Source organism: Azospirillum rugosum, from assembly GCF_017876155.1.
In the GTDB taxonomy this organism is placed as follows: Bacteria; Pseudomonadota; Alphaproteobacteria; order Azospirillales; family Azospirillaceae; genus Azospirillum; species Azospirillum rugosum.
The window spans coordinates 114,696-228,166 of record NZ_JAGINP010000010.1; the positions used below are offsets into that span (position 1 = coordinate 114,696).

Below are 113,471 nucleotides of genomic sequence, written 5' to 3' on the forward strand. Positions count from 1 at the left end.
CCAATGCTCTCACGCACCAGCAGCAGAAAAGTGACGTTCTCGCACCCCTTCGTGTTGACCGGGATCGACGGTGTGCAGCCGGCGGGAACCTACACCGTCGAAACCGATGAAGAACTGGTCGATGGCCTGTCCTTTCCGGTTTACCGGCGTGTCGCTACGGTGATCCTGCTGCCGGTGCGCGCCGGCGGTACGACCCTCGCCCAGGCCGCCACGATCGATCCCCTGGACTTGGAGCGAGCCGAGCAGGCCGACGCTGCCATCCGATAGAACGGTGCCGCGGGACAAGCGCTTCGCCGCGCCGGAATGGCACACCAACCCGGTCTACCGCACGCTCATTGCGCCGGGTGCTGGAAATCGGTGGCGTCCCCGGCGCGGCCGCGCAGGCATGGTGCGAGAAGGCCACCGCGCACAGCGGCAGCTGGTGGACGGACTGGACGTCATGGCTGGCAGAGCGGTCGGGTCGAAAAGGAAAGCCGCCGGCGCTGGGCAGTGCGACGCATCCCGCGCTCGCCGACGCGCCTGGCACCTATGTTCTGGCAAAGTAAGCTCGCACCGCCGCCCCGGTTCCCCGCGGATGCGAATGGGTGGTCAGGACCAGAAGCTCATCATCCCCCAGGCGACGAGCGCCGCCATGAGGAGAAGCAAAAACCACGGGTTGACGGTACCCGTGCGGCGGCTCCGGTCGACGACTTCGCCGTTCGGGGCCGTGGCGGACCCCCCTTCCGGCAAGAGTCTCACCAAGCGATCCGCCGTCGCGACAGCGTCCGGGGCTTCGGGCTGTTGGGCCGGAAGCCGGCGGAGGATGACGGCCAGTGCCGACGCCGCGGCGTCCCTTGGCAGCGCCGCCAAGCGGGCTGCCTCGGCCCAGGGATCGATGCCAAGCCGCGCCAGCGCGGAGAGAACGCTGAGGCGGCTTCCGTTCTCCTCCTCCCAGAGCGGGGCGGACAGGAACTCGTTCAAATCGGATTGGTGCAGGGTGTATTCAGAGCGCAACGGCATATCAACCTCCCGCGTATTTTTGTGATCTACTCCTATATAGGCATCAGCAGGGAAAAATCAGCATCGCGCTGGGAGCGGTTGATTGCGTTAGGCGATAGACTTTTTTAGGAAACTTTGTGGATTGGATTTTTCACGATTTATCCTGCTGATTGAACGGTGCGACGTTTATCTTTTGGCTTTCTTCCGGAGGGCTGTGCGGAGGTGCAGGTCAATCGGGTGGCGGTGCCTCGCCGCGGTGCTGGCGCAGTTCCGGCGCCCCACGCCAGGGCGCGCTGTGTCGTCGCTCGTAGACGCCGCCTTCGCCCGCAACCCGAACCTCCTGGACGACATCCCGCGCTCGGTCGCCCGAGGAACCGAGGCTGCGCAGGGCATAGTCCATCAGTCCGAAAGCGAGTTCGCGCTCCCCCACGATCGCCAGGCCCACGCCTTGCCTCTCCAGATCGGCGACCTCCGCGTCGCTGTGGGTCCGCACCGCCGTGTCGATGGTGGGGTTGATCCGGCGCGCGAGATCGAGAATGCGCGGTGTCTGATAGCCCTGGGGTGTGGCGACGACGATCAGCCGCGCCCGCCGGGTGCCGGCGGCCTCCAGAACGCCCGGCGTCGTCGCGTCCCCATAGACCGCCGGCACGCCGCGTTTGCGCAACGCCTCGACCCGCCGGCGGTTCTCGTCGATGACCACGATCGGCAGGTTCTGGCTTTTCAAGCCCTTGCCGACGACGCTGCCGACCCGTCCGTAACCGACGATGACCGCATGGTCCTGCGGGCCTTCGTGGGCCGGAGGCAGCACCGACAGGCTGTCGATTCTCCGGCGTTCAAGCCGGCCCAGCACGCCCGGCCTCCGCCGCAGCCAGCCGGAGAGACGGTCGAGGCCGGCGAACACCAGCGGATTGAGCGTGATCGAGAGCAGCGCGCCCGCGAGGATCAAGTCGCGTCCCTCCGGCGGCAGCAGCCCGAGCGTCACCCCGAGCCCGGCCAGGATGAACGAGAACTCCCCGACCTGCGCCAGGCTGGCCGACACGGTGAGGGCGGTCGAGGCCGGATAGCCGAACGCCATCACGATGCTGAACGCCGCCAGCGTTTTGCCGAGGACGATGACCAGGACGACGGCGAGCACGGCGAACGGTTCGCGGAAAAGGATCATCGGGTCGAACAGCATGCCGACCGAGACGAAGAACAGCACCGCGAAGGCGTCCTGAAGCGGCAACGCGTCGGCCGCGGCCTGATGGCTGAAGTCGCTCTCGCTCAAAACGACGCCGGCGAAGAAGGCCCCGAGAGCGAAGGAGACGCCGAACAGCTCGGACGAGCCGAAGGCGATGCCGAGCGCGGTCGCCAGCACCGAGAGCGTGAACAGCTCGCGCGAGCCGGTCCGGGCGACCTGCATCAGAAGCCACGGAATCGCGCGGGTGCCGACCACCAGCACGAGGGCCAGGAACGCCCCGACCTTGCCCAGCGTCAGCGCCAGGGTCACGGCCAGATCGCTGCCGCCAGTTTCGCCCGCCACGCCGCGCGGCGTCCCGCCGAGCACGCCCGCCAGGGCCGGCAACAGCACCAGAACCAGCACCATGGCGAGATCCTCGACGATGAGCCAGCCGACGGCGATCCGTCCGTTCGCCGAATCGAGGATGTTGCGCTCCTCAAGGGCGCGCAGCAGCACCACGGTGCTGGCAACCGAGAGCGCCAATCCGAACACCAGACCCGCGCCGAACGTCCAACCCCAGATGTGCGCGACGCCGACGCCCAGCGCCGTCGCCATCACGATCTGGCCGAGGGCACCGGGAATCGCGATGGCGCGGACGGCGAGCAGGTCCTTGATCGAGAAATGGAGTCCGACACCGAACATCAGGAGGATGACGCCGATCTCGGCGAGTTGGGATGCGAGCCCCTCGTCGGCAACGAAGCCGGGCGTGAAGGGGCCGGCCGCGACGCCGGCCAGCAGATAGCCGACGAGGGGAGACAACCGGAGCTTGCTGGCGAGAAGGCCGCCGAGGAAGGCGAGAACCAGGCCCACAACGATGGTGGCGATGAACGTCGTCTCATGCGGCATGACGATCCTTATCCGATCCCGGGCGGGAGGATTCCGCGATGGCGCCCGGCTCCGTCAGATATGGTGGTTGTTCGGCGACCGGTCGGTGCGATGCATGGCCTTACTGACGGCAACTGTTCGTCTGCGCCGTCGCGTGTGCCGTCGCGCGTCTCCATGTCCATTGGATGATGATAGAATATGGGCTTCGCTTTGATTTCGATGGCTGGATGGTCATCGACACCACGGTGGTGAACGGCGAACTGGCCGGTGAGGCGGTTCGGCGTGGTTTGTCCTTCGCTGAGGCGGAATATCTGGCGGAGTGTCTGACGCGGTATGTGGTCGATCTTCAGGCCAATCGGAACTGAAGGCGCCGGGCCGCCGGAGCGGCGACCGCTCCGGCCGACGTGGTTACCGTCACACCACCCTCGCGCCGCAGCAAGCATTCGGAGATGTGGGCAAGGGCTCCGCGTGGAAATCGCTGCTGCACACGCCGGTCTCGGGCAAGTCCAGCTGCACGTCATAGGCATCTTCAAGATCGCCCGCCAGGAAGGCGGCGATGGAGCGGACCTGCTCGTATCCGGTGGCCATCAGGAAGGTCGGCGCCCGACCGTAGCTTTTCATACCGACGGTGTAGAAACCCGGCTCCGGATGCGACAGCTCGCGCACGCCATGCGGCCTGACCGTGCCGCAGCTGTGCAGATTGGGGTCGATGAGCGGGCCAAGCGCCTCCGTGCATTCCAGCCACGGGTCCAGGCGGAGCCGCACCTCGCGTAGCGGCGCCAGATCCGGCCGCTGGCCGGTGGCTGCGATGATCTCGTCAATCTCCTCGATGCGCCGCCCATCGCCGCTCTCCAGGGCCACCGTGCCGCCCGTTTGCACGACCTTCGCCACGCGAAACCCGGTCACGAATTCAAGTGTCCCACTGGCTTGGAGGTTCCTGAGCGCCATTCCCAACGCTCCGCGCGCTGCCAGGGCATCGGCCTCACCGCCTCCGAAAATGCGCCGCAAGTCTGTACCGCGGACAGCCCACACCACCGTGGTCCCCGGCTCCTGCTCGGCCAAGCGCGCAAGGTCCAGGAGGGCGTTGGCGGCCGAATGGCCGGAGCCGACCACCACAGTCCGGCGACCGGCGTAGCGGCCCCGCGCACTCCCCAGAATGTCGGGGATGCCGTAATGGATGCGGTCGCCATGGGCCTGTTCCGCGATCGCCGGCAGGCCGGTGGCGCCCAGAGGATTGGGTGTCGCCCAGGTGCCGGACGCGTCGAGCACGGCATCGGCGAGGATCTCGCTCTCGCCCTCGGCGGTCGCCACGCGCACCACAAAGGGCGAAGCGTCGCGCCCGCCCGTCTTCACCTTGTCCATGTGCTGACGGCTGATGGCCACGACGCGGTGGTTGAAGCGAAGTCGGGGCGCCAGGTCCGGCAGGGCGGCCAAAGGCTCCAGATACCGCTCGACGATCTCACGCCCGGTCGGCAGCTCCTCGAGGTCCGGCGCTTCCCAACCGAAACGCTCGAGCAGCGTCCGGGCCACCTTGTCGATGTTGTACCGCCAGGGCGAGAAGACCCGCACGTGTCCCCAGTCACGCATGTTGGCCGCCACCGCCGGTGCCGCTTCCAGCACCAGCGGGGTCAGCCCGCGAGCCAGGAGATGAGCGGCGGCGGCCAGCCCGACCGGACCGGCGCCGATGACGACGATGGGATGCGCGGTGCTTGTCATCAGGTTTCTCCCGTTCGATGCCCAACAGTGGGGCCGCTGTTACCGTATTCCGGCAAATACCGTAATTGCGTGGCGCACCGGCGCCGCCGACGAACCTGTGGCGGCGCTAAGGCCATCGTGGTCGATGGTTCCGTGCCGTCACGCTTATTTCGATAATCATTGGAATATCAAGCCGGCAACGGCCAGTCAAGCCATATTACGGTAATTTTGGAAGAATGGGAATCGGCGGGCGCCGCACTCTTGCGGGCCGGGTGGTGTGCCAGACGGCTCCTCACGTCTGTCGTCGGATCGTCATGGCATAGGCCGAAATGTCAGCTACACAAGCAATCAGATATTTGCTTAAAATCTCGACATATTCAGGGCTCTATCGCGAGTTACCCCTAAGCCGCTTCCGGGCGGCTTTTTCTTTGCCCGATGGATCTTTGATCGTTGCCGGAACGCCTTGCGCGGACCGTGCGCGCCGGGCGGAGCGGCGCCGATGAGGCGGAGTGGAGCCGCAAGACGCAGGCCAGCCACTGAACCACAGGCCGAACGGTCCGCCCGGTGCCATTCACGAGGCCGGCGCCGATCCGACTGTGGCCGTGTTGAGCGCCTCCGCAATGCGCCGGGCCGTATCCCGGGCGCTCCGACCGACCCCGATCAACGTGGCGGAGGCCGGCCCCGTCCAGCCGCCGTAGCCGACAAACCAGAGGCGCGGCTCATGCAGCGCACGGGTGCCGTCCAGGGCGACTGTTCCCTCAGGCCCAACGATGCCGAGAGACGCGACGTGGTCCAGCGCCGGACGGAAGCCGGTGCACCAGATCACGGCGTCGATCATGCTCTCGGTGCCGTCGCGCCAGACCACCCCGGTTTCGGTAAAGCGGGTGAACGGACGCACGGCGTGCAGCACGCCACGGTATCGGGCCTCCAACACCGGCGGGACCATGACGATGTCGCCGAGGCCGCCGGTCGGCATGTCCGGCTCGCGGCCTTCCTGGAGCGCCTTGACGCGCGCCGTAGCCCGGTGGAACAGCACGCGGCCATCGACGTCGTCCGGCAGGAACACCGGTGGCCGCTCGGTCACCCACGTCGTCTCGGCGACCGCGGACACCTCGGCCAGGATCTGCGCGCCGGAATTCCCGCCGCCCACGATCAGGACCCGCTGCCCCGCGAACCGCTCGGGCGCGTCGTAGGCGCCGGAATGGATCTGGAGACCGCGGAACGCCGTCCGGCCTGGATAGTCCGGAATGTATGGATGCCGCCACGTGCCGGTCGCGCTGACCACCATGCGGGCGAACCAGTCGCCGTGATCCGTCACCACCCGCAGACGGTCGTCCCGCGTCCTTTCGACGGACCGCACCCGCACCGGCCGGCGAACCGGCAGGTCGTAACGGGCTTCGTAGCGGGTCAGGTACTCGACGATCGCGTCGCGGCTGGGGTAGCTGGTTTCGCCGCCGTCCAGCAGCCATCCCGGAAGCGACGACCATGCGGCCGGGGAGAACAGGCGCAGCGACCGCCATGCGTGCCGCCAGGCGCCGCCCGGGGCGTCTTCGGCATCCAGGATGACGAACGACAGCCCGGTTCGCCGCAGATGGTAACCGACCGCCAGGCCGGCTTGCCCACCGCCGATGATGACCACATCCGCCTGGCCCGCCATCGTTCGCTAAGCCTTCCTCTCGCCGTCCATTGCCTGCGCCGCCAGGGCCTGCGCCTCGGTCGCCGCCTTGAGAGCGGCCTCGCGGCGCTCGCTGTAGCGGTCGGTGAGGTAATCGCTGCGGTCCCGGACCAGGAGCGTGAACTTGTAGAGCTCTTCCATGACGTCGACCACGCGGTCGTAGTAGGGCGACGGCTTCATGCGCCCGGCGTCGTCGAACTCCTGGAACGCCTTCGGCACGCTGCTCTGGTTCGGGATGGTCACCATGCGCATCCAGCGGCCGAGAACGCGCATGGCGTTTACAGCGTTGAAGGACTGCGACCCGCCCGACACCTGCATGACCGCCAGCGTGCGTCCCTGGGTCGGGCGGACACCGCCGCTCTCCAGCGGCAGCCAGTCGATCTGGCACTTCAGGATGCCGGTGATCGTGCCATGCCGCTCCGGACTGACCCAGACCTGCCCCTCCGACCATTGGGACAGCGCGCGCAGCTCGGCCACCTTGGGGTGGTCGGCGGGCACGCTGTCGGGCAGCGGCAGGCCGAGCGGATCGAAGATCCGCGTCTCGGCCCCCAGGCGCCGCAGGAGGCGGGCGGCCTCCTCGGCGAGGAAACGGCTGTACGAGCGTTCACGGAGCGAGCCGTACAGCAGCAGGATACGGGGCGGATGCGTTGACGGCCGCTCCGGGGTGAGCTTCCCCAGATCAGGAACGTCGAGCAGGCTCTCGTCCAGGTTCGGGAGCGGGTCGTTTTCGGAAACGTCGGCGTCCGTCATGCTCTCGGCTCACATGGTTCAGAATTCGCGGAGATCGTCTCACGCTCCGGCCTGGCGCTCGTACCAGGGCTTGGTGGCCTTGACGATGCGCACCACCGACAACATCACCGGCACCTCAACCAGCACGCCGACCACGGTGGCGAGCGCGGCGCCGGAGCCCAACCCGAACAGGCTGATGGCGGCGGCCACCGCCAGTTCGAAGAAGTTCGACGCGCCGATCAGCGCCGCCGGGGCGGCCACGCACCAGGCCACGCCGAACCGGCGCGACAGCCAGTAGGCCAGCCCGGCGTTGAGATAGACCTGGATCAGGATCGGCACGGCCAGCAGCAGGATGACCAGCGGCTGCGCCAGGATCGCCTCGCCCTGGAAGCCGAACAGAAGCACCAGCGTGGTCAGCAGGGCCAGCAGCGAGACCGGCTGGAGCACGCCCAGCGTCTTCTTCAGCGCACCCTCGCCGCCGGCCGCCAGCAGGCTGTGGCGCCACAGCTGGGCCGCGACCACGGGAATGACGATGTACAGCACCACCGACAGCAGCAGCGTGGCCCACGGCACGGTGATGGAGGCGACGCCGAGCAGCAGCCCGACCAGCGGCGCGAAGGCGAAGACCATGATCAGGTCGTTCAGCGCCACCTGGCTCAGCGTGTAGTGCGGCTCCCCCTCGCACAGGTTCGACCAGACGAAGACCATCGCGGTGCAGGGGGCCGCGGCCAGCAGGATCAGGCCGGCGATGTAGGACGGGATCTGGTCCTGCGGCAGCAGCGGCGCGAACAGGTGGCCGACGAACAGGCTGCCGAGCAACGCCATGGAGAAGGGCTTGACCGCCCAGTTGATGAACAGGGTGACGCCGACGCCGCGCCAATGCTCCCGCACTTGGCCCAGGGCGGCGAGGTCGATCTTCAGCAGCATCGGCACGATCATCAGCCAGATCAGCACCGCCACCGGCAGGTTGACCTTGGCCACCTCGGCCGCGGCGATCCCGTGGAAGACGCCCGGGACCAGATGGCCGAGCGCGATGCCCACCACGATGCACAGCGCCACCCAGACGCTCAGGTAACGTTCGAAAGTGCCCATGGCCGGGCGGGCCGCCGGAGCGGCGTGGACGTCAGCGGTCATGTCGATACCATCCTGTCAGGAGGCTTTGCCGATGCGGTTGCCGGCTTCGTCCACCACAAGCTCGCCGTCTTCCTTGGTGAAGGCGCCGCGCTGCGGATCGGGAAGGATGTCCAGCACCACCTCGGACGGGCGGCACAGGCGCACGCCCCGCGGCGTCACGACGATGGGCCGGTTGATGAGGATAGGGTGCGCCATCATGGCGTCGAGCAGTTGGTCGTCGGTGACTGACGGATCGTCGAGCCCAAGCTCGGCGCAGGGCGTGCCCTTCTGACGCAGCACGTCACGCACCGACACGCCCATGCGCCGGATCAGGTCGACCAATTGGGGGCGGCTCGGCGGCGTCTTCAGGTACTCGATGACGGTTGGCTCGACGCCACTGTTGCGGATCAGCGCCAGCGTGTTGCGGGACGTCCCGCAGGCCGGGTTGTGGTAGATGGTGACATCGGTCATGGGGTGTTCGACTCCGTCAGGCGTCTCGCCGTTGGTTCCCCGGCGGGGACCAGGTCGCGGGGCGGGCAGCAGCCGATCAACCCCTTCTCGTCCGTTACGCGCCAGAAGCGCCGTCCCGGCGCGGTGACGTCGTCGGTGGCAAGGCCGTTCGCGGCCAGCAGTTCAGCCAGGGACGGCACGTCCGCCTCCGTCAGGGGGGCAACGGTCCGCGTCATGCTCGAACGCCGGCGTCGCGGGCCATGTCGTCCAGCGTCTGCTTGAGGGAGAGCCGGTCGAGCGAGGCGATGGGCAGGCTGATGAAGCCCTGCAGGCGGCGTTCGATCTGACGGAACACGTCGGCGGTGAAGGCCACCTTCTCCGCGTCGGATCCCTGGGCGCCGGACGGGTCGGGGAAGCCCCAGTGGGCGGTGGTCGGATGGCCGGGCCACACCGGGCAGACCTCGCCCGCGGCGCTGTCGCACACGGTGAACACGAAATCCATGTGGGGCGCGTCCGGCGCGGCGAACTCGTCCCAGGTCTTGGAGCGGAGTTGCGTGGTCGGGTAGCCCAGGCGCTCCAGCAGGTCGCGGACATACGGATTGATGCACCCGGAGGGCTGGCTGCCGGCGCTGAAGGCGCGGAAGCGGCCCTTGCCCGCCCGGTTCAGAATGCACTCCGCCATCACGCTGCGCGCGCTGTTGTGCGTGCACAGGAACAGCACGTTGTAGACCCGTTCATCGGCCATTCTTCCCTCCATGTGTTCGGCACAATGCGGCCGTCGGGGCACGCCCACCCGGCCTTGATGTCGGTCTTCGGCCGCCGGAGCAGCGCGGGGTGTGAACTCGCCAGGTCGGACCGCGCGTTAACCGCCGCAGCGCCCCTTTGGGTCGGTGCCGGTGCCGATCGCGTTGGCCGCGTCCGGCGCCGGAGCGCAGACAGGCGCGTAGGCGGAGGGGTTGGCCGGCCGGCCGCAGCAGTTTTCCACCAAAAACCCGACCAGGCCGTTCATCCGGTCGAAGTCCGCCGAATAGATCAACGAGCGGCCTTCCCGCCGCTGCACGATCAATCCGGCGTGCGTGAGTTGGGCCAGATGAAAGGACAAGGTGGCCGGCGTGACACCGAGTGCCTCGGCGATCGCACCCGCGGCCTGTCCCTCCGGGCCGGCTTGGACCAGCAGACGGAAAATGTCCAAGCGCGTTTCCTGCGACAGCGCGGACAAGGCGGACAGGATGGCCTTCTTTTCCATGGTGGAGTCTTCGTGTGTCGGGGATGGCGGTTGGCCGGCGTGGCACCGTTCCGTGGAAAGAGATTGGATAATTCCAATACCATCAAATTATGTGACGGGCCATACGGCGTCAACTCAGATTTCGATGGTCATCAAAATGTCAAATTGGCGCCGCCACGATTGGCACCGCCACGGTGTCCCTTCGCGCAAACACTGTGCGATGGAACAGGCGATGATGGGCACTGCCGGAGGAGTCCCGTCATACCGCGACGTCCGTGGCTTGGGCCGTTCAGGCGGCCTTGCACCCTTTGGCATCGGCGCAGCATTCCTCAGTCATAAAACTGAGCACGGCACGCATGGAGTCGTAGTTGGCACGGCAGATGAGGGTGGTGCCGCGCCGCTCCTGCGTGACCAGATCGACCAGCACGAGCTTGCGCAGGTGGTGTGACAGGGTGGTCAGCGGAATACCCACCCTTTTCTGGAGATCGCCCACGGCCAAGCCGTCCGCGCCCGCCCGGACGAGCCAGCGGTAAATCTCAAGCCGGGTGACGTGCCCGAGGGCTTCGAGGCGTTCGGCGGTGCGTTCCAGTGTCATGGGCCTGATATAGCGCGGGACGAGGCATTGCTCAACGGTACTTCCAAAATCATGGTAATAGGGAGAGAGATCAACGGCAGGGGGCGCACCTTCCGCGCCCCTCCGGTTCGGCCTGACCCCGGTCTTCCTCGACTCCACCCGCTTGGACGTGAGTCCGCTCATAACGTCGGTAATGCCGGAATTCTGACTGGCAACGGCGAATTTCATATCGGGGCTCCGGCGCGGTGTGGCGGCGCGCCGGTTGAAAGCGGCTGGGGAAGAGTGTATGCGGCGTGCGTGGCCTGCTTGATTGGTCGCCCCGATCCTTCGCCGGCAATCCTCAGCCGAGGACGCGATGCCCACTCCATTCCGACAGGCTTTGTCCCGACCGACCATGGCCCGGCTGAACCGCCCGATGCTGGCCGGCGCGCTCGTCGGCTTGTGGGCCGGCGTGGCCTTCGCCGTGGAACCGCCCATCCGTGTCGGGGTTCTGGCCTACCGGGGCGGCGATCACGCGAACGCCGCCTGGGAGCCGACCGTCCGATATCTGGCCGAGCGGTTCCCCGGGCGCGGCGCGGAGATGGTGCCGCTGGACCTGCCTGGCATGGACGCCGCCGTGCAGGCCCGCTCCATCGATTTTGTCCTGACGAACACCGGCAACTACGTGGAGCTGGAGGCGCGCCATGGCGTGACCCGGATCGCCACGCTCCACTCCTCGCGCGCCGGGGAGTCGGGTGCCGCCATCGGCTCCGTCCTGATCGTCCGCGCCGACCGCACCGACATCCGCGCGGTGAGCGACCTGAAGGGGCGGACCGTCATGGCGGTCGATCCGGATGCCTTCGGCGGCTTCCAGGTGGCCTGGGCCGCGATGCTGGCGGCCGGTGTGGACCCCTATCAGGATTTGAAAGAACTCCGCTTCTCGGGCTTTCCGGTGGACCGGGTCGTCTTCGCGGTCCGCGACGGCGGCGCCGATGCCGGCGTGCTGCGGGCCTGCGTGCTGGAGGAACTGGCCGCCGAAGGCCGCGTCGACCCCAGCCGGTTCCGGGTGCTGGATCCCAGAACCGCGCCGGGCTTCGACTGCGCTCTGTCCACCGAGCTGTACCCGGACTGGCCGCTCGCCCGGCTTGCCTCCACGCCGGAGGAACTGGCCAAGGCGGTCGTCGTCGCCCTGTTCCAGATGCCCGGCGACCATCCGGCGGCCAAGGCGGGAGGCTACGAAGGCTGGACCGTGCCGCTCGACTACCAGCCCGTCCACGCCCTGTTCCGGTCCTTGCGCATCGGGCCGTACCGCTACCTGCGCGAGGTCTCGCTGATCGACGTCGCCCGTGAACATTGGTACTGGCTGGCGCTGGCGGCCCTTGCGCTGCTGTGGTGGGCGATCCACTCGCTGCGGGTCGAGCATCTGATCAAGGTGCGCACCGCCGAACTCCGCGCGGCCAACCGCGACCTCGTCCACGAGATGGCCGAGCGCCGCCGGGCCGAGGAGACCGCCCGCGAGCGGCAGAAGGAGATGGACCACGTCGCCCGCCTGTCCATCCTCGGCGAGATGGCGAGCAATCTCGCCCATGAGCTGAACCAGCCGCTCGGGGCCATCGCCAACTATGCGCGCGGCTGCACCCGGCGCCTGGAGGCCGGAACGGTGGAATCGGATCAGCTGGCGGGCATCACGCGGGCCATCGCGGAACAGGCCGAACGGGCCGGGGAGATCATCGCCCGCATCCGGGAGTTCGTGCGCAAGCGGGCGGCCCGGCTGGAGCCGATGGGCCTCAACGATGCCGTCCGCACCGCAACCTGCCTGTGCGAGGGGCGGGCGCGCAGCGGCGGCATTCCGATCACCCTGACGCTCGCCGACGATCTCCCCCCGGTGCTGGGGGACCGCGTCCAGATCGAGCAGGTCGTCCTCAACCTGGTCAAGAACGCGCTCGACGCCATGGAGGAAAGGCCGCGCGGTCGGGAAGGCGTCACCGTGCGCACCGCCCGCGACGGCGCGGGACGGGTCGAGGTCGCGGTGACCGACCGGGGGCACGGCCTGTCGGACGAGGCGCGGGCCCGCCTGTTCGACCCCTTCTTCACCACCAAGCCCGGCGGCATGGGCTTGGGCCTGTCCATCTGCCGGACCATCGTGGAATCGCACGGCGGCCATCTCTGGGCCACGGACAACCCGGAAGGTGGCGCCGTGATGCGTTTCGTCCTGCCCGTCGCCACCGAAGAGCAGAGGACCGGGGAGCAACGCCATGCAGGCTGACAAGACCCGCACCGTCTATGTCGTCGATGATGATCCCGCGATGCTGCACTCGCTGGCCTGGCTGATTGGTTCGCTCGGCGTGCCGGTGGAGTCCTTCGCGTCAGCCGAAGAGTTCCTGCGCGCCGTCAAGCCGGACCGTCCCGGCTGTCTGGTCACCGACGTGCGGATGCCCGGCATGAGCGGGCTGGAGTTGCAGGACACGCTGTCCCGCGCCGGGTCGCTGCTGGCGGTCGTCGTCATCACGGGGCATGCCGACGTGCCCATGGCCGTGCGCGCGCTGCGTGCGGGCGCGGTGGACTTCATCGAGAAGCCGTTCAACGATCAGGTGCTTCTCGACCGGGTCCACGAGGCGTTGGAAAAGTCCCGCCGCGCGTGGGAGGAGCAGGCCCGCAAGGCCCACGTCCGGTCGCTGCTGGCGCGCCTGACCCCGCGGGAACGGCAGGTTGCCGATCTGGTCGTGGCCGGCAAGCCGAACAAGGTCATCGCGGCCGAGATCAGCCTGAGCCCGAAGACGGTGGAGGTGCATCGCCACAACGTGATGGAGAAGCTTGGGGTCGGATCCGTCGCCGACCTCACGCGGCTGCTTCTCGAATCCGAGTGATGGGGAATCCCTGCGGCGGATCGTCGCTGGGGAAAACCCTAAGAAGTCTAGGGATGCCCCCAATGGGAGGGGCCTAGGCCCCCGGCTATCCTTTGCACCGAAGCGTTCGCGGGATTCCGCGAACCAGGGAACCGGTGCGAAGGGGCCAGCCATGGACCGATCACGACGCAACTTCTGCCTGGGCGCCGGCGCCGCCGGCATCGGTGCCGCCACGCTGGCGACGATGCCGGCCGAGGCCGCGCAGGCGCGCCAGGGCGGCGATGCGGCGCGGCGCTGGGCGATGGTGGTGGACGTGCGCAAGTGCGTCGGCTGCCAGGCCTGCACGGTGGCCTGCATCATGGAGAACGACGTTCCGGAGAACAGCTTCCGCACCATCGTCTCCACCTACGAGGTGACCGAGCAGGGCAAGACCGGCACCTACATGCTGCCGCGCCTGTGCAACCACTGCGAGGATGCCCCCTGCATCCCGGTCTGCCCGACCGGCGCCACGCATCAGCGCCAGGACGGCATCGTGGTGGTGGACAACACGGTGTGCGTGGGCTGCGCCTACTGCGTCCAGGCCTGCCCCTACGACGCGCGCTTCATCAACCACGACACCCAGACCGCCGACAAATGCACCTTCTGCGTCCATCGCATTGACGCCGGACTGCTGCCCGCCTGCGTGGAGACCTGCGTCGGCGGCGCCCGCGTCTTCGGTGATCTGAACGACCCGAACAGCGCGGTTTCGAAACTGAACCGCGAGACGGACCCGAAGGTGCTGAAGCCCGAGCAGGGCACCCAGCCGCGGGTCTTCTACATCGGCCTCGACCCGAAGTTCCAAGGCAAGGTGGACGGCACCCCGACCCTGTGGCGCCCGGCCCGTGAGAAGGAGCACGTGTGATGGAAAACCAGATCGTCGAGGTCATCAACGTGACCCGCGAGGTGGCGTGGCTTCCCTGGGCCGTCCAATACTTCTTCCTGATCGGCCTGTCGGTCGGCGGCGTGCTGCTGAGCCTGCCCGGCTACGCCTTTGCGAGGGACGAGTGGCGCAAGCTGGGGCGCGTCGCCCTGCTGGTGGCGCTGACCTGCGGGCTGGCCGCCCCGGTGGCGCTGCTGTCCGACCTGCACCAGCCCGGCCGCTTCTGGCACTTCTACGTGGTGTTCCGCCCGACATCCTGGATGTGGTGGGGCTCGATCTTCATTCCCTTCTACGTGACGGGCCTGCTGGTCTACGCCTGGGCCTGCTTCCGCGAGGAATTGCAGGAGCAAGGCCGCGTGGACAGCCGCCTCGCCGCGCTCTACCGGCTGGCCGCCTTGGGCGGCGGGCGGAACGACGGGCTGATCCGCGCCACGGGTCTCGTCGTGCTCGCCGGGGCGGCGCTGGTCGCCCTTTACACCGGCGTCGAGGTTGCCGTGGTCAGGGCGCGCCCGTTGTGGCACACGCCCTTCCTGCCGGTCCAGTTCCTCATGACCGCGCTGGCCGGGACCACCGGCCTGGTGCTTCTCCTGAACCGCTTCGCCGCCGGCAACGACCGCACCGTGGAGGTGCAAGCCAACCGGTTGCTTGCCGGCGCCCTCGGTGCGGTCATGGTGGTCGGCGGCGTGTGGCTGGCCGCGGGCCTGTTCGGGATCGAGCGGACGCACGCCGAAGCTCTGGACAGCGTGGCGAATTCCGAGGCGTGGCGCGTCACCGCCATCTGGGCCGTCGCCGCCACCGTGCTGCCCTTCGTCATCGCCGTCGCCAAGCCTGCGGGCACGGGGCTGCTGACGGGGCTGATCGCGGTCCACAGCGCTTGGATGTTCCGCTGGACCGTGTTCATCGGCGGCCAGACCGTGCCGAAGACCGGTGCCGGCTTCTACGAGTACGCGCTCCCCGCCGGTCCGGAAGGCCTGCTTGGCATCGTCGGCACCGCTGGCCTGTGGCTCTTCCTCCTCCTCGTCATCACCGCCTTTCTGCCGACCCCGCCCCAATCGGCGCCCCGCCCGGTCCGCGCTGCTCCGGCCGCCGACCGCGCCGTAGCCGCCGAGTAAAGGGAGTGACTTCCATGCCCATCACCCGTCGCCTCCTCCTGAAGACCACCGCCGCCGGTGGCGCGCTCGCCGCCTTCGCCGGCGGCTTCTCCGAAACCGGCCGCAAGCTCGTCAAGGGCGCCTGGGCCGGGGAGCAGCCCCGCCACGCCATCTCCGGCAACGCGCCGGCCCCTGAGTTCCGCATCGATCCGAAGAGTGGCGGCATCGCCCTGACACCGGGACAGATCGTCGCCAACGTCGCGTGCCTGGGCTGCACCACGCTGTGCGGGGTCCGGGTCCGCGTGGATGTCGAGAAGAACAAGGTGCTGCGCGTGGCGGGCAACCCCTACAGCCCGCTGTCCACCGATCCCCATCTGCCCTACGGCACCCCGATCCGGGAGAGCTTCAGGTCGCTGTCGCGGCTGGACGAGAAGGGCCTCCAGGGCCGTTCCACCGCCTGCGGGCGGGGCAACGCGGCGCTGGAGATGCTGACCTCGCCCTTTCGCATCACCACGCCGATGAAGCGCGTCGGCCCGCGCGGCGCGGGCAAATGGGAACCGATCGCCTTCGACCGGCTGGTCGAGGAGATCGCCGAGGGGGGCGACCTGTTCGGCGAGGGGCATGTGGACGGCCTTCGCGGTCTGCGTGACCTGAAGACGCCCATCGACCCGGCAGCCCCCGAACTGGGGCCGAAGGTCAACCAGGTGGCCCTGCTGTCGTCGGTGAACGACGGGCGCGAGCCGTTCGTGCGCCGTTTCTTCAACCAGTCGTTCGGCACCATCAACTTCGTCGGCCACGGAGCCTACTGCGGCGGCGCCTACCGCTCCGGTTCAGGCGCGGCGTTCGGCGATCTGAAGGCCATGCCGCACGCCAAGCCCGACCTCCAGAACGCCGAGTTCGTGCTGTTCATCGGCACAGCGCCATCGAACGCCGGCAACCCGTTCAAGCGGCAGGCCATGCTCGTCGCCAAGGGGCGGACCGAGGGCGCGCTGAACTACGTCGTCGTCGATCCCGTGCTGACCAACGCCGACAACCGCGCCGTGGGCGAGCGGTCCAACTGGATTCCGATCCGTCCCGGTACGGATGGCGCGCTGGTCATGGGCCTGATGCGCTGGATGTTCGAGAACGGGCGCATCGACACCCGCTACCTGTCCCAACCCAACGGCAAGGCGGCCGAGGCGGCGGGCGAGGCGAGCTGGTGCAACGCCACGCACCTCGTCGTCGTGCAGAAGGGCCACCCGCGCGAAGGGCGGATGCTGCGCGCCTCCGACATGGGCTGGGTGACGCTGGACGAGAAGGACCGCTACGGCGACAAGGACGCCTTCGTCGTCCTCGATCCCGCCGGGACGCCCGTTGCCCATGACGCCCTGATGGGGCCGGCAGCGCTGTTCCTCGACGGGACCGTGGCGACGCCCGCGGGCAGCGTGGCCGTGAAGACCAGCCTGACCCTGCTGCGCGACGAGGCCATGAAGCTCGACCTGCGCGGCTATGCCGAGGCCTGCGGCATCCCCGCCGATGTCATCGCCGGGCTGGCGCGCGAGTTCACCAGCCACGGCAAAAGGGCCGCCGCCAACGCGCATGGCGGCATGATGGCCGGCAATGGCTTCTACAACGCCTTCGGCGTGGTCACGCTGAACACGCTGATCGGCAACCTGAACTGGAAGGGCGGCACCATCTTCGGCGGCGGCCGCTTCCCCGACGAGCAGGACGGCCCGCGTTACAAGCTGGCGAGCTTTCCCGGCCAGATGAAGCCCTCCGGCACCGCCATCAGCCGCCCGATTCCTTACGAGAAATCCAGCGAATTCAAGGCGAGGAAGGAAGCGGGCAAGCCCTACCCGGCGACGGCGCCCTGGTACCCCAACGCCCCGCAACTGACGACCGAATATCTGACCAGCGGCGTCGTGGATGGCTATCCCTACCCGCTGAAGGCCCTGTTCCTGTGGAACAGCAACCCGGTCTACGGCATCCCCGGGGTCCGCGCCGCCGTGGAGGCGAAGCTGCGGGATCCGAAGGCGCTGCCGCTGATCGTCGCCATCGACCCCTTCATCAACGAGTCCTCGGCCTTCGCCGACTACATCGTGCCGGACACGGTGCTGTACGAGACCTGGGGCTGGGCCGCTCCCTGGGCGGGTGTCCCGACCAAGACGACGACCGCGCGCTGGCCGGTGGTGGAGCCCCGCACCGCCACGCTGGCGGACGGCCGGCACGTCCAGATGGAGACGTTCCTGATCGCCACGGCCAAGCGCCTGGGCCTGCCCGGCTTCGGCCCGGACGCCATCCAGGACATGGACGGCAACGCCTACCCGTTGGAGCGTCCGGAGGACTGGTACCTGCGCGGCGGTGCCAATATCGCGTGGCTCGGCAAGCAGCCGGTGCCCGACGTTTCCGACGAGGACATCCGCCTGTCGGGCGTGGAGCGCGTGCTGCCCGCGTTGAAGGCGACGCTGAAGGCCGAGGAATGGCGCAAGGTCGCCTTCATCCTGGCGCGCGGCGGCCGCTACCAGAACCAGGGCGAGGGGTTCGAGGGCGACAAGGCCACCCACAGGTTCGCCAAGCCGCTGCTGGTCTACAACGAGAATGTCGGCGCTTCGAAAAGCAGCGTCACCGGCAAGCGGTGGACCGGCACGGCGACCTGGATGGCCCCGGCCTTCTCCGACGGCACGGCGGTGCGCAGCGTCCACAAGCCGGAGGACTGGCCTTTCCAGCTGGTCAGCTCCAAATCGGTGCTGGTCAGCGCCTACACCATCGCGGCGAGCCGCCTGCGCCACCTGCACCCGGAGAACCCGGTCGGCATCAACGTGGAGGATGCCCGGCGCCTGGGCATTGAAACCGGCGACCGCATCCGCATCGCCACGCCGGGCGGGAGCGAGCCGGCAACGGCCATCGTCCGGCATGGCGTCATGCCGGGGGTGCTCGCGGTCGAGCACGGCTTCGGGCACAAGGAGTACGGCGCACGCCCGCACGTCATCGGCGGCAAGAGTCAGCCGGACGTGCCGGAGATCGGCGCCGGCATCAACATCAACGACCTCGGCCTCGCCGACCCGACCCGCAAGGGCGCCTCGGTCTGGGTCGATCCGGTCGCGGGCACCGCGGTGCGCCAGGGCATTCCGGCCAAGCTGGAGCGCGCCGCCGCCGCGTGACCCCGACCGACCACGCCGCAAGGTCCGATGATCGCTCTGTCAGGTTTCCTGCCGGACGGAGCGGTCGCGGCCATGCGGTCGCCGTCGCGCGCGGCCCGGGCCGCGGAGGCGCAGCCGCAGACGACCGAAACCCACAAATATATCGACCACGGCTGACCGGCGAGCACGTCCAGGGCTTCGCGGCGGATCGGTTCGCCCATACGGGGGCTTCTCCTGCGGTGATGGACGCATCCACACGTCGCGGAACGCGCGGGCGGAGCGCTTCCCGACCGTAACGCATGACCGTTGACAAACCGGCGGTAAATTAGGATATCCTGATATAAACAAGCCTGCCTTTTGGCCCTCGTCCGCCGATTCACATTTTTGGAGCCTGGATCATGCCTTACGGACTGCGCGACAAGGCGTGGAGTCCCTACGCCGCGGGCGTTCTGATCGGCCTGCTGCAGATCCCCGCCTTTCTGCTGATCAACACGGCGCTCGGCGCCTCGTCGTCCTACGTCACGGTCGCCGCCCATCTCGTGTCGCTCGTCGATCCGGCGGTCTCCGGCATCAAGTACGCCGCCCAGCATCTGGAAGGCGCGAAGAACTGGTGGCAGGTGGCGATGGTGGCCGGCATTGCCGCGGGAGCCTTCATCTCCTCGCGCCTGTCCGGCGTGCGCCGCAGGGGGTTTTCACCGGTCTGGACGCGGGTGGTCGGTCTGCGGTCGCTGGCGGGACGCACGCTGATGGGCGTGGCCGGCGGCTTCGTCATGCTGCTCGGTGCCCGCATCGCCGACGGCTGCACCAGCGGCCACGGGATCTCCGGGATGGCGCAGCTGGCGGTCGGGTCCTTCGTCGCGGTGGGCGCGATGTTCGCCGGCGGCATTCTGGTCGCCATGATGATGAAGCGGTTGTGACGGAGGCGGGCATGAGCGTATTGGGCGCCGTTGGGGTCGGGCTCCTCATGGGGATGGTGTTCGGCTTCGCCCTGGAAAAGAGCCGCGTGTTCGAACCGGGCATGATCATCGGACAGTTCCAGTTCCGGAACTTCATCATGCTGAAGATCTTCCTGACCGCGGTGACCACGGGCCTGGTCGTTCTGGCGGTCCTGAACGGGCTGGATCTCGTCAAGCTGTCGCCCAAGGCGACGCTTTTCGCGGCCGACGTGGGCGGAGGGCTGCTGTTGGGGGCCGGCATCGCCCTGGCCGGCGCCTGTCCGGGCACGGTGGCGGCGCAGATCGGCGCCGGCTACCGCGACGCCATCGGCACGCTGGTCGGGGGCATCGCCGGGGCGGCGCTGTTCATCCATGTCCAGCCGGTGCTGGAGCCGCTCATCCTGACGGGCGGTCCGGGCAAGCTGCGGGTCGACGTCGCGTTGGACATGCCCTATTGGGTGACGGCCCTGGCCTTCGCCGTCGTCTGGGTGGTGGTGCTCGTCGCGCTGGAGAAATGGCGCCCCTGGCGCGTGGATTTGGGAGCCGACCACGACGGGCTCGGCGTTCCCCCGGCGTTGGGCGGCGGGGCGAACGTGCCCGACGGGCAGGATCCGTTGGCCGTGGGAGATTTTAAGATCGGGCTCCGGAGGGAATAGCCGCAAGGCCTCGCGCCGGTCCCGCGACGGTGTCGTTGCGACTTCTCACGCTTCGGCCGGTCCGTGGGCGGGTTCGTCATACTCCACGACGCGGCCGTCCCGCAGCACGATCCGCCGGTCGAAGCGGTCGAAGATCTTCTCGTCATGGGAAACGACGAGGATCGCCGCCTGCTGCTCGACCGCCACTTTGCGCAGCAGATCCAGGACGATGCCCGCGCGTTGGGAATCAAGCGCGGCGGTCGGCTCGTCGGCCAGGATGATGCGCGGCCGGTTGGCCAGCGCGCGGGCGATGGCGACGCGTTGCGCCTCGCCGCCCGACAGCCGGGAGGGCAGGGTGCCGAAGCGGTGCCCGACCTCCAGATAGTCCAGCAGATCGCGCGCCCGGTCCCGCGCCGCGGCTCCGGAATATCCCGCGAGGTCGAGCACCACCGCGACATTCTCTCCCGCCGTCAGGAAGGGCAGCAGGTTGTGGAACTGGAAGATGAAGCCGATCTTCTCCAGCCGCAGGCGGCGCAGGTCGGCGCACCGCCAGCCTCCGTCATAGACGGTCTGTCCATCCAGGCTGAGGCTGCCCTCGGTCGGCTCGACGATGCAGCCGACGAGGTTCAGCAGCGTCGTCTTGCCCGACCCGCTGGGACCGAGCAGCCCGACCACCTCGCCGGGGTAGACGCGCAGGTCGGTGGCCTTCAGCGCGTGCACCGCCACCTCGCCGCGGCCGTAGGTCTTGGCGACGCCGCGAAGTTCGACGAGAGGGTGGGCATCGGACGGGACAGGCATCGCCTTATCCTCCCAGCGCGGTGGCCGGGTCGACCTTCAGCGCCAGCCGCACGCCCAGCCCGCTTGCCGCCACGCAGATGATCAGCACCGCCGCGCCGAGCATCAGGGCGTCTTCCGGCGTCAGCACGACCCGGCGCGGAAAATGGTCCTTGACCAGCAGGATCAGCACCGTCCCCACGCTCCACCCGATGACGCCCATGGCCAGCGCCTGGTGGACGATCAGTCCGACGATGGTGCGGTCCGGCGCGCCGATCAGCTTCAGCGTGGCGATCTCCTTCACCTTGTCCATGGTCAGCGTGTAGAGGATGAGCGCGATGACCACCGCGGAGACCGCCAGCAGGATGGTCGTGAACAGGCCGATCTGCCGGCGGGCCTTCTCCACCACGGACTGGAGCAGCAGCGCCTCCTGCTGGCCCTGGGTGAGCGCGCTCAGGTGCTTCCAGCGGGCCGCCGTGTCGGCCACCTCCTGCACCGGAACACCGGGCAGCACGCGGGCGACGACGGCGTTGACGATGTCGGTGCCAGCCGGCCCGGAGCCGCGCGCCCGCTCGCGCCGGGCGGCCGGCGGGTCGAGGTCGAATTGCAGGCGCTGGCTGTCCGCCAACGTCAGGAACACCACCGGATCGCCGCCGGACGCCACCAGCCCGTCGGTCAGTCCGACCACCGTGAAATCGTTGCGGCCGAGCCGCAAGCGCTCGCCGAGGTCGAGGCCGCTGCGGCGGTCGGCGACCATCTCGTAATGGGCGCGGGTGATCGGGCGCCCGGCGACGATCCGCGCCGGGGCGCCGGGCCGGTTCAGCTCATGGCCGACGACGTAAAGCCGCAGCGTGCGGCCACGGTGCGCCGTCTCCACCGACTGGAAGGTCAGGCTGCCGGCCTCCGCCACCCCGGCCAGCCGCGCCACGGAATCGCGCTCGTCGCCGGGGATGCGCGAGGATTCGGCAAAGGGGCCGCGCGTCCCGGATTCCACCACCCACAGGTCGGCGCCGGGTGCCCGCGCCAGGGTCAGCGCCTCGTCCACCAGCCCGCGGTAGATGCCGATCATCGACAGCACCACGCCGAGCAACAGACTGAGCCCCAGGCAGGTCAGCAGGAAGCGGCCGAGATTGTGGCGGACGTCGCGCAGGGCGAGGTTCATGGCGTGCTTCCGGTGACGTCGGCGCGGCGCCCCTCCCGCAGACCCGGCACGGTTTCCGTCACCGCCCTTGCGCCATCCGGAAGCCCGTCCACGATCTGCAAGCGGCCATCCAGCGTGCGCCGGCCGAAATCCAGTGTCCGGCGCGCGAGGCGGCCGTCCTCGACCGTCCACACCACGCCGCGCCGTCCGTCGTACCGTTCCACCGCGGTCTGCGGAACGAGGAGCGCGCTCTCCAGCCGATCCACGGCGATGGTCGCCTCCACCTGCTCGGCCAGGAAGACCCGCGGCGGGCAGACGTCGCACTTCAGGTAGACCTTGCGTTCCTCGGTGACGCGGTCGCTCTCCATCTCGATGCGGACGATGCGGGCGTCGAAGGCCTGCCCCGGCAGGGAGCGCAGGCGGACCCGCGCCGGCTGCCCTTCGCGCAGGCCTCCGGCCGACGCCTCGTCCACATGCACCAGCGCCCAGACGCTGTCGGGGGCGATCAGGGTGAACAGCGGTTCGCCGGGATTGACGGCGGCACCCAGTTCCTTGTGGCGGGCGACCACCAGCGCGTCAAACGGCGCCGTCAGGACGTGGCGGCCGAGGCGTGCCGTCTCGTACCGCAGCCGCGCCTCGGCGTCGGCGATGACGGCCTCCGCCACCGCGAGATCGGCGCGGGCGACGTCCAGTTCCGCCTCCGCGACCTTCAAGTCGGCGGCGCTGTCCTGGGCGGCTTCGACCGACACGCTGCCCTTGCCGAGCAGGGTCTGCCGGCGCTCGTTGGTTTGCCGGCGCTTGTCGAGCAGCGAGCGTGCCTTGACGATGGCCGCCGCCGCCTTGTCCCGCGCCGCCCGCGCCTGTCCGACGGCGGCCTTGACTTCGGCGACGCGGGCCTCCTGCTGGCTGGAGTCCAGGCGGGCGAGCGTCATGCCCTTCGCCACGCGGTCGCCGTGGTCGGCGGAGAGTTCGGTCAGCGTGCCGGCAACCTCCAGCCCGACGGCGGAGCGCACGCGCGCCTCCACCGTGCCGAGACCGTAGACTTCGACCAGGACGTCGCGCTCGGCCGCGGCGAGAGGAACGGCGACCGGCCGGAACCGCAGGGCGTAGACCGCGCCGCCGGCCAGCAGCGCCGCCGTCAGGACGTACAGGGTCCGGCGAAGGGCGCGGCGCATCACTGGGCCTTGTCGACCCAGCCCCACCGTCCGAAAATTGTCCGCCCGTCCGGCGACGACAGGAAAGCGACGGCGAGACGGCGACGGTTCATGGCGGGGTCCTCGCAAGCGTGGGCGGCGGTGCGTCCTCACCGGTTCCGCGCGCGGGAAACGGCGCCGCATCGTCGGCGCGGCAACGCCGTTCCCCACATTCCGCTTGAATGAATGAGCAGCCCGAGGATATTAGTCAACGCTAAAATAGAAGTCCTTCCGGAATGTTCCCGTCGTCCATGGATCCGTCGCTCGACCCCGCCGAACTGGAGGCGCGCGCCGCCGAGGCGGAGGCCTTCCTGCGCTCCATCGCCAGCCGGCACCGGCTGATGATCCTGTGCAGTTTGCTGGCCGGCGAGATGCAGGTGGGGGAACTGGTGCGGCGCCTTGGCCTGTCGCAATCCAACCTGTCCCAGCACCTCGCCAAGCTGCGGCAGGAAGGGCTGGTCGCCACCCGCCGGGAGGGAACGGCGATCCACTACCGCATCGGCTCGGACCGGGTGCGGCCCATCCTCGTCGAACTCTACCGGTCGTTCTGCGCCGAGACGGGCTGCCCCGCCGGAACGTCCGGCTAAAACCGTTTTCGTCCCTTTTGAAGGACGCGATGCTCAGGACCTCCCGATCGGGCTGCCTGATGATTGAGCGCGGCCAACCGGGAACTCCGCCACGAGATGGCCGAGCGCCGCCGGTCCGAGGAAACCGCCCGCGCATCCGCGCGCAAGGGAACAGGGACAGGGGGACCGGTCAGGCGTTTGCTGCCGCCAGCGCCTGGCAGGCACGCTTTGCGGCGGACTCCTCCGGCGCGGTCCCGTCCAGGCTTTTGAAGTCGCCGCGCAAGGCTTTCAGCGCGGTGCGCTCGCGCTCGATCTCCGTCGCGGTGCGGACGCCGAGCCGCCGCAGGATGGGCACGGGCGGGCACCAGCCCTGGAGCGCGTGCTGGAGCAGGAAGCCGGTCACGAGCGCGGGCAGGACCAGGAAGCGTCGGTCCACGAAGGCCCCCAGGAGGGTGCCGGTCAAGGCGAGCGTGGCCGCGTTCGCCTCCAGCGTGCGTTCGACGTCCCACTCGCGGTCGAGGTCGTCGAGACGCCGGCCGATCTGCTCCGGGTGCCCTGCATGATGGCGCACACTCGCCTCGATCCCGGCGGCGATGCGGCGGTTGACGGCGTTGGACGTGGCGTTCTCCACACGGGAAGCGGTGGCGGGCAGCATGGATCCCTCCGGACGTGGAATGGCTCGGGCCGTGCCATGCACGGCGCATCGTGCCCCCACAACATGAGGAGACGCTAATGCGTTCCGCCCTTCGACCATCGTTTCTTGACGATAATATAAGAAATGACTAATTTAGTGTCCGCGAAAGGACGCAGGCCGGACATGCGTTTGCCGTGCCGCCCTCGCCAATTCGGCACCCACCCATCCAGCCTGAGGACGTTTCCCAAATGACCATCGATCGTGTCGTGCTCGCCTTCGCCGGAACCGTCGTGCTGGCGAGCCTCGCGCTGGCGCAACTCCACAATCCGGCCTGGCTCTGGCTGACGGCCTTCGTCGGGGCGAACATGTTCCAGGCCGCCTTCACCGGCTTCTGCCCGCTGGCGATCATCCTCAAGCGCCTCGGCGTGCGGCCCGGCCAAGCCTTCGCCTGAACCCGACAGCCATGGAGAGGAGAATGACCATGCACAAGGATGCGCAACGCAGCCGCAGGCCGACCATGGCGGCGGTGATGTCCGCGCTGGCGGTCGGCGCCGTGATCAGCTTCGTCCTGGCTGCGGTTCCCGCCGCTGCGCAGGATCCCGTGGCTCTCAAGACCGAGGCCGCGGCCGTGATCAAGGAATACGCGGACAGCCTGGGGGCGGCGCTGAAGGGCGCCATCGAGACCGGCGGGCCGGCCAGCGCGATCTCGGTCTGCCACGAAGCCGCGCCGCGCATCGCCGCCGACCTGGGCGCGCGAACCGGTTGGACCGTGCGCCGCACCAGCCTGAAGCCGCGCAACCCCGCCTCCGCCCCGACGGACTACGAACGGTCTGTTCTGGAAAATTTCCAAGCGCGTCTGAGGCAGGGCGAGGACATGGCCGCGCTGGCCCGTGCGGAAACGGTGGGGGAGGGCGGGCAGCCGGTCTTCCGTGTCACGAAGGCCATTCCGACCGGCGAGCTGTGCCTGGCCTGCCACGGCGGGGCGATCAAGCCCGAAGTCCAGGCGAAGCTGGACGAGCTTTACCCCGGCGACACCGCGACCGGCTTCAAGGCCGGCGACATGCGGGGCATGTTTTCCTTGAGCAAGCGCCTCTGACGAGCCGGAGGAGAGGCGCCCGCCGGAACGGGCGCCATCCTGCGTGCCTTCCCTTACGACGCCCCGACCGACGGTTCCTTGTCCTGAGGCCGGTCGATGCCCGGCAGCTTCAGGGCCTGCCGCTCGAACAGCGGATGCCGGCGCCCAGAATTATGCCCTTACGGGCGCCGAGGCGAACCTGCTGTGCGGTCCCTTGCAGGACGTCACTGACCGCGCTAAGTAATACTCGACACTATACCGGTATTACCGAGGCGGCCATGGCCACGACGCTCACCACCAAGGGGCAAGTCACCATTCCGAAGCCGATCCGCGACCGATTGGGACTCGGTCCCGGCAGCGCCGTGGAATTCGAGATCGCGGAGGACGGACGTGTCCTTCTGAGACGGGCGGACCGAACGGTGCCGGCAAAGAGCCGGTTCGAACGGCTGCGGGGCCGCGCCACCGCGGGCTTGAGCACGGATCAGATCATGGCGCTGACGCGCGGCGAGGACTGACCGCCGATGACCCTGGTGGACACCAACGTGCTCCTCGATCTCGTCACGAACGATCCGGTGTGGGCGGATTGGTCCATCCGGCAGTTGGACAGTGCCGCCGTCAAGGGACCGCTGATCATCAACGACATCGTCTATGCCGAGTTGTCGGTGGGCTTTGAACGGATCGAGGACCTTGACGATCTGCTCGACGAGGCCGGAATCGCCATGGACGAGATCCCGCGCGAAGCCCTGTTCCTGGCCGGCAAGGCGTTCCGCCGCTACCGGGCCGCAGGAGGCTCCCGCTCCGGCGTGCTTCCGGACTTCTTCATTGGCGCCCATGCCGCCGTGCTCGGGCTGCCGCTGCTGACCCGCGACGCCAAACGCTACCGGTCGTATTTCCCGTCCGTTGTTCTTATGGCCCCGGAAGCTCAGTAGAATCGGCAAGGTCGAGCACCCCGGTGGCGCCGCATAATTTTTCCATAATTCATCTTATGAGAGTTGAGTGCTAAGCAGGGTGGGTTCTATCCTGAAGTGCAACTCTCGTGTCAGAACAAGGGCTTAGCGGCTTCCGGGGGTCCGGATGGGCACGCAGTATTCTCATATCGATCTGGCGGAACGGCGGCGCATTCGGAGCCGTGGCCCGCCGACCGGTAACGCCAACCTTCCCAGAGGACAAAATGCACTCTTTCCGAGATGTAAAATCCTAGAACAGGCCAGCGTCGCACTTCAATTTGAATCCGCGGAACGCGGTCGCTCCCGGCCGCAAACGCTGCAACGGATCCCATGCCACGGCCCGGGTCGGCCCCGCTTGCCGCCGCTCCGGCCCTTCACTATCCTGGCGCCGCATCCATGTGCCCCTGCCCGGTCGGGGTGCCCGACGGCGCCCGCGGGCGTCCAGCCGCCAAGGACCCGCCCGTTATGCCGACCATGCCCAACGACCCGCCAAGGGCCGACGCCCGTCCGAGCGGTGCCTTCGAGGCTGCGGCGCTGGAGCGGAGGTTGCGGGCCGCACCCGACGACCTCCTGGCGACGCAGGAGCTGGCCGGGCTGCTTTTCCGAACGGGCCGCACGGCGGAGGCCGAGGCTTACGCCCGCAACGCGGTTCGGCTGGCGCCGGAGAACGCGCGCTCACACACGCTGATGGCGCTGGTGCTGGCCGACACCCACCGGCCCCAAGCCGCCGAGTTCCATCATCGCCGGGCGTTGGCCCTCGCACCGCCGGACGCCGCGACGGTGGCCAATCTCGCCTGGAGCTTGACGCAGCAGGGCCGCCTGGACGAAGCCCGGCGGACCTACCGGCGGGCCGCGGTCCTGCACCCGTCCATCGCCCAGACGTGGCATGGCTGGGCGCAGACCGAGGATGCGGCCCGCGATCTCCCTGCCGCGCAACGCTTGCTGGACCGCGCCCGGCGGCTCGATCCCGACCACCGCGGCGCCGACACCTTCGCGGCGGCTCTGCTGGCCCGGCGCGGCGACCCGGAGCAGGCCTTGGCGGTGCTGGACACCGCGGCCAAGCGGGGGGCCGACCCCGACGCGCTGCTGGAGAAGGGACGCATCCTCGACCAAATGGGCCGCCACGACGAGGCTTTCGCCGCCTTCGCCGCCGGCAAGGCCCTGCTGCGGCGGGCCGGACACCGCTACGCCGAGGAGGAGGCGGTGGACCTGATCGCGCGCCTCGCCGCCTTCTTCGTGGCGCCGCGCCTGCGCCTGATGCCACGGCCGGACAAGCCCGCCGCCGGGCCGCAGCCGGTGTTCATCGCGGGCGCCCCGCGCTCGGGCACCACGTTGGTCGAGCAGATCCTCTCCTGCCACCCGGCCGTCGCCGCGGGGGACGAGCTGCCGGCGCTTGGCGCGGTGGTCCGGGCGCTGCCGCAGACTCTGGGCAGCCCGCTCGGCTATCCCGAAGCGCTGTCGGAGCTGTGGATGGGTGACCGGCGCGACGGGCTGGAGCGGCTGCGCGACGCCTATCTGCGCGATGCCCGCAAGCTGGTTCCGGTCAAGCCCGGCCACACGCTGTTCACCGACAAAATGCCGTTCAACGAGACGCATCTCGGCCTGATCGCGCTGATGTTCCCGGCCGCGCCGGTCGTTCATGTGCTGCGCCATCCGCTGGACGTGGTGCTGTCGATGATGGGCACCAACCTGACCCACGGCTTCCACTGCGCCAACGATGTGGAGACGGCGGCCCGCCACGTCCTGCGGGTGTTCGATCTGGTGGAGCATTACCGGCGCGAGATGCCGCTGCGCTACCTGCCGCTGCGCTATGAGGATCTGGTGCGGGAACCGGAGCCGGCGGTGCGGCGGTTGCTGGGCTTCCTCGGGCTGGGCTTCGACCGGCGCTGCCTGCGCTTCGAGGAGAACCGGCGCTACGCCCGCACGCCCAGCCACGCCCTGGTCGCGGAGAAGCTCTACAGCCGTTCCATCGACCGGCACCGTGCCTACAGGACCCATTTGAAGCCGGTGATCCCGATCCTGGAGCCGGTCATTCACGGGCTGGGCTACAGCCTGTAGCCGCCGCCATGCCGATTGCGCCGTCCGACAGCGACCTGTGCGAAATCCGCCGCCGCGAAGGCCATCTGGAGGCTGCCACCGCTCATGGCCGCCGCGCCGTCGCGCTCGATCCCGGCGACGCGGCGGGCTGGTACAATCTTGGCGTGGCACTCTACGACCGGCTGGAGGTCGAGGCGTCGATCGCCTGCGAACGGCGGGCCGTCCGGCTGCGCCCGGACTGGCCGGGACCGCATTTCGAACTGGCCGAGGGGCTGTTGCTGTCCGGGCGGCTGGAGGACGGCTGGCGGGAGTATGAATGGCGCTGGCGGCTGCCCGGCGTTCCACCGCTGGTGCCGCCCGCGATCCTGGAGCGGTCGAGGCAGGCTGCCCCGCGGCCTTGGGATGGATCCCCTCTGTCCGGCGGCACCCTGCTGCTGGTCGCGGACCAGGGCTTCGGCGACACCATTCAGTTCGCGCGCTATGTGCCGATGGTCGCGGCGCTCTGCCCGAATCTGGCGGTCGCGTGCAGCCCGGACATGCTGCCCGTCATCCGCTCCATTCCCGGCGGGCACCGGGCCTTCACCGCCTGGGAGGAGGCGCCGCCCTTCGACGCCTACGCCGCCCTGTCCAGCCTGCCAGGGCTGTTCGGGACAACGCTCAGGAGCATCCCGGCGCCGGTCCCCTACCTGCGGGCCGAGCCGGAGCGGGTGGAGCGCTGGAAGGATCGTTTGGATGGCCTGCTCCCCCGCGGCTACCGCCGCGTCGGGCTGGTCTGGGCCGGACGGCCGACCCATGGGAACGACCGCAACCGCTCTTTGAAGCTGGAACGGCTGGCGCCGGTCTTCGCGCTGGAGAAGACGGCGCTGGTGTCGCTCCAGAAGGGGCCGGCGCAGGCCGAGGCTGCCTGCTACTACGGGGCGGCGCCGCTGGTCGATCTGGGGCCGGAGTTGGAAAGCTTCGCCGACACCATGGCGGTGCTGACCCTGCTCGACCACCTGGTCTGCGTGGACACGGCGGTCGCCCATCTGGCCGGGGCCATGGGGCGCCCGGCCGCGGTCCTGCTGCCCTACGCGCCGGACTGGCGCTGGCTGCTGGGCCACGGCAGAACGCCTTGGTATCCCACCGTCACGCTGCATCGGCAGCCGGCGCCCGGTCGGTGGGATGAGGCCGTCCGTAGCGCCATCGCGGCGGTGACGGGACGCGCGCTCACGGCTTCAGGGCGGCCAGCCCGTCGGTGATCCCTTTGGTGGAGATCGGAAAGGCCGCCGCCTGCGCACCGTCCGCATCGCCGCCCCGACCCTCACAGCTTCCACTTCAGGCCGGCGGTCGCCGACAGGGTGTTCTCGCGGGCGCGGATCGCGTCCTGGACGCCGATGGTGGCGCTCAGCCGGTCGTCCAGCGCCACGCCCAGCCCGGCGCCGACCACCAGGGCGTCGCGGCCCGGCCGGCTGGCGTCGGCGGAGAAGGCCACCCCGCCCAGCCGGTTGGTGGTGGTCGACGTCGCGTCGGCGAAGTCATGCTCCCACGCCAAGGCGGCGTTCGGCAGCAGGCGCCAGCCGCCGACCGTCACGCCGGTGCCGGCGCGCACGCCGACCGCGCTGCGCAGGCTGGTCCAGCCCGCCGCCTCGACGTCCAGCGCCACGCCGCCGCCGGACTCGCGGAACGCCTCGCGGGTGATCCGGTCGAAGCGCAGGCCGGCCCGCGGCTCGACCCAGGCGCTGTCCGACCCGGCGAACGCCATGCGGTGCCCGGCGGCGACCTCCACCGAGAAGTCATGGCCATCCGCCGTGCCGCTGGCGCCCTGCCCCACCCTGCCGATGGCGATGCCGCGGGAGGCGTCGTAGTTGGCGTAGCCGTAGCCGATGGCGCCCTCCACATAGGGGCTGTCCGCCGACCCGCGCATGGTCCAGGAGCCGTAGAGCGTCGCCTGATAGCTGTCCACGTCGGCCTTGCCCAGCCCGTCGCGCGAAGTGACGCGGTTGCGCAGGTAGCCGAGCGCGATGCCGCCGCTCACGCCGTTCTCGTAACTGTGGTCCGCGCCCAGCAGGAAGCCGCCGATCCGCTCGGTGGTGCCGGCGGCGTTGCCGTCCGAACCGGTCCGGCTGTAGGCCGCCAGCGGCTGGCCCCACACGCCGCCCGAGCCGCGGGTATCGCCACCAGTGTTGCCGACCGCGAGCGCGCCGTTACCGTTGCCGGCCAACTGGACGCTGGAGGACGACGCCTCGCCACCGCGCAGTGCCGACAGGCGGCCCTCCACCGCGCTGCCGAACAGTCGGCGGCTTGTGCGGTCGGCGGCCAGCGTGTCGGCGTGCAGCTTGCCCGAGAGTTGGTCGAGCGCCCCGGCGATGCCGCTGCCCGGCAGGCCGTAGAGGCCGCCGAACAGCGGGGCGGCGACGCCCTCCAGCCGGGCCCCGGCGGCGGGGCGCAGCGCGTCCACCGCCGCGCCGGCGGCCTGCTGGTTGCGCGTGCCGCCGCGGACCGCGTAGCTGGTCGGCGTGACCACCAGCCGGACGGCGGTGGCGTCGTACAGCGTGTCGAAACGGGTGCCGGCCTCCAGCCCCGCCCCCGGCTGCGTCACGGCGGCGAAGCTGCCCGACACTCCGCCGTCCGCCTGGACGATGGTGAAACTCTGCCCCAGCGTGGCGGTGTAGCTGTTGGTCGCGTCGCCGCTGATGCCGCGCAGCACCGGAGCCAGCGTGCCGCCGGCGGTGAAGGACGCCCCCTGCACCCGGATCTGGTCGTGCCGGCCGGCGCCGAAGCCGGCGGTCGGGCCGTCGATCTCCGCGCGCAGGACGCTGGTCCCGGTCAGCGTCACCGCGGACTGGAAGGTCAGCACGCCGGGCGAGTTGCCGGGCGACAGGGTGCCGGCCAGCGTGGCCGGGCCACGGACTGTGCCGCTGCCGCTGAAGGTCGAGCCGGGGCTGGTGGAGAGCGACCCGGTGACCACGCCGTTGACGGAAACCGCCCCGCCGCTTCCCACGGTGACCGCGCCGGTGCTGCCGGTGGCGGCCACGGTGACGGTGCCGTCGCCGACCGTGACCGGGGCCATGACGGCGCCGGCCAGGGTGGCGCTGCCGCCGGACGACACGGTGACCGCGCCGTTGACCGCGCCGTAGGCGGCGACGGTCAGGGCGCCGCCCTCGACCGCCAGCGTGCCGCCGACGCCGCCGCCCTCGACCACGGTCATGGCGCCGCCGCGGGCCACCGTCACCGGAACGGCCACGACGCCGCCGACCGTGGCGCTGGCGCCGTTGTTCAGGGTCAGCGTGCCGCCGGCGACCACGCCGCTCTTCGCGACGGTCAGGGCCGCGCCGTCGCCGACCGACAGGCCGCCCGCGTTGGCGAGCTGGCCGGAGACGACCACCGCGCCGGGACCGGACGCGGCCAGCGCGCCGCTGCCGCCGACCGCCCCCGCCAGGGTGACGGTGCTGCCGTCCGGCGTGATGGTGCCGCCGCGGCCGGTCACGGTGACCGACTGGCCGACCGTCAGCGGCGACGCCGGGCGCAGCGTGCCGCCGTCGAAGGTGACCGTGCTGCCCTGGACCGCGCCGTCGCCGTTGGTGAAGCTCGGGCGGCTGGTGTCGATCACACCGGTCGCCGGAGGTGTCGGAGTGGGCGTCGGATCAGGAGTGGGGTTGGGCGTCGGGTTCGGTGTCGGGTCCGGATTCGGCGTGGGGTTGGGCGTCGGATCGGGGTTGGGGGTGGGATCAGGATTTGGATTGGGGGTCGGATCGGGATCGGGCTGCGGCGTCACCTTGGTCAGGGTGAGCTGAACGCGCTTGTTCGCCGTGTCGAAGGTGGCCGTCGGGGTCAACGTCGCGTCGCTGTTGGTGACGGCGGTGAAGGCGCCGGACAAGCCGCCCGTGGCGGTCAGGATGGTGTAGGTCGTGCTGTCGCCGTACCCGCTGCCGGTGGAGGTGACGGACAGCGCGCCGCCCATCGTGGCGGTGCCGGTGACGGCCAGCTTGCTGGCGGCGGCGGCGGTCGTCCGGACCGCCAGCGTGCTGCCGCTCTGCTGCGTGTAGTTGCCGGTGACCGTCAAGGTTCCGGGCGTGGCGGAGCCGCCGGGCGACAGGGTGGTGCCGGTCGGGCTGGTCACGTTGCCGACGACCGTCCCGGTTCCGGTCAGCGTCGTGCCGCCGCTGAGCTGCAGATTGGTGGTGAGGGAGCCGTTGACGCGCAGCGTGCCGGCCTGGACGTTCGTGGTGGTGGCCGAACTGGCGCCGCCCAGCGTCCAATCCGTTCCGTTCAGGGTGAGGGTGGTCAGGCCGGACACCGGTCCGGACAGGGTGCCGCTGCCTTCCAACAGCAGGACCTGGCTGGCGCCCGCGGCCTGGATGCCGCCGGACACGAGGCTGCCGTCCTTCAGGTTGATGAAGCTGCCGGCCCCGAACCCCATCGTCTTGATCGCGCTGTAGCCGCTTCCGGCGGCGATCGTCCCATGGTTGACGATGGTCGAGACGCCGGTGACGGAAAGCGCGTCGCCGGTGCCGATGATCGTGCCGTAGTTGGTGATGGTGGACGGCGTGAGCAGGCCGGCGACCATCACCGCCGCGTAATCCGACTGCATGGAGGCCGTCGCCGACCGGACGTTCTTGATCAGCGCCGTGCTGTTGGACGGGGACCCGTTGGTGATGCTGACCGCATGGGCGGATTCGATGGCGGCCCAGTTGCCGATGATCGTCCCGGTGTTCTGGACGACCGACTTCAGCGAACCCGCCGAGTTGGCGAACAGGATGCCGTCGTAGGTCTTCGGCACCTCGATCAGTCCGGAATTGATGACGGTGCCGTAGGTCTGCCCGTAGATGCCGTCGGCCTGATAGAAGTTCGTGTCGACCGAAATCTTGATCGTGCCCTGGTTGGTCAGGGTCCAGCCGCCGGGCGACTGGACCCACACGCCGGTGGTCAGGTCGGTGTATTGGTTCCCGGTGCCGCTGTCCACCACGCCGCCGGTGCTGGTGATGAGGATGTTGCTTCCCGTCGGGTAGAAGGTCTGGTTCTGGACCGTGGACAGCGTTTGCGCCGACGCCGCGCTGCCGGCCAGCGACACGCCGAGCGCGATGGGTGCGGCGACCATGGCCGGAAGGCGGCCGCCCGACATCAGGCTTTGGCGGATCGACTCAAGGGAGGACGGCGACGGCGGCATGGGCGATTCACCTTGCGAGCGGGGCTTACGCGTTACGACCAATGGTTTATATCATCCAATCATAACGGGTACCTCTTGGTGCCGCCAATTCAAAATACAAATCGAAGCAAAAGCATCGCAATCAATGTTTATCTAATGTCTCCAGAACATTCTCGATAACGCGAAATATGTACTGCAAATGGCGGAGCGAAATTCACTAAGACTGTGGACGATGAATAGTTATACGCAACAGACCAAAGGCCGGCCTGGGAAGGTGGCTTTCCACAAGTAACCATTTCATTTGTGGTCGAATTTACAGATGCAGCAATTTGTCGAAAGCTGCGTTGGCGCAAGGGCATCAGGGCGTCCTCGCGGCGTCAATGCCGCAAATTCCGACATCGGAGGTTAACGGACGGAGCAACGTCGGCCGGTTCGGCGCGCGACCCGCTCACTGCATGTGGCGATGGTGGATGTCTGGATCGCGGGCGTGCGCGTGCTCCATCGCCTTGGATCTCCACGGCGACGCCCGAAAGCACGGTCCAACGGAACCGGAGCGAGGCGCCCGCCGCAGCGGGCGCCTTTCTCCCAGCACGCCTGCTCCCGTTGGATGCCTCAGGCGAACCAGCGGGCGATGTCGCCGGTCTGACCAAGGCCGGTCTGACCAAGGATGGTGATGCGGCCGCCGTTCCCGAGGTCGAGGGTCGTGTTGCCGCCCTCCACCCGGGCGGAGCGGATCACCGCGCCGAGGTCGATGCCCGGGTCGGTGAAGGCCAGACGGTCCTCGCCCGCCCGGAAGTCGGCCACCACCGTTCCGCCCGACGACCGGCCAAGCGCGAAGACGTCGCGGCCCGCGCCGCCCCACAGCGTGTCGGCCCCGCCGTCGGCGAACAGCAGGTCGTCGCCCGCCCCGCCGTTCAGCAGGTCGTCGCCCAACCCGCCGAACAGCGTGTCGTTGCCGGCCTCGCCCAGCACCGTGTCGTTGCCCGCCTCGCCGGACGCCAGGTCGTTCCCGTCGCCCAGGCCGATCAGGTCGCTGCCGTCGCCGCCCAGCGCGGTGTCGTTCCCCGCCCCGGCGTTCAGCGTGTCGTTGCCGGCCTCCCCGACCAGGAAGTCCGCCCCGTCCTCGCCGAACAGCAGGTCGTTGCCCGCCCCGCCGACCACCGTGTCGTTGCCGGCCTCGCCGGTCAGCGTGTCGTCGCCGGCCTCGCCGAACAGGATGTCGTTGCCCGTCCCGCCGAAGCCGCGGTCGTTGCCGATGCCGCCGCCGATCAGGTCGTCGCCGGCACCGCCCAGCACCCAGTCGTCGCCTTCGCCGCCCATGACCACGTCGTTGCCGTCGTCGCCGAACAGCGTGTCGTTGCCCCCGGCGCTGGCCACCGTGTCGTCGCCGGCCCCGCCGTGCAGCTCGTCGTCGCCGGCCCCCAGATACAGCCACTGCCTGCCGGCGTCGCCATAGACCACCTGCTCGCCCTCGCCGCCGACCAGCGTGGCGTTACCGATCACCGCCGCGAACTGGATGTTATCCAGCTGGATGGTCACCGGCGCGTTCACGCCGCTGGTGTTCAGCACGACCGCGGTCGGCGTGGCGCTGGCCTGGGTGTTGCCGCCCAGCGCACTGCCGGCCACCTTCGCCTGCACGCTTTGGCCGGCCGTGCCGTCCGGCGCGCTGAAGTCGATGGACCGCACCAGAAGCTGCGTCTGCTCCGACAACGCCTTCAGGAAGCCGCTTCCGCCGTCGGTCAGGCCGGTGCGCGAGGACGAGCCGGCGTCCGTCCGCGCCTCGATCGCGCGGATCAGGCCGGCCAGCGACTGCGTCGGGTTCTGGCGCGCCGCCGTGCCGCTCGCCGTCATCCCGATGCCGGCCGACAGCCCGACCGAAAGCGTCGTCGCCGTGGTGCCGCCCACCGTCTCCTGCACCACGGGCACGTCGGCCAACCCGGCGTTCGACGTCGACGGATCCTCGACACGGCCGCTGGACGGCGCCTGCACCACCACCGTGGTGACGGTGCGCCCCGCGTTCTGCGTGGTCAGGGTTTGCACCGGCACGCCGTCAACCTGCACCGCGGTCGCCTTGGCCACCGAGGCGGTCGCCGCCGGGGCGCTGTTGCCCGCGGCGTCGCTCGCCGTCAGCGACAGCAGCAGCGTGCCGTCGTACAGGCCGGAGACGTCCAGCCCCCCGACGGTGAGGCTGCCGCCGTCGGTCAGCGTGCCGGTGCCGGTCAGCGGCGTGCCGCCGCCGGCCGAGCTGAGCGTCCAGCGGACCGTGCTGCCCGCCTCGCCGCCGCTGATCTGGAAGGAGACGCTGGTTTGCGTGCTGCGGTCGATGGCGGCGGTGGAGAAGCCCACCGTCGGTCGCCCCGGCGCCTGCGTGTCGACCAGCACAGTGCTCACCGCGGACGCCGGGCTGCGGTTGCCGGCGGCGTCGGTGGCGGTCGCGGTGAGGGCGTAACGGCCATCGGCCAGCGGCGCGGAGCCGAGAGCCGCCGTCCAGCTGCCGTCGGCGCCGGCGACCACCGTGGCCAGCAGCGTGCCGTTGTCCGACACCTCCACCCGGCTGCCGGCCTCGGCGGTGCCGCGCACCACCAGCGTGGTGTCGTTGGTCACCGTCACCGGCGCGGTCGCCGCGGCGTCGGTGAACACGCCGAGCAGGGTCGGCGCGGTCGGCGCCGTCCGGTCGTAGGTTACGGTCCGGCTGGCCGGCGCGGCGGCGTTGCCGGCGGCGTCGGAGACGGCGGCGGTGATCGTCAGCGGCCCCTCGGCGAAGGATTGCACCTCGCCGCCGGTCAGCGACACCGTCCAGGCGTTGGCGCTCACCGTGGCGGTCTTCGTCACGCCGCCGACGGTGACGGTCACCGTCTGCCCGTCCTCGACGCCCGACGTGATGCCCGACACCGCCACGGCGGCATGGTCCTCGACGCCGCTGATGCGGTCGTCGCCCGCCACCGAGCCGATGGCGACGCTCGGCGCCGTCCGGTCGTAGACGATGGACCTGGACGCCGGCGTGGCGGCGTTGCCCGCGAGGTCGGAGACGGCGGCGGTGATCGTCGTGGAGCCTTCCGTCAGCCCCTGCACCTCGCCGCTGGTCAGCGACACCGTCCAGGCATTGGCGTTCACCGTGGCGGTCTTCGTCACGCCGCCGACGGTGACGGTCACCATCTGCCCGTCCTCGACGCCCGACGTGGTGCCCGACACCGCCACGGCGGACTGGTCCTCGACGGCGCTGATGCGGTCGTCGCCCGCCACCGTGCCGATGGCGACCGTGGGGGCCGTGCGGTCGAACGTGACCGTCAGGCCGCCGGAGTCGCCGCTTTCCGCCCCGCCGACGACCTGCCGGACGGTGACGTTGACCGGTCCGCCGAGGCCGGAAACATCGACGTCGGCAAAGCTGTAGGCGCCCGCCGCATCGGCGGCGGCGGTGGCCCGCAGCGTCCCGTCGGCGTACAGCCGCACCGTCGCGTTGGCGGCGGCACCGCTGCCGGTGACGGTGACGCTGCCCGCCTTGGTGATGTTGTCGGTGTTGCTGCCCCCCGTGTCGGACGCCGCGGCGAGGTCCGGCACGCCCGGGGCTCCCGGCGCGATCGACAGGCTGGCGGTGTCCGTCGCCGCGGAGAAGGCGGACGCGCCGCCCCCGCCGCCGGTCGCCACCTTGGTTCCGGCGGTCCCGGCGCTCTGATCCCACGCCCGGAAGGTGATCGCCGCGATGAGGAGGCCGGCGTTGCCGCCGGTCGGCTGGTAATAGAGCCGGTCCGTCGTGCGCAGCAGCAACGCGCTTCCGCTGTCGTTCACCGTGCCGACCACGGCCCAGTTGGCGCCGCCGTCGGTGCTGTAATACCAGGTGCCTCCGGCCGACGTGTCCACGCCGACCAGGGCGATGCCGGTGACGGCGCCGCTGTCCACATCGGTGACGTTGGTGCCGATCGCCACGAGCGACGAGACCGCCGCCCCGACCGCGCCGCTCGGCGCGCCGGCGGCTTGGGCGACGCCCGGCAGAACCAGGACGGTGTCGCTCAGCACCGGGGCGTCGTTCACCGCGGCCACGGCGACGCCCGCCGTGGCGCTGCCGGCGCTGTACTGGCCGCCGGCCCCCAGCCCGCCGTTCGCGGTGGTGTCGTTGCCGGCGGTGGTGCCCGCCGTGCCGGACGTCTGGTCCCACGCCTTGAAGGTGATGCCGCCCGTCGCCGACCCGTTGTAATTGGCGTTCGGCACGAAGCGCACCCGGTCGGTGCCGGCGAGCAGCAGCGCCGAACCGCCCGAGGCGCCGGTGATGGCGGTCCAGCTTCCGGTCCCGGGCTTGTACTCCCAGGTGCCGTTGCTGTTGTCCACCGCCGTGACGGCGATGCCCAGCGCGTTGCCGTCCGCATCGGTGGCGGTGCCGGCCGACGCCAGGATGCCGGCGACGGAGTCGCCGTCGTTGCCGCTGGCGTCCTCGTCGATGCCCGTCAGGCTGCGGACGTCCGCGCTCATCACCGGAGCCTCGTTGGCGCCGGCGATGGTGACGGTCAGGAGCTTGCTGTCGCTCAGGGCGCCGTCGCTGACCGTGACGGTGAAGGTCTCCGACGCGCTGGCCGTCAGGGCGTTGATCGCGCCGTCCGCCGGGACATAGACATACCGCCCCGTGGCGCTGTCGAGATGGAGGGTCCCATAGGTTCCCGCCATCGAAAGGTCGTAGGTGAGGCCGTTCGACGTGAAGCTGGCCGCCGTGCCTCCCGTAATGCCATAGGTCCGGGCGTCGCCATCGGCGTCGGCCGAACCGAGCGTCCCGGTCTGAGGCGCGAAGCTGTCGGCGATGGCCGTGTCGGTCAGGCTGATGGGCAATGGCGCGGTGAGCGACGGCGCGCTGTTGTCGATGGCCTTGAAGGCGGAGGTCGCCGTCTGCGTGCCGCCCTTGCCGTCATTCGCCGTCACCACCACGCGCAGGTATTTGTGCGCGTCCGAGGTCGTCAGCGAGTAACTGGTCGATGTCGCCCCGGTGATCGCCGCGGCGTTGGAGCCGTTGCCATCGTCCGCCCGGTACCATTGATAGCTGTAGGTCCGACCGTCACCGTCCGGATCGCTCCAGACGCCGTTCGAGGTGGACAGCGCGTTGCCCACCGCCGCCGTCCCGGTCACCGTCGGCGCCACGCTGTTCACCGGCGCGCTGTTGGTGATCGTGGTGTAGGCGGAGGAGGCTGTCTGCGTGCCGCCGTTGCCGTCGTTGGCCGTCACCACCACGCGCAAGTACTTGTGCGCGTCCGTGGTCGTCAGCGAATAGCCGGTGGACGTCGCCCCGGTGATCGCCGTGGCATTGGTGCCGTTTTCGTCGTCCGCCCGATACCACTGGTAGGTGTAGCCCAGGCTGTCGCCGTCCGGATCGGTCCAGGTGCCGGTCGTGGCGGACAGGGCGTTGCCCACCGTCGCCGTCCCCGACACCACGGGAACCGCGCTGTTCACCGGCGCCCCATTTCCCCCCGCAATGGCCGTGCGGGTCGAGGTGGCGGTCTGCGTTCCACCGTTGCCGTCGTTGGCCGTCACCACCACGCGCAGGTACTTGCCGAGATCGCCCGCCACCGGCGTGTAGCTGCTGGCCGTGGCCCCGCTGATCGCCGCCTCGGAGTCTCCGGCGCTGCTGTTCGCCCGGTACCATTGGTAGCTGTAGGTCCGGCCGTCGCCGTCCGCGTCGCTCCAGGTGCCGTTCGAGGTGGACAGGGCGTTGCCCACCGTCGCCGTGCCCGTCACCGTCGGCACAAGGCTGTTCACCGGCGCGCTGTTGGTGATCGCCGTGTAGGCGGAGGAGGCGACCTGCGTTCCGCCGTTGCCGTCGTTGGCCGTCACCACCACGCGCAGGTACTTGTGCGCGTCCGACGTGGTCAGTGTGTAGCTGGTCGACGTCGCCCCGGTGATCGTCGTGGCGTTGGTGCCGTATTCGTCGTCCGCCCTATACCACTTATAGGTGTAGCTCAGGCTGTCACCGTCCGAATCGGTCCAGGTGCCGGTGGTGGTGGACAGCGCATTGCCCACCGTCGCCGTCCCCGACACCGTCGGATTGGCAGTGTTCACCGGCACGGAGTTGAGCGCGGCGAGTTTGATGTCGGCGAAGGGGCTGTTGTTGGTGACCTGGAAACTCGTCAGGGCCGGCGCATTGGTGAAGACGATGACGACGTCGGTCCCTCCGCCGAAGGTGCCGTTCTTGTCATAATCCACCGTCAGCGTCTTGGTGGCGCTGTTGTATTGCAGATGGCTGGACGCCAGATTCTGGGCGGCCCCGCCGGTCAGACGGATGATGTCGCCGCTCTCCAGCGTCGTGATGACGTCGCCGTTGGGGTCGAGGAACACGTCGTTCCCGGCGCCGCCGTTCAGGACGTCGGTGCCGGCCTCGCCGTTCAGCGTGTCGTTGCCGGCCCCGCCGTTGAGCGTGTCGTCGCCGTTGCCGCCCTTGAGCGAATCGTTCTGGGCCGTGCCCGTGAGCACGTCGGACCCGCCACCGCCATTCATCGTGAGTCCGCCCGACAGCGTCACGGCGGAACCATCGATTTTCAGCCCGGTGGTGGTGGTCTGGCCGCTGTAGCCGCCCGTGATGGCGACGATGAGGGTGTTGTTCGAATCCGTCAGCGTGCCGGGAAGGACCAGCGTGTCTCCCGGCGTCGTGCTGTAGAAGCGGATGATGTCGTTGCCGTCCCCGGTGTCGATGAACTCCGTGGCGCCCAGTTCGGAACCGCTGGTGTAGCCGATGACGTCGTTTCCGGCCCCGCCGATGATGGAATCGTTTCCGGCCCCGCCGACGATCGTGTCGTTGTCCTCGCCGCCCTGGATCGTGTCGTCGCCGTTGCCGCCCTGGATCGTGTCGTTGCCGGCGTCGCCATACAGCAGGTCGTTGCCGTCACCGCCGACCAGGCTGTCGTTTCCGTCACCTCCGGAAAGGGTGTCGTTTCCGGCAAGCCCGCTCAGGGTGTCGGCGCCGGCGGTGCCCGTCAGCGGGTCGTTCCCGGCGGTGCCGGTGAAGGTGTCCAGCGCATGGGCATAGCTCTCGAACGCCAGGGGCGAGGCTTCCAGGCTTCCGAGCACGGTTTCCAGAATCCAGTTCCCGCCGACGGCGAAGCCCCCCGTCCGATTGGCGGAGGCCGCGACGTCCGCCCCGGTCGCGTCCGCCAGCGCGGCGATGAAGGGCCCGCCGTTTCCGCTCGCCACGTCGCAGCCGTACAGGAGCAGGTCGCCCTCGTCGGTCAGCGCGCCGCCCAGCGCGCCCAGTTCGGCCGAGCGGGCCTGCACGGCGGCGGCATCGAGGATGAGCGTGCCCAGCCGGACCTGCCCCTCGGCGCCATGGCTCAGCACATGGATCGCGTCATACCCTTCCTTGTCCGCCGCCCAGGCGGCCATCTGCGCCAGCCCGTCCGCCGAGCCGTCCAGGAGCACGACCTCGATCCCTGCCGCCACGCCGCCCGCGAGCGCCTGCCAGTCGGCAAGGCTGGCGTCGATGAACACGGCCTCCTTGCGTCCGCCGTTGATGGCGGGATCGCAGGGGCGCAGCACCAGAGGGGTGACGGAAAAATCCATGGGGTTGGTCCTGTCCATGCTTTGCCCTTGCTATTTCAATTAGGCGGAGCAGCCGGCCTGCGGTCTTCAGCTGAAAGTGGTTCTTCGCGATAGATAGAATACATACGAATTTCTATTTACCGGAATACGCAGTACGGTTTCAATGGGCTGGCAACCTCTGTCGAAAGTTGCAGAAAAAGTGTCAATACGCGACGGGGTGTCGCGCATTGCAACTGACGGTCCTGGACGGAACGGAAAGGAGACGATCGCGACGTCCCGACGTCGGTGCGCATGTCAGTTGTCGGCGGACAGCCGGAATGCAGAGCCAGTATTGAACCGCGCTTGGATTCTCGGAGGCCCCGTTTCTTGAGTGACTGGGGTCACCATGACGAAATCGGCATCACACAAATGCGCTCCTGAAGTCGGCGAGCGCGCGGTTCGGATGGTGTTCGAGCACGCGGGGGATCACGCCTCGCAGTGGGCGGCGATCAGCTCGATCGCGGCGACGATCGGCTGCACGGCGGAGACGTTGCGGGGCTGGGTCCGGCAGGCCTTTTTGCCGGGATGCTGGCGCTGTCCAGCGCCGCCCGGCTCCAATCGATCCGCTTGGCTCTCGCGCGGACGCCCGCAGCTGCCCGCCGGCTTCACCGGCGGGAGCGACGGCTCGATGACGGACTACAAACGGTCGGGAAGAAGGGGCGCTGCCATGCCCTCCCAACAGCCGCAAGGCCAGTTTGTTGGGTGCACTTAAAGCGGATTGCGATCCGCTTTGGACCGCGACCGCGGGCCCGGCCGCTCATGCGGCCGAAGCCCGACCGGCGAATGAGGTCATATGAAGCTAAAGCGAATGCAAATTCGCTTTAGGCCCCTCCTCGGGGGTCAGATCACGCGCACTCCCGCCTGACGCAGAAGCGGCATGACCTCGGCGTTGAAGGCCGGCATCTCGGCGTTGCAGTCGAACCAGGACAGCAACAGCCCGTCGAGACCGACCTTGGACAGTTTCACCAGCCGGTCCGCGATCACCTCGGCCGAGCCGATCAGCGGGATTCCGCCGCTGCCTGCCTTGAAACGCTCGCGCAGGGCAATCAGTACGTGGGGCGGCAAGACCTGGGTGTTCATCGCCTGGAGTTTCAGCCAGCCATCCACGCATTCCTCGTCGCCCCACTGGTTGACGTAATAATCGTGGAACTCCTCCGCTTCCTTGGTGGTCGGCCGCTGAACGACATTGCCGAAGGACCACACCTGGATCTCGCGGCCATATTCCTTGCGGGCGAAATCCTTGTACTCGGCAACCTGCGCGGCGTTCTGATCGGGATCGTCGGACTTCAAGATGACGAAGGCCACATCCGCGTTCTTGGCCGCGAAATGCATTCCCCGGCCGGACCCTCCGGCGTTCATGATCGGAGGCATCGCCCCTTGCAACGGCCGGGGCAGCGAGATGCCCTTGCGGATCGTATAGAACTTGCCCTCATGGTCGAAGGCCTCCTGCTCGCCCCAGAGCCGACGCAGCAGCATGAGCCATTCGTCGGCCTGGTCGTAGCGGTCGTCATGTTCGCGCATGGCGGCGCCGAACATCTCCAGCTCGGGGCGATTCCAGCCCGCCACCACGTTCAGGCCAAAGCGCCCGCCCGAGATGTGGTCGATCGTCGCGGTCTGCTTGGCGGCCAGGATGGGATGGACGGTCGGAATATGCGAGGTCACGAAGACACCGCTTTTCTCCGTCGCCTGGCTCACACCGGCGGCGAAGGTGTAAGCGTCATAGACGATGCCATTCTGATGGACAGGATCGTCCTCAATGAAGCCCTTCCAGCGGGCGAAAGGCACGATCACCTCGAAATTGCCCTCTTCGGCCAGCCGCGCGGCCTCAATGGTGCGCTGCCAGCTGAGCTTGGGATAATCGGGCGCCCTGGTCATGGCGATACCAGCCGCGTTCATGCCGAAATGGCCCAGTTTCAGTTTGTTTGGGCCGTAAATCGGGTGGAGTCCGTCGGTCATTTCAGGCAACCATTCAAAATTGGAATTGGAGCAACATCGCCGGGCGATGGCATGAATGCCGGCGGATCAGGTGGAAGCGACGCCGCCAAGGGAGACATAATTGCGGCCGAAATAGATTGAGGGGCTCCCTTCCGCCGGACCGCAGGCCGCGTTCACCTTGCCGATGAAAACGGTGTGGGTCAGGATCGGCGTCTGGGCCAGAACCTCGCAGTCGAGCCAGAAATAGGCATCGCGCAGAACCGGGACTCCGTTCCCGGTTTCGATCCAGTCGCCGCTGGCGTATTTCCCTTCGTTTTTCTCGCCGTTCATTCCGGCGAAGCGGTTCGAAATGTCATGCTGCCCTTCACGCAGGAAATTGACGCCGAAGCGCTGGACACGGCAAAGCGGCTCATGCGCCTCCGCATTGTGATTGACGCAGATCAGCACCGAGGGCGGCTTGATGCTGAAGGATGAGAGCGACGTGACGGACAACCCAAAGCGGCGGCCGTCGTGATCCCGGCATGTGATGATCGCCACCGCGGCTGCGTTCAGCGACATCAAATGCTTGAATTTCGCAAGGAATTCCGGGGAGTCGTGACTGGTGCACGTCCCGGCTTCCAGCGTGCTTGACGCCATTTTTTCCTCCCTATGTGACGTGATTGATTGGCTTTGCGCCCCCGGCGAACCCCCGCAGCGGCGGATCCGGCCAAACGCTATCCCGGGAAATGTCCACGCAATGCCGTCAGACCCGCGCGCAGGACGCTGACGTCATTGCCGACGGCGACGAAGGTCAGGCCGGCCGCCAACCAGGATTTCGCCAACGCGGGATCCGACGTCAGCCCTCCCACCGGCAGTCCGGCGGCAATGATCCTGTTCGCGGCGGAAAGCATGGCCTGCTGGACTTCGGGCGCGGCAGGGCGGCCGAGATGGCCCATGTCGGCGGCCAGATCGGCGGTGCCGATGAAGATCCCGTCCACCCCTTCGACGGCGCAGATGGCCTCAATGTTCGCAAGGCCCTTCACCGTCTCGACCTGCAGCAGCAGGCAGGCCCTTTCGTTGGCACGTGCAAGATAGTCGGTGTCGGCCCCAAATCGGGAGGCGCGCGCGAGGGCCGACCCGACCCCCCGGCGCCCTCGGGGCGGATAGTGCATCGCCTCGGCCAGCCGCTTGGCCTGCTCGGCGGTCTCGATCATCGGGGCGAGGATCGTGCGCACCCCGGCGTCGGTCGCCTGTTTGAGGAAGTTTAGGTCATTGACCGGAATGCGCAGCACCGGCTCGCCGCCGCAATCTTGCATCGCCTGCAGCTGGGCAACCACCGTGGTGATGGTGTTGGGCGCGTGTTCGGCGTCGATGACGTACCAGTCGAAGCCGCACTGGCCGCAAAGCTCGGCCGTATAGGCGGAGGCCATGGCCATCCACAGCCCGACCTGCGGCGTCCTCGCTTCGAGGGCGGCCTTGAAGGCGTTGGTCTGACGATCCATCGCTGTCCCTATTCGAAAAAGCAGGAGATGGTGCCCAGCGGACCGTAGTCGGCGGTGACCGTGGCGGCAGGGCCGGTCTCGATCGGCCGGATGAAGGATCCGGACAGGATGATCTCGCCGGGCTCGACGCCCTGCCCCATCCCGGCGAGCCGCCGCACCAGCCAGGCCACGCCGCGCGCCGGGTGGTTCAGCACGCCGGCGCCCAAGCCGGTTTCCTCGACGACGCCGTTGCGGCTGACGATGGCGCCGGCCCGGCGCATGTCGATCCGGTCCGGGCGGGCCGGCGTTCCGCCGAGGACGTAGCCCGCGTTTGCGGCGTTGTCGGCGATGGTGTCGCAGACGGTGCGGGTCTTGCCGGTGTCGCGGCACACCCGTTCGATCCGCGTGTCGAGGATTTCCAGCGCCGGAACCACGTATTCGGTGGCGCGCAGCACGTCGAGGACGTCGGTGTCCGGCCCGGACAGCCCGGTGTGCAGGACGAAGGCCAGCTCGGCCTCGATCCGCGGCTGGATGAAGCGGCCGCGCGGGATGGTCGCGCCATCCTCAAACGCCATGGTGTTGAACAGCACGCCGGAATCCGGCGTGTCGATGTTCAGCGCCGCCTGCATCGCCCGCGAGGTCAGGCCGATCTTCCAGCCGGTCGGCACTTCCCCCGCTGCGCGCTTCAGCGCCACCAGCCCGTCCTGGATGCGGTAGCTGTCGGCGATGGTCATGCCCGGATGCAGGGTCGAAAGGTGCCCGATCTGCCGCCTCGTGCCTTCGGCCTCAAAAAGACGGCGCGCCGCCGACGCGACCTCGGCTTCGTTCAATGTCATGCGGCATCCTCCAGCGCGCGGCGAGTCACTTCCCGGCTTCCCGCGGGAAGACGAAGCCCTTCTGCCCTTCTTCGTTGCCCAGGGAGAGGATCGGCTGGTCGGGGCTTTCCTGCCAGAGCAGCGAGCCCAGGGCGATCTGCATCGGATGGTCCTGCACCGTCAGCACGGTCCAGCCATCCTTGCCGACATAGTGGGCATGCTCCAGCCAGCTCGGCGCCGAAAGCAGAAGATCGCCCGCCTTCCAGTCCACGCGCTGGCCGTCCACGATGCTGTAGCCGTGTCCCGTTCGATGGTAGTTGATCGAGGCGGAGGTGTGGAAATGGCCGCGCGTGCCGGCGTAGGGCGGCGTGCCGGGCGAGGCGCCGGCGTAGGTGGCGAAATGCACCGGGGTCGTGCCCTGGCGCCTCTCGGTGGCCGGGTTGTAGAGCAGCCAGATGCCGCGCTTGTTCGGGTCGTCGTTGTGGCCGGGGTTGATCGGCAGATAGGGCGCGATGTCCTCCCATTGCCAATGCAGCGGCGGGTTCGGCACCGGCTCGATGTCCGTCAGGTGCTCGTAGCCGCGAAGCTCCGTCCCGGTCGAGGGCAGCCGGTGGATCGGCCCGGTCTTGCGGGTGTACGGCCGTTCGGCGGGCAGGGCGTCCGCGACGTCCGGCTTCGGCTCGGGGATCGGCAGGTTTTCCTCGGCCCAATAGGCGCCGATCCGGCGCAGGAAGGCCGCGTTCGAATAGGTGAGCCAGGCCCAGAGCTGATCGGAGGTGTTCTCGTAATAATAAGGCTTCATCGAAGGCACGGTCCACACGTCGCTTTCCCGGATCGGGAAATGCGTGGTGGCGACGCTGGCGCGCCCGCCGCCGAGGATCGACGTTTCCAGAAGCGAGTAGTTGCCCCGCCGCACCGGGGTGCGCTCACCGGGTTTCAGCACGGTGATCGTCACCTCGGTGACCGGGGTGAAGCTGGGGATCCCGTCGGTGGCCCTGGGATGCACGATGCTGGACGCACGATAGCCCGAGGCCGGCATGTCGCCGGCGGCAAGACGCGTGATCTCGGCGTCGATCGCCTCCTTCGGGACCAGATAGGCGCTCCAGGCGTCCCGCTCCACGGGGGCCGCCGCCGAGGGCGTTCCAAAGGTGATCATGTTCATTGTGCCTTCCTCCCATTTGCCGGCCGCCGGGGGCGGCGAGCGGGTGTAGTCTTTTGACTACAGTTCCCAAACTGTAACCAATGGACTACAAACTGTCCATCGAAAAACGTTGGTGGCACGACCAATTGGGCGCTGCCGGAGTTCTATTGTTTCAGCGGGGGACGCATGACTGAGGACAAGCCGTTCGGGCGGGATGCCACCACGGCGGCGCTGCTGGACGCGGCGGACACGCTGTTCGGCGAAAAGGGGCCGAGCGCGGTGACGGTGCGCGAGATTTCGGCGCGGGCGAACGTGAACCACGCGCTGCTGCATCGGCATTTCGGCACGAAGGAGGCGCTGCTCGATGCGATCATCGACAAGCACATGAACGCCAGCAAGGCCGTCATCGAGGAGGCTGCGGAGCCGGATCTGGCAATCCGCAACCTGCTGCGCTATCTGGTCTCGCAGCCCGCCTTCACCCGGACCTTCGCCCATCTGATCCTCGACCAGCGCCCGCTTTCGGACTTCGTCCGCAAGAACGGCGGCACGGCGGATCTGGCCGCGTTGCTGCATCGGACGGGGATTGACGAGGCCGAGACTCGCGCGATCGCGGCCGTGGTGATCTCGTTCTCGCTGGGCTGGACCCTGTTCCGGGATTTGGCCCGCTACGCCGCCTCCTGCGACGACGGGACGGAGCAGCTCGACGAGCGGGCAATCGCGATGCTCACGGACCTGTTGCATCGGGCGATGGCGGGCGCGAAAGCCGGTTGAGGCCGGTTCGCGCGCCCGCCATCGCCCTTTACTCCCCCGCCCCTACTCCCCCGCCCGCGCCACGGCCATTCCGGCAGCGCCGGGCGCCGGCCGGCGCAGGAAGACCGCGCCCACGGCGCCGGACAGCACGATCATGCCCAACGGATAGAACAGCCCGGCGTGGATGTAGCCGGTCTCGCGCACCAGCGTCAGGCAGACCAGCGGCAGCAGGCCGCCGATCAGGCTGAAGGCGATGTTGAACGGCAGCGAGACGGAGGTGTATCGCATCTGCGGCGGAAACTGCTCGGACATGAAGGCGGCGTAGGGGCCGTAGATCGCGGCGAACAGAACCGTCAGCGCGGCGACCAGCGCGACCAGCAAGGCGAGGCTGTGCGACTGAGCCGCATGCTCCAGCCCGAAGAAGATCGGGAAGAGCAGGAGCGCGTTCAGAGCCAGGCCGGTGAAGATCACGCGCCGCCGGCCAAACCGGTCGGACAGCCCGCCCATGATGGGGAAGAACGGGATCCCCAGAAGGATTCCGGCGGCGAGGCCCGTCGAGACGAAGATGGGATCGGCCTTCAGGATCGCCTGAAGAAAGATCCCGCAGTACAGGAACAGGATCCCGCTCATCGCGGCCACCCCGGCGGACACGCCGAACAGCGCCACCAGCATGGCCCGGATGTTCGCGCCGTCGCTCAACGCGGCCTTCACCGGCGATTTTTCGAGCGTCCCGCGCCGTTCCATCTCGCGGAAGACCGGCGATTCCTCGGCCCCGGCGCGGATCCACAGCGAGATCAGCACCAGCGCCAGCGACATCAGGAACGGCAGCCGCCACCCCCAGGACGCGAACTGCTCCGCCGTCGTGCTGCTGCGCACCAGCAGCGTCACGCCCGTCGCGCACAGCAGGCCGATTCCCGCGGTCGTCTGGATCCAGCCCGTCCAATAGCCCATCTCGCGCGGCGAGGCGTTCTCCGCGACGTAGATCGCCGCACCGCCGTATTCGCCGCCAAGAGCGATGCCCTGCATCATCCGCAGGACGATCAGCAGCACCGGCGCCAGAAGGCCGACATGCTCGTAGGTCGGCAGCAGGCCGATGGCCACGGTGGACGCCCCCATGATCAGCATCGTGATCACGAAGGTGCGCTTTCGCCCGATGCGGTCGCCCATGGCGCCGAAGAACAGGCCGCCGAGCGGCCGCAGCAGATAGCCCGTCGCGAAGGTGCCCACGCTGAGCAGGACGCCGGCGATCGGGTCCCCTTTCGGGAAGAAGATGTCCGCCAGGAACACCGCCAGCGTGGCGTAGATGAAAAAGTCATACCATTCGACGATCGTTCCCGCCGACGAGGCGAGAATCACCCTCAGCATCGGCCGCCGGTGGCTGCCGTCATCCACACGTCCCATCATCATCGTTTCCTCCCGGGGCTTATTCTTGAAACGGGCACTCGCCTGGAAACGCCGGCCCCGGAGCCTCGCGCCGGGGATGCCGACGGCCGCGAACGCGGTCAGAACAGCGGCGGCACCTCCTTGAAGACCAGCGTCCACGCCCCGCCCTCGCGGCGGTAGCGGTCCAACCCCGACAGGAGCCGGGCCGGCTGCGGAAGCGCCGGTCCGCCGGGCTCCGCCGGTTTCGGCGCGGCCTGATACAGCAGGTCGAAGGTGACCTCGATCTCGTCGGGGCCGGTCATGCCGGCCACAGCGTTGCAGACCAGATGGCGGCCCAGCACATCGCGCGGGCGGCCATCCATGATCCGGCGCATCGCCTCGTGGCCGGTGTGCGGCGCACCCGCGCGCATCCACGTGCACGCCTCATGCACCATCCCGAGGATCTGGTCCGTCTCGTGGCGGTCCAGCAGCCAGTAGAAGCGGCGCGACATCCGCTCGCAGCACTGCAGCGCCAGTTGCTCCTGCTCCCACATCACGCCATCCCCTGCGCAAGACCCTGCGCGATACGGGGGGCGGCGACGGGCATCGCCGTCCACGTCATGCTCCCGGCCTCGGCCTCGCCCAACGGCCGGCCCAGGCCGCGTTTGCGCGCCGCACGATGCGCCGCCACAGCGATGGCCAGGTCGGACAGGCCCATGCCCATGGCCTTGAAGCAGGTGATCCGCCCCGGATTCCGGACGAACCCGTCCCCGCCCATCATCTGCCCGCCGATCAGCTGCCCAATCGTGGGAAGCGCCGCCCAGGCCGCCTCGTCGTCGCCGTAGAGCCGCTTCAGTTCGGCCGAGGCGATGCGGGCGTTCGGAACGTTGTCGACCACGATCCCATCGATCCGGTCGAACACGTCGGGCATCAGTTCGGCATTGGCCGGCAGGATGGCCCCCACGGCGTTCACGTGGGTGCCCGCGCGCAGCATCGCGCCGGTGATGAAGGGCTCCCGGGCCCGGGTGACCACGGTCAGGATCGGCGCGGCGCCGACCGCCGCCGGCAGGTCCGGCTCCGCCACGATCTCCGCCTCGAAGGCCTGACGCAGCTTCTCGCAGAAGGCCAGCTTGTTCGCCTCGGTCGGGCTGTAGACGTGGATGCGGCGCAGGGGGCGGACCGTGGACACCGCCGCGACCTGGGCAAAGGCCTGACGCCCGGTTCCTATGATCGACAGGCTGTCGGCGTCCGGCGCGGCCATGATGGCGGTGGCCAGGCCGGAAATCCCCGCCGTGCGCAGCGCGCCCAGCGTCGCGGCGTCCATGATCGCCAGGACGGCTCCGGCCCGGGTGTCGAACAGGACATAGACCGCGCGCGCGCCGGCCGGGGTGTTGATCCAGGACTTGATGCCGCCGACGCCCTGTTCGGGGTCGATCGAGCCGAGATTGTGCATGGAGGAGCGCGGCTCCCAGGTGGCGAGCACCTTGTTGAGGTTGCGCGCGCCCTGGCCGAACTCCCGCGGCAACTGGTAACGCAGCGCCTCGATTCCGGCGTTGAGCGGAACGAGCGCCGCCACCTCGGCCTCGGTCAGCCAGATCGGTTGTTCTGTCATGGTCCTTACCTCTTCTCGCCGCGCTGTTCCGCCCGGACGGTGTTGCACAGGCTGCCGATGCCCGAGATCCGCATCTCGACGGCATCGCCATCCTTCAGCCATTGGGGATCGGGTTTGCCGAAGGCGACGCCGGGCGGCGTTCCAAGGGCGATCACATCGCCCGGCCGCAGCGCCATGAAGGTGCTGAGGTAGGCGATGCAGTCCTCGACGGAAAAGATCATGTCGGTGCCGACGCCCCGCTGCCGGCCCTCGCCGTTGACCAGGGTCTCGAAGCGGAGATCGGCGGTCGGCGGCATCTCGTCGGGGGTGACGATCCAAGGGCCGATCGCGCCGGACCCATCGAAGTTCTTGCCCGGAAGGACTTGCCGGCTGTGCGTCTGCCAGTCGCGCACGCTGTTCTCGGCCATGCAGGTGTAGCCCAGCACATGGCCTGCCGCCTCGGCTGCCGGGATGTGCCGCCCGTGCCGCCCGATCACCGCCGCGAGTTCGATTTCGTAGTCGAGCTGGACGCTGGCGGCGGGCAGGATGACGTCCCGGCCCGGCCCCACCAGCGACGAGGAGTAGCGCGGGAAAACCGAGGGACGCTCGGGAATGGCCATCCCCAGCTCTTCCGCGTGGCTGCGGAAGTTCAGGCCGACGCAGATGATGCGGGCGTCCGGAAGGACCGGCGCTTCGAGAACGGCCTCGCCCAACGGCAACGTGGTGACGGGCGCGGGCGGCGCCCCGGACAGGTCGGCCAGCCCGACGCCTTCGGGCAGGACGGCAACCGTTCCCCCGCCCTCCCCGCCGGTCTCGACGAGCCCCATCCGCCCGGTGAAGGCGCCCCCCAGGAATGCGATCTTCATGGTGTTCCTCCGTTCGGAGCACAGATTGACAGGTCCACCCGCATTCGTTTAGCGCTACAAAAAAGAATGTATTTTTCTTGGTTGACGAAAAATCGCAGGGGGCACGCATGCGGGGACGCCGCCGCAAGGACAAGGACGGGAACATCCGGCTCCCGGTCCTGGCCGACTTCAGCTCGATCGAGGTCTTCGTCGCCATCATGGAGACCCGCAGCATCTCCAAGGCCGCGTCACGGCTGAACACCGCGCCCTCCGTGGTCAGCCATCGGCTCACCACCCTGGAGTCCCTGGCGCAGGTGAAGCTGTTCAACCGCACGACCCGGATCGTCTCCCCGACGGAGGCGGCGGAGCGGCTCTACCGGCACTGCATCGAGATCATCCACCGCATCGACGCCGCCGAGCAGGAGCTATGGGGCGCAAACGCGGTGTTGTCCGGCGATCTGCGCATCGCAGCACCAGTCTATTTCGGGATGCAGAGCATCGCGCCGATCCTGCCCATCTTCATCCGGCGCTATCCCGGCCTGAACGTCTCGTTGCAGCTTTCCGCCCAGGCGGCCAACCTGATTTCCGAAGGGATCGACCTCGCGATCCGCTTCCAGGGCAAGGTGGACATCAAGAACGGCGACCGGATGATCCTTGAGAACGAGCGCGTGTTCTGCGCCTCGCCCCGGTATCTGGAAGAGCATGGCACGCCGCAGGTTCCCCTGGACCTGCAGAACCATGACTGCATCTGCTCCAGCACGCCCGTGCCTTTCGCCAACTGGAGCTACCGCGAGAAGGGCGTCGCGGGCGTGATCCGCGTCCTCCCCATGATGCAGTCCGACAACGTTCTGGTCATGATCGAGGCTACGCGCCAGGGCTTGGGGATCGCGCAGCTCGGCCGCCGCGTCATCGAACCGTTTCTCGCGTCGGGCGACCTGGTTACGGTCCTCGACGCCTATGCTCCTGACCCGAATTACCTGATCGCCACCGCCCCCGACTCCAATTACATGCCCCAGAAGGCCATCGCCTTCGTCGACTTCCTTGTGGAGCATCTGGCCAAGCCGCGGGGCGTGGGCTGACGGTTCACGCCGCAAGACGCCGTAGGGCAGGTGCGGCAATCACACCGAGGAGCGGCGCAAAACCAAGTAAGGCCGCCGCTCCAAACGGGAAGCGGTGCACGGCGGAGATCCGTTCGATGGATTGGCGCAGGTGCAATGGTGGGAATTCTCAGCGCGCATCGGCCTGATCGTCCCCGATCAGGCCGCCGGGCAGAGCCGGTTCGGCGCCGAAGGGGCGGTTGATGATCCGAAGGGCCTCGACCGCAGCGAAGTGGCGGTTGCGGCGGTGTCCCGTGCGCTCCTCAAGGATCCCGGAGGCAACCAGCTGGTCAACCGCGGTGGAGGCCGCTTCGAACGTGACACCCAATATGGTCGCCAGGCGCTTGACGGTGATGACCGGGTAGTGCGGCAACACATCAAGCGCTCGCAGGGCGGCCGATGCGGATCGGAAGCGCCGGCGACCGAGCCAGACCCTGCGAAGTTCCGCTAGGGCGGCGCGCGTGATCATGAGTTCATCGACGGTCCCCAGGACGGCGTCGGCGAGGTAGCCGACAACGGCGTGCCACTCGAGGCGCTGCTGCGCCTCCTTCAGCGCAGCGTAGTAGCCGGCTTTGTGCGCCTCGATGTAAGGGGACAGGTAAAGCGGAACGTGCCCATCAGCCGCCATCATCAACGGCAGGAGCAGGCGCCCGACACGGCCGTTACCGTCGCGGAATGGATGCACCGCCTCGAAGTGAGCGTGCCCGATCGCCATGCGGGTCAGCAGCCCTTGCGTCTGCGTCTGCATTCCCCGGCACCGCAGGTACTCGACGGTTTGCGCCAGGCACTCGGGCACCAAGGCGGGTGGAGGCGGGTTGTACGTCGAATAGGCGATGTCTCCACCCCCGCCGATCCACGCGACAATCTGCCGGAGATCTCCAGGCTCATCCCGATAAGCCGCGTCGCCGCGCATGACAGCGCGGTGCAGTTCCCGCAGCAGATCGACGGTGAACACCGCTGGGCCTTGTTCCCGGGCAAGCGGCAGGAAAGCGTCAAGCGCGAGGGCGTAGTCCTTGACCTGGATGGCGGCCTCGGTCGCTTCGGCGTCCTCGGTCTCTTCGACGGACAGGAGTTCGTCCAGAGTTGAGTGCGTTCCCTCGATGCCGCTGGAGGACACCGCCTCACGTCGGGTCAGCACGCGGCTGAACAGGTACGGGTCGTTGAACTCGGCGGCGAGGGTGTCCACCCTGGCCAGAGCGCGGTTCGCCGCCTCGCTGCGCGCCAGCACCGGCGCCAGCATCACGGCGTCCTCGGGCGGGGGCAAAGGGACAACGCCGTGGTGCGCTTGGTGCGGCTTAGGCAGGCGGACCAAGCGCTCTCTGACGTGGTGGTGCAAATCCTCGCGTCGCATAGGGCTTTCTCAAAACCTTGAGCAGAAGGCACTACGGCGCCATCTTATTCAAGGTTATTCCATAATCCTTGATCAAAAAAGATCTGGGTTCTGCTGTGTTCAATGTTTCATGACCCGCTTGATGGGCAGGGCGGAGCGCGCCATTCTCCGCGCCGCGTCGGCGGTGCGCGACCAACGCGCGGCCTGATCGTCCTGTCATCGATCACGACAACGCCTCCGAAACCAAGCCGCTGCCGTGCTGTTCATGTCGGACGCCGTCACCGGCTGTTCCGATCCCCTCGCTTCGGTTTCCGACATGCACTTGGCCGATCTGTTCATTGCCCTTCGACATCGCCTGGACCAGTCCCCGGCGGAAACGGAGCGTGCAGCAAAACGCCTGGAAGCGGCGCCGGAGCAGGCGCACGGCGCGTCACGCCGTCTGGCCGCGCTTCTGGACGGCTGCGAAAGGGACGGCGATGATGGAGCCGAGGCGCTTCGGGATTGGGTCTCTTCATCCGACGAGCTGACCCCGCTCGAACGGCATGTGCTGGCGGCCCAGGCCATCGACGGGTGGTACGCGCCGTTCGCGGCGTCGCCCGCGTCGCAAGCCGCATCGTCCGCCGGGCACACGCGCGCACGACACTGGTTCAACCGCCATGGGCGCTTCAACAGCGACGCCGCGGATGGGCAGGTGATCCTGCGGCCGGGCCTGTTCGGCCGGTCGACGAACATCCGGGAAACCATGCCGCTGCGGTCATTCGACGTGGCGGACCTGTTCCAAACCCTGCTGCTGCTGCCGCCCACCCTTCCGGCGGAGCACCCCCACGATCAGGAGCGGGAGCGGACCATCGCCGTGGCGTATCGCCGGATCGTCGAGGTGGCGGATCAGTTCCCCGGTGATCCCGATTGGACGCCCACGGTCGGTGTCGTCCCGTTGGCGCTGGCCGAGGACGACATCGTCCTCCAGCCGCTTCGCCGGGACGGCGCGGATTGGTACACCGCCATCCCTCGCGATCTGGGCCCTCGCGCGGCGGCGGCCATCGACGGCTTGGCCGCCGAGGGGGCGAATTTCATTCTGTTCCCCGAGTTTGCCGCCGATGCCGCCACGCTCGACGCCATCAAGGCCGCCGTGCGCCGGCACGCGGTGGATGGCCCGATCCGCTATGTCCTCGTCGGTGTCCGGCAGGACGGCGCGCCGGGAGGCAAGCCGCGCAGCCGTGCGGTCCTGCTCGACCGCACCGGCGCCGAGATATTCTCCCAGACCAAGCTGCATTGCTGGGACCTCGATGCCGACCAGTGCCGCTCCTACGACGTGCGGGACCAGGATGGGCGGCTGCTGGACGGAGTGAAGGAATTCATCGCGCCGGGCGAGCGGGTCACCATCGTCGAACTGCCCAACATGGGACGGCTGGCGGTGATGATCTGCGAGGATCTCGACCGTGACCAGCCCTCAGCCTGGTTGTGCCGCGCGATGATGCTGGACTGGATCGTGACGCCCGTGTTCGACGCCGGCCTTACGGGAGAGCGGTGGCAGGCCCATGCGGGAGAGGAATCCTCCCGCGCCGGGTCCTGCCGCGTGGTGGTGGTCAACAGCATGGCGATGTCGCACCGCTTCAACCGCTTCTGCCGGACCGAAGGAGAGGAGGACAAGCGCATCACCGACTGCGGCGTGGCCCTGCTGTTCCAGCCGCGCGCGGATCCGGGGCAGCCGTCCCGCATCCGGCGCCTGTCGCTCGACATCGAGGCGCCGGATCCGGGCTACGTCCTCGCGCGCTGGGAGCCCCAGCGCTGGCCCGAGCTGCAAACGGCGAGGTCCTGCCCATGAGTGATTTCGCTGACGGCTCCGCGAGTGACGCGGCCATCCGTGCGCTGGCCGACGGACTGCTGGACGCCATCGACGGCGGCCGGTGGTCGGACGCCGACGCGGACCTGGAAACCCTGGCGGAGGAAGCCCTGGGCTGCATCGTTCAGGATCGTGCCGACGGCCTCGCCGCCATCGCCCGCGAAACCGCCCGCTGCCACACGGCGCTGGCCTTACGCCACGGCCTGGGCCCCGACGCGATGCACCGGCTGGGGCAACTGCGCGCCATCGGCGTCCTCGTCAACGCCGGGCGACGGTCCCGCCGTCCCCATCCTGCCGAGGCGCTCACCCGCGCAGGCACACCCACGGCGGTCGTGCTGAGCGCTTTGGACAAAGGACCGAAGTCGGGGCAGGACCTGGTCGAGACGACCGGTCTGTCGCCCGAGACGGTCGCCCGCGCGCTGCCGGACCTGCGCGCGAGCGGTCTCGTCCGTTCCTGGCCGGCGGGGCGGCTGGTGATGAACGAACGGACCGACCGCGCGCGGTAGGCGCTTTACGCCTCGGGAACCTCGCGCTCCAACTCCTCCAGCCAGATGCGGGCGTTGCCGTCCGACGGCGCGCGCCAGTCGCCGCGCGGCGACAGCGAGCCGCCCGCCGTCACCTTCGGCCCGTTGGGCATGGCGGACCGCTTGAACTGGCTGAAGCCGAAGAAACGCCGGATGAAGACACGCATCCATCCGCGGATCTCCGCCAAGTCATAGGCGCGGCGCTTCTCCACCGGGTATCCCGCTGGCCAGTCCCCACGCTCGGCGTCCGACCAGGCGTGCAGGGCGAGAAAGGCGATCTTCGACGGACGGAGGCCATAGCGAAGCGTGTAGAAAAGCGTGAAGTCCTGGAGGTCGTAGGGCCCGACGACGGACTCGGAGCTTTGCAGCGCCTGTTCGCTGTCCGCCGGAACCAGTTCGGGGGAGATCTCCGTCTTCAGGATGGCGTCCAGCGTGTCCAGGACGTCGTCCTGGAACTGGCGCGAGCCGATCACCCAGCGGATCAGATGCTGGATCAGCGACTTCGGCACGCCGGAATTGACGTTGTAATGGGACATCTGGTCGCCGACGCCGTAGGTGCACCAGCCCAGCGCCAACTCCGACAGGTCGCCGGTTCCCAGCACGATCCCGCCCTGCTGGTTGGCGAGGCGGAACAGGTAGTCGGTGCGCAGGCCCGCCTGGACATTCTCGAAGGTGATGTCGTAGACCGCCTCGCCGCGGGCGTAGGGGTGGCCCAGATCCTTGAGCATCTGGTTGGCGGCCGGGCGGATGTCGAGTTCATGGTGCGACACGCCGAGCGAGCGCATCAGGCGCAGGGCGTTGCCCTTCGTCTTCTCGCTGGTGCCGAATCCCGGCAACGTGTAGGCGAGGATGTCGGTGCGCGGCCGGCTGAGAAGGTCCATGGCACGCGCGGCGACGATCAGGGCATGGGTCGAGTCCAATCCGCCCGACACGCCGATCACCACGCGTTCGATGCCCGTTGCCCGCAGGCGCTGGACCAGCCCGGAGACCTGGATGTTGTAGGCCTCGTAGCAGTCGAGTTCCAAGCGCTCCTTCACGGCGGGGACGAAGGGGAAACGCGCGACGTTGCGTTGCAGCCCCACATCGCCCGCCGGCGGGGCGACGCGGAAGGGAACCCGGCGGAACCGGCCCGTGGTCGCGTCGTGCAGGCGCCGGTTGTCGTCGAAGCTGCCCATGCGCAGCCGCTCCTGGCGCAGCAGGTCGAGGTCGAGATCCGCGACGGCCATCTGCGCGCCCTGGGGAAAGCGGTCCGTTTCGGCCAGCGTCTCGCCGTTTTCGAAGATCGACGCCTGACCGTCCCAGGCGAGATCGGTGGTGGACTCCCCCGCTCCGGCCGACGCGTAGAGATAGGCCGCCATACAGCGGGCGGATTGGGACTTGCACAGCAGCCGGCGGGTCTCCGCCTTGCCGATGGTGATGTTGCTGGCCGATAGATTCGCCAGCACCGTGGCGCGGGCCAGCGCGGCTTCGGAACTTGGCGGCATGGCAACCCAGAGATCCTCGCAGATCTCGGCGTGGACGACGAAGCCCTCCAGATCCTCGGCCGCGAAGATCAGGTCGGGACCAAAGGGCGCCCTGTGCGCGCCGACCCGGATTTCTCCCCCTTCGGTGCCCGCGCCGGACGCGAAGTGGCGGCGTTCATAGAACTCGCGGTAGTTGGGAAGGTGCACCTTCGGCACCACGCCCAGCAGTCGGCCACGATGCACGGCGACCGCCGTGTTGTAGATGCGCCCGGCGTAGCGCAGGGGTGCGCCGACCAGGATCAGCGGCATCAGCTCGCGCGACCGCTCGACGAGGTGGTCGATGGCGTCTTCCACGGCGTCCAGCAGACAATCCTGCAGGAACAGGTCGTCGATGGCATAGCCGGACAGCGCCAGTTCGGGAAACAGCGCAAGGGCGACCGCCCGGTCGTGGCAGACCCGGACGCTGTCCAGAACGGCGTTCGCGTTCGCCATCGGAACGGCCAGCGTGCATGTGGTGGTGCAGGCGGCAACCCGCGCCATGCCGTGGCGATAAAGCGACCGGAAATCCATGGTCCGATCCAAGTCGTCAGCTTTCACAGCGCAATGCCCCCGCGTGCCATGCAATCGTCTCTGGTGACGCAAACCAGCGACTATAGCAAGTCGTCTCGCGAACGGGAGTCGCTGCGGAACCGGCCGCGTAAGTGCTCACGAGGTTGATCGGTTGGCGACGATGCGCGTGCCCTGATCCAGGTTGGTCAGCCGCTCCCCGGTTTCGTCGCAACCGGTGACCGCGTCCTGGCGCAGCGGCAGCCGGAACAGGGCGCGCAAGCTCAGGGCGGCCGCGTTCACTTGGCTGCAACAAGGTCCATCGGCGCAACAACGTCGCGGCTCCGTGTTTGTTGGAGTGGTGCATGGACGATGAGGAGCCACTTCCTTGAGCACAGGACTGATCGCACTGCTTGACGACGTGGTTGGCTTGACGAAAGTCGCCGCCGCTTCTCTGGACGATGCCGCCGGGCAGGCCGCGCGGGCGGGAGCCAAAGCCGCCGGGGTGGTGGTCGATGACGCTGCGGTCACGCCGCGCTACGTCGTCGGCTTCACCGCGGATCGGGAGTTGCCGATCATCGGCAAGATCGCCCTGGGTTCCTTGAAGAACAAGCTGGTGCTGCTGTTGCCAGCGGCTTTGATTCTGAGCCTCGTGGCACCCTGGGCCATCACGCCGCTGTTGATGCTGGGCGGTGCCTTCCTCTGCTACGAAGGGGCGGAAAAGGTCTACGAGGCCGTCTGGCCGCACGCGGCCCATCATAGTCCTGGTGGCGAGGCCGCGCCCGCCCAGCAGACGAGCCAGCAGTTCGAAGACGCGAAGGTGAGCAGTGCGATCAAGACAGACCTGATCCTGTCCGCCGAAATCATGGCGATCACCCTGTCCACGGTCGCCGCGGAGACCTCCTCCTTCTGGACGCAGGCGCTGATCCTGGGCATTGTCGGGGCCGGCATCACCGTTGTGGTCTACGGCGCGGTGGCCCTGATCGTGAAAGCTGACGACGCCGGCATTTCCCTGGCGCAGAACGACCGGCCCGTCTCCAGCCTCCTCGGACTGCGGCGGTTGGCCGCCGGTGCGCCGAGCGGGGCGGATCGGGCGCTGCGTCCGCTGACGCAGGGGCTGGGCCGCGGTCTTGTCTACGGTATGCCCGTGTTCCTGAAGCTGCTCAGCCTCGTCGGCACCGCCGCGATGCTCTGGGTCGGCGGCGGCATCATCATCCATGGGCTCGAGGGCTACGGGCTGGCGGAGATCGGCCACGCGGTTGAGGAGGCCGCCGCGGCGGTCGGCCATGCCATGCCGGCGGGCGCCGCGGTGGTGGAGTGGCTGGTCGCCGCGGCGGTGGCCGGCGTGGTTGGCCTCATCCTCGGCGCAATGCTGATCCCGCTGGTCCACCACGTCGCCATGCCGATCTTCGCGACGCTGAGACGGTGACGAGGCCCGGTCAAGGCAACCGACCCGACGCGCGGTTTTCCCGTCCTGTCAGGCGGCGGCGGGCACCGCTTCGTCGTCGCCGTCACCGGCCACGGCAATCGGAGTGCTGTTCCAGCGATAGCCGAAGCCGGGGTAATTGGAGATGCCGTCGAATTCAGCATCGACCGCGCGGAACTTCGCCCGGATGCGCTTGATGAAGGCGCGCACGTTCGCCCGATAGCCGTTGCTGCCGTACCCGGCCATGAAACCTTGCCCGTGCACGAGGTCGTAGATTTCACGGTAGGACACGTCGCTCTCCAGTCGGTTGACCAGCAGGGCGACCATGTTGAACTCGGTCAACGTAAGATCGACGCGGGTTCCCTTCCAGAAGGCACGCCCCTGGGCCACGCGCAGTTCCAGGTCTCCATGGATTTGAACCTGCGCCTCGCTCTCAACCGGCTCTGAGGCGTCGCTGGGGCTGCCCTTGGTGCCATCGAGGACCAGCGCCATCCGCTTCAGGAGGATCGGCAGCCGGCGCGACTTGCCGATGTAATCGAGAGCGCCGTGCGCCAGTGCGATCTCTTCGTCGCGGTCTTCAGCCTCTTCGGCCAGGCAAATGACCGGGGCGCCGATCCCGCAAGAGTTCACCTGCCGCAGGAGCGTGGCGGCCGCCATGCCGGGCGCGTTCCAGTCGAGCAGAAGGAGATCGGCCTCGCCACCTCGCGTCAGGTACTCCAGCGCGGCCTCGCCACGGTCGAACGACCGCACATCATACCCCTCTTCCGCCAAGCTGCGGCCCAACGATTCACGGTGGCCATCATCCGCTTCGACCAGAGCCACCCGGGCAATGACCTCGGCCATGCGCGCCGTGCTGTGATTGACCGACGAATCGCTGGGAAGAGAGTGAACGTTCACTGATCCGGTCCTCGCTGCGGTTGCAGGAAACTGAGCGGTCATCGGCCGCGTCAGGGAGGGGCATTTCTGGGACGGTATGGTTAACGCAGCGTAAAAATGCCCTTCACCCTGCACCTCTGGACAGGCATCGCCCAGGGATCCGGACGAAGGCGGCACCGCCACCGTTTCAGGCGGTTTCCCGAGAGAGCCGTTGCGGCCCACGACGACCGAACTCCGGGTTTTCCCAAGGAACGGCCGGTGCCGGGCACCTGTTGTCGCCCTTCCGGAGGTTGACGCAAGACGGACGGGCCGTGTCGGAGCGGCCGATTTTCTGGAGGAGAAACGCTGTGGCTTTGTGGCTGGGAGAGACGATCATATCGTTTGAAGAAATCCTGCTGCGGTTCGGCCTCGCCTCCCTTTTCGGACTGCTGCTCGGCTTGGACCGCGAAGTCCGGGGCATCTCGGCGGGCGTTCGAACGCACATGTTGGTGGCCCTCAGTTCGGCTGTTACGATGCTGTTCGCGCTCGAGTTGTTCGAAGAACTCTCCGTGCGGGGAGAAAGCGATCCCGATCCAACGCGGGCCATCCAAGGGCTGGCGCAAGCCATCGGCTTCCTGTGCGCCGGCGTGATCTTTGTCGCGCGGGGCAGCGTGCGCGGCCTGACCACAGCCGCGAGCCTGTGGATGACCAGCGCCATCGGCATGGCCGCGGGAGCCGGGCAGTACAAGATCGCCCTCGCCGCCATCCTCTATGCGGTCGCCATCGTGAGCGTCATGTGGCTGGTGATGCGGAAGAAACCTGTTCCCGGCACGGCCCTCCCGGAGGAGGCCGACCGGAAGCAAGGCTCCGGCCACCCTGCCCCATCGCACCGCGCCGACGGGGCGTGAGCGAAGCTGATAGCCCCGCTGCGCAGGGGTTCATCGCTCCCTTGTCGGACGTCCTATGACGGAGGTCTTGCAGCGGCGGCGAGTCCGGACCATCTGTGCGGTGATGGCTCCGGGCCCCTCTGGCGATTCACCGGCTACGGATCGCGATGTCGGAGCCCTTCACCTGCGCGGGCGGCGTTCCGCCCCACATCTGGAGGGTTCACGTGACCACCACGTCTTTTTTCTCCGCCTTTGCCACCCGGCACACCGCCGACGCCGGGAGGGCGCGTCAGAATGCATGGGCGCGGCTTCAGTGGCTTGCCAGCGTGATGGACAGCGCTGTGCGCATTCCCGGCACGTCCATCACTCTTGGCGCCGACGCGGTGCTCGGGCTCGTGCCCGGCGTCGGCAATCTCGTGACCACCGCCGTTTCGGGATATCTGGTCCACGAAGCGTGGCGCCTTGGCGTTCCCCGTCGAACGCTCGCGCGCATGATCGGCAACGTCGCGCTGGACAGCGCCATCAGCGCCGTCCCGGTCGTCGGCAACATGGCCGACGTCTTTTGGAAGGCCAACCGGAAGAACATGGCGATTTTGGCCGAGCATCTCGGCCCCGAGCGTTTCGACCACGAGCATTTCGGCCCCGAGCATTTCGGCCATAACCACCCATCTTCCCCGCCGGTTCTGGATGGCGAGTGGCGTCGGGTCGCCTGACCTGAAAACGGCACGGGCGGCCGATCATGGAACTCTTCATGCGCCGGCCGCATGACGGAACGCAAGCCGCCCGGAACAGGCCCTGCACGCTCCTGTTGTTGGATGGCAAACAGCGCATGGGTACCGCGATGAAGAGCATCCTTTCCATAGCGACAGCCGCTCTCATTCTGGGGGCAGCCGGTTCAGGGCTTGCGCAGCAAAGCGCCGCCGTTCCCGGTGCGGCCAACGAGTACCGGGAGGTCAACGACGACAACGTCATGGTCCCCGGCCTCAACCTCACCGTCGGCCAGCTGGACGATATGAATATTCTCGGGGCTGGCGACACCAAGTTCGGTGAAGTCGAAGAGGTCTTGATGAACTCCGCTGGGCAGCCGGTCGCTCTGGTCGTGGACCTGGAACGCAGCGTGGGCATCGGCGACAAGGATGTCATCGTCGGCCTGGATCAACTGCGCGCTGATGGCCGAAACCTCATCACCGGCCTATCCAGCGCCCAGCTCGGCGCCCTGCCGACATGGGATGATTGAGCGGACTGGTCCGGTTGCGACCTCTTTGGACCTCAATCCAACCCATCCGCCGGGATGTCGGGCAGGTCCACCGTCCGGCGCGACGTTGGAGATCAGCGAAAGCGTACGTTATCGTGTAAACTTGCGGCGCTCAGGCATCAAAGCCTGTAGCGCCGCCGTTTACGAGCAATAACGTCTAGAGATAGTGGGATTGCCCCGGGCATCGCTCCTCCGTCTTTGACTTACTGAGGCTGGGTTCCAGTGCTGCCGCTGGTGCCGGACGGGTTTACGCTCGGTTGCTCGCTGCTGCCCGCCTGACCGTTGTTGCCGGGGCTTCCGTTCAGGTTGAGAGCGGCCGTGGTCTGGGAATCCAAACGGCCGGTCGCGTTCAGGCCGTTGCTCTGTTGGAACCGCCGCAGGGCTTGCCGGGTGTTCGGGCCCCACAGGCCATCGACCGCGATGTCATCCCCATCATTTCGATCGTTCAGCGCCTGTTGGACCTCGCGAACCCGCTCCGGGCTGGGCGCCTGGGTCGATACCGCGGAGCGGCTGCCCGATTGGCTGGCGGATGGGCTCGACGCCGCGTCCGTGACTCTTGAAGCCCCTTGATCGGTCAAACGGTCGGCCTTGGTGCCCAACCCTTCATCCAGAGTCGATCCCCCGGCAGCTCCGGCGACCCCGCCGACAACCGCGCCGACCGGACCGCCGACGACCGCTCCGGCAACGGCGCCGCCGCCTGCGCCCGTGGCCGTCCGTGACGTGTCGGTGCTGCCGCACCCGCCGACCGCCAAGGCCAGGCCGACAAACGCTGGAAGCAACGGAGTTTTGGGCATGGGAACATTGAATATGCTGCGCATGGGAACCTCCGGTTCAGGGTGGCCGAACGGTTCTGCGCAACGCGCCGGCTCAACCACACGGTTGCAACCGGACAGGCGGCGCGGAAATCGGGCCACACAGCAAACAGTTGACGACCCGAAAAGTGGTTCCCTCGCGCAGGTCGGAGACCAGCTTGGGGCTGAGAATGTCGTTTATGAGGACTCCGGAAAGGAATGTGCGCTCCGGCTTGAACCGCGCCGGGTTTCCCGAAGACCGGTTCGTTTGGGTCACGCCGCCATGGCGATGTCCTCGGTCAGCACTTTCGTTCGCTTGGCGCACCTCGCGGTTCTCACACTCCAGCGCCTTGATCCGCTCCTGCTCGTCCATCGTCGGCCCCGGCCGCGCGCAGATGCTCCAGAAAAGCCCGTACGGCGGGGTTGGTGCGCCGGCTGGACGGCCACAGCGCGTTGATGGTCTCCCGTTCCACGGCAAAGTTGCCGAGTACCGGGACCAACTCACCGCGGGCAACATAGGGGGCGGCAATAAAGGAAGCGCTGATGCCGATGCCGCCACCCGCAACGAGCGTTGCTATCACGGCTTCGCTGGCATCGACGATGATGCTTGACGCGGGCTCGATCTCGATCTCGCGCTCGCCGATCCGAAACGGCCAGCGAAAGGTTTGCCCGCTGCTCTGATACCTTAGATTGACGGTATTGTGCGCTGCCAGTTCGTCCGGGTGTGCCGGCGTACCACGCGCAGCCAGATAGGCGGGCGATGCGAAAGCGCAGAGCCGCAACGGGGCCAGCCGACGGGCCAAAAGACCTGTGTCCGCGAGTTTGCCGATGCGGACTGCGATATCGATCCCTTGTTCGACAATGTCGACCAGTCGGTCGTCGAGCCGAAGGTCGATCGTCACCTTCGGATGGCGTTCACAGAATGCGGGCAAGGCGGGCGCGATCAGGTGGAGCCCGATCGGCAGGGACGCCGCAATCCGCAAGGTGCCGGTTGGCTCGGCCCGAACGGCTTTCGCGGCCTGTTCGATCTCCTCCGCATCGCGCAATAGCCTTACGGCGCGCTCATGCAACTCGCGGCCTTCGGGCGTCAGCGTCAGGGAGCGGGTGGTCCGGGTGAAGAGGGAAACGCCCAGTTGCTGTTCGAGGCGTTGCACGCTCTTGCTGACCGCCGAAGGCGAAATGGCGAGCGCGCGGGCGGCAGCGGTGAAGCTGCCCAGCGATCCGGCGCGCGCGAATGCGATCAGCCCGGTCAGCCTTTCGAGTACAATTTGTTCCTTCATGGCACAAGTAAAGCGAATTACACCGCCATTATCAACCTCGTGCCGCACACGCATCTTGTCGCTCAGTTGATACGCTCGATGGAGGATTTTATGAGCGATGTGATGAAAGCGATTCGCCTGCACGCGTTCGGTGGCCCCGACGTGCTGGTCTATGAGGATGCTCCAAGGCCGGAGCTCAAGGCGGGCGAGGTGCTCGTCCGGGTTCATGCCGTCGGCCTCAATCCGCCCGACTGGTATCTGCGCGAGGGCTATAAAATGCTCCCGCCCGAATGGCGGCCGAAGGTCTCGTTCCCGATCATCCCGGGAACCGACATCTCGGGCGTCGTCGACGCGGTCGCCGACGACGTGCAGGGCTTCGCCGCCGGGGACGAAGTCTATGCGATGGTGCGCTTCCCCGTCGGTCTGGCCGGCGAAAGCAGCGCCTATGCGGAATACGTTGCCGTCCCGGCGACGGAACTTGCCCTAAAGCCGGCCGGCATCGACCATGTGCACGCGGCCGCGGCGCCGATGTCTCTCCTGACCGCGTGGCAGTTTCTGATCGACCTCGGGCACAACGAGCAGAACCCGCTGCAGCCACGCCAGCATGAACCGGTGCCGCTTGCGGGAAAGACAGTTCTCGTCAACGGCGCGGCGGGCGGGGTCGGCCATTTTCTGGTGCAGCTGGCGAAGTGGCGGGGCGCGCGCGTCATCGCGGTCGCGTCCGGAAGCAATAAGGCCTTTCTGCACGACCTCGGCGCCGATGAGGTCATTGACTATGGCAAGATCGCTGCCGAGGATGTCGTTCGCGGTCTCGACCTTGTGGTCGACGCGGTCGGCGGCCCAAGGACCGGACGCTTCCTGCCGACACTGAAGCGGGGCGGCGCTCTGTTCCCTATTTTCCCGCTCGGCTTTGATGGCAGGGGCGAGGCGGACAGGTTCGGCGTCACCGTGTCCACGACTCAGGTTCGCTCGAACGGCGCTCAGCTTGCGGAAATTGCGCCCCTTCTGGACAGCGGCACGATCCGCGTTGCCATCGACAGCCGCTTTGCCCTCGCCGAGGCTGGGAAGGCCCACGAGCGCGCCGCCGCTGGCCACATTCGTGGCAAGATCGTGCTCACGGTAGCGCAGGGAAAACAGCCGTGAGTGCCGCGGCGAAGCTCCCTCAGGGTACAACGGCGTGGTTCGAGATGGTGGGCACGCTGATGTGCGCCGCCGCATCCCGGGCCGGCTTTGCACCGGATCTGAATTGGTCGCTCGTGGAGCGCTACAGCGACGGCGTGACACTGCCGAACGGGCGCATTCAAGGCATTCGCTTCGCCATCGTAAATGGCGCACCGTCATTCGACGTCGGCGTGGACAAGGACGAGCGGGGCGATGTCACCATCGAAGTAAGCGCCGCCGCCGCCCGCGAGCTGAATCTGATTTGCACCGCCGACCCGGCCTACGTCATCGCGCGCGACCGGGCCACGCGATTGAGGCAAATCCGGGTGAATGGCGATCTATCGCCGATGGCTGATTGGCTCGATGCAATCCACGATTCAATTGTTGACCATACAGGCTGAGAGCGTGCTTCAGCGTGTTCCAGCGGGGCGCCTGCAGCGACAGGGAGGGCAGCCGTTCCGCTGCTCCGATGGTTTCCCGATGCCGCCAGCGCCGCCAGGTTTGCGACGGTTTCGTAGGACTAAAGCGGCGTCATCCCGCCATCCTCGCTGGCGAGGAACAGGGCGGCACGCGCCAGATCCCCGGGACGGCCGAGGCGGCATCGCGCATCAGGGGAAGCGCCTTGGTGACCCCCGTGACTCCGCGCCTGACGCCCCCGAGCAGGAGCGTCAGGCGACTTTGCCCTCAGCCGACGGTGTAGCCGCCGTCGACCACCAGCTCCTGCCCGTAGATGTTCCTTGCCTCGTCCGAGGCGAGGAACAGCGCCGCGTCGGCAATGCTCTGCGGAGCGCCGAAGGCGCCCGGGAACAGGCGGGCGGTGACGTTGGCCGCCACTTGACCGAGCACGTCCTCGGGAAGGCCGACCTTGCTCCAGATCGGGGTGGCGATCGGACCGGGGGCCACGGCGTTCACCCGGATGCCCTGCGGCGCCAGCTCCGCGGCCAGCGTTTTCGTGGCGGAACTGATCGCCGCCTTGCTGGCGCTGTAGATCGCCAAGCCCGGAAAGCCGACCTGGACCAGGAACGTGGTGATGAAGACGATGGACCCGTTGCGGCGGATGGACGGCAGGAACAGGCGCGCGGTCTGGAGCGCGCCGACGACGTTGACCGAGAACTGGTCGTGGATGGCGTCCTCGTTACTGTCGGCGAAGGGCACGACCTTGGCGACGCCGGCGTTCGGCACCACGACGTCCACGCCTCCGAAGCGCGCGGTCGTTTCCCGGACCAGACGCTCCAGGTCGGCGCGCACGGTCACGTCGCCGGCGACGGCCAGCACCCGGTCCGGAGCCCGGGCGGCGAGGTCCCGCAGGGCCTCGGCGTCGCGCGCGAACACGGCGACCTTGGCGCCTTCGTCGAGGAACCGTTCGACGATGGACCGGCCGATCCCCGAACTGGCGCCGGTGACGACGGCCACACGATTGTCCAGACGCTGCGTCATGGTCTTTTCCTTATGAAATGCGGTGGGGGATCGGTCGGAAGCGTTCCGCCGATGGTTCAGGCGGTGGTTCGGGCGATGGTTCGGGCGCAGGAAAGGCAAGCCCGTCCGAGGAGGGTGACTCTTTTCCGGTCAGGCGGCCTTGCGCGGCTCGTCCCGGCGGTCGGCATCGGCGGACGGCTGGCCCGCCAGCGTGTCGGCGAAGCCGTGGTTCACGTCGCGGTGGTTGGCCTCGTCGTTGCGGACGGCGAGCACGACGTCGCGCAGCGTGGCGGTTTCCGGCAGCTTCCAATAGTCGATGGCGAGGCGCGGGGCCGGCGGGTTCGCGTGCCGGCCGGCGTCGATTTCGGCGAGATAGCCGGTGTAGCTGACGACCGCTTCCTCTTCGAAATAGCCGACCACGCGGTGGGCCGTCTTCGGCGAGATCAGGTACAGCAGGAAGAAGGCGTTGTAGAAGGCACCCTGGGTCAGCAGGATCAGGACGCGTTCCAGCCAGTTCGGCTTCGCCACCTCGACGAAGGTCATGAGGTGCATGCGCTCGTTCTCCGCCTCGTCGAGCAGGGTGTGAATCCAGCCACGGTCGTGCTGCATGCGGCGCAGGCAGCGCAGATGCTGCAGCGTCGCGCCGACCATGCCGGGAACCGCCGCCACCGTTTCCAGCACGATGGCGCGATGCCCATAGCGCTTGGCGAAGAAGGTGTCGGCCAGCAGGCGCAACGCCTTGGTGAAGCCCAACGCGACACGGTCGCCAAGGTCGCGGGGCGTGTGATGCGTGGTGAGGATGAACGTCGCCATGTTGGATCTCCTGTGTCCGGACGCCGGTGCGGTCGCCGATGGCGGTCCGCCGCCTGCTTGCCGGGCCTTCGTTACCGCCCGGTCGATCGCAGCGCCGGCGTGCGGCGTTTGATGTCGTGGGATGAACATGCGCCGAAAATGCATCTTTTAGAATGGACAGATTGTCGCACCCCGCTGCACGCTTTCGCCCCGCGGCGACGGTCAGGTCAATCCTGGGAAGGCGACGGTTCGCCGACCGCGCGCGCGAAAGCGGCGGACGCGCTGTCGAACGGGTTCAGCCACTCGCGATGCCGGGCGAAATGCACGGCCAGCAGGTCGATGAAGGTCCGCACCTTGGTGGACAGGTGGTCACGGTGCGGGTAGATGGCGTTGATGGCGAACTCCAGCGGGCGATAGGTCGGCAGCAGCTGGCGCAGGGCGCCGCTGCGCAGGTCGTCCAGCACGATGAAGCTCGGCAGCAGCAGCAACCCCTCGCCGCTCAGCGCGACCAGCCGCATTGTCTCCCCGCTGTTGGTCACCAGATTGCCGGACACCCGCACGGACACATCCGTCTTGTCCGGCCCTGTGAAGCGCCAATCGTTGCCGAACGGGTAATGGCTGTAGCGCAGGCAATTGTGCCGGGCCAGCTCCTCCAGGCTCTGCGGCACCCCGTGCTTCTCCAGATAGGCCGGCGCCGCGCACAGCACGTGCCGCCAGGGCGTCAGCCGCCGGCAGATCAGGCTCGCGTTCTGCGGCTGCAAGGGGTGCACCGCCAGATCGAACCCCTCGTCCACGATGTCCACCGAAGCCTCGCCGATGGTCAGCTCCACGGACACCGCCGGGTACCGCGCGACGAAGTCGCTGATCGCCGGCGCGATGAAGCGCGCCAGGTGGGTGCCGACGTGCAGGCGCAGCGTTCCCCGGGGCGTCGCGTTCAGCGCCACGGCCAGTTCGTCGGCGGCCTCAAGCTCCGCAAGGATGCCGACGCAACGGTCGTAGTAGGCCCGCCCGGCGTCGGTCAGGCTGACCCGCCGCGTGGTCCGGTTCAGCAAGCGGACCGCCAGCCGGTCCTCCAGCGCCTGGACGTGGTTGCTGACCATGGTGACGGACAGGTTCAGGCGCCGCGCCGCCGCGGAAAAGCCGCCGCACTCCACCACCCGCACAAAGGCCGTCAGGCTCGTCAGCCGGTCCACGCGTCCTCCGCTTCGCCGTTCCGGCCCGATTATCCACCCAGGCTGGATAAACTTTCCAGACTTTCCGGAATTCTCACCTCGCCGCACCCGCCCCATCCTGACTGTGCGGACCGGGATGGCTCAGCCCCCCGGCTTTGCCGCAGAACAGGACGGGGTGCGATGGTCGAACTCACTCACGATGGCAGGCACGGCGGCACGGCCGAGGCGCCGCGCACGGCGGTCGAACGCACGGCAATCAGGCGCCCGGCGCTCAAGCGCGCCGCGCTGGCGCTGGTCCTCCTCGGCGGCGTTGCGGCCGCGGGCTTCGCCGGGCACCGCTACTGGACCGTCGGCCGGTATCTGGAAACCACCGACGACGCCTACGTCAAGGCCGACCACACGGTGATCGCCCCGAAGGTGTCCGGCTACATCGCCGAGGTCCTGGTCCAGGACAACGAGCGCGTCACCGCCGGCCAGCCGCTGGCCCGCATCGACGACCGCGACTTCCGCGTGGCGCTGGACCAGGCGCAGGCGGACCTGGAGATGGCGGAGGCGGCGATCAGCAACCTGGACGCCCAGATCGTGCTGCAGCGGTCGCTGATCGAGCAGGAGAAGGCCGACGTGGCGGCGAGCGAGGTCGCTCTCGCCTTTGCGCAGAAGGACAACGCCCGCTACAGCGACCTGATGCAGACCGGCTACGGCACGACGCAGCGGGCGCAGCAGGCCGAGGCGACGCTGGGCCAGGCGCAGGCCAAGCTGCGCGGCGACCGCGCCGCCCTGGTCGCCGCGCAGGACAGGATCAATGTGCTGGCCACCGAACGCGGCAAGGCCGAAGCGCAACGCGACCGCAGTCGCGGCGCCTTGGAGCAGGCGCGGCTGAACCTGTCCTACACGGTCATCGCCGCCCCGATCTCCGGCACGGTGGGCGCCCGCTCGTTGCGGGTCGGACAGTATGTGCAGACCGGCACGCAGCTGATGGCCGTGGTGCCGCTGCAGGCGGTCTACGTCGTCGCGAACTTCAAGGAAACCCAGCTGACCCACGTCCACGCCGGGCAGCCGGTGGAGATCGCGGTCGACGGCTTTCCCGGCGTGGAGCTGAAGGGCCATGTGGACGGCCTGTCGCCGGCCAGCGGTTTGGAATTCGCCCTGCTGCCGCCGGACAACGCGACCGGCAACTTCACCAAGATCGTGCAGCGCATTCCCGTGAAGATCCTTCTCGATCCGGGTCCTCTGTCGGGCCTTCTGCGCCCCGGCATGTCGGTCGAACCGACCATCGACACCCGCGGCACGGCCGGGACACGGGACGCGGCAACGTCCGCAAATTGACGGCCGCCCCACCCTCCTCATCACAAGGACCATAGCCATGTCCACCCCCGCCGCGGCCGATACCGCCGGCACCGCATCCACCCGGAACTGGCTCGCCGTGATCGGCTCGACGCTGGGCGCGTTCATGGCGGTGCTGAACATCCAGATCGTCAACGCCTCGCTCGCCGACATCCAGGGCGCCATCGGCGCCGGCATCGACGAAGGCGGCTGGATTTCCACCGCCTATCTGGTGGCCGAGATCATCGTGATTCCCCTGAGCGGCTGGCTGGCTCAGATCTTCTCCATCCGCCGCTACCTGCTGGTCAACGCGGTGCTATTCCTGCTGTTCTCGGTCCTCTGCGCCTTCGCGGCGAACCTGGAGCAGATGATCGTCCTGCGGGCGATCCAGGGCTTCTGCGGCGGCGTGCTGATCCCGATGGCCTTCACCATCATCATCACGCTCCTGCCCAAGGCCAAGCAGTCCGTCGGGCTCGCCCTGTTCGCCCTGTCGGCGACCTTCGCCCCGGCGATCGGGCCGACCATCGGCGGCTATCTGACGGAGAATTGGGGCTGGCAGTACATCTTCTACGTCAACCTGATCCCCGGCGCCGTGATGGTCGGCCTGCTGGCCTTCTCGCTGGACCCCGCGCCCATGAAGCTGGCCCTGCTGAAGACGGGCGACTGGCCGGGCATCGTCACGATGGCGGTCGGGCTCGGCGCGTTGCAGACGGTGCTGGAGGAAGGCAACAAGGAGGACTGGTTCGGCTCCCCCTTCATCCTGCGGCTGAGCATCGTCGCGGCGGTGTCCCTGGGGCTGTTCCTGTGGATCGAGCTGCACAGCGCCCGGCCGCTGCTGAACCTGCGGCTGCTGGTGCGGCGCAACTTCAGCTTCGGCATCGTGGCGAACTTCATGCTGGGCGTGGCGCTCTACGGGTCCGTCTTCGTGATGCCCGTCTACCTGTCGCGCATCCAGGGCTACAACGCGGAGCAGATCGGCGGCGTGCTGGCCTGGACCGGGCTGCCGCAGCTTCTGCTGATCCCGCTGGTGCCGCGGCTGATGAAGCGGTTCGACGCGCGGCTGCTGATCGCCGTCGGCTTCGCGCTGTTCGCCGGCAGCGCCTTCATGAACATCGCCATGACCGCCTCCTATGCCGCCGACCAGCTGTTGATCCCGAACATCGTCCGCGCCGTCGGGCAGGCGCTGGTCTTCGCGCCGCTGTCGGCGGTGGCGACCGCCGGCATCGAGACGGAGAACGCGGGCTCCGCCTCCGGCCTGTTCAACATGATGCGCAACCTGGGCGGTGCGGTGGGCATCGCCCTGCTGCAAACCTTTCTGACGAAGCGGGAGCAGTTCCACTCCAACATCCTGTCGCACGCGGTCTCGCTGTTCGAGCCGGCGACCGTCGCCCGTATCGAGCAGCTGACCCGGTACTTCCAATCGCACGGCATCACCGACCCGATCGATGCAGGGCGCCGCGCCTATGTCGCCATCGGCGCGGTGGTGCGCAAACAGGCCTTCGTCATGGCGTTCAGCGATGCCTTTTTCCTGCTGGGCGTCGCCCTGCTCGTCGCCCTGGTCGCAACCCTGCTGTTGAAGAAGCCGGAGCATCTGAGCGCCGGCGGCGCACACTGAGCAATGGTGTGCGTGCGAAAATCCGGAGGGATGCCATGAAACACACGGTTTACCGATCAGCGACCGCCCGCTCCGGGCCTTTTGGGCCTTCCGGCAAGAGCAAGCGCCCTCCTCCGTCCCGTCCGGCGTCGATCGTGGATGTGGTGGAATGGCTGGCGGGCGATGACTGCCACAGCATGGACGAGGCGGCGTTCATCGCCGGGCTGGGACGGCGGTTGCGGGCCATCGGCCTGCCCATTGACCGGCTGACGCTCCACCTGCGCACGCTCCATCCGGAGATTCTGGGGCGCACGGTCGCCTGGGCTCCGAACGAACCCGTGGAGATCCACGACCGGGAGCACGGGATCGAGGCGTCCGCGGGCTTTCTCGGCAGCCCGGTGCGACGGGTGATGGACACGGGCGAAACAATGGTGGTGCGGCCGAACGCCCTGCCGGACTCGTCCCCGCCCCTGATGGATGTCTTCGTTGGACGGGAGCTTGCCGAACTGCTGATCGTGCCGCTCAACACCGCCGACGGACCGGTCAGCGCCGCCGCCTTCGGCACGGTGCGGCCCCGCGGCTTCTCCGCAAGCGACCGCGCCGCCCTGGACCGCATCCTGCCGGCATTGCGCAACGGGTGCGAGCTGCGCACCCTGCGCCAAGTGGAGTTGACGCTGCTGGACACCTACGTCGGCCCGGGAACGGCCCGGCGCATCCTAGCCGGCCACATCCGGCGCGGCCAAGTGGAGTCGCTGCGCACGGCGCTGATGCTGTGCGACATGCGCGGCTTCACGGACCTGTCGAACCGTTTGCCGGGCGCGCGCGTGCTGGAGTTGCTGGACCTGTATTTCGACCAGGTGCTGCCGGTCGTGGCCGACGCCGGGGGCGAGGTCCTGAAGTTCATGGGTGATGCCGTCCTGGCCTTCTTCCCCGGCAACCCGCCGGAGGCGGCCTGCGCGACGGCGCTGCGCGCGGCCGAGGAGGTGTGTGCGCGGCTCGCCGCCTTCGCCACGGCCGATCCGCCGCTCGCCGCGACCATCGCCCTGCATTACGGCGAGGTGAGCTACGGCAACATCGGTTCGGGCCGGCGGCTGGACTTCACGCTGATCGGGCCCGATGTGAACCTCGTCAGCCGCATCCAGGCCGTGGGCAGCCAAACCGGCCATCCGCTGCTGATGTCCCGGCGCTTCGCCGAACGGCTGCCGCCGGGCCGGGCCAAACCTGCGGGAAACTACAGCCTGAAAGGGTTCGCGGAGCCGGTCGACCTCTACGAACGGCCCGACCCCACGCCGGACCCGTGAGGACCATCAGGAGGCGATGCGGCCCTGGTCCCGACAGCCCTTCAGGGCAGGTGCGTTCAGGCGCGGAACACCCTCTCCGCACGCCGAGGTGAGCGCGGTTTGGAGATCGTCGATGGAGAACGGCATTTCCAGGCACATCACGGAGCCCCATCGGACGCTGCCCGCCGGCAACGGCTGCGCGGACATGGCGACGATCCTGATCGGGTGACGGAGCGCAAGGGCACGGAGTCCCTCGCGTCCCCCGACCATGTCGATGTTCACCAACAGTATGTCGGGCAGCATGTCGGGCAGCGTGTCGTGCAGGGACGCGTGCAGCTCCGTCGACGTGCGCACGATCCGGCCGACTCCGCCCCAGTGCCCGATCATGGCGTGCAGCCCCGACGCAACGGATGGGTGGGCCTCCGCGATCAGGACTGTGGCATTGGCGAGGATGGTCATGGTTGCCTCCCGAGCCCATCGGCTCGTTCGTCGGTGGACGATGTGCTGCCTTACCGGACGTTCCATCAGGAACTGCGCGCATGATGGCACGCCCAACGACGGCGTCGATAGTGTCCGGCTTGGTAGGGCATGACCGGCGATCGCTGGGTAAGCCTGGACGTTGGTAGGATCGTCCCGCGCCCTGGCGACAGGTCGGGGTGGGCCATCGTTCGGCGACCGAAACCTATCGGTCGGTGCAGTCGATCGCGACCTGCGCGTGCCCGGGGCTCCCTCGATCTTTGCCGCCGGCGACACCGCACAGGCGGCGACGGACCTGCTCGGCGTGCCGACCGAGCCGTACCAACAGAAATCCGACGTGACCTGCCTCGACCTCGGAGCGGCGGGCGCGCTGTTCACCAGGGGTTGGGACCGCGTGGTCGAGATGACTGGCGGCCAAGCGAAGGCCACGACCCGAGAGAATCACGACCAACCGGCTGAGCCCCAGCCTTTTTCCGTGTTCTGCTCCACCGGCCCGACACTCCGACCGCCAGCCGTCAATCGAATTGCGCACCATTGTCGGTCCGTTTCACATAATCATACAATTCGAGCAAAATTATCATTCGAAGTCACGGCGGAGGTCTCCCGTCTGCTTTTTGAGCAGACATTCCCCTCACGTGAGTCAACATGAGTTTGTTGGAAATTATTTTGATTCTACGGTGAGTCATGAAGGCGTGTTTGTTCGACTTACTCAGGTATAAAAATGTCATTATTTGTGACCGATTCCTGAGTCCGCATGATAATTTCTGTTAACCATTGACGGTCACGGTACCATCCAATGTCAATGACGCAGGGTTATCTCCCCATGGCTACCACCCAAAGTCTTGCGGCCACCCGGATCGTCGTGAACGCCTACGGCGCCTCGGCGGGCGGCGTCTGGCCCCATTTCCGCCTGATCGCAGACGGCAAGGACGTCGGGCAGAGCACGGCCGGTTCGGCCAGCCCGACGGCCTACAGCTTCGACACGCAGCTGACCGCCGGGCAGCCACACACCATCCAGGTCTATTTCGACAACGACGCCTACCTGAACGGGGAGGATCGGAATCTCGGGCTGAAGTCCATCGTCGTGAACGGCCACACGATGCTGCCGACCGACAGCGGCGTGACCTACGACCGCTTCGCGCTGGATGGGCAGGATGTGGTCGCCGGGCAGGAGGGCATGTGGTGGCAGGGCGCCATCGCCTTCACCGCCCCGGCCAGCGCCTTCGCCGCCACGCCGGCGGCCACCCCGGCACCACCCCCGGCCGCGTCCGGCTCGACGATCAAGGTGAACGCCTCCGGCAGCCCGGCGGGCGGCGTGAACGCGCATTTCAAGCTGCTGGTGGACGGCCAGAAGGTCGGTGAGGCGACTGTCGGAACGACCGCCAAGGACTACAGCTTCACCGCCAATCTGACCGCCGACCAGGCCCACAAGGTCCAGATCCAGTACGACAACGATGCCGTCATCAACGGCCAGGACCGCTCGCTCTACGTCAACACGGTCACTATCAACGGGCACGCGGTGAAGGCGACCGACGCCAACGTGTCCTACGACAAGGGCGCCCTGGACGGGAAGGACGTGGTCGCCGGCCAGTCCGGGATGTGGTGGAACGGCACGCTGGTGGTGAACGCCGAAAAGTCCTGGTTCCCCGGCTCCACCACCGTGCCGACTACCCCCACCGCCCCGACCTCGCCCACCCCGGCCGCGCCCACCCCGACCGCGCCGTCCCTGTCGGTGGACGGCGTCACGGTGACGGAGCCCGGCACCACCACCACGACGTCCGGCGGCGGGATCGCGTCCGGCTTCCTTCACACCAGCGGCAACCAGATCGTGGACAGCGCCGGGCACAACGTCCGGCTGACCGGCGTCAACTGGTTCGGATTCGAGACGGAGACCGGCGTTCCGCACGGGCTGTGGACGCGCGGCTACCAGGAGATGATGGGCCAGATGAAGTCGCTGGGCTTCAACGTGATCCGTCTGCCCTTCTCCGACAGCGCGCTGGCCGCCAGCCCCGGCGCCAACACCATCGACTATTCCAAAAATCCGGACCTCAGCGGCCTGTCCTCGCTGCAGGTCATGGACAAGATTGTCGATTACGCGGGCAAGATCGGCATGAAGATCATCCTGGACCACCACCGCTCCAGCACCGGCAACTCGGCCAACGAGAACGGACTCTGGTACGACAGCCAGTATCCGGAAGCGAAGATGATCGAGAACTGGAAGATGCTGGCCCAGCGCTACAAGGGCAACGACACCGTCATCGGCGCCGACCTGCACAACGAACCGCACGGCCCCGCGACCTGGGGCGACAACGGCGCCAACGACTGGGCGCACGCGGCGGAGCGCATCGGCAACGCCATCCAGTCCGTCAACAAGGACTGGCTGATGATCGTCGAGGGGACGGAGGTCTACAACAACCAGTGGGACTGGTGGGGAGGCAATCTGCGCGGGGCCAAGGCCTACGACGTGCAGTTCAACACGCCGGACAAGCTGGTATATTCCGTCCACTCCTACGGGCCGTCGCTGCACACGCAGTCCTGGTTCCAGGACTCGGCCTATCCCAACAACCTGCCGGGCGTCTACACGGACAACTGGGGCTGGCTGATGCGGGACAACAAGCATCCCGTGCTGGTGGGCGAGTTCGGCGCCTACATGCAGACCACCGCCGACCAGCAGTACATGGCCAAGCTGACCCAGTACATGAACGGCGACCTGGACGGCAACGGCACGCTGGACCTGGGCGCCGGCAAGCAGGGGGCGAGCTGGACCTACTGGTCCTGGAACCCGAACTCCGGCGATACCGGCGGCATCCTGACCGACGACTGGAAGACGGTGGACGCTACCAAGTATAACGCCATCAAGGGCGCGCTGTACAACGGCACCTCCACGACCACCGTTACGCCGGGCCAGACCGACGCTGTCTTCACGATCAAGCTGTCGCAGGCCGCGGCCAATGCGGTGACCGTGAACTACACGACGGTGGACGGCACCGCCAAGGCCGGGTCCGACTATAAGGCGGCCAGCGGGTCGGTGACCTTCAACGCCGGGGAGACCGCCAAGCAGGTCAAGGTAACCGTTCTGGGCGACACGGCGACGGAGGGCACGGAGACCTTCGGGCTGAAGCTTTCCGCGGCGACCAACGCCACCATCAGCACCACCCAGGGCACCGGCACCATCACGGAAGCCGCGAAGGCCGCGGCCCTGTCGCTGTCCGACGACGGCGTCGACCTGTGGGCGACGGTGGCCGCGCGTCCGGCGGACACGACGGTCGCCTCCGCGTCCCTTCCGGTCACCCCCGTCGCCGATCCGGCGGAGATGGCGTCCGGCTTCAACCCCCACCATCCCCACGACTGGAGCGACCACGCGGCCTGGCACCACCAGGACGCCGCCTGACGGTCCGGCCTCCAAAGGGTGTCCGCCCCGCCTCACGGGCGGGCACCCAGGGGCGGGCGGGCGACGCGCGTCCGCCGCGGGAGCCGCAGCAGCAGGCAGGGCTCCACCGGCACGTGGCGGCGGACCAGCCAATAGGTCCACAGCTTCCAGCCGACCAGCGACACCGCCGTGGCCGCCGCCGCCCCGGTCGCGCCGAAGCGCGGCACCAGAAGCGCGTTCAGCGCGATGTTCAAGGCGCCGAACAGCAGGTTCACGCGCATGGTACGGGTGTGGTGCCCGGTCATCATCAGGATTTCCCCGGCGGGGCCGAGCAGGCTGTCCACCAGACGTGTCAGCGCCATCAGGACGCACAGCGCGTAGCCGGCCGTGAATTCCGGCCCGAAGACGCCCAGCACCGGGACGCCGAAGGCCAGGATGCTGGCGCAGACCAGCGCCGCCGGCACCAGCGCCAGGATGTTGGCCGTGTCCACGACGGCCTGCATGCCCCGCAGATCCCCCTTGGCGTGCAGGGACGCGAAGCGGGGCAGCGCCGCCACGTTGGCGATCAGCGTGCAGAAGGTGGTCAGCTCCGCGATGCGCCGGGCCACCTGATAAAGGCCGACCTGCTCGTCGGTGGAGAAGAGGCCGATCAGGATGATGTCGGTCTCCGCCATCACGAAGAAGAAGACCGGCGTCAGCATCATGACCGTGGAAACGCCGACCCACCCGCGGTAGATCCGCACCCGCCCGCGCCCGACGCCGCGTCCATGTCCGCCGGGCAACGCCGCCGGCCGCGCCCGCAACGTGCGCAGCAAATGGACCAGCAGCCCGATCCCGCTGATCAGGTTGGCCCCGGCGTAGAGCAGAATCGGCCCCTCCACTCCGTCCAGCCGGCCGGTGACGACCAGCCACAGCACGCCGGCTAGGATCATCAGGCGGGAATAGACATTCTCGTACAGGTTCCCCTGCAGCGGCTGGCCCACGCCGCGCGCCGTGTCGGCCAGCAGCCGCATCAGCCCGATGGAGGCCAGCATCAGCACCGTCAGGCCGGTCGGCTGGCGATAGGCCTCCGGCAGCCAGGGCTGGATGGTCGAGACGGCCAGCCCCACCGCCGCCGCCATGGCGACGACGAGGACCGCGGCGAACAGCAGGAAATGCACCGCCATGCCCGTGCGGCCGCGGGCGAGATAGCGGGCCGTGATCTTCATGCCCGCCACCGGCAATCCCAGCGTCACCAGGATGACCAACATGTAGTTGAAGGACAATGCGAAGGAATAGCGGCCAAAATCGCCAGCGCCCAGGTTGCGGCTCAGCGCCACGCTGATGACGAAGATCAGCAGCGTCCCGCAGGCCCGCGATAGAAAGGTCGCGGCGCTGTCCAGAAGCTGGGCGCGCCGGGCGGAGTCGCCGAGCAGGGCGCCCGGCGCGGCCTTCAGCCGGTTCAGCATGGCCTTCATCAAACCCTCCCGAGCGGAACCCGGTCGGCGTCGAGCGCCATCCGGTCCAGTTGCAGCGCCAGCAGCAGGTGGATGAAGCCGATCCAGTCGCCCGCCCGGAAAAGCTGGCTTTCCAGCGCGTTGTTCAGCGCGAGGCTCAGCATCACCGTGGCGATCACCATGGCCGCGACCAACGCCGGACCGGCAACCGCGTTGCGGTGGACCAGCCGCATGGCCAGCGCGATGTACCAGAGGATCGCGAAGCTGGTGAGGCCCAACCCGATCCAGCCGGTTTGCAGCAGGATATCCATGTAGCCGCTGTGTGCCGTGTTGATGACGGTCGCGTCCATGAAGAACTCGTTCGGGTCGGCGTGGGTGAAGGGGTTGATCGGCAGCCCGATGCCCCAGAAGGCGCCCCAGCCGAAGCCGGTCAGTGGCCGGTCCTGCACCTCGCGCAGCACGGCGTCCCAGATGAAGCTTCGGCCGGTGAAGGTCAGGTCGCCGAACATCAGCTGGTTGATGGTGTCGAGCGTGATGTTCAGGACCATCATGTTCAACAGCGCCGCGCCGATGACCGCGACGGCGAGGCAGGTCGTGACCGTCATGTAGTAGCGGCCCTTGCGCACCACGTAGAAGATCGGGGGCAGCAGCAACAGCAGAAGCAGCGCGATGCCCAGCGCCGTTTTCGACCGCGTGACGTAGAGCAGCCACAGGTCGGCCGTCAGGGCGCCTGCGTAGAAGACCCAGCCGAACAGGCTGCGCGCCGACCACAGAGCCCCCACCAGCAGGCACCCGAACAGCAGCGCCATGGCCCCGGCGACGTTCTTCTGCGAATAGATGCCCTTTTCGCCGAGCGGGGTGACGCTGACCTCCGGCATGAACAGGACGACGAAGACGTTGAAGGCGACCACGCCCGCGCTGACCAGCCCCACCACGCGCAGCAGCGACCGCGGCCCCGGCAGCGCCGCGGCCAGCGTGTAGGCGACCGCCAGGAACATCAGGAGCTGCACCCAGCGCAGCAGCGTGTAGGACGGCGACAGCGACCACGCGGCGCTGACCAGGAACCAAGCGGTCGCCACCAGGATCGGCCAGCTGCGCCGCACCAGTTCCAGCACCACGCCCAGCCGCATCAGCAGGAAGGGCATGCTCATCAGGAACAGTCCGGACAGCGACAGGCGGTTGAAGGTGCTCAGCTTGTCGGCGTTGGCGAGCTGGTCGTAGCTGGCGGGCGCCAGCGGGATCGGTCCCACCGTGTAGAGCGTCAGCAGCAGCGCCAGGATGAAGACCGCCCCCATTCCGGCGATGAGCCGCTGGGTGGACAGCCGCCGCCGGTGGGACGGGCCGATCCCCGGTCCGTCGTGGCGGGCGGGGGCAGGCCGGATGCCATGGGGCCCGATTCCGTCGGGCCGGGCCCGGTCGGGCAGGGATGGGATCGCCGCGGCCACCGCGGTGCCTCACGCCTTGGCCGAGCGGCCGGCGAGGGCCGGGGCCTTCGGCGTGCGGCCATAGACCTGGACGCGGAAGCCCTTGGACCAGAAGATCTTGCCAAGGCCGCCCGCCGCCGACCAGAGACAGCCGGTCGACCGTTCGCGGTTGGTCGGGGCGGTGAGGAGCGCCAGCGTGCCGTAAAGCGCCGCCTGAACCGCGCCCGCCGCCATGAAGCGGGCCAGTGAACCGACCCGGCGGGGGTTGGTCATCACGCAGGAGAAGGAGGTCGTCTGCCCGCTGCGGTAGCGGTAGCGCGTGACGTAGCGGCTGTTCGTCCGCTCCGGCGGGATGAACTCCTGCACGACGGCCTCCTTGCACCAGACCATCCGCCGCCCCTCCAACCTCAGCTGGGTGAAGAAGACGGTGTCCTCGCCGCCACACAGGCCCAGCACGGGGCTGAAGCACTGCTCCTTTGCCAGACAGCGGTCGCGGACCATCAGCACGTTGTTGGTCGCCGTCGTGCGGGTGCAGATCTGCCGGCGGTCGAGGAACCACAGCAGCTTCTTGCGGTCCATGGGCGTGCCGGTCGGGGCGTCGGATGATTGGGTGAAGGCCGCCTCGTACAGGCGCGGGAAGTCTTCGACCGGCTTGACGAAGATCGGCAGGACGGGGCCGAACACCGCGTCGGCGCCGGTTTCCGTTTGGGTCTTCACCAGCTGGTGCAGCCAGTCGGGCTGCGGCTGCTCGTCGTCGTCGATGAAGGCGACCAGCCGCCCGCGCAGATGCCGGATGCCGGTGTTGCGGGCGTTGGAGATGCCCGGCCGCGGCTCCGCCACGTAGTGAAGCGACGGGATCTCCGCGGCGAGCGTGGCAACGGTTTCCGCCGCCGACCGGTCGGGGCAGTTGTCCACCACCACGATCTCCGTTGCGAGGGAGCCGAGATGCTCCTGCGCGGCCAGGCGGCGGAGCAGGTTCGGCAGCAGGTGCGTGCGGCGGAAGGTGCAGACCAGAACGCTGATGTCGGGGGTGCGGTCGCTGTGCATGGCTTGCTCCCGGTCAGGCATGAAGGGGGATCAGGCGTAGTAGGAGTTCCGCTTGGACAGGACGTGATCGACGTCGCCGTAGCGGTAGCGGGCGTGCTGCTGCATGTTCACGCGGGTCAGCACCGTGCCGGCGATGGGGGCGTTGCTGACGCGCAGCAGGCGCATCGCGTTGCGGATGGCCGTGCGCGGGGTGCGCTCCCAACGGACGGCCAGCAGCACCGCATCGGCCCAGGCCGCCAGCAGAAGGGAGTCAGGCGCCGTCAGCACCGGCGGCGTGTCCAGGATGACGAGGTCGTACTGCGTCGCGGCCCAGGCGAGCAGCCCGCGCGTGGCGTCGGATCGCAGCAGGCTCTGCACGTTGCCGGTCACCGACGAGGACGGGATGTAGTCGAGACCGGACTCCGCGTGGTGGATCAGACCCTGGCCCGGCGCCCCATTGTCGATCAGGGTGGCGGGCAGGTCGGTGTGCGGGCGGCTGTCCAGCAGCCGGCCGACCGCCGGGCGGCGAAGGTCGAAGTCGAGCAGCAGGGTGCGCCCGCCCGCCCGCGCCGCCGTCACCGCCAGCGAGGTCGCCAGCACCGTCTTGCCTTCCTGCGGCAGGGAGGAGGTGACGACGATGATCTTCGGCGCCCGCCCGCTCGGCGCCAGGGACAGCTCCGCCCCGATCGCCATCAGCGCCTCGCGGTAGTAGGACGGGCGGGCCGCCAGGATTTCGCCGACCGGGTTCGGCTTGCCGTCCAGTTCGGGGACGAGGCCGTAGCCGACCGCGTTGTGGAACTCCTCCAGCTTCTCCACGTCGCTGATGCCGCCGCGCAGCCAGTCGGAGATGATGACCAGCAGGACGCCCAGCGCCGCCGAGGTGACGAGCGCCGCCACGACGATCATCGACTTGCTGGGGCCGGACGGCTTGGACGGGGCGACGGCAGCGGAGATCAGGCGGGCGTCCGACTGGCCATTGGTCGAGCGCTGGTCCACCTGTTTGAACTGCTCCAGCAGATTCATGTAGATGGTGCGGTTGATCTGGGCCTCGCGGTCGAGCTGGGCGGCGCGGATCTCGTTGTCGCCCAGCGCGCCCTGGCGCACGGTCAGCCCGTCCAGCCGGGCGCGCAGCGCCTCTTCCCGGCCCTGGGCGGCCCGCACCTCGCCGCGCAGACTGCCGAGGATGCGGCCGACCTCCTGATCGATCTTGTCCTGCAGGGCGGCGCGCTGGCTGCGCAGATTCTGGATGTCCGGGTGGCGCGGCCCCAGCCGTTCCAGAAGGTTGCCTTCGGCGGACTGGAGCTTCGCCTCCTGCTCGCGCAGCGTCTGGATCAGGTGGGAGTCCACGACCCGTGACACCATCATCGACGCCCGGGAGGAGAGCGCGCGTTCCGCCTCCTTCAGTTCGGCATCCAATTCCGCCCGCCTGGCGGCGGCGGCGACGAGCTGGCCGTTGAGGTTCACCAGCTCCTGGTTCAGCAGGGTGGTGCCGTTGACCTCCAGAAGGCCGTGGTCCTTGCGGAAGGTGCGCGCCGCCGTCTCGCTGGCCAGCATGGTCTGGCGCAGCTCGTCCAGCCGGGACGCGATGTCGCGGGCGGCGGCGCGGGTCGACTCCTCGCGCGTGTTCGCCTGGTCGGCCAGATAGAACTCGGAAAACTTGTTGGCGACGGCAGCGGCAAGGTGCGGATCGCGGGACACGAAGCGGACGCGCAGCGTGTAAGCGCCGCCCTCGTTCAGCACGGTCAGCCGGCTCATCACCTCGCGCACCACCTCCTCGTCGATGGAGCCGGGCGGCAGTTCCGGCTCCGGCTCCGGCGCGAGGCCGAGGCTGTCGCGGACCGCCAGGAAGGCCTCGCGCACGGGCTGGAGGTGATCGGCGATGGCTTTGCGCAGCGGCGATTGGGTCTGGAGCTTCGGGTTGAACTCTGGACTCTGGTCCAGCGCCATGGCGCGGATCACCTTCTCGGCCAGGCTGCGCGTCGTCAGCAGGTCCATTTCCGTTCGGATGACGTAGGCGTCGGACTGGAGGCCCTGGATCAGCTTCTCGGTCGCGGGTTGCAGGGCCGACAGGCGGCTGTTGCGGCTTTCCAGGAGCAGCGTCGTTTCTGCCGAATAGCGGGGCGGCATGGTGGACACGGCCGCCACGGTGGCCGCGGTCAGAAACGCCGTGGTGATCAGGACCGTCCAGCGCCGGCGCATGACCACGCGCGCCAGGTGGACGATGTCGATCTCCAGATAATGGTCCCGCCCGTGGTGATCCCGCGCGTGCGCGCCCCGATGGGGGCTCGGCAAAACCTGTTCCGACATAAGCCGTCCTTTTTAGGATTGGGACTGTTGGGATGGAGTCGGGTTCACACGCCCGGGTAGCGCACCAGCGCCGGGACGGTTGCGATCAGGATCTTCATGTCGAGGAGAAGCGAGCGCTGCTCGATGTAGGCGAGGTCGAGCGCGACCCGCTGCATCATGGTCTCGACCGACGGCGTCTCCCCGCGCTGGCCGACGACCTGGGCCAACCCGGTGATGCCGGGCTTGACGGCGTAGCGGCGCCGGTAGCCGACGACCAGTTTGCCGAACTCCTCGTCATGCACGGTGGCGTGCGGACGCGGACCGACCAGCGACATGTCGCCGAGCAGCACGTTCAGCAGCTGCGGCAGCTCGTCCAGGCTGGTCTTGCGCAGGAACCGGCCGACGCGGGTCACGCGCGGGTCTCCGCGCCGTGCCTGCCGCACGCCGGCGCCTTGGTGCACGCGCATGGAGCGGAACTTGACGATGCGGAAGCGCGCGCCGTTGCAGCCGCTGCGCCACTGCGTGAACAGCACCGGGCCGGGCGAATCCAGGCGGATCGCCAGGGCGATGATCAGCAGAAGCGGCAGGAAGGCGAGCAGAAGGAGGGCGGCGATCAGGACATCGAGTGTCCGCTTGGTCGTTTCGTAGGCCACGATCCGCGGTGGCGGCAGGTTGCGGTTCTTGTGGGTCTCGGGGAGCAAGCGCGCATAGCTCATGCGGGGCCTCCGGAGGTCGGTCTGGGCGTGTGCGGTCGCGGGTGGGCGTCAGACGCGGCGGCGCAGGGTGGGCTCCGTGCCCTGGGCCAGAGGGCGCTGGCCGAGCAAGCGCACATGGTCGGCGACCAGCAGCGGCACGATGCGCGGCCCGCTGACCAGGTAGCGGCGCCACAGGCGTTCCCAGTCGGCCGACAACCGGTGCAGCCACTCGAAGCCGGCGTGGCGCATCCACACCGGTGCACGCCGTTCCTCGCCGGCCAGGAAGTTCAACGAGGCGCCGATGCACAGGCCGAGGCCGGTCGCCCGGCCCTCTTCCGCCAGCCTCCAGGCCAGCAGCTCCTGCCGCGGCGACCCGACGGCCAGGAAGACGAACCGCGCGGGGTTCTGCTCAACGAAATCCAGGCAGCGCCGGATCTCCGCCTCGCTCGACGCGAAGCCCATCGGCGGGTCGTAATGATAGAGGTTGTGGAGGCCGTAGCGCTTGCGGATGGCCTCGATGGCCTGGGCACGGCAGCCGATCACGCAAATCCGGTCGGTCGGATCGATGATGCGTTCGAACATGGCTTCGGTCAGGTCGCTGCCCGTCACGATGGCCGACACCCGGTCCGGGTGGAGGCGGCACAGCCGGTGCAGAACGCGGCTGTCGCACAGCGACAGGATCGCCCGGTCGTACAGCGGCCGCGTGGACCGGTCGGCATGGTTCAGCCGGACCACATGGTCCACGTTGGGCGTCACGACATAGTCGAACGGGGACCCCACCGGACGTTCGGTCACGAACTTCAGAATGTCTGTGAAGCCAATATCGTCAAATGGAACGCCGCAAATCTCACGACGCTTTGCAAATGCCAGATTGTCTAGATGAGTGTATGGCTCTGATTTCCTGGGTCCTTCGGCTTCACGGATTTTTGGAAGCATCGTTTCTCTCCCACAAAATCTTTGCGAGCGGCGATGATGGGCACAGAAACGTTGGTTTCTTAATCCGGTTTTAGGTTTATCTCATCCGGGCGAGGGGCGCGCGCCAGCCGTCGGCGCCGATGGTCCTTTTCGGGGCACCGCCTGCGTTCGCTTCTTTGCAGATGGATGACGATGGTCTGGGTACTCCGGGCGAGCGATGCGCCTCGCCGGATTCCGGCGGCCCGCTCACGTTGGAGAGCTTCGATTTCGAAGGTTTCCCGACGCACTCTGGGGCTGGGCCCTGCAAGACGGTCATGCCATGGCCGTGCACGCATCCTTCCCCATGGGCCGCGCCCACGGCCGCAACCCGTCGAGGAGCCGCCGATGCCTCCACAACCGGACCAGCTGGTCCTGCTGTTCTTCAAGGATTTCGAAACGGACCGCTTCTTCCAGGGTGACCGGTACCTGAAACGGGTCGTCCGCCCCCTGTACAACCTGATGCACCACAAGCAGAAGGTCTCGGGCTACAAGATGGTCCTGAAACTGCTGGTGAAGGCGCTGAAGGAGCAGGGGTGCGAGGTGCGGGTCAACGACCACCGCACCGCGGCGCGCCTGCCGGGGCATCCCGTCGGGTTGATCGGCTATCCGCACATCCTCCAGGGATGGAGCCTGCCGAACCCGGCGCTACTCGGCCCGTCGCTGTTCGACCATCCACTGGAAGCGCCGCAGCTGATGCGCGATCCGCGCTTCAAGGGTTACCTGACGCTGGCGGATTGGCACCACCGGATGTTCAAGGCCCATTACGGCGATGTGTGCGCCCGCTTCCTAACCGGCATCGACACGGACGCCTGGCCGGACCTGTCCGCACATCCCAAGACCACGGACGTGCTGGTCTACGACAAGATCCGATGGAATCACGAGGAAATGCGCCGGACCCTGACCGAACCGGTGCTGCGTCACCTGGAAATGCGTGGGATAACGTACGAGTTGGTCCGCTACAAGGAGTACGACTACGCCGGGTTCAAGCGGATGCTTGCCCGCAGCCGGTCCCTCGTCTTCCTGTGCGAGCACGAGACGCAGGGCCTTGCCTACCAGGAGGCCATGGCGTCGAACCTGCCGGTGCTGGCCTGGGACAACGGCTTCTGGATGGATCCACGCCGCCCGCGGTTCGAGCCGGAACCCGTGCCCGCGTCCTCCGTCCCCTATTTCGACGAAGCGCTCTGCGGGTCCCGCTTCCACAACGCCGACGCCTTTCCGGCGGCGTTCGACGCCTTCTGGGAACGCCTCGGCACCTACCAGCCGCGCCGGTATGTGGAGGAGCACCTGTCGCTGGGGCGGTCCGCGGTGCAGTATCTGGAACAATACACCCGCGTCGCCCGGCAGCCGATGGTGTTCAGCTTCGCGTCCTGACGGAAATCGACGGAACGGGATCGCCCAAAAAAGCCCTCTTCCCGGCCGGGGAAGAGGGCTTTTTTGGGGCGGCGCTCAGCATCGGCTGTCGGAGAGCAACGGCGCCAGCCGGTCGATCTTATAGCGGTTGACGGTCGTCCAGTCGTCGGCCAGCAGACCTCCGGTGTCGCCGGAATTCGGGTTCCAGGCCCACCAGCTCCAGCCGATCTTCACCCCGTCCTTACTATGCTCGCGGTTCAGGTAGGCTGTCATGGCCTTCATCCACAGCTCGTCGTCGGGTTCCTCGAATTTGCTGCCGAGTTCGCCGATGAAGACGGGCGCGGTGCCGGTCTCGCTCAGATAGCCCCACATGCGCTGGAAGATGGCCGGCAGCCGCGCCTCGAAGCGGGGCTCCCTCAGCCACGGCTGGCGGTAGAGCGAGGGCGGGTAGTCATGCGCCGAATAGACCAGCTTGTCCGGCCGGTCCAGCCGGATCGGGTGGTCCCGGGCTCCCATCAGATTGCCGCCCCACCAATAGCTCGCACCGTCGTAGGTCTGGATGCCTTCCACGAAGACCAGCCAGTCGGGATTGACGGAGAGCACAGCGTTGCCGGCCCGCGTCGCCGCGGCGGCCCAGTCGGTGGCCAGGTCGCCGGACCCCCAGGTGGCCGGTCCGTGTGGCTCGTTGTGCAGGTCGGCGCCGATGATGGTTGGGTTGCCCTTGTAGCGTTGCGCGAGCATCCGCCAGTCGGCGATCCAGCGGGCTTCCGGATACTCCGCCGAGTGCCAGAGGCCGCTCTCCTCCGCGCTGTCGCCGGCGGGGCCTCGGTGCCGGTCGAGGATGATACGCAGGCCGAGACGGCCCGCTTCCTCCACGATCCGGTCCATGATCTCCAGGCCGTTCAGGCCCCGCAGATCCGGGTTCCGGTCGAAGTCGATCTCCGTCGGCATTCGCCCTTCGTCGAAGAGTTCGTTGGAGAAGGGAAGCCGGATCGTGTTGAACCCAAGGTCCCGCATCTGGGACATGGTCGCCTTATAGTTGGCGGCCCACAGGCCGTGCGGGGAAAAGGTCCTGGTTTCCAGCCCGAACCAGTTCACGCCGACGATGCGCACCGGCCGGCCGACGGTGTCGATGATCTGGCTGCCCTTGGTGGACAGGGGCGTGGCGAGGCCTTGCCCCGTGGCTGCCCTGGCTTCCGTGACCAGGGCGAAGGTCGGGCCCGGCGGTGGGGCCGGACACGCGGCATCGATGACCATACTCGACCTCCCGTCATGCCGTCTTCCGCACGGGGATGGGCTCCACCCCCATTTGGTCGCCGCCGCCGTGCCCGCGGCAGATCCCGCTCTGCACCGTCCAGAGAGCCGCCTGCGTGCGGTTCCGGACGTTGATCTTGCGCATAATCTGCATGAGGTTGAGCTTCACCATCTCCTCCGATAGGCCGAGCGAAATGGCGATCTGTTTGTTCGTGCTGCCGTCCACGAGATGGTTCAGAATTTGGACGTCGAGCGGGTTCAGATCGGAGAAGCCGAGCAGCGACGGCAGGACGGCGTTCCGGTCGTCCGCAGCAACGGCGCCCTGGCCGTTCATGCCTGAGCGGGGACCGGCGACGGCAAACCCGTGATCGGCCGAATTGCGGTGTCCCTTGCCGGACGTGAGTACGCTGGCGAGCTGGGACGGAAAAACGCGTTCTCCAGCCAGGACAAGGCGCAACGAAAGGCCGAAAGCTTCCGGCGCAAGGCTGTACAGTATGTAGCCCGCCACCTCGAAACGAAGGCCGATCCGCAAATCATAAAGGTGCAATTCGTTGGCGGTGATCACCACCTTGGCGTTGCTTTCGCTAAAAAGCTTCAGCGCCCATGCTTTCGATCGCAGCGCTTTCAAATCCACCACGATCAGGCGGGGCACGCTGTCGTCGGAGCCACTGATCGCCCGCAGCTGATCCGCAGCGGCTTCCACCGTTTCCCAGGAATAAACCCGTCCTATCCCCCGTTGTGCGAGGACGCTGGAAACGGTTTCGCGTTGCAACTGTGAACAGTGGATGAACCAAATCGTCGTCACGGCTAATACCTCCGCTGGCGATGGCGTGGGTTTCGCGATGATTTTCTGCTGGTTGAGTGATCTGTTTTATTTTGATCGTGATGATCATTTACGACATTTTATTCAGCCGTTTATAGCAACGGTAGCCACGATAATCATCAGATGGAAAGAATTTTTTTCTGTCCGGCTCAAAAGGTGCCCCATATCGTTCATGGGCGCCTGATTATTTCTGTGATTCAAACTCGGAAAACGTGTTTGCCGCATCGCAGCATAGCGCGCTTTACATTGTGATTCTTATGTTCATTGGTGGTGATGACGTGGGTTGGCCCGGCGTTGGTTAGGGCAGCAAACGCAGAGAGTACCCCGATTGTCGAACTGCCCAATCCTTTTGGCGCAAGGGTGCGCGAGCTGAGCGTCCCCCGCGAGACTGGACAGCGGGTTATGCGGCCTGTTGCTCGGCCTGCTCTGGAGTGATGCAGACGAGAGCCGAGTGGATCCGCCGGCGCTTGCAGTGGCCTTCGATGTAGGCGAACGTGCACCAACGCTGCTGGCATCGGATCTCGCAGCCCCGGTGCAACAGCGTCGGCTCAGCTCAGACCCGTCACATCAGGCAAAGTCCCTTTCCGTCACGCCGGAACGGGTCGTCCGCGTCTTGCCAAGAGACTGCATGGTTGCGCGCGCCGCACTCGCGATGTGCTCATCGTAGACGTGGCGCGTGCGGATCGGGTCGCGAGCACGCAGTGCGTCGAAGATGGCGCGCATCTCCCGGATCGTGTTCGGAAGCCGCCCGGGCTCGGACAACGAGACACCACGCAGCAGTTGGATGCGGTTGTGCAGTCCCTTGAGGATTTGCGCCATGGTGGCGTTGCCGCAGCCCGCGATCAGCGTGTCGTAGAAGCAGGTTTTCGCCGCCTGGATGCGCGACGGCACGCCTTCGTCGGCGGCCCTTTCGAAGGCGGCCATGGCGTCGGCCAGCTGCGCCCATTGCCCGTCGCCGGCGTGCGCAATGAATTCCGCCGCCGCCAAGCTCTCCAAGGCGCCGCGCACCTGATAAATCTGCCGGACGTCCTCGGCCGTGAGCGTCACCACCTCCAGCCCGCGCTGGGGCACGTTGCGCACCAGCCCCTCCGCCTCCAGCTGGCGCAAGGCCTCGCGCAGGATCGGCCGGCTGACCTGGAGCGTTTCGCACAGTTCGCGCTCGACCAGCCGATCGCCCGGCGCGTAGCGGCCGTCGGAAATGGCCGCGCGCAGCACGTCGATCACCTGCTGCCGCAACGGCGCCGCGACCCGGACAATGTTTATTGAGGAATTGGACATAAAATTTCCTACCTTGTCAGACCGTCTGCTGATCTGCTTGCGTCAGGTTACCACTTTAGGTTAGCGTGTGTACAAATGATCGGCCGTGGCGGAACAGCCGCCGACGCCGACAATACCATCACCTTGCAGACAGGAGACAGGCGTGCAGCGCAGTGCACAGCCGGGCACGGCATCGAAAAACGCCGTCGATCCGCTTGCGGAACCCGATCCCAGACGCCAGAAGCGCCGCGAGCGGATTCTTCAGATCGGCACGCTCGTTCTCCTGCTCGCCGCATGGGAGTTCGCCGCGCACGACGCGAACAAACTTCTGGTGGCAATGCCCAGCGACATCGCCCTGGCCACCTGGGACCTGCTGGTCAGCGGGGAACTGCTGTGGGCGACGCTCGACAGCATGTCGACCTTCGTCCTGGGCTTTGTGATCGCGTCGGTGCTGGGCATCGTGATCGGGTTCGCCATGGGCACCAACCGCACGGTGGAGGTGATCCTCGATCCCTACATCAACGCGCTCTACGCAATGCCGCTGGTCGCCCTGATCCCGATCCTGATGCTGTGGGTCGGCATCGGCTTCCTGGCGAAGATCACGATCATCATCCTGTTCGCGGTGTTCCCGGTGATCATCAACACGGTCACCGGCGTCAAGAACGTCGACAAGCATTACCTGGACATCGGCAAGGCCTTCATGGCGTCGCGCGCCATGGTCTACCGGAAGATCATCGCGCCCTACGCCATGCCCTACGTGGCGAGCGGCCTGCGCATCGCGCTCGGCCGCGGCATCATCGCGATGATCGTCGCCGAGTTCCTGACGTCCATCTCCGGGCTGGGCGGCCTCATCATCAACTACACGAACGCGTTCGAGACGGCCAAGGCCTTCGCCCCCGTGCTGGTGGTCGCCGTGCTCGCCAACGCGCTCACGCTCCTCGTTCAGAAGGTCGAAGCGCGCTTCGGCCGCTGGCGCCGCCGCTGACCGGCCCAGCACCACGCTCCCACCCGACACGACCACGAAAGAAAGAGGGATCATGCGTCTGATGCCCCGCTCGTTGAAGGCTGCCCTGCTCGCCGGCGCCTTCACCGCCACCCTTGGCACCGCCGCCTTGAGCACCGCCGCCCTGGCCGCCGACACGCTGAAGATCGGCATGCCCGCCAAGATGTTCCTGAACCTCGTCGAGTTCGTCGCCCAGGATAAGGGCTTCTACGAGAAGAACGGCCTGTCGGTCGAGTTGGTCCACATCGCGGACAGCTCCATTCCCGTGCGCTCTCTCATCGCCGGGGAACTGGACCTCAGCCAGACCGGCATGTCCGAGACGCTGGCGGCGATCGACAAGGGTGCCGACCTCAAGACCATCGGCGGCGTGCACACCGGCCTGCATTACGCCTTCTACGTGAACGCCGGATCGGGCATCAAGGACGTCACCGACCTTCCCGGCAAGAAGGTCGGCATCTCCTCGCCCGGCTCGCTGCCGCACGTGGTGATCACCGCCCTGATGCGGCAGGCGGGCATGACCGAAGAGCAGATCAAGTCGGTCCAGTGGGTGTCCCTGAAGGGGTCGTCGGCGCGGATCAACGGCGTCCTGTCCGGAACCGTCGACGCGACCGTGTCCAACTTCGATCCGAAGGCCGCGCACGACAAGAACGCCAAGGTCCTGTTCGTCGTCTCCAAGAAGCTGCCCACCTACGTGATGACGCCGTGGGACGTCCGCAGCGAGACCATCGCGACGAAGCGCGACGTGCTGAAGCGCTTCGTCAAGGCGGAGCTGGAAGCGACCCGCTGGATCTTCGACAACGAAAAGGGCGCGCTCGACGTGGCGAAGAAGCACTTCGACTACAACGACGAGCAGCTTGCCGAGTTCTACGAGTTCTATCGGGTCGGCGGCATCTGGAACCCGAACGGCACCGTGACCGCCGATCAGGCCAAATACATGCAGGACCTGAACGTGCAGGGCAGCCTGCAGAAGGCCGTGCACCCGGCCGACAAGGTGCTCGACACCACCGTCGTGCAGGACGTCCTGACCGAGATCGGCACCTATAAGCCGTAACGCAGCGGGCCGGGGCCGGTCACTGCGGCCGGCCCCTCCCCGTCTTCCCGTCCGTCCTCTTCTTCCCGAGACATGGTGCCGACCCATGCCAAAGCTGTCCGTGCGCAATCTGACCAAGCGCTTCCCGGTGTCCGACGGGCCGTCCATGCTGGCGCTCGACGGCGTCGACCTGGATGTCGAGGAAGGCGAGTTCATCGCCTTCGTGGGGCCGAGCGGGTGCGGCAAGACCACGCTGCTGCGCATCATCCAGGGGCTGGAGACGGCAACCAGCGGGGACATCCTGATCGACGGCAAGCCCGCACGCGGCCCGGGGCACGACCGCGGCTTCGTCTTCCAGCAGTATGGGCTGCTGCCCTGGCTGACCGCCGCCCAGAACATCGGCTTCGCCCTCGAAGCCAAGGGCGTGCCGGCGCGTCAACACGGCGACATCACCGAGCGCGTGCTGGCGACGGTCGGCCTGAAGGGATTCGGCGACCGCTTTCCGCACCAGCTCTCCGGCGGCATGCAGCAGCGCGTCGGCATTGCCCGCGCCCTGGCGATCGAACCGGACATGATGCTGCTGGACGAACCGTTCGGCGCGCTGGACGCGCTGTCCCGCGAGATTTTGCAGAACGAAATGCTCGGCCTGACCGAGCGCATGGGCAAGACGGTCCTGTTCGTCACGCACAGCGTGGACGAGGCCGTGTGCCTTGCCGACCGGGTGGTGGTCATGTCGCCGCGCCCGGGGCGCATCCGGGACATCGTGCCCATCGACATCCCGCGACCGCGCGCCCGGCTCGGCGAAGCGCTGCGCGACACGCCCGAATATTCGGCCAAGCGGCAGCTGCTGTGGAACCAGTTGATGGAACTGGTCTGAACCTTTTCCCGAACCATGGAGACCCCATCGTGTCTGTCGTCCGTGACGATCACGAGTGGCAATACAACCCCCGCGCATCCGTTCCCGACTTCGCGCGCCACGCCGCGCGCGCGTCGGAGCTGAGCCGGGCCGCGAGAAAGCGGCACGCCGGGCGCTATGACGTCGCCTATGGCGACACCAAACTCTCCACGCTCGACGTGTTTCCGGCCGCGACGCCGAACGCGCCGCTCCATCTGTTCCTGCACGGCGGCTATTGGCGCGGCCGTGACAAGGCCGATTACAGCTACATCGCCGACGCGCTGGTGCCGCGGGGCGTCACGACGGTGGTGATGAACTACGACCTGTGCCCCGACGCATCGCTGCCGGAGATCGTCCGGCGGACGCGCGACGGGCTGCGCTGGGTGCACCGGCACGCGGCGGAACTGGGCGGGGACCCCGAACGGATCACCGCGTCGGGGCATTCGGCGGGGGCGCATCTGCTGGCCATGGCGCTGGCGGACGATGCCGGCGGGGATCGGTTGGGCGGGGATCGGTTGGGCGGGGATCGGCTGCCCGATGGGCTGGTCAAGGCCGCGGTGCTGGTCAGCGGCATCTACGAGCTGGAACCGGTGCTGGGAATCACGGTCAACGACACCATCCGGCTGCGGCCGGAGATGGTGGACGGCGTCAGCCCCATGCGGCACCCGCCGGCCACCGCCACGGCCCTGGAGATCGCCGTGGGCGCCAACGAGACGCCGGCCTGGGTGGGGCAGTCGCGCGACTTCGCCGAGCGTTGCCGCGCCCGGGGATCGGCCTGCGCCTACCACGAGATTCCCGGTCATGACCATTTCTCGATCATGGCGCTGATGGAAACGCCGGACGATCCGTTGTCGCGGATGGTCCTGAAGGCCGCGGGGATGCCGGCATGATCATCATCGACGAAGTTGCGGCGCGCCGCCTGGTGTCGCCGGCCGACGCCATCGACGCCATGGACATGGCGTTCCGCGAGGTCTCCCGCGACCAGGCGCGCAACTATCCGGTCGTGCGCGAACGCCTGTTGCCGGGTCCGAACGTCTATGGGATCAAGGCGGGCGCCGACCTTGCGATCGGCCTGCTCGGGCTCAAGATCGGCGGCTACTGGACGGAGAACCGCGGGCGCGGCCTCACCAACCACCAGTCGACCACCGTGCTGACCGACCCGGAGACCGGCTGCCCATCGGCGCTGGTCAGTTCCAACCATCTCACCGGGGTGCGCACGGCGGCCGCCTGCGCCATCGGCATTCGGGAACTGGCGCGCGAGGATGCCCGGACGCTCGGGCTGATCGGCACCGGGGGCCAGGCGCGCCACCACATCGACGCCGCGCTGCTCGTGCGCCGCTTCGACCGCGTCCTGGTGGCGAACCGTGACCGGGCGCGCGCCGAGGCGTTCGCGCGCACGCTCGACAGCACCGTGCCGGTCGAGGTCGTCGCGGTGGAGGAGGCGGCCCGGAACGCCGATGCCCTGATCACGCTGACGACCGCGCGGGAGCCGGTCGTGCGCGCCGACTGGATCCGCCCCGGCACGCACATCAGCGCCATGGGCGCGGACACCGTCGGGAAGCAGGAACTCGACGCCGACCTTCTGCTGCGCGCCTCGGTCTGGGTCGACGACTGGGCGCAGGCCTCCGCCCTCGGCGAGTGCCAGCACGCGGCGAAGCGCGGCCTGACCCGCGAGGCCATCCGCGGGACGCTGTGCGACGTCCTCGACGGGAAGGCCGTCCGCCGCACGCGCGACGACGAGATCACCGTCTTCGACTCCACCGGCATGGCCATCCAGGACCTGATGATCGCCGCCTGGGCCGTTCGGAAGGCCGAGGCCGCCGGGGACGGCGCCGTTCACCGCGTCGATCTTGCCCGCGATCTTGCCTGATGACACGGCATTTATAACTCGACAGCGTCCAGCCGGAAGCGGATATGCAACTGAAAAACATACGCATCGCCGGGAAGATTCTCGGCATCGTCACCGTCCTCGGCGCCGTCTCGGTCGTGATCGCGGTGGTGGGCGGCTACGGCTTGTCGACGCTCAGCGGCGAGTTGGGACGGGTCGAGCTTGCCGGTCACGAGGCGGTGCAGGGCGCCCGCCTCAACCGCTACCTGGTCGAGCTGAGCCGCGCCGAGTACCAGATGGGCGCCAACCCGGCCAGCGTGGCGACGATCGAATCGGTCGTCGCCCACCGCAAGGCCGCGGCCCGCGCGCATCTGGACGAGGCGCGGACCAGCGCCGACGATGAGCAGCGCGCGATGCTGGACGCCATCGACCGATCCTATGGCGCCTATGTCAGCCTGGTGGACGCGACGGTCGCCGCGGCGAAGCAGCATGAGGACCTCGGCATCACCTACGCCCGCCGCGAGATCTTGAACAACGTCGCGGGCAGCCAGGACCTGGTCGCGACGCTGATCAAGGCCATTCAGGAGTACAACGAGTACACGGACCGCAAGACGGCGCGGATCTCCGAGGAAGCGTCGGCGCTGGCGACCTGGTTGAACTGGCTGATGGGCGGGGTGGCCGTTGCCGGCATCCTGGCCAGCGTGGCGATCGGGCGTTGGCTGTCGATGCGCGGGATCGTCGGCCCGATCGGCACGGCGATGGCCTGCCTGCGCCGTCTTGCCGACGGCGACCTTGCGGTGGACATCGCCGGGGTCGACCGCAAGGACGAGGTCGGCGACATCGCGCGCGCCATGGCGGTGTTCCGGGAGAACGCCCTCGACCGCCAGCGCATCCAGGCCGTGCAGGAGGCGGACGCGCAGCAGAAGCTGGCCCGGGCCGAGATGGTCAACGGGGTGATCGGCCGGTTCGAGCAGGAGGTCAGCGACGCCCTGCATGTGATGAGCGCCGCCTCGGCCTCGTTGGAGGCCACGGCCCATTCCCTGTCGGCGTCGGCGGAGGGTGCGTCGGGACAGATGACCACCGTCGGTGGCGCCGCGGGGCAGACCACCGCGAACGTGCAGGCGGTGGCCGCAGCGACGGAAGAGTTGACCTCGACCGTGCAGGAAGTCTCGCGGCAGATGAACGAGGCCCGCAGCTTCGCCGACGAAGCCTCGCGGCAGGCCGAGCAGGCCCAAGGCCGGGTCCGGGCACTGACCGAGTCCGGCCAGCGGATCAACGAGGTGATCGACCTGATCCAGGGCATCGCCAGCCAAACCAACCTTCTGGCCCTGAACGCGACGATCGAGGCCGCCCGCGCCGGGGAGGCCGGCAAGGGCTTCGCCGTCGTGGCAAACGAAGTCAAGCAGCTGGCGTCCCAGACCGCTCAGGCAACCGACGAAATCCGCGGCCAGGTCGGCGCGATGCAGGACACGATCGGCGGGGCGGTTTCCGCCATCCAGTCGATCGCAACGGTGATCTACCGCCTCAATGAAATGGCAACCGCGGTGGCTGCGGCCGTCGAGCAGCAGGGAGCCGCCACGGCCGAAATCGGCCGGAACGCCATCCAGGCCGCGCAGGGTACGGCCGAGGTCACCGGCAACATCGGTGGGCTTCACATGGCCGTCCGATCAACCGCGACAGGGTCGAGCGACGTTTTGCAATCCGCACAGAAGGTGGCGGAGCGGACCGTGGCGTTGAAGATCAGCATCGACGCCTTCATCGCGGAGGTGAAAGCCGCGTGACGAACGGTGCCGTCGATTGGGGCGTTGGTGCAAAAAGGACCGGAGTGGTGGCGGCCGGGAGGGCGAGCGGGTAAAGGATCGGCCCCCGCTGAAGCCGAGAGTCCGATGCCGTACAAGGCCAACGAGCCCCGCCGTCACAAGATCCCGAAGGCGCGCTAGCGTGTGGAGAACTGGGCAGCCTATTTGCACCAACGTCGCTGAAAGTAGCATACCGCTCAGCGTCGGCCGGGATGCCTCGACTACAAACATGTTCTCACAGACGTCAATAGCGCACCGTGATCGACAGACGGTTGTCTCCGGGCTGCGCGGTGAAACGCGCGGCCTCGTAGCTCGGGATGCCCAGCGTGGTTTCGGCATCGTTGGAGATCCCGAAACCCTCCGTGGGCATGCCGACGAGGTTCCGGTTGAAACGCCGATCGCCGTTCTCATCGTGGTACAGGGCGACGGCGTAGGAGGAGCGCTGCGGCACCGCAATGCAGACTTCGGCCACACCGGCGCGGGCCGGTGTACGCACCCGTGCCAGCTTCTTGCCGGAAGCCAGAAAGTCCGCGGGATTGTCGCCGTACACGGTGACGATGACCAGGCCGCTGGCGCTGCGAAGGTTGGACACCGTCACATGCAGGCGAACCGGGTTGCCCTCGCTGGTGCAGGACGTGCCTTCACCCGTGAACACCGTTTCGGCCTGGGCCTGCCCAAGGCCGGCGAGCAACACCAGCGTACCGAACAGGGAACGCAGCGGCATCATCACACCTGCTTTCAATGTACGCGCTCCGCGGTGCTTGCAAAGGTGGTTGCCCGATGCTTCACATTCGCTGACAGCCATTCGGCCAGCAGTTGGGCGTTGTGGTGGCCGGGCGTGTCGGTCGACAGGTCGAAGGTCGCCGCGACGGCCTTGTCCTGCGCCTCGCGCCAGGGCGACGGGTCGGCCAGCAACTGGTCCAGAGTTGCCGGAAACATCGCCATGTCCGAGACGACCGGCCCCAGCGTCCAGAAGAGATAGCGTGGATTGTCGCGCCAGTTCGCCCGATGGCCGTTCAGAAACAGGCACGGGCGCGGCGACAGCAGGAATTCGTAGACCTGGCTGGACACGTCCCCGATGTAGGCGTCGGCGCTCAGCGTGTATGTCATGTCGATGCTGCGCATACTTCCGAGATCGATGATCATGTTCGGCAGCGCGTCGTATTTGGCAAAGGCCGCGTATTTCTCCTGGGTCGGCGGCGAGAACAGGCGGACATGTGGCGCGAAGATGAGGTTGTACCGGTCGCTGCGCGCAAAGTGGTCGAGCACGCGCAATCCGAATTCTCGCCAGGACGACAGTTGCGGCCGGAAATGGGGATTGTACAGGACCGTCGGGCGGTCGTTGGCGAACAAGGACCGCTTCTGCGTGCGCAGGCGGCGGACGATGTCGAACTTGGCGTAGGCGCCGACCGCGTAATGGCCGGGCCGGACCAGCCCACCCTCCAGCAGCCATTGCGCCGTCTTCGGACTTGGCACAAGGGCAAAGTCGAACTCGGCGATGCGCCGGTCCAACGTGGCGGCCCGATCCCCCGCGCCATGGGACGTGTGAATGAACTTGGGCCGGCGGACGCCAAACCGCTTCAGGGCCAGGCTGGTCCTTTCGGGCACGACGATGGCGTCGTAGCAATCGAACAAAGCCCGGTTGTGCCACAGGGTCAGCAGTTTGGGCGGCAGGCCGGTCTGGATGAGCCGGCTGTACAGCCGGAGCGGCCAGGGCTGCTCCAGCAGCCGGTACGTCACCCGCGCGTCCGGGTACAGCTTCTGAAGGTCACGAACAAGATCGAGGTGTCCTTGCGTCGAGGCGACGATGTCCACCGCGAATCCCGGCATCGCCGACAGTTCGAAGGCCACCGGCAGGCTGTGCAGGACCTGATGATGCTGGGCGTTGTAGAAGAAGCAAACTCTCATGGAACCGGGTCTCTTTTCCCTTGCCGTTCAAGCGGTCCGCGCACGGAACCAGCGCATCACGGGCACCAGGAAGGCGATGAAGGTCACCACCGTTGCGAACAGCCGGGCCCAGCCGGCGCCGATCAGACCGTCTTGCTGCACGGCCAGCAGCAGCACCGGCAGGTAGAAGGCCGAACTCCACAACCGGGCGCGGAGCGCCGCACCGGCTTCCCCGCCGCTGATCAGCACGGGCTCCAGCGGAAAAGCGGCGATGGAGACCACGGCCGACGCGACGAGCCACAGCATGACCGGATAGGCCGCCACGAAGTCCGGCCCAAGCACCAGCCCGAGCAGCCATTCGCCACCCAGCCAGGCCAGAGCGAGGCTCAGGCTCGCCCCGCCCGCCGCCATCAGGGCGGAGCGCTGGACCAGGGACCGCATGACGTGGTGCTCTCCGCCCGCGCACAGCTTGGCCAACTCCGGATAGATGGCGGGGACCAGCAACTTTGCCGGCTTGGCCAAGGCCTCCCCGATCTGGCGCGCCACGCGGAAGAGCGCAGCCTCCGCCGGCCCCAACAGCCAGCCGACGATCAACGTGCTCACATGGGTGAAAGCCAGTTCCAGGGTCGTGTTCAGGTTGGTGGACCAGACAAAGGCCCAAATCCCGGGAAAGCCCGCGGTCCAGCCGCCCCCGCGCCAGCGGAAGCCTTCCAGCAGGCCACGGTTCTTCAGCTCCCGCCGGCCGGTGAGAATCAGGTAAAGCCCTGCCACCGCCGTGCCCAGGTACCAGGCCGCGAGGAACCACGCCATTCCGCCGCCGGCCAGCCACACCAACCCGCCCGCCAGCAACCGCACCACGTTGCCCAGGCTGCCCTGCACGGAGAGCAGATCGAAGCGGTCCACCAGCCGCAGCACGCCCGTGGGCGTGGCGGTCACCATAAACAGCATCGACGTCGCGTACAGCAGGACCGCCGGCATCAGATCCGCCGACCAGCCCAGGTGCGGCGCGATCACCCAGCCCAGCGCCATGGACAGCAGCATGCCGACGACGGCGCTCAGTCCGTCCAACGCGACCGTGAAGCGCAGAAGGCGTTGAAAGTCTCCTGTACGCCCCTCCATCAGCGCCGGGGTGCCGTAGCGCAGCACCGCCTGCCAGGACTGGAATTTGGCGATTTCCCCCATCGCCTGGGTGAAGGTGTGGATCAGAATCAGCGTGCCGAACGCCTCGGTCCCCAGCGCGCGCGCGGCCACGGCCATGGCGCCGAGGCTGAACACGGCATTCAGCCCCTTGCCGCCCAGCAGGATACCGGCGTTGGCGAACAGCTTTTTCAGCCGACCGTCGCCGCCCCACGCGGCGCGCAGCGGCATGGCCGGCGACGTTTTCGGAAACTCGGAACTCATTGGCCTGCCTATGCCGGGATCGCCTCGGGAAAGGGTGAAATCTTGCATCCGTAAGCCGCCTCGGAACCCGCGCAGCCCACAACGAATGGCGCTGTCCTGTCGCGCAAGGTCCCCAGGAATGCTTCGTGATCAGGTCACCCCACCGCGCCGGAATCACTCCCCTTGTGGAGTACCGTCCATTACGTTACGGTGACGGGAACGATACAGTCGGATGAGCCGAGCACGCAATGGAGATTCGCGGTGCCTGACAAGGGTTCGCCCAAGGATGCCGGGCGCGAGCCCTGGACCGGTCGAAAACCAACTGCGGGGGTGTGAGCCGCTGCGACGGCGACCGGAGACCTCCTCGCGCCATCGGAGGCTTTCCCCGAACCGGCACGAGATTTGAACACCTGATTGGATATCCCGGCGGCGTTCTGCCGCCACTCGGCGTTGGATGCCAACACCGACCCATCAGCCGTAAAACGCCGGACGCTCCCCATGTCCAGCCGTCGCCCCTGCGAATCCGTAAGAGCTGGAAACGTTTGCATGTTGATACGACGCCAATTCCTTGCCGCCGCCACGTTCTTCGGGGCAGCCGTTTGGACCCCTGCTCCGGTCGGCGCCCAGTCGGGCGAAGCCGAGGCCCGCACGTTCATTCAAAATCTCGGTGACGAGGCTATCCGCACCTTCTCCGACAAGACGCTGCCGCGGCAACAGGCGATTCAGCGCTTCCAGGCCCTGCTGCACAGGGGCTTCGACGTACCCTACATCGGGCGCTGGGTGCTGGGCCGCTTCTGGAATCAGGCGACGGAGCAGCAACAGGCCGAATACCAGCGGCTGTTCGAACGGCTGATCATCAACACCTACGCCGGCCGCTTCCTCGAATATTCGGGCGAGACCTTCAAAGTGACCGGGGCGCGCTCCGAAAGCGGCGCCGACAGCACGGTCGCCACCCAAATCGTCCGCCCCAACGGCCCGCCCATAAACCTCGAATGGCGCGTCCGCCACCGCGACGGACACCCCAAGATCATCGACGTGGTGGTTGAGGGCGTCAGCATGGGCGTCACCCAGCGCCAGGAATTCGCGTCCGTGATCCAGCAGAACGGCGGGAAGGTGGACGGCCTGATCCAAGCCCTTCGCCAGAAGGTCGGCTGAGGATTGCCATGATGTCGTCCCCAACGCCGTCCACCTGTCCCTTGCCGCTGCGCAAGGCCGATTTCGCGACACTGACCGAGGCGCTGGACTATGCGGCCGACAGCGAACGCGGCCTCAACTTCCATTCGGGAAACGGGCAACTCCTTGAGGCGCTGACCTACCGGGATCTGCGCGCTCAAGCCGTGTCCCTGGCCCGGCGCCTGCTGGCCGCCGGTTTCAAACCCGGCGAACGGATCGCCCTGATCGCGGAAACCAGCGGCGACTTCGTGCGGGCCTTCTTCGCCTGCGCCTACGCCGGCATCGCGCCCGTGCCGATGCCCCTGCCCATGGCCTTCGGCGGGCGCGAGGGGTACGTCAGCCACATCCGCGGCATGCTGGGCACGGCGCGGGCATCCGGCCTGTTCGCCCCGGCCTCCTTGGTGGGCTGGGTGGCGGAAGCCGCGGAAGGTCTGGGACTGCGCGCCGTCGGCGACCTCGGCGTGCTGGACGGCTTCGCGGAACAAGGGATCGACCTGCCGGCGGTCGGTGACGACGATGTCGCCTACCTGCAATTTTCCTCGGGCAGCACGCGGTTCCCGTCGGGCATCACGGTGACGCACCGCTCCTTCATGGCGAACGCCCGCGCGATCGTGGAGCACGGTTTGCGGATCGACACCGGCGACCGCGGCGTCTCCTGGTTGCCGTTCTATCATGACATGGGGTTGGTCGGCTTCCTGCTTGCCCCGCTCACCGCCCAAGTCTCCGTCGATTTCCTTCCGACCCACGAATTCGCCCGCCGGCCGCTGACGTGGCTGACGTTGATCTCGCGCAACCGCGGCACGCTGTCCTACAGCCCGAGTTTCGGGTACGAGTTGTGCGCGCGACGCGCGGCATTGAGCAAGCCGGAAGGGATCGACCTATCCTCCTGGCGCGGGGCCGGAATCGGCGGCGACATGATCCGCCCGCATGTCCTTGCCAACTTCGCCGAAACCTTCGCGTCCTGCGGCTTCGACCGGCGGGCCTTCGTGCCAAGTTACGGGATGGCCGAAACCACCCTGGCCGTCAGCTTCGCGCCCCTCGACACAGGAGCCGAAGTGGACTGCGTGGACATGGACGTGCTGGAAGACGATGGGCGCGCGGTGGCGCCTCAGGCCGCCGACGCCCGTGCCCGCGACTTTGTCCTGTGCGGCCCTCCCCTGCCGGACCACGCGGTCGAGATCCGCGATCCCGACGGGGCGATCCTGGGCGAGCGGCGCCTCGGGCGTCTTTTCGTCCGCGGCCCGAGCCTGATGAGCGGCTACTTCGAGCAGCCGGAAGAGACCGCGCGGACCCTGTCGGCGGATGGCTGGCTCGACACCGGCGACCTTGGCTACCGGGTCGGCGAGGCTCTGGTCATCACCGGGCGCGCCAAGGACCTGATCATCGTCAACGGCCGCAACATCTGGCCGCAGGATCTTGAGTGGAGCGCCGAGCGCGTCAGCGGCCTGCGCAGCGGCGACGTGGCCGCCTTCTCCGTCGACCAGAGCGAGGCGGAACGGATCGTCGTGCTCGTCCACTGCCGCACGCCCGACCCGGAGGCGCGGGAGACGCTGAAGGCCGCCGTGGCCGGGGCCCTGCGGGCAGAGCATGGAGCGGAGGCGCGGATCGTGCTCGTTCCGCCGCACAGCCTGCCGCAGACCTCCTCCGGCAAGCTCAGCCGCAGCCGGGCGCGCCAGCTCTTCCTGCGCGGTACGTTCGGAGAGGGGCTGTGACACGGGTCGTGGCGGTCACCGGGGGCACCGGGTTTCTGGGCCGCGCGGTCGTTGCCGCCCTGGCCCGGACCGGATGGCAGGTCCGCCTGCTCGTCCGGCGCAGCGCCGACCATTGGCCATGCCCGGACCATGAACCGGAGCTGGTGTTCGGCGATTTACTGGACGCCGATGCGCTTCGCCGCCTCGTGCGTGGGGTGGACGCCGTGGTGCATCTGGCCGGCCTGATCAAGGCGCGCTCACGCGCGGAGGCCATGGCGGTCAACCGCGACGGCAGTGCCCGCCTCGCCGCCATCGCGGCGGCGACGGCCCCCACCGCGCGACTGGTCCATGTGTCTTCGTTGGCCGCGCGGGAGCCGCAGCTGTCCGACTACGCCGCCAGCAAACGCGCCGGTGAGGACGCCGTTCGCGCGGCACGCGGCGATGCGCCCTGGGTGGTGGTCCGCCCGCCGGCGATCTACGGTCCGCGGGACAAGGAGACGCTGGCCGTGTTCCGCTGGGCCCGCAGCCCTGTGCTGCCCCTGTTCCACGGGCCGGAGTCCCGCGTTTGCCTGATCCATGTGGAGGACGCCGCCGAGGCCATCGCCGCGCTGTGCGCCGGCGGTCCGACCGGCTGCGTCTTCGAACTCAGCGACGGGCAGCGGGACGGCTATTCCTGGCGCACCATCCTGGACGAAGCGGTGCGCGCGGTCGGCGGCGGCAGGCCGGTGATCGTGCCCGCCCCCCCGCTGCTGGTCCGGCTGACCGGCGCCGTGGCCGGCCTCGCCGGGCGTCTCGCCGGCCGGCCCTCGATCCTGACCCCCGGCAAGGTCCGAGAGATGCTGCACCCGGACTGGTCGTCCGCTGCGGAGCGCCAGCCGCCGCCGGCACTCTGGGCGCCGCGCATCGCGCTGCCGGACGGCTTCGCCGACACGGTTCGTTGGTACCGCAACGCCCGGTGGCTGTGATGCCCGCGAATGGCCTTTATGAATTTTCAAAGAGACGCGCGCCATGACTCAGAACAGCGACATCGTCGACGTCATCATCGGCATGATCGGCACCTTGCCGCAGGTCACCGAGGTGGCGACGCCCGATACGAACATCGCACGAGACCTTGGATTGGATTCCCTCGCCGTCATGAATTTCGTCATGCAGCTGGAGGATCGGTTCGACGTCTCCATCCCCATGGACCGGCTGGCCGGGATTCAAACCATCAACGATCTGGCCGCCGCCGTTGCGGACCTGAAGGGGCGCTCACCCGAATGACCATCCTCGACAAGTTCAAGGCCCTTCAGGGGGCTTACGAAACCGTGCAGTCCGCCGGTCACGATCCCTTCACCGTCTGTTTCGACGAGGTGCTGTCGCCGAGCGAGGCCGTGCTGAAGGGCAAGCGGGTCATCCTGCTCGGCACGAACAACTATCTCGGCCTGACCTTTGACAGCAGCTGCGTCGACAAGGCGGTCGAGGCGTTGATGCAGGCCGGCACCGGAACCACGGGGTCGCGCATCGCGAACGGCACCTACGGCAACCACGCGGAGCTGGAGCGGCGCTTGGCCGCCTTCTACGGGACCCGCGCGGCGATGGTGTTTTCCACCGGTTACCAGGCGAACCTGGGCATCCTGTCCACCATCGCCGGCCGCGGCGATCACATCCTGATCGACGCGGACAGCCACGCGAGCATCTACGACGGGTGCCGGCTCGGCCACGCCGAGGTGATCCGCTTCCGCCACAACGACCCCGACGACCTCGCGCGCCGCCTGAGCCGGCTGAAGGACGCGCCGGGCAACCGCTTGATCGTGGTGGAGGGCATCTACAGCATGCTCGGCGACACCGCGCCGCTGAAGGAGATCGCGGCGGTGAAGCGGGAATGGAACGCCCACCTGCTGGTGGACGAGGCGCATTCCCTGGGCGTGCTGGGCAGCAACGGCCGCGGACTGGTCGAGCAGGCGGGTGTGGAGGCGGACGTCGATTTCATCGTCGGCACCTTCAGCAAGAGCCTCGGCGCGGTCGGCGGGTTCTGCGTCTCGAACCTGCCGGACTTCGACGTTCTGCGCATCGCCTGCCGCCCCTACATGTTCACCGCGTCGCTGCCGCCGTCGGTGATCGCGTCGGTCACGCAGGCGCTGGCCCGCGTCCAGGAGGATCCGGGGCTGCGCGCCCGGCTGAACATCAACGCGCAGCGCCTCTACCACGGGCTGGAAGCGGAAGGCTTCATCCTCGGCCCGCAGGTCAGCCCCATCGTGTCGATCCGCATGCCGTCGACCGAGGTGGCCATCGCCTTCTGGAACGCCCTTCTGGGCGCCGGCATCTACCTGAACCTGGCCTTGCCGCCCGCGACGCCGGACAACGCCCCGCTGCTGCGCTCCAGCGTCAGCGCCGCCCACAGCGGGACGCAGATCGACACCGTCATCGCCACGATCACCGCCATCGGCAGTGAGCTGGGCGTCATCGCCCCGCGGTCCCATCGACCGGACATGACCGAGGAGCGGCAGGGCGACCTGCTCGGCGAGGTGCTCTGGCAGCCCGGCCAAGGGCAACGGCACAACCACGCACCGGTTACAGGGAATCCACTGTGAAGGCGATCGTCCTCAGCGCCGGGCAGGGCAAGCGGCTACTGCCACTGACGGACTCCCGGCCGAAATGCCTGCTGCCCTTCGCCGGCCGGCCGTTGCTGGAATGGCAGCTCCGCGCGCTCGCGATGCAGGGTGTCGCCGAAGCGATCGTCGTCGTCGGCTTCGCGGCGGAGGCCGTGGAGACGGCGCTGGAGCGCCTCGATGTGCCGGGCCTGCGCGTCCGTACGCTGTTCAACCCCTTCTACAGCGTCGCCGACAACATCGGCAGCTGCTATGTGGCGCTGCCGGAGATGACCGGCGACTTCCTCGTGCTGAACGGCGACACGCTGTTCGAGCCGGCCGTGCTGGGAACGCTTCTCGCCAACGCGACCGCCCCGGTAACCGTCACCATCGACCGCAAGGAGCGGTACGACGCCGACGACATGAAGGTCTGCCTGGACGGCGGGAGCCAGCTGCTCGCCATCGGCAAGACCCTGCCGGCAGACAGCGTCGACGGCGAATCCATCGGCATGCTGCTGTTCCGCGGCGACGGCGGCGCGCGCTTCGCCGGCTCGATCCAGGCGGTGATCCGCGAAGCCGAGGGGCCACGCCGTTGGTACCTGTCGGCAATCGACCGGCTGGCCCGCAACGACGGCGGCGTGGAGGTCGTGTCCATCGAAGGGCACCAGTGGGGCGAGGTCGATTTCCCCGCCGACGTTGAACACGCCCGGCGGCTGGTCGAGGGATGGGTCGCGGCCGGACGCTTTGCCCTGCCCGCAGTGGACGAGCGCCTGTCGGCGTGAGACTCCTTTGCAGAGAGCAATGAACATTGGAGGCGACGCCGTGTCGAACGCGACCATGCGGAAGTTTGGCTATCCGCACTCCCTGGTGGTGGAAACACCTCATTGGGCGGTTCTGGTCCGCCCGCAGCAGGTGACCCTGGGCTCGCTGGTCCTGGCCTGCCGGGAACCGGTGACGTCCTTCGGCCAGGTGAGCGGGGCGGCCTTCGCCGACCTGCGCGACACCGTGGCCGGGGTGGAGACGGTGCTGTCCGGCTTCGTGTCCTATGAGAAGATCAATCACCTGATGCTGATGATGGTGGACCCGGACGTCCACTTCCACGTCATCCCGCGTTACCAGGGCACGCGTCAATTCGATGGCGTGGAGTTCCCCGATGTCGGCTGGCCCGGCCCGCCCGCCCTGGGCAGCTTTGTCGAGCCGCCGCCCGCGCTGTTCGACCGGATCGTGCAGGCTCTGCGCGACCGGTGGAACGGCTGACAGCCCAGGATCGCACGCCGCCAGGAAACGCCGCCCATGCGCCTGATCGACCGGTACATCCTGCTTCAGACCGCGACGCCGCTCGGCGTCTCGCTGTCCGTCGTGCTGGCCGCGCTGGTGCTTGAGCGGGTCCTGCGTCTGTTCGATCTGGTGGCGCAGCAGGGCAAATCCTTCGGCCCGGTCCTGACCATGGCCATGAGCCTGGTTCCACACTACCTGGGGTTGGCGCTGCCCGCGGCCTTCTTCATCAGCATCTTCCTGGTGACCGCGCGGTTCAGCGGGGACAGCGAACTCGACGCGCTGCGCGGCTGCGGCCTGTCCATCCGGCGGTTCGCCCGGCCCCTGCTCGGGCTCGGGCTCGGGTTGACGCTGTTCAGCCTCGCCCTCTATGGCTACATCCAACCCTATTCCCGTTACGCCTACCGCGCGATCCTCCACGCGGTGACCAACGCGCCCTGGGACGCCTCCGTGGTGGCCGGCACCTTCATCGAAGCAGGGGGAGGCTATACCCTTTACGCCGACCGGATGGACAGCACCGGCCAATGGCTGGAGAACGTCTTCGTCCATGAACGGCAGGACGACGGCACGGAGATCGCCACCACCGCTCGACGCGGCGAATTGCAACTGAGCGATGACGGCACACAGATGTCGGTCCTGCTGCAAGACGCCGTGCAGATCCGCAGCGTTGCCGGCAAGCGCGATGCCGTACTGGGGTTCAACCGCCTTCTGCTCGGCCGTCCCTTCACCGTGAAAAGCCCCTTGTTCCGCAACCGCGGCGACAGCGAGCGCGAAATGACGCTGACGGAACTGCGCGACGCGTGGAGGCACCCGGAGTCGAAGGTTCCGCACAGCCGGCTGAAGGCGGAGTTCCACGCGCGGCTGGTCCGGTCGCTCTCCCTGCTCGTCCTGCCCATGCTGGCCGTTCCCATGGGAATGGCGGCAAAGCGGACCTTCCGCTGGCAGGGGATCGCCGTGGCCGCCGTCATCCTGCTGCTCTACCATCATGCCGTTCAGTTGGGCGAGAGCCTGGCCGACCTGGGACGCGCTGATCCGTTGTACAGCCTGTGGGGACCGTTCGCGGTCTTCGCGGTCGGCTGCATCGCCCTGTTCGCAAACACCGACCGGCGTCCCGGCACCAACCCCTTTGACGCGCTGTTCGAGCGGGTTGAAGGCATCACCTGGCACGTCCGCCGTATCCTCCCGCGCTGGAGGATGCCGACGTGATGCTCATCCGCTACGTCTCGCGGGCCTTCGCCGGGCGGTTCCTGGCCGTGCTGCTGGCCTTTGCGGCCCTGCTGCAATTGCTCGACCTGCTGGACAAGGCGAGCACGGTGCTTGAGCGCGGGCGGGGCGCGGCCGACCTGCTGACCTACATCGCCCTGCGCCTGCCCATGTTCGTGAACCAGCTCGTGCCGCTGGCCGTGCTGATCGGCGCGCTCAGCGCCTTCATGACGCTGGCCCGGAACAACGAGGTGGTCGCCCTGCGCTCGGCCGGCGCCTCGCCCTGGCTGTTCCTTCGCCTGCTGGTCCCGACCGTGGCCGTTATCGTCCTGCTGCATCTGCTGCTTCTGGATCAGGTGGTGCCGCGGGCTGAGCAGGCCCTGCAGGACTGGTGGGCAGCGCGCGCGGCTCCCACGGCGCAAGCCGAGGACGCCCCCGCCAAGCCGGTGTGGATGCGCGTCGGCAACAGCATCGTCTCCATCGCGACGGTGGACAACCACGGCCGTCAGCTGACCGGCGTGACCATCGTGTCCCGGGACGAGCAGGGCCGGGCGACCGGCCGCATCGTGGCGCAGAACGCCGACTGGGGAAGCGGGCGCTGGACGCTCCACGGCGCCGAGGTGCTGACCCTGCGGCACAGCGCTCAGCTGGAGGAACACCGCAACGTGCTTCCCTGGCCGGACGGCCCGTCCCCCGACAACGTTGCCTTTGTCGCCAATCCCACGCAGTTCCTGTCGCTCCATCGGATCCGGTCCATCCTGGACGGCGCGTGGTCCGGCACGAAGCATCGCGCCTATTACGAAACCCAGATGCAGAAGACCTTCTCCATCCCCGCCTCGTCCGTCGTCATGCTGCTGCTCGCGCAGCCGGCGCTGCACGGCATCCGCCGCAGCCAGCGGTTCGGTTCCGGCCTCGCCGCCGGCTTGGTCCTGGGGCTGGTGTTCCTGCTGCTGCAAGGGCTGCTGTCCGCGCTGGCGGAGGCCGGCACGCTTCCCCCTATTCTCGCCGTCTGGTCCCCGCTGGTGCTCTTCGGCTGCATCGGCGGGACGGTCCTGCTGTCGCTGGAGGAGTGAGCGATGTCGGTTGCTTCCAAGCAGCGCACCCCCAAGACGGGCTGGAAAGGCCGGACCTGCGATCTCGGCCGGATGAGCTTCCAGGAGCTGCTGGTGTCCTACGCGACCTACCCGGCGATCCAGGTCTACGCGGCCATCGCCCTGGTCGCGACGGTGCTGGCCGTTGCGCGGACGGAGCACGGCGGCCGCACCGCGCTCGCCGCGCTGAGCATGGTGCTGCTTTATCCGCTGGTGGAATACGGCCTGCACCGCTACGTGCTGCACGCCCGGCTCCTCTACAAGTCGCGCCTGACCGCGGCGCTGTGGAAGCGCATCCATTTCGACCACCACCAGGATCCGCACCGGCTGGAGGTGCTGTTCGGCTCCCTGACCAACACGCTGCCGCTGATCCTGGCCCTCGCCCTTCCCATCGGCTGGGCGGTGGACGGGCTGACCGGGGCCGCGGCGGCACTGGCCAGCGCCACGACGCTGATGTGCCTGTACGAGTTCTGCCACTGCATGCAGCACCTGAACGTCAAGCCGAAGAGCCCTTTCCTGCGGCGCATCAAGCAGCGCCACATGGCGCATCATTTCCACGACGAGACCAGCAACTTCGGCATCACCTCCCCGCTGATCGACCATCTCGCCGGCACCCTGTCCGACGAGGCGCGGGGGCGGCCGCGCAGCCCCACCGTCTTCAACCTGGGCTACGATGCGGAGGAGGCGAAGCGCTATCCCTGGGTGGCCGAGCTGACCGGCGCCGCGCCCCGCGACTGCCCGCCCGGTCTGCGGGACAGTCTGTGGGACAAGGAGGACCGTCCATGACCGACTACCTCGACCATCCGCTCGCAACGGCGGTGCCGGAACGGCCTGCGGCGACCGACGTCGAGATCGTGTCGGCCACCGGCCGGGCTGCCATGGAGCGGTTCATCCGCCTGCCGTTCGATCTGCACCGCGACGATCCCCTGTGGGTGCCGCCGCTGCTGATGGAACGCCGCGCCGCCCTGTCGCCCAAGGGCAATCCCTTTTTCCGCCACGCCGACGCGGCCTTCTGGATCGCGCGGCGGCAGGGCCGCGACGTCGGCCGGATCAGCGCCCAGATCGACCGGCTGGCCGGGGCCGGGACGGGCCATTTCGGCATGCTCGCCGCGGTGGACGACGCAGCGGTCGTTGCGGCCCTGACGGAAACGGCGGAACGGTGGTTGCGGGCACGGGCCGTCGGGCGGGTGCTCGGCCCCTTCAACCTGTCGATCAACGAGGAGACCGGGTTGCTGGTCGATGGATTCGACACGCCGCCCATGCTGATGATGGGGCACGACCGCCCCCACCTCGGCCCGCTTCTGGAGCGCGCGGGCTACACCAAGGCCAAGGACGTGCTGGCCTACCTCACCGACGATCCGGAACTGCCGGCCGGCATCAAGGCCATCCTCGACCGGCCGCTGCCGCCCAACGTTCGCGTCCGCCGGCTGCGCATGGCCGATTACCGGCGCGAGGTCGGCACGTTGACCGACATCTTCAACGACGCCTGGAGCGGCAACTGGGGCTTCGTCCCGCTGACCCCGGACGAGGTCGATCACATGGCCCGGCAGATGAAGCCGCTGATCGACGAGCGGCTGGTCTGGTTCGCCGAGGTGGATGGGGAACCGGCGGCCTTTGCCGTCTGCCTGCCCAACCTGAACGAGGCGATCCACGACCTGAACGGCCGGCTGCTGCCCGTCGGCTGGGCCAAGCTGCTGTGGCGCCTGAAGGTGTCCGGCGTGCGCAGCGCCCGCGTGCCGCTGATGGGGGTTCGGCGCAAGCACGCCGGCAGCATGATGGGCAGCCTGCTCGCCTTCCTGATCATGGCCGCGATCCGCCGCGAGGCCGCGGCGCTGGGCCTGCACCGCATCGAAATGTCCTGGGTGCTGGAGGACAACCGGCCCATGCGCCGGATCGCCGAGGCGGTCGGCGGGCGGGCCTACAAGACCTACCGTATCTATGGGAAAGCGTTGTGAGCCGGACCATTTCCGCAGATCGTAACGTCACGGCCATCGTGCTGGCCGGCAGCCGCGGTCCGACCGACCCGGTTGCCGTCGCGGCCGGGGTGTCGCACAAGGCGCTGGCCCCGGTGGCCGGCGTGCCGATGCTGGCGCGCGTGCTGGAGACGCTGTCCACCGTCCCGCGCATCGAACGGATCATCGTGCCGATCGAGCGTCCGGAGTTGGTGCTGGAGCATCCGGCCTTCGCCCCTTTCCTGGAGCGCGGCACCGTGACGGTGATTCCGGCGGCGAGTTCGCCGAGCCGCAGCGTGCTGGCCGCTCTGGACGCGGTGCCGTCGCCCTTCCCTTGCCTCGTCACCACCGCCGACCACCCGCTGCTGACGCCGGCGATGGTCGAGCATTTCTGGACCCATCTGCCGTCCGACGCCGACGCGGCCGTGGGACTCGCCCGGTCGGAGACCATCCGCGCGGCCTATCCCGAAACGCGCCGCACCTACCTGCGATTCAGCGAGGGCGCCTACAGCGGCTGCAACCTCTTCGCCCTGCGCACGGCGGCCGCGCGCACCGTCGTATCCTTCTGGCGCCGGGTGGAGCAGGACCGCAAGAAGCCGTGGCGCATGATCCGCATGCTCGGCCCCGGCACGCTGCTGTCCTACGCGCTCGGCCGCCTGCGCCTCGACACGGCGCTGGCCACCTTCGGCCGGCGCACCGGCACGGTGCTCGCGGCGGTGGACATGCCCTTCGCCAACGCGGCGGTCGACGTGGACCGGCCGGACGATCTCACGCTGGCTGACGCGATCCTGGCCGGGCGCTGCGGCGGGGCCCGGGTTCAGCCTCAGGACCAGGTCGCCGCGTCATGACGCTCGTAGGTCATCGCATAGCGCATTTCGGTGCGAAAGCCATCCGCGGTGTAGCCGCGCACCAGGGCGGACAGCCGCCACGCGCCATCCCGCCGTCCGACGGTGAACTGGTTCCAGTGGGCCGCCTGCCCCCGGCCGATGGGTGCTGCCGAGGCCGACGCCACGCCGATCACCGGGATCGCGGCACCCCGCCCCGGCAGAGAGCCGATCTGGTTGCAGTGGTGATGCCCGTGCAGCACCAATTCGGCGCCGCCTCGCGCGAGGACATCCTGCACGTGGCGGCGGTCCGTCAGCGCCTTGCGCGGCGACCGGCCGACCAGAATCGGCGCATGGTGCATCAGCACGACGCGGAACAGACCTCGCCGGCCGAGATCGGCGAGGACCGCTTCCAGACGGGCGGCCTGCGCCGCGCCCACCGTGCCGGTGGCGAGCAGCGGCGGGGTCGGCACGGCCGTGGAGACGCCCACGAAGGCGACCGGCCCACGGACACGGACGAACGGGAAGCCCTCGGCCGGTGCGTCGCCGGTCATCCAGGGCTGCCACCGGCCGAGCCCGATGTCCCAGGGCACCCGGACGGTCGCGTCGTGATTGCCCGGCACGACGGACACCTGGTCCGGCGAGCCCACCTGCTCCAGCCAAGCCCGCGCGCGCTCGAACTCGTCCGGCAGGGCAATGTTCGTCAGATCGCCTGTGACCACGACGTGGTCCGGGGCGTGCGCGGCCACATCGGCCAGGAGTGCCGCCAGGATCTCCGGCCGGTGGATCGCGTGCCGTTTGCGCCGCCAGGACAGCAGCCCCAGCGACCGCTTGCCCGCAAGCGCCCACAACCCGCCCGACCGACCGGGTGGCAAGGGCAGGTGCGCGTCGGAGAAATGGGCGAAGCGAAAACCAGTCTGCATGATGAGGAAGATACCCGGTGAGCGACGTCGTTGACCATGCATGGACCGATGAGGGGGATCTTGTCGAGTCCGCAGGCCCGCCCATTGCGCGGATCCTCGGCGCGTGTCCGGTGCCGCTGTGGGGCATGTCCTCCGCGGAGCGGCTGACGCGATCCCTGCGTCGCGCGGGCGTGGCCGAGGTGCAACCCTGGACCGGCGCCGTGGATTTGGGCCACCGGCACCTTCTGGTGCGCGACGACCACGTGTTCGACGCGGTGCTGATCGCCGATCTCGCCCGCGCGCGCAACCTTGTGCTGACCACCGAGGCCGGGCGGCCGGTGGCCGCCGCTGTCGACGCCGACAAGGCGGAGGAGGCCGCGGCGCTGCTGACGGAGGGCGGAGCCATTCCCGAAGGGCTGCGCGCCGTTGCCCCCGGGGCGCTCAGCTCCGCCTACAACAACGCCCTGCGCAAGCGGGAGGCGCCTTATCTGCTGCCGCTGACGGCCGAGACGCTGCCCGCCGTGGAACGGCGCATGTTCGCCGGCTCCTACAAGGGTGTCACCGACCTCGTCACCAAATACGTCTGGCCGGCGCCAGCCCTGCGCGTCACGCGCTGGTGCGCGCAACGGGGCATCACGCCGAACGCGGTTACCTGGCTCAGCCTCGCCCTGGTGCTCCTCGCCATGGCCGCTTTCTGGCACGGCTGGTTCCTGTCCGGGCTGGCGATGGCCTGGGGCATGACCTTCCTGGACACCGTGGACGGCAAGCTCGCCCGCGTCACCCTGACAGCGACCAAGCTCGGCAACGTGTTCGACCACGGCATCGACCTGGTTCACCCGCCCTTTTGGTACTGGGCCTGGATCGTTGGGCTGGGCGCCGTCGGCCTTCCCCTGGCCGACGCGTGGCTGGTGCTGTCGGTCGTGGTCGGCGGCTACATCCTGCAGCGCTTGCAAGAAGGGCTGTTCATCGCCCTGTTCAAACTGGAAATCCACATCTGGCGGCGGTTCGACAGCTGGTTCCGGCTGATCACCGCGCGGCGCAACCCGAACCTGATCCTGCTCACCATCGGCGCGCTGGTTGGACGACCCGACGTGGGAATGCTGGCGGTGGCATGGTGGACCGTGGCCTCGCTGCTCGTCCACACGGTGCAGATCGTGCAGGCGCTGGGCGCGCGCCGGAGCGGGCCGCTGCAGTCCTGGCTGGCGCGATGACGCGGGTCGGCCTGATCACCAACCCGCGCAGCCGCCACAACCGCAGCGGCGACTTCATCCGGCGGGTGGCGGAATTCGACGACCTGCCGCGGGCGGAGCCGTTCACCACCACGGAACTGACGGAGGCCTTGACGGACTTCCGCCGCCGCGGCGTCCGCGTGGTCGCCGTCAGCGGTGGCGACGGCACACTGCGGGAGGTGCTGACCGCCCTGCCCGCCGCCTACGGCAACGAACCGCCGGACATCGCCCTCCTGCCCGCGGGCAAGACGAACCTCGCCGCCCGCGTCGTCAGCCAGGCCGGCCAGGGCGTCCAGGGGTTGCGCCGCCTGCTCGACGCGGCGCACGGCGGCGCGCTGACGCGGGTCGAATGGCCGGTGCTGGACGTCGCGTGGCGCGATGCGCCGGAACGGCGGGTGCGCGGTTTCCTGTTCGGCGCCGCCGGTTT

The 113,471-nt window shown here is 68.2% G+C and carries 100 protein-coding genes and 2 pseudogenes (1 of these 102 only partly in view); 52 read left to right on the forward strand and 50 right to left on the reverse strand.

Features of this window, described 5'->3' with window-relative positions; translation table 11 throughout:
• Nucleotides 1-3: 3 nt before the first annotated feature.
• On the forward strand, nt 4-267 hold the full coding sequence (locus tag J2851_RS15255; RefSeq protein WP_209767236.1) for a hypothetical protein: 264 nt from the start codon (nt 4-6) through the stop codon (nt 265-267).
• Nucleotides 268-588: 321 nt separating this feature from the next.
• On the opposite strand, the gene J2851_RS15260 is transcribed toward J2851_RS15255, so the two are convergent.
• A complete protein-coding gene (locus J2851_RS15260; RefSeq protein ID WP_209767237.1) occupies nt 589-999 on the reverse strand; it encodes a hypothetical protein in 411 nt (136 codons plus the stop codon).
• Between the two features lie 208 nt (nt 1,000-1,207).
• The gene (locus tag J2851_RS15265) at nt 1,208-3,043 is read right to left on the reverse strand and encodes a cation:proton antiporter domain-containing protein (protein ID WP_209767238.1); all 1,836 of its coding nucleotides are present in this window, start codon (nt 3,041-3,043) and stop codon (nt 1,208-1,210) included.
• A gap of 206 nt (nt 3,044-3,249) precedes the next feature.
• On the opposite strand from J2851_RS15265, the gene J2851_RS15270 reads away from it, so the two are divergent.
• On the forward strand, nt 3,250-3,387 hold the full coding sequence (locus tag J2851_RS15270) for a hypothetical protein (RefSeq protein WP_209767239.1): 138 nt from the start codon (nt 3,250-3,252) through the stop codon (nt 3,385-3,387).
• A gap of 49 nt (nt 3,388-3,436) precedes the next feature.
• On the opposite strand, the gene J2851_RS15275 is transcribed toward J2851_RS15270, so the two are convergent.
• The 9 genes from J2851_RS15275 to J2851_RS35785 form a co-directional block, all read right to left on the reverse strand.
• Nucleotides 3,437-4,738 carry an FAD-dependent oxidoreductase gene (locus J2851_RS15275; RefSeq protein ID WP_209767240.1) on the reverse strand — a complete coding sequence of 434 codons (1,302 nt, stop codon included), beginning with the start codon at nt 4,736-4,738 and terminating at the stop codon, nt 3,437-3,439.
• A 550-nt stretch (nt 4,739-5,288) separates the two neighbouring features.
• The gene (locus J2851_RS15280) at nt 5,289-6,374 is read right to left on the reverse strand and encodes an ArsO family NAD(P)H-dependent flavin-containing monooxygenase (protein WP_209767241.1); all 1,086 of its coding nucleotides are present in this window, start codon (nt 6,372-6,374) and stop codon (nt 5,289-5,291) included.
• A 6-nt stretch (nt 6,375-6,380) separates the two neighbouring features.
• A complete protein-coding gene (gene arsH, locus J2851_RS15285; protein ID WP_209767242.1) occupies nt 6,381-7,142 on the reverse strand; it encodes an arsenical resistance protein ArsH in 762 nt (253 codons plus the stop codon).
• A gap of 39 nt (nt 7,143-7,181) precedes the next feature.
• Complete coding sequence (gene arsB / locus J2851_RS15290) at nt 7,182-8,255, reverse strand: ACR3 family arsenite efflux transporter (RefSeq protein WP_209767243.1); 1,074 nt, start codon at nt 8,253-8,255, stop codon at nt 7,182-7,184.
• 15 nt (nt 8,256-8,270) lie between these two features.
• Entirely contained in the window at nt 8,271-8,705 is a 435-nt protein-coding gene (gene arsC / locus J2851_RS15295) for an arsenate reductase (glutaredoxin) (protein WP_209767244.1), read from the reverse strand.
• Complete coding sequence (locus J2851_RS15300; RefSeq protein WP_209767245.1) at nt 8,702-8,920, reverse strand: hypothetical protein; 219 nt, start codon at nt 8,918-8,920, stop codon at nt 8,702-8,704. The genes arsC and J2851_RS15300 overlap by 4 nt, the downstream gene beginning before the upstream one ends.
• Nucleotides 8,917-9,429, reverse strand: a complete 513-nt coding sequence (locus tag J2851_RS15305; protein WP_209767246.1) for an arsenate reductase ArsC — start codon at nt 9,427-9,429, stop codon at nt 8,917-8,919. The genes J2851_RS15300 and J2851_RS15305 overlap by 4 nt, the downstream gene beginning before the upstream one ends.
• Before the next feature lie 117 nt (nt 9,430-9,546).
• A complete protein-coding gene (locus J2851_RS15310; RefSeq protein ID WP_209767247.1) occupies nt 9,547-9,930 on the reverse strand; it encodes an ArsR/SmtB family transcription factor in 384 nt (127 codons plus the stop codon).
• A gap of 268 nt (nt 9,931-10,198) precedes the next feature.
• Nucleotides 10,199-10,711, reverse strand: coding sequence for an ArsR/SmtB family transcription factor (locus J2851_RS35785; RefSeq protein WP_246500672.1), 513 nt, complete (start codon nt 10,709-10,711; stop codon nt 10,199-10,201).
• Nucleotides 10,712-10,877: 166 nt separating this feature from the next.
• Between J2851_RS35785 and J2851_RS15320 the strand changes: the two genes are divergently transcribed.
• The 7 genes from J2851_RS15320 (at nt 10,878) to J2851_RS15350 (ending at nt 20,028) form a co-directional block, all read left to right on the forward strand.
• Nucleotides 10,878-12,728 carry a sensor histidine kinase gene (locus tag J2851_RS15320; protein ID WP_209767248.1) on the forward strand — a complete coding sequence of 617 codons (1,851 nt, stop codon included), beginning with the start codon at nt 10,878-10,880 and terminating at the stop codon, nt 12,726-12,728.
• Complete coding sequence (locus J2851_RS15325) at nt 12,718-13,329, forward strand: response regulator transcription factor (protein ID WP_209767249.1); 612 nt, start codon at nt 12,718-12,720, stop codon at nt 13,327-13,329. Before J2851_RS15320 ends, J2851_RS15325 begins: the two co-directional genes overlap by 11 nt.
• Nucleotides 13,330-13,480: 151 nt before the next feature.
• Entirely contained in the window at nt 13,481-14,209 is a 729-nt protein-coding gene (gene dsrO / locus J2851_RS15330; RefSeq protein WP_209767250.1) for a sulfate reduction electron transfer complex DsrMKJOP subunit DsrO, read from the forward strand.
• On the forward strand, nt 14,209-15,339 hold the full coding sequence (nrfD, locus tag J2851_RS15335) for an NrfD/PsrC family molybdoenzyme membrane anchor subunit (protein WP_211114334.1): 1,131 nt from the start codon (nt 14,209-14,211) through the stop codon (nt 15,337-15,339). The genes dsrO and nrfD overlap by 1 nt, the downstream gene beginning before the upstream one ends.
• A gap of 14 nt (nt 15,340-15,353) precedes the next feature.
• Nucleotides 15,354-18,458 (forward strand): molybdopterin dinucleotide binding domain-containing protein, encoded by a 3,105-nt coding sequence (locus tag J2851_RS15340; RefSeq protein WP_209767252.1) that lies wholly within the window; start codon nt 15,354-15,356, stop codon nt 18,456-18,458.
• 377 nt (nt 18,459-18,835) lie between these two features.
• Complete coding sequence (locus J2851_RS15345) at nt 18,836-19,354, forward strand: YeeE/YedE thiosulfate transporter family protein (protein ID WP_209767253.1); 519 nt, start codon at nt 18,836-18,838, stop codon at nt 19,352-19,354.
• Between the two features lie 11 nt (nt 19,355-19,365).
• Nucleotides 19,366-20,028, forward strand: a complete 663-nt coding sequence (locus J2851_RS15350) for a YeeE/YedE thiosulfate transporter family protein (RefSeq protein ID WP_209767254.1) — start codon at nt 19,366-19,368, stop codon at nt 20,026-20,028.
• A 45-nt stretch (nt 20,029-20,073) separates the two neighbouring features.
• Here the strand turns inward: J2851_RS15350 and J2851_RS15355 are convergent, their stop codons facing one another.
• The 3 genes from J2851_RS15355 to J2851_RS15365 are packed head-to-tail and all read right to left on the reverse strand — an operon-like array spanning nt 20,074 to nt 23,097.
• A complete protein-coding gene (locus tag J2851_RS15355) occupies nt 20,074-20,805 on the reverse strand; it encodes an ABC transporter ATP-binding protein (protein WP_209767255.1) in 732 nt (243 codons plus the stop codon).
• A 4-nt stretch (nt 20,806-20,809) separates the two neighbouring features.
• A complete protein-coding gene (locus tag J2851_RS15360) occupies nt 20,810-21,943 on the reverse strand; it encodes an ABC transporter permease (RefSeq protein ID WP_209767256.1) in 1,134 nt (377 codons plus the stop codon).
• Nucleotides 21,940-23,097 carry an efflux RND transporter periplasmic adaptor subunit gene (locus J2851_RS15365; protein WP_209767257.1) on the reverse strand — a complete coding sequence of 386 codons (1,158 nt, stop codon included), beginning with the start codon at nt 23,095-23,097 and terminating at the stop codon, nt 21,940-21,942. Before J2851_RS15365 ends, J2851_RS15360 begins: the two co-directional genes overlap by 4 nt.
• Nucleotides 23,098-23,351: 254 nt before the next feature.
• Between J2851_RS15365 and J2851_RS15370 the strand changes: the two genes are divergently transcribed.
• A complete protein-coding gene (locus tag J2851_RS15370; protein WP_209767258.1) occupies nt 23,352-23,702 on the forward strand; it encodes an ArsR/SmtB family transcription factor in 351 nt (116 codons plus the stop codon).
• Between the two features lie 169 nt (nt 23,703-23,871).
• On the opposite strand, the gene J2851_RS15375 is transcribed toward J2851_RS15370, so the two are convergent.
• Nucleotides 23,872-24,336: a hypothetical protein gene (locus J2851_RS15375; protein ID WP_209767259.1), complete on the reverse strand. Its 465-nt coding sequence runs from the start codon at nt 24,334-24,336 to the stop codon at nt 23,872-23,874.
• A gap of 227 nt (nt 24,337-24,563) precedes the next feature.
• Here J2851_RS15375 and J2851_RS15380 point away from each other — a divergent pair, with 227 nt between their 5' ends.
• The 6 genes from J2851_RS15380 (at nt 24,564) to J2851_RS15405 (ending at nt 29,612) form a co-directional block, all read left to right on the forward strand.
• A complete protein-coding gene (locus J2851_RS15380) occupies nt 24,564-24,767 on the forward strand; it encodes a YgaP family membrane protein (protein ID WP_209767260.1) in 204 nt (67 codons plus the stop codon).
• Nucleotides 24,768-24,790: 23 nt separating this feature from the next.
• Nucleotides 24,791-25,411, forward strand: a complete 621-nt coding sequence (locus tag J2851_RS15385; RefSeq protein ID WP_246500673.1) for a Tll0287-like domain-containing protein — start codon at nt 24,791-24,793, stop codon at nt 25,409-25,411.
• Nucleotides 25,412-25,668: 257 nt separating this feature from the next.
• Nucleotides 25,669-25,905 (forward strand): AbrB/MazE/SpoVT family DNA-binding domain-containing protein, encoded by a 237-nt coding sequence (locus J2851_RS15390; protein ID WP_209767261.1) that lies wholly within the window; start codon nt 25,669-25,671, stop codon nt 25,903-25,905.
• Between the two features lie 6 nt (nt 25,906-25,911).
• Complete coding sequence (locus J2851_RS15395) at nt 25,912-26,319, forward strand: type II toxin-antitoxin system VapC family toxin (RefSeq protein WP_209767262.1); 408 nt, start codon at nt 25,912-25,914, stop codon at nt 26,317-26,319.
• 483 nt (nt 26,320-26,802) lie between these two features.
• Complete coding sequence (locus J2851_RS15400) at nt 26,803-28,395, forward strand: tetratricopeptide repeat-containing sulfotransferase family protein (protein WP_209767263.1); 1,593 nt, start codon at nt 26,803-26,805, stop codon at nt 28,393-28,395.
• Between the two features lie 8 nt (nt 28,396-28,403).
• Nucleotides 28,404-29,612, forward strand: coding sequence for a glycosyltransferase family 9 protein (locus tag J2851_RS15405; protein WP_211114335.1), 1,209 nt, complete (start codon nt 28,404-28,406; stop codon nt 29,610-29,612).
• 62 nt (nt 29,613-29,674) lie between these two features.
• Here the strand turns inward: J2851_RS15405 and J2851_RS15410 are convergent, their stop codons facing one another.
• Both J2851_RS15410 and J2851_RS15415 read right to left on the reverse strand, forming a co-directional pair.
• Nucleotides 29,675-33,520 carry an autotransporter outer membrane beta-barrel domain-containing protein gene (locus J2851_RS15410; protein ID WP_209767264.1) on the reverse strand — a complete coding sequence of 1,282 codons (3,846 nt, stop codon included), beginning with the start codon at nt 33,518-33,520 and terminating at the stop codon, nt 29,675-29,677.
• A 591-nt stretch (nt 33,521-34,111) separates the two neighbouring features.
• Nucleotides 34,112-41,029 carry a DUF4347 domain-containing protein gene (locus tag J2851_RS15415; RefSeq protein ID WP_209767265.1) on the reverse strand — a complete coding sequence of 2,306 codons (6,918 nt, stop codon included), beginning with the start codon at nt 41,027-41,029 and terminating at the stop codon, nt 34,112-34,114.
• A gap of 364 nt (nt 41,030-41,393) precedes the next feature.
• Between J2851_RS15415 and J2851_RS15420 the strand changes: the two are divergent.
• Nucleotides 41,394-41,561 (forward strand): annotated as a pseudogene (locus J2851_RS15420) (IS3 family transposase); the annotation flags it as partial.
• Between the two features lie 326 nt (nt 41,562-41,887).
• On the opposite strand, the gene J2851_RS15425 reads toward J2851_RS15420, so the two are convergent.
• The 5 genes from J2851_RS15425 to J2851_RS15445 form a co-directional block, all read right to left on the reverse strand.
• Nucleotides 41,888-43,003, reverse strand: coding sequence for an LLM class flavin-dependent oxidoreductase (locus J2851_RS15425; RefSeq protein WP_209767266.1), 1,116 nt, complete (start codon nt 43,001-43,003; stop codon nt 41,888-41,890).
• Between the two features lie 66 nt (nt 43,004-43,069).
• On the reverse strand, nt 43,070-43,618 hold the full coding sequence (locus tag J2851_RS15430) for a flavin reductase family protein (RefSeq protein ID WP_209767267.1): 549 nt from the start codon (nt 43,616-43,618) through the stop codon (nt 43,070-43,072).
• Between the two features lie 77 nt (nt 43,619-43,695).
• Nucleotides 43,696-44,463, reverse strand: coding sequence for an aldolase/citrate lyase family protein (locus tag J2851_RS15435; protein ID WP_209767268.1), 768 nt, complete (start codon nt 44,461-44,463; stop codon nt 43,696-43,698).
• Between the two features lie 8 nt (nt 44,464-44,471).
• Nucleotides 44,472-45,278: a 2-oxo-hept-4-ene-1,7-dioate hydratase gene (hpaH, locus tag J2851_RS15440; protein ID WP_209767269.1), complete on the reverse strand. Its 807-nt coding sequence runs from the start codon at nt 45,276-45,278 to the stop codon at nt 44,472-44,474.
• Nucleotides 45,279-45,303: 25 nt separating this feature from the next.
• Nucleotides 45,304-46,419 (reverse strand): cupin domain-containing protein, encoded by a 1,116-nt coding sequence (locus J2851_RS15445; RefSeq protein ID WP_209767270.1) that lies wholly within the window; start codon nt 46,417-46,419, stop codon nt 45,304-45,306.
• A gap of 165 nt (nt 46,420-46,584) precedes the next feature.
• Here J2851_RS15445 and J2851_RS15450 point away from each other — a divergent pair, with 165 nt between their 5' ends.
• The gene (locus J2851_RS15450; protein WP_209767271.1) at nt 46,585-47,169 is read left to right on the forward strand and encodes a TetR/AcrR family transcriptional regulator; all 585 of its coding nucleotides are present in this window, start codon (nt 46,585-46,587) and stop codon (nt 47,167-47,169) included.
• Nucleotides 47,170-47,211: 42 nt separating this feature from the next.
• On the opposite strand, the gene J2851_RS15455 is transcribed toward J2851_RS15450, so the two are convergent.
• The 4 genes from J2851_RS15455 to J2851_RS15470 form a co-directional block, all read right to left on the reverse strand.
• Complete coding sequence (locus tag J2851_RS15455) at nt 47,212-48,555, reverse strand: MFS transporter (protein ID WP_209767272.1); 1,344 nt, start codon at nt 48,553-48,555, stop codon at nt 47,212-47,214.
• Nucleotides 48,556-48,650: 95 nt separating this feature from the next.
• The gene (locus J2851_RS15460) at nt 48,651-49,064 is read right to left on the reverse strand and encodes a nuclear transport factor 2 family protein (RefSeq protein WP_209767273.1); all 414 of its coding nucleotides are present in this window, start codon (nt 49,062-49,064) and stop codon (nt 48,651-48,653) included.
• A complete protein-coding gene (locus tag J2851_RS15465; protein ID WP_209767274.1) occupies nt 49,064-50,122 on the reverse strand; it encodes an ornithine cyclodeaminase family protein in 1,059 nt (352 codons plus the stop codon). Before J2851_RS15465 ends, J2851_RS15460 begins: the two co-directional genes overlap by 1 nt.
• Nucleotides 50,123-50,127: 5 nt before the next feature.
• Nucleotides 50,128-50,967 carry a fumarylacetoacetate hydrolase family protein gene (locus tag J2851_RS15470; RefSeq protein WP_209767275.1) on the reverse strand — a complete coding sequence of 280 codons (840 nt, stop codon included), beginning with the start codon at nt 50,965-50,967 and terminating at the stop codon, nt 50,128-50,130.
• 107 nt (nt 50,968-51,074) lie between these two features.
• On the opposite strand from J2851_RS15470, the gene J2851_RS15475 reads away from it, so the two are divergent.
• Nucleotides 51,075-52,025: a LysR family transcriptional regulator gene (locus J2851_RS15475; protein WP_209767276.1), complete on the forward strand. Its 951-nt coding sequence runs from the start codon at nt 51,075-51,077 to the stop codon at nt 52,023-52,025.
• 148 nt (nt 52,026-52,173) lie between these two features.
• Here the strand turns inward: J2851_RS15475 and J2851_RS15480 are convergent, their stop codons facing one another.
• Nucleotides 52,174-53,283, reverse strand: coding sequence for a Fic family protein (locus tag J2851_RS15480; RefSeq protein ID WP_246500674.1), 1,110 nt, complete (start codon nt 53,281-53,283; stop codon nt 52,174-52,176).
• A gap of 355 nt (nt 53,284-53,638) precedes the next feature.
• On the opposite strand from J2851_RS15480, the gene J2851_RS15485 reads away from it, so the two are divergent.
• Nucleotides 53,639-55,198, forward strand: coding sequence for a carbon-nitrogen hydrolase family protein (locus tag J2851_RS15485; protein ID WP_246500675.1), 1,560 nt, complete (start codon nt 53,639-53,641; stop codon nt 55,196-55,198).
• The gene (locus J2851_RS15490) at nt 55,195-55,722 is read left to right on the forward strand and encodes a hypothetical protein (protein ID WP_209767278.1); all 528 of its coding nucleotides are present in this window, start codon (nt 55,195-55,197) and stop codon (nt 55,720-55,722) included. Before J2851_RS15485 ends, J2851_RS15490 begins: the two co-directional genes overlap by 4 nt.
• Before the next feature lie 5 nt (nt 55,723-55,727).
• Here the strand turns inward: J2851_RS15490 and J2851_RS15495 are convergent, their stop codons facing one another.
• Nucleotides 55,728-57,773 carry an NAD(+) synthase gene (locus J2851_RS15495; RefSeq protein ID WP_209767279.1) on the reverse strand — a complete coding sequence of 682 codons (2,046 nt, stop codon included), beginning with the start codon at nt 57,771-57,773 and terminating at the stop codon, nt 55,728-55,730.
• 135 nt (nt 57,774-57,908) lie between these two features.
• A complete protein-coding gene (locus J2851_RS15500) occupies nt 57,909-58,052 on the reverse strand; it encodes a hypothetical protein (protein ID WP_209767280.1) in 144 nt (47 codons plus the stop codon).
• 85 nt (nt 58,053-58,137) lie between these two features.
• Between J2851_RS15500 and J2851_RS15505 the strand changes: the two genes are divergently transcribed.
• Nucleotides 58,138-59,178, forward strand: coding sequence for a DUF808 domain-containing protein (locus tag J2851_RS15505; protein ID WP_209767281.1), 1,041 nt, complete (start codon nt 58,138-58,140; stop codon nt 59,176-59,178).
• Nucleotides 59,179-59,226: 48 nt separating this feature from the next.
• Here the strand turns inward: J2851_RS15505 and J2851_RS15510 are convergent, their stop codons facing one another.
• Nucleotides 59,227-60,018, reverse strand: coding sequence for a response regulator transcription factor (locus tag J2851_RS15510; RefSeq protein WP_209767282.1), 792 nt, complete (start codon nt 60,016-60,018; stop codon nt 59,227-59,229).
• Nucleotides 60,019-60,398: 380 nt separating this feature from the next.
• On the opposite strand from J2851_RS15510, the gene J2851_RS15515 reads away from it, so the two are divergent.
• The 3 genes from J2851_RS15515 to J2851_RS15525 all read left to right on the forward strand — a co-directional run bounded on the left by J2851_RS15515 (nt 60,399) and on the right by J2851_RS15525 (nt 62,154).
• Nucleotides 60,399-60,938 carry an MgtC/SapB family protein gene (locus tag J2851_RS15515; protein WP_343206578.1) on the forward strand — a complete coding sequence of 180 codons (540 nt, stop codon included), beginning with the start codon at nt 60,399-60,401 and terminating at the stop codon, nt 60,936-60,938.
• 203 nt (nt 60,939-61,141) lie between these two features.
• Nucleotides 61,142-61,630 (forward strand): DUF4112 domain-containing protein, encoded by a 489-nt coding sequence (locus J2851_RS15520; protein ID WP_209767283.1) that lies wholly within the window; start codon nt 61,142-61,144, stop codon nt 61,628-61,630.
• Between the two features lie 26 nt (nt 61,631-61,656).
• Nucleotides 61,657-62,154, forward strand: a complete 498-nt coding sequence (locus tag J2851_RS15525; protein WP_246500676.1) for a PRC-barrel domain-containing protein — start codon at nt 61,657-61,659, stop codon at nt 62,152-62,154.
• Between the two features lie 221 nt (nt 62,155-62,375).
• Here J2851_RS15525 and J2851_RS15530 read toward each other — a convergent pair whose 3' ends face one another.
• From J2851_RS15530 to J2851_RS15540, 3 genes and pseudogenes are all read right to left on the reverse strand, one after another.
• On the reverse strand, nt 62,376-62,990 hold the full coding sequence (locus J2851_RS15530; protein WP_246500677.1) for a peptidoglycan-binding domain-containing protein: 615 nt from the start codon (nt 62,988-62,990) through the stop codon (nt 62,376-62,378).
• Between the two features lie 49 nt (nt 62,991-63,039).
• Nucleotides 63,040-63,336 (reverse strand): hypothetical protein, encoded by a 297-nt coding sequence (locus J2851_RS15535; RefSeq protein WP_209767284.1) that lies wholly within the window; start codon nt 63,334-63,336, stop codon nt 63,040-63,042.
• A gap of 70 nt (nt 63,337-63,406) precedes the next feature.
• Nucleotides 63,407-64,450 (reverse strand): annotated as a pseudogene (locus J2851_RS15540) (LysR family transcriptional regulator); the annotation flags it as partial.
• Between J2851_RS15540 and J2851_RS15545 the strand changes: the two are divergent.
• Entirely contained in the window at nt 64,334-65,365 is a 1,032-nt protein-coding gene (locus J2851_RS15545) for an NADP-dependent oxidoreductase (RefSeq protein WP_209767285.1), read from the forward strand. The pseudogene J2851_RS15540 and the gene J2851_RS15545 sit on opposite strands and share 117 nt — an antisense overlap.
• Nucleotides 65,362-65,784, forward strand: a complete 423-nt coding sequence (locus J2851_RS15550; RefSeq protein WP_209767286.1) for a hypothetical protein — start codon at nt 65,362-65,364, stop codon at nt 65,782-65,784. Before J2851_RS15545 ends, J2851_RS15550 begins: the two co-directional genes overlap by 4 nt.
• 283 nt (nt 65,785-66,067) lie before the next feature.
• Here J2851_RS15550 and J2851_RS15555 read toward each other — a convergent pair whose 3' ends face one another.
• The 3 genes from J2851_RS15555 to J2851_RS15565 form a co-directional block, all read right to left on the reverse strand.
• Nucleotides 66,068-66,820 carry an SDR family NAD(P)-dependent oxidoreductase gene (locus tag J2851_RS15555; protein WP_209767287.1) on the reverse strand — a complete coding sequence of 251 codons (753 nt, stop codon included), beginning with the start codon at nt 66,818-66,820 and terminating at the stop codon, nt 66,068-66,070.
• A 129-nt stretch (nt 66,821-66,949) separates the two neighbouring features.
• Entirely contained in the window at nt 66,950-67,612 is a 663-nt protein-coding gene (locus J2851_RS15560; RefSeq protein ID WP_209767288.1) for an alternative oxidase, read from the reverse strand.
• Between the two features lie 206 nt (nt 67,613-67,818).
• Nucleotides 67,819-68,784 (reverse strand): LysR family transcriptional regulator, encoded by a 966-nt coding sequence (locus J2851_RS15565; protein WP_209767289.1) that lies wholly within the window; start codon nt 68,782-68,784, stop codon nt 67,819-67,821.
• A 159-nt stretch (nt 68,785-68,943) separates the two neighbouring features.
• On the opposite strand from J2851_RS15565, the gene J2851_RS15570 reads away from it, so the two are divergent.
• Genes J2851_RS15570 through J2851_RS15580 form a run of 3 tightly spaced genes read left to right on the forward strand, consistent with a single transcriptional unit; the run spans nt 68,944 to nt 72,981 of the window.
• The gene (locus tag J2851_RS15570; protein ID WP_209767290.1) at nt 68,944-70,089 is read left to right on the forward strand and encodes an HlyD family secretion protein; all 1,146 of its coding nucleotides are present in this window, start codon (nt 68,944-68,946) and stop codon (nt 70,087-70,089) included.
• A 37-nt stretch (nt 70,090-70,126) separates the two neighbouring features.
• Nucleotides 70,127-71,701: an MDR family MFS transporter gene (locus tag J2851_RS15575; protein ID WP_209767291.1), complete on the forward strand. Its 1,575-nt coding sequence runs from the start codon at nt 70,127-70,129 to the stop codon at nt 71,699-71,701.
• A 35-nt stretch (nt 71,702-71,736) separates the two neighbouring features.
• Nucleotides 71,737-72,981 (forward strand): adenylate/guanylate cyclase domain-containing protein, encoded by a 1,245-nt coding sequence (locus J2851_RS15580; protein WP_209767292.1) that lies wholly within the window; start codon nt 71,737-71,739, stop codon nt 72,979-72,981.
• 6 nt (nt 72,982-72,987) lie between these two features.
• Here J2851_RS15580 and J2851_RS15585 read toward each other — a convergent pair whose 3' ends face one another.
• Nucleotides 72,988-73,419, reverse strand: coding sequence for a response regulator (locus tag J2851_RS15585; RefSeq protein WP_209767293.1), 432 nt, complete (start codon nt 73,417-73,419; stop codon nt 72,988-72,990).
• 841 nt (nt 73,420-74,260) lie between these two features.
• Between J2851_RS15585 and J2851_RS15590 the strand changes: the two genes are divergently transcribed.
• Entirely contained in the window at nt 74,261-76,828 is a 2,568-nt protein-coding gene (locus J2851_RS15590) for a cellulase family glycosylhydrolase (protein ID WP_209767294.1), read from the forward strand.
• A gap of 32 nt (nt 76,829-76,860) precedes the next feature.
• Here the strand turns inward: J2851_RS15590 and J2851_RS15595 are convergent, their stop codons facing one another.
• The 6 genes from J2851_RS15595 to J2851_RS15620 are packed head-to-tail and all read right to left on the reverse strand — an operon-like array spanning nt 76,861 to nt 84,469.
• Nucleotides 76,861-78,264 (reverse strand): oligosaccharide flippase family protein, encoded by a 1,404-nt coding sequence (locus J2851_RS15595; RefSeq protein WP_209767295.1) that lies wholly within the window; start codon nt 78,262-78,264, stop codon nt 76,861-76,863.
• On the reverse strand, nt 78,264-79,688 hold the full coding sequence (locus J2851_RS36565) for an O-antigen ligase family protein (protein WP_209767296.1): 1,425 nt from the start codon (nt 79,686-79,688) through the stop codon (nt 78,264-78,266). Before J2851_RS36565 ends, J2851_RS15595 begins: the two co-directional genes overlap by 1 nt.
• A 9-nt stretch (nt 79,689-79,697) precedes the next feature.
• Entirely contained in the window at nt 79,698-80,714 is a 1,017-nt protein-coding gene (locus J2851_RS15605) for a glycosyltransferase family 2 protein (RefSeq protein WP_209767297.1), read from the reverse strand.
• 30 nt (nt 80,715-80,744) lie between these two features.
• Nucleotides 80,745-83,000 (reverse strand): GumC family protein, encoded by a 2,256-nt coding sequence (locus J2851_RS15610; RefSeq protein WP_209767298.1) that lies wholly within the window; start codon nt 82,998-83,000, stop codon nt 80,745-80,747.
• A gap of 44 nt (nt 83,001-83,044) precedes the next feature.
• Nucleotides 83,045-83,695, reverse strand: a complete 651-nt coding sequence (locus J2851_RS15615; RefSeq protein ID WP_209767299.1) for an exopolysaccharide biosynthesis polyprenyl glycosylphosphotransferase — start codon at nt 83,693-83,695, stop codon at nt 83,045-83,047.
• Between the two features lie 48 nt (nt 83,696-83,743).
• On the reverse strand, nt 83,744-84,469 hold the full coding sequence (locus tag J2851_RS15620; RefSeq protein WP_209767300.1) for a WecB/TagA/CpsF family glycosyltransferase: 726 nt from the start codon (nt 84,467-84,469) through the stop codon (nt 83,744-83,746).
• Nucleotides 84,470-84,973: 504 nt separating this feature from the next.
• On the opposite strand from J2851_RS15620, the gene J2851_RS15625 reads away from it, so the two are divergent.
• Nucleotides 84,974-85,999 carry a glycosyltransferase gene (locus J2851_RS15625; protein WP_209767301.1) on the forward strand — a complete coding sequence of 342 codons (1,026 nt, stop codon included), beginning with the start codon at nt 84,974-84,976 and terminating at the stop codon, nt 85,997-85,999.
• Between the two features lie 75 nt (nt 86,000-86,074).
• On the opposite strand, the gene J2851_RS15630 is transcribed toward J2851_RS15625, so the two are convergent.
• From J2851_RS15630 to J2851_RS36340, 3 genes are all read right to left on the reverse strand, one after another.
• Nucleotides 86,075-87,235 (reverse strand): glycoside hydrolase family 5 protein, encoded by a 1,161-nt coding sequence (locus J2851_RS15630; protein ID WP_209767302.1) that lies wholly within the window; start codon nt 87,233-87,235, stop codon nt 86,075-86,077.
• Between the two features lie 13 nt (nt 87,236-87,248).
• Nucleotides 87,249-88,037 (reverse strand): LuxR C-terminal-related transcriptional regulator, encoded by a 789-nt coding sequence (locus J2851_RS36570; RefSeq protein WP_209767303.1) that lies wholly within the window; start codon nt 88,035-88,037, stop codon nt 87,249-87,251.
• Between the two features lie 585 nt (nt 88,038-88,622).
• Nucleotides 88,623-89,333 (reverse strand): GntR family transcriptional regulator, encoded by a 711-nt coding sequence (locus tag J2851_RS36340; protein ID WP_211114337.1) that lies wholly within the window; start codon nt 89,331-89,333, stop codon nt 88,623-88,625.
• Nucleotides 89,334-89,475: 142 nt separating this feature from the next.
• On the opposite strand from J2851_RS36340, the gene J2851_RS35815 reads away from it, so the two are divergent.
• From J2851_RS35815 to J2851_RS15670, 6 genes are all read left to right on the forward strand, one after another.
• Nucleotides 89,476-90,297: an ABC transporter permease gene (locus J2851_RS35815; RefSeq protein ID WP_209767304.1), complete on the forward strand. Its 822-nt coding sequence runs from the start codon at nt 89,476-89,478 to the stop codon at nt 90,295-90,297.
• 52 nt (nt 90,298-90,349) lie between these two features.
• A complete protein-coding gene (locus tag J2851_RS15650) occupies nt 90,350-91,366 on the forward strand; it encodes an ABC transporter substrate-binding protein (protein ID WP_209767305.1) in 1,017 nt (338 codons plus the stop codon).
• Nucleotides 91,367-91,451: 85 nt separating this feature from the next.
• On the forward strand, nt 91,452-92,222 hold the full coding sequence (locus J2851_RS15655; RefSeq protein WP_209767306.1) for an ABC transporter ATP-binding protein: 771 nt from the start codon (nt 91,452-91,454) through the stop codon (nt 92,220-92,222).
• Nucleotides 92,223-92,251: 29 nt separating this feature from the next.
• Entirely contained in the window at nt 92,252-93,130 is an 879-nt protein-coding gene (locus J2851_RS15660; protein WP_209767307.1) for an alpha/beta hydrolase, read from the forward strand.
• Nucleotides 93,127-94,110, forward strand: coding sequence for an ornithine cyclodeaminase family protein (locus J2851_RS15665; RefSeq protein ID WP_209767308.1), 984 nt, complete (start codon nt 93,127-93,129; stop codon nt 94,108-94,110). The genes J2851_RS15660 and J2851_RS15665 overlap by 4 nt, the downstream gene beginning before the upstream one ends.
• Before the next feature lie 44 nt (nt 94,111-94,154).
• Nucleotides 94,155-95,849, forward strand: a complete 1,695-nt coding sequence (locus J2851_RS15670) for a methyl-accepting chemotaxis protein (protein WP_209767309.1) — start codon at nt 94,155-94,157, stop codon at nt 95,847-95,849.
• Between the two features lie 262 nt (nt 95,850-96,111).
• Here the strand turns inward: J2851_RS15670 and J2851_RS15675 are convergent, their stop codons facing one another.
• From J2851_RS15675 to J2851_RS15685, 3 genes are read right to left on the reverse strand one after another with little or no spacing between them, the layout of a single operon-like run.
• On the reverse strand, nt 96,112-96,594 hold the full coding sequence (locus tag J2851_RS15675) for a DUF2141 domain-containing protein (protein WP_209767310.1): 483 nt from the start codon (nt 96,592-96,594) through the stop codon (nt 96,112-96,114).
• A gap of 11 nt (nt 96,595-96,605) precedes the next feature.
• Nucleotides 96,606-97,775: a sensor domain-containing protein gene (locus J2851_RS15680; protein ID WP_209767311.1), complete on the reverse strand. Its 1,170-nt coding sequence runs from the start codon at nt 97,773-97,775 to the stop codon at nt 96,606-96,608.
• A gap of 27 nt (nt 97,776-97,802) precedes the next feature.
• Nucleotides 97,803-99,155, reverse strand: a complete 1,353-nt coding sequence (locus J2851_RS15685; protein ID WP_209767312.1) for a lipopolysaccharide biosynthesis protein — start codon at nt 99,153-99,155, stop codon at nt 97,803-97,805.
• Nucleotides 99,156-99,680: 525 nt separating this feature from the next.
• Between J2851_RS15685 and J2851_RS15690 the strand changes: the two genes are divergently transcribed.
• From J2851_RS15690 to J2851_RS15745, 12 genes are read left to right on the forward strand one after another with little or no spacing between them, the layout of a single operon-like run.
• Complete coding sequence (locus tag J2851_RS15690; RefSeq protein ID WP_209767313.1) at nt 99,681-100,289, forward strand: MlaC/ttg2D family ABC transporter substrate-binding protein; 609 nt, start codon at nt 99,681-99,683, stop codon at nt 100,287-100,289.
• An 8-nt stretch (nt 100,290-100,297) separates the two neighbouring features.
• A complete protein-coding gene (locus tag J2851_RS15695) occupies nt 100,298-102,019 on the forward strand; it encodes a fatty acyl-AMP ligase (RefSeq protein WP_425514302.1) in 1,722 nt (573 codons plus the stop codon).
• Complete coding sequence (locus J2851_RS15700) at nt 102,016-102,963, forward strand: NAD-dependent epimerase/dehydratase family protein (protein WP_209767314.1); 948 nt, start codon at nt 102,016-102,018, stop codon at nt 102,961-102,963. Before J2851_RS15695 ends, J2851_RS15700 begins: the two co-directional genes overlap by 4 nt.
• Nucleotides 102,964-103,006: 43 nt before the next feature.
• Entirely contained in the window at nt 103,007-103,261 is a 255-nt protein-coding gene (locus tag J2851_RS15705; protein WP_209767315.1) for an acyl carrier protein, read from the forward strand.
• Nucleotides 103,258-104,571, forward strand: a complete 1,314-nt coding sequence (gene spt, locus J2851_RS15710; protein WP_209767316.1) for a serine palmitoyltransferase — start codon at nt 103,258-103,260, stop codon at nt 104,569-104,571. The genes J2851_RS15705 and spt overlap by 4 nt, the downstream gene beginning before the upstream one ends.
• On the forward strand, nt 104,568-105,350 hold the full coding sequence (locus J2851_RS15715; protein WP_209767317.1) for a phosphocholine cytidylyltransferase family protein: 783 nt from the start codon (nt 104,568-104,570) through the stop codon (nt 105,348-105,350). Before spt ends, J2851_RS15715 begins: the two co-directional genes overlap by 4 nt.
• Before the next feature lie 40 nt (nt 105,351-105,390).
• Nucleotides 105,391-105,825: an HIT family protein gene (locus J2851_RS15720; RefSeq protein ID WP_343206579.1), complete on the forward strand. Its 435-nt coding sequence runs from the start codon at nt 105,391-105,393 to the stop codon at nt 105,823-105,825.
• Nucleotides 105,826-105,861: 36 nt separating this feature from the next.
• The gene (locus tag J2851_RS15725) at nt 105,862-107,049 is read left to right on the forward strand and encodes an LptF/LptG family permease (RefSeq protein ID WP_209767319.1); all 1,188 of its coding nucleotides are present in this window, start codon (nt 105,862-105,864) and stop codon (nt 107,047-107,049) included.
• On the forward strand, nt 107,049-108,119 hold the full coding sequence (lptG, locus tag J2851_RS15730) for an LPS export ABC transporter permease LptG (RefSeq protein ID WP_209767320.1): 1,071 nt from the start codon (nt 107,049-107,051) through the stop codon (nt 108,117-108,119). Before J2851_RS15725 ends, lptG begins: the two co-directional genes overlap by 1 nt.
• A gap of 3 nt (nt 108,120-108,122) precedes the next feature.
• Entirely contained in the window at nt 108,123-108,923 is an 801-nt protein-coding gene (locus J2851_RS15735; protein ID WP_246500679.1) for a sterol desaturase family protein, read from the forward strand.
• Entirely contained in the window at nt 108,920-110,092 is a 1,173-nt protein-coding gene (locus J2851_RS15740) for a GNAT family N-acetyltransferase (RefSeq protein ID WP_209767321.1), read from the forward strand. The genes J2851_RS15735 and J2851_RS15740 overlap by 4 nt, the downstream gene beginning before the upstream one ends.
• Complete coding sequence (locus tag J2851_RS15745) at nt 110,089-110,937, forward strand: nucleotidyltransferase family protein (RefSeq protein ID WP_343206580.1); 849 nt, start codon at nt 110,089-110,091, stop codon at nt 110,935-110,937. The genes J2851_RS15740 and J2851_RS15745 overlap by 4 nt, the downstream gene beginning before the upstream one ends.
• Here J2851_RS15745 and J2851_RS15750 read toward each other — a convergent pair.
• Nucleotides 110,913-111,836 (reverse strand): metallophosphoesterase family protein, encoded by a 924-nt coding sequence (locus tag J2851_RS15750; protein ID WP_209767322.1) that lies wholly within the window; start codon nt 111,834-111,836, stop codon nt 110,913-110,915. The two genes, J2851_RS15745 and J2851_RS15750, sit on opposite strands and share 25 nt — an antisense overlap.
• A gap of 17 nt (nt 111,837-111,853) precedes the next feature.
• Here J2851_RS15750 and J2851_RS15755 point away from each other — a divergent pair, with 17 nt between their 5' ends.
• Nucleotides 111,854-113,026: a CDP-alcohol phosphatidyltransferase family protein gene (locus J2851_RS15755; protein ID WP_343206581.1), complete on the forward strand. Its 1,173-nt coding sequence runs from the start codon at nt 111,854-111,856 to the stop codon at nt 113,024-113,026.
• Nucleotides 113,023-113,471, forward strand: partial view of a diacylglycerol kinase family protein gene (locus J2851_RS15760; protein ID WP_209767323.1) — the start only. The gene runs 496 nt beyond the window's last position; only the first 449 of its 945 coding nucleotides appear in the window; it begins with the start codon at nt 113,023-113,025; its stop codon lies off the right edge, out of view. The genes J2851_RS15755 and J2851_RS15760 overlap by 4 nt, the downstream gene beginning before the upstream one ends.

Excerpts from the sequence above, each read along its gene's own strand:
- J2851_RS15255 (WP_209767236.1), top strand. The coding sequence starts at position 4 with ATGCTCTCACGCACCAGCAGCAGAAAAGTGACGTTCTCGCACCCCTTC.
- J2851_RS15260 (WP_209767237.1), bottom strand. The coding sequence starts at position 999 with ATGCCGTTGCGCTCTGAATACACCCTGCACCAATCCGATTTGAACGAG.
- J2851_RS15265 (WP_209767238.1), bottom strand. The coding sequence starts at position 3,043 with ATGCCGCATGAGACGACGTTCATCGCCACCATCGTTGTGGGCCTGGTT.
- J2851_RS15270 (WP_209767239.1), top strand. The coding sequence starts at position 3,250 with ATGGTCATCGACACCACGGTGGTGAACGGCGAACTGGCCGGTGAGGCG.
- J2851_RS15275 (WP_209767240.1), bottom strand. The coding sequence starts at position 4,738 with ATGACAAGCACCGCGCATCCCATCGTCGTCATCGGCGCCGGTCCGGTC.
- J2851_RS15280 (WP_209767241.1), bottom strand. The coding sequence starts at position 6,374 with ATGGCGGGCCAGGCGGATGTGGTCATCATCGGCGGTGGGCAAGCCGGC.
- arsH (WP_209767242.1), bottom strand. The coding sequence starts at position 7,142 with ATGACGGACGCCGACGTTTCCGAAAACGACCCGCTCCCGAACCTGGAC.
- arsB (WP_209767243.1), bottom strand. The coding sequence starts at position 8,255 with ATGACCGCTGACGTCCACGCCGCTCCGGCGGCCCGCCCGGCCATGGGC.
- arsC (WP_209767244.1), bottom strand. The coding sequence starts at position 8,705 with ATGACCGATGTCACCATCTACCACAACCCGGCCTGCGGGACGTCCCGC.
- J2851_RS15300 (WP_209767245.1), bottom strand. The coding sequence starts at position 8,920 with ATGACGCGGACCGTTGCCCCCCTGACGGAGGCGGACGTGCCGTCCCTG.
- J2851_RS15305 (WP_209767246.1), bottom strand. The coding sequence starts at position 9,429 with ATGGCCGATGAACGGGTCTACAACGTGCTGTTCCTGTGCACGCACAAC.
- J2851_RS15310 (WP_209767247.1), bottom strand. The coding sequence starts at position 9,930 with ATGGAAAAGAAGGCCATCCTGTCCGCCTTGTCCGCGCTGTCGCAGGAA.
- J2851_RS35785 (WP_246500672.1), bottom strand. The coding sequence starts at position 10,711 with ATGAAATTCGCCGTTGCCAGTCAGAATTCCGGCATTACCGACGTTATG.
- J2851_RS15320 (WP_209767248.1), top strand. The coding sequence starts at position 10,878 with ATGGCCCGGCTGAACCGCCCGATGCTGGCCGGCGCGCTCGTCGGCTTG.
- J2851_RS15325 (WP_209767249.1), top strand. The coding sequence starts at position 12,718 with ATGCAGGCTGACAAGACCCGCACCGTCTATGTCGTCGATGATGATCCC.
- dsrO (WP_209767250.1), top strand. The coding sequence starts at position 13,481 with ATGGACCGATCACGACGCAACTTCTGCCTGGGCGCCGGCGCCGCCGGC.
- nrfD (WP_211114334.1), top strand. The coding sequence starts at position 14,209 with ATGGAAAACCAGATCGTCGAGGTCATCAACGTGACCCGCGAGGTGGCG.
- J2851_RS15340 (WP_209767252.1), top strand. The coding sequence starts at position 15,354 with ATGCCCATCACCCGTCGCCTCCTCCTGAAGACCACCGCCGCCGGTGGC.
- J2851_RS15345 (WP_209767253.1), top strand. The coding sequence starts at position 18,836 with ATGCCTTACGGACTGCGCGACAAGGCGTGGAGTCCCTACGCCGCGGGC.
- J2851_RS15350 (WP_209767254.1), top strand. The coding sequence starts at position 19,366 with ATGAGCGTATTGGGCGCCGTTGGGGTCGGGCTCCTCATGGGGATGGTG.
- J2851_RS15355 (WP_209767255.1), bottom strand. The coding sequence starts at position 20,805 with ATGCCTGTCCCGTCCGATGCCCACCCTCTCGTCGAACTTCGCGGCGTC.
- J2851_RS15360 (WP_209767256.1), bottom strand. The coding sequence starts at position 21,943 with ATGAACCTCGCCCTGCGCGACGTCCGCCACAATCTCGGCCGCTTCCTG.
- J2851_RS15365 (WP_209767257.1), bottom strand. The coding sequence starts at position 23,097 with ATGCGCCGCGCCCTTCGCCGGACCCTGTACGTCCTGACGGCGGCGCTG.
- J2851_RS15370 (WP_209767258.1), top strand. The coding sequence starts at position 23,352 with ATGTTCCCGTCGTCCATGGATCCGTCGCTCGACCCCGCCGAACTGGAG.
- J2851_RS15375 (WP_209767259.1), bottom strand. The coding sequence starts at position 24,336 with ATGCTGCCCGCCACCGCTTCCCGTGTGGAGAACGCCACGTCCAACGCC.
- J2851_RS15380 (WP_209767260.1), top strand. The coding sequence starts at position 24,564 with ATGACCATCGATCGTGTCGTGCTCGCCTTCGCCGGAACCGTCGTGCTG.
- J2851_RS15385 (WP_246500673.1), top strand. The coding sequence starts at position 24,791 with ATGACCATGCACAAGGATGCGCAACGCAGCCGCAGGCCGACCATGGCG.
- J2851_RS15390 (WP_209767261.1), top strand. The coding sequence starts at position 25,669 with ATGGCCACGACGCTCACCACCAAGGGGCAAGTCACCATTCCGAAGCCG.
- J2851_RS15395 (WP_209767262.1), top strand. The coding sequence starts at position 25,912 with ATGACCCTGGTGGACACCAACGTGCTCCTCGATCTCGTCACGAACGAT.
- J2851_RS15400 (WP_209767263.1), top strand. The coding sequence starts at position 26,803 with ATGCCGACCATGCCCAACGACCCGCCAAGGGCCGACGCCCGTCCGAGC.
- J2851_RS15405 (WP_211114335.1), top strand. The coding sequence starts at position 28,404 with ATGCCGATTGCGCCGTCCGACAGCGACCTGTGCGAAATCCGCCGCCGC.
- J2851_RS15410 (WP_209767264.1), bottom strand. The coding sequence starts at position 33,520 with ATGCCGCCGTCGCCGTCCTCCCTTGAGTCGATCCGCCAAAGCCTGATG.
- J2851_RS15415 (WP_209767265.1), bottom strand. The coding sequence starts at position 41,029 with ATGGATTTTTCCGTCACCCCTCTGGTGCTGCGCCCCTGCGATCCCGCC.
- J2851_RS15425 (WP_209767266.1), bottom strand. The coding sequence starts at position 43,003 with ATGACCGACGGACTCCACCCGATTTACGGCCCAAACAAACTGAAACTG.
- J2851_RS15430 (WP_209767267.1), bottom strand. The coding sequence starts at position 43,618 with ATGGCGTCAAGCACGCTGGAAGCCGGGACGTGCACCAGTCACGACTCC.
- J2851_RS15435 (WP_209767268.1), bottom strand. The coding sequence starts at position 44,463 with ATGGATCGTCAGACCAACGCCTTCAAGGCCGCCCTCGAAGCGAGGACG.
- hpaH (WP_209767269.1), bottom strand. The coding sequence starts at position 45,278 with ATGACATTGAACGAAGCCGAGGTCGCGTCGGCGGCGCGCCGTCTTTTT.
- J2851_RS15445 (WP_209767270.1), bottom strand. The coding sequence starts at position 46,419 with ATGAACATGATCACCTTTGGAACGCCCTCGGCGGCGGCCCCCGTGGAG.
- J2851_RS15450 (WP_209767271.1), top strand. The coding sequence starts at position 46,585 with ATGACTGAGGACAAGCCGTTCGGGCGGGATGCCACCACGGCGGCGCTG.
- J2851_RS15455 (WP_209767272.1), bottom strand. The coding sequence starts at position 48,555 with ATGATGATGGGACGTGTGGATGACGGCAGCCACCGGCGGCCGATGCTG.
- J2851_RS15460 (WP_209767273.1), bottom strand. The coding sequence starts at position 49,064 with ATGTGGGAGCAGGAGCAACTGGCGCTGCAGTGCTGCGAGCGGATGTCG.
- J2851_RS15465 (WP_209767274.1), bottom strand. The coding sequence starts at position 50,122 with ATGACAGAACAACCGATCTGGCTGACCGAGGCCGAGGTGGCGGCGCTC.
- J2851_RS15470 (WP_209767275.1), bottom strand. The coding sequence starts at position 50,967 with ATGAAGATCGCATTCCTGGGGGGCGCCTTCACCGGGCGGATGGGGCTC.
- J2851_RS15475 (WP_209767276.1), top strand. The coding sequence starts at position 51,075 with ATGCGGGGACGCCGCCGCAAGGACAAGGACGGGAACATCCGGCTCCCG.
- J2851_RS15480 (WP_246500674.1), bottom strand. The coding sequence starts at position 53,283 with ATGCTGGCGCCGGTGCTGGCGCGCAGCGAGGCGGCGAACCGCGCTCTG.
- J2851_RS15485 (WP_246500675.1), top strand. The coding sequence starts at position 53,639 with ATGTCGGACGCCGTCACCGGCTGTTCCGATCCCCTCGCTTCGGTTTCC.
- J2851_RS15490 (WP_209767278.1), top strand. The coding sequence starts at position 55,195 with ATGAGTGATTTCGCTGACGGCTCCGCGAGTGACGCGGCCATCCGTGCG.
- J2851_RS15495 (WP_209767279.1), bottom strand. The coding sequence starts at position 57,773 with ATGGATTTCCGGTCGCTTTATCGCCACGGCATGGCGCGGGTTGCCGCC.
- J2851_RS15510 (WP_209767282.1), bottom strand. The coding sequence starts at position 60,018 with ATGGCCGAGGTCATTGCCCGGGTGGCTCTGGTCGAAGCGGATGATGGC.
- J2851_RS15525 (WP_246500676.1), top strand. The coding sequence starts at position 61,657 with ATGGAACTCTTCATGCGCCGGCCGCATGACGGAACGCAAGCCGCCCGG.
- J2851_RS15530 (WP_246500677.1), bottom strand. The coding sequence starts at position 62,990 with ATGCGCAGCATATTCAATGTTCCCATGCCCAAAACTCCGTTGCTTCCA.
- J2851_RS15535 (WP_209767284.1), bottom strand. The coding sequence starts at position 63,336 with ATGGACGAGCAGGAGCGGATCAAGGCGCTGGAGTGTGAGAACCGCGAG.
- J2851_RS15545 (WP_209767285.1), top strand. The coding sequence starts at position 64,334 with ATGAGCGATGTGATGAAAGCGATTCGCCTGCACGCGTTCGGTGGCCCC.
- J2851_RS15555 (WP_209767287.1), bottom strand. The coding sequence starts at position 66,820 with ATGACGCAGCGTCTGGACAATCGTGTGGCCGTCGTCACCGGCGCCAGT.
- J2851_RS15560 (WP_209767288.1), bottom strand. The coding sequence starts at position 67,612 with ATGGCGACGTTCATCCTCACCACGCATCACACGCCCCGCGACCTTGGC.
- J2851_RS15570 (WP_209767290.1), top strand. The coding sequence starts at position 68,944 with ATGGTCGAACTCACTCACGATGGCAGGCACGGCGGCACGGCCGAGGCG.
- J2851_RS15575 (WP_209767291.1), top strand. The coding sequence starts at position 70,127 with ATGTCCACCCCCGCCGCGGCCGATACCGCCGGCACCGCATCCACCCGG.
- J2851_RS15580 (WP_209767292.1), top strand. The coding sequence starts at position 71,737 with ATGAAACACACGGTTTACCGATCAGCGACCGCCCGCTCCGGGCCTTTT.
- J2851_RS15585 (WP_209767293.1), bottom strand. The coding sequence starts at position 73,419 with ATGACCATCCTCGCCAATGCCACAGTCCTGATCGCGGAGGCCCACCCA.
- J2851_RS15590 (WP_209767294.1), top strand. The coding sequence starts at position 74,261 with ATGGCTACCACCCAAAGTCTTGCGGCCACCCGGATCGTCGTGAACGCC.
- J2851_RS15595 (WP_209767295.1), bottom strand. The coding sequence starts at position 78,264 with ATGAAGGCCATGCTGAACCGGCTGAAGGCCGCGCCGGGCGCCCTGCTC.
- J2851_RS15605 (WP_209767297.1), bottom strand. The coding sequence starts at position 80,714 with ATGCACAGCGACCGCACCCCCGACATCAGCGTTCTGGTCTGCACCTTC.
- J2851_RS15610 (WP_209767298.1), bottom strand. The coding sequence starts at position 83,000 with ATGTCGGAACAGGTTTTGCCGAGCCCCCATCGGGGCGCGCACGCGCGG.
- J2851_RS15615 (WP_209767299.1), bottom strand. The coding sequence starts at position 83,695 with ATGAGCTATGCGCGCTTGCTCCCCGAGACCCACAAGAACCGCAACCTG.
- J2851_RS15625 (WP_209767301.1), top strand. The coding sequence starts at position 84,974 with ATGCCTCCACAACCGGACCAGCTGGTCCTGCTGTTCTTCAAGGATTTC.
- J2851_RS15630 (WP_209767302.1), bottom strand. The coding sequence starts at position 87,235 with ATGGTCATCGATGCCGCGTGTCCGGCCCCACCGCCGGGCCCGACCTTC.
- J2851_RS36340 (WP_211114337.1), bottom strand. The coding sequence starts at position 89,333 with ATGTCCAATTCCTCAATAAACATTGTCCGGGTCGCGGCGCCGTTGCGG.
- J2851_RS15650 (WP_209767305.1), top strand. The coding sequence starts at position 90,350 with ATGCGTCTGATGCCCCGCTCGTTGAAGGCTGCCCTGCTCGCCGGCGCC.
- J2851_RS15655 (WP_209767306.1), top strand. The coding sequence starts at position 91,452 with ATGCCAAAGCTGTCCGTGCGCAATCTGACCAAGCGCTTCCCGGTGTCC.
- J2851_RS15665 (WP_209767308.1), top strand. The coding sequence starts at position 93,127 with ATGATCATCATCGACGAAGTTGCGGCGCGCCGCCTGGTGTCGCCGGCC.
- J2851_RS15670 (WP_209767309.1), top strand. The coding sequence starts at position 94,155 with ATGCAACTGAAAAACATACGCATCGCCGGGAAGATTCTCGGCATCGTC.
- J2851_RS15675 (WP_209767310.1), bottom strand. The coding sequence starts at position 96,594 with ATGATGCCGCTGCGTTCCCTGTTCGGTACGCTGGTGTTGCTCGCCGGC.
- J2851_RS15680 (WP_209767311.1), bottom strand. The coding sequence starts at position 97,775 with ATGAGAGTTTGCTTCTTCTACAACGCCCAGCATCATCAGGTCCTGCAC.
- J2851_RS15685 (WP_209767312.1), bottom strand. The coding sequence starts at position 99,155 with ATGAGTTCCGAGTTTCCGAAAACGTCGCCGGCCATGCCGCTGCGCGCC.
- J2851_RS15690 (WP_209767313.1), top strand. The coding sequence starts at position 99,681 with ATGTTGATACGACGCCAATTCCTTGCCGCCGCCACGTTCTTCGGGGCA.
- J2851_RS15695 (WP_425514302.1), top strand. The coding sequence starts at position 100,298 with ATGATGTCGTCCCCAACGCCGTCCACCTGTCCCTTGCCGCTGCGCAAG.
- J2851_RS15705 (WP_209767315.1), top strand. The coding sequence starts at position 103,007 with ATGACTCAGAACAGCGACATCGTCGACGTCATCATCGGCATGATCGGC.
- spt (WP_209767316.1), top strand. The coding sequence starts at position 103,258 with ATGACCATCCTCGACAAGTTCAAGGCCCTTCAGGGGGCTTACGAAACC.
- J2851_RS15725 (WP_209767319.1), top strand. The coding sequence starts at position 105,862 with ATGCGCCTGATCGACCGGTACATCCTGCTTCAGACCGCGACGCCGCTC.
- lptG (WP_209767320.1), top strand. The coding sequence starts at position 107,049 with ATGCTCATCCGCTACGTCTCGCGGGCCTTCGCCGGGCGGTTCCTGGCC.
- J2851_RS15735 (WP_246500679.1), top strand. The coding sequence starts at position 108,123 with ATGTCGGTTGCTTCCAAGCAGCGCACCCCCAAGACGGGCTGGAAAGGC.
- J2851_RS15740 (WP_209767321.1), top strand. The coding sequence starts at position 108,920 with ATGACCGACTACCTCGACCATCCGCTCGCAACGGCGGTGCCGGAACGG.
- J2851_RS15750 (WP_209767322.1), bottom strand. The coding sequence starts at position 111,836 with ATGCAGACTGGTTTTCGCTTCGCCCATTTCTCCGACGCGCACCTGCCC.